The 115,343-nt window shown below is 64.2% G+C and carries 109 protein-coding genes and 1 tRNA gene (1 of these 110 running past the window's edge); 41 read left to right on the top strand and 69 right to left on the bottom strand.

Features of this window, described 5'->3' with window-relative positions; genetic code table 11:
* Positions 1-216: 216 nt before the first annotated feature.
* Positions 217-1,470 carry a UDP-N-acetylglucosamine 1-carboxyvinyltransferase gene (gene murA, locus B4400_RS08695; protein ID WP_078309464.1) on the bottom strand — a complete coding sequence of 418 codons (1,254 nt, stop codon included), beginning with the start codon at positions 1,468-1,470 and terminating at the stop codon, positions 217-219.
* A gap of 129 nt (positions 1,471-1,599) precedes the next feature.
* Here murA and B4400_RS08700 point away from each other — a divergent pair, with 129 nt between their 5' ends.
* Entirely contained in the window at positions 1,600-2,175 is a 576-nt protein-coding gene (locus B4400_RS08700) for a cob(I)yrinic acid a,c-diamide adenosyltransferase (RefSeq protein ID WP_078309865.1), read from the top strand.
* Between the two features lie 17 nt (positions 2,176-2,192).
* On the opposite strand, the gene B4400_RS08705 is transcribed toward B4400_RS08700, so the two are convergent.
* The 15 genes from B4400_RS08705 to rpmE form a co-directional block, all read right to left on the bottom strand.
* Complete coding sequence (locus tag B4400_RS08705) at positions 2,193-2,609, bottom strand: DUF2550 domain-containing protein (RefSeq protein ID WP_078309869.1); 417 nt, start codon at positions 2,607-2,609, stop codon at positions 2,193-2,195.
* 39 nt (positions 2,610-2,648) lie between these two features.
* Positions 2,649-3,014: a F0F1 ATP synthase subunit epsilon gene (locus B4400_RS08710; protein WP_078309465.1), complete on the bottom strand. Its 366-nt coding sequence runs from the start codon at positions 3,012-3,014 to the stop codon at positions 2,649-2,651.
* Between the two features lie 34 nt (positions 3,015-3,048).
* Positions 3,049-4,479 (bottom strand): F0F1 ATP synthase subunit beta, encoded by a 1,431-nt coding sequence (atpD, locus tag B4400_RS08715; RefSeq protein ID WP_078289102.1) that lies wholly within the window; start codon positions 4,477-4,479, stop codon positions 3,049-3,051.
* A 14-nt stretch (positions 4,480-4,493) separates the two neighbouring features.
* Positions 4,494-5,426: a F0F1 ATP synthase subunit gamma gene (locus B4400_RS08720; RefSeq protein ID WP_078309468.1), complete on the bottom strand. Its 933-nt coding sequence runs from the start codon at positions 5,424-5,426 to the stop codon at positions 4,494-4,496.
* A gap of 20 nt (positions 5,427-5,446) precedes the next feature.
* Positions 5,447-7,096, bottom strand: coding sequence for a F0F1 ATP synthase subunit alpha (atpA, locus tag B4400_RS08725; protein ID WP_078309470.1), 1,650 nt, complete (start codon positions 7,094-7,096; stop codon positions 5,447-5,449).
* A 46-nt stretch (positions 7,097-7,142) separates the two neighbouring features.
* Positions 7,143-8,489: a F0F1 ATP synthase subunit B/delta gene (locus B4400_RS08730; RefSeq protein WP_078309472.1), complete on the bottom strand. Its 1,347-nt coding sequence runs from the start codon at positions 8,487-8,489 to the stop codon at positions 7,143-7,145.
* 6 nt (positions 8,490-8,495) lie between these two features.
* Positions 8,496-9,029, bottom strand: coding sequence for a F0F1 ATP synthase subunit B (locus B4400_RS08735; protein WP_078289114.1), 534 nt, complete (start codon positions 9,027-9,029; stop codon positions 8,496-8,498).
* Positions 9,030-9,034: 5 nt separating this feature from the next.
* Positions 9,035-9,286: a F0F1 ATP synthase subunit C gene (locus B4400_RS08740; RefSeq protein ID WP_005059842.1), complete on the bottom strand. Its 252-nt coding sequence runs from the start codon at positions 9,284-9,286 to the stop codon at positions 9,035-9,037.
* A gap of 61 nt (positions 9,287-9,347) precedes the next feature.
* Positions 9,348-10,106: a F0F1 ATP synthase subunit A gene (gene atpB / locus B4400_RS08745; RefSeq protein ID WP_078309475.1), complete on the bottom strand. Its 759-nt coding sequence runs from the start codon at positions 10,104-10,106 to the stop codon at positions 9,348-9,350.
* Positions 10,103-10,540: an ATP synthase subunit I gene (locus B4400_RS08750; protein WP_176112814.1), complete on the bottom strand. Its 438-nt coding sequence runs from the start codon at positions 10,538-10,540 to the stop codon at positions 10,103-10,105. The genes atpB and B4400_RS08750 overlap by 4 nt, the downstream gene beginning before the upstream one ends.
* Positions 10,541-10,800: 260 nt before the next feature.
* Positions 10,801-12,027: a glycosyltransferase family 4 protein gene (locus B4400_RS08755; RefSeq protein ID WP_078289123.1), complete on the bottom strand. Its 1,227-nt coding sequence runs from the start codon at positions 12,025-12,027 to the stop codon at positions 10,801-10,803.
* 15 nt (positions 12,028-12,042) lie between these two features.
* On the bottom strand, positions 12,043-12,714 hold the full coding sequence (locus B4400_RS08760) for an L-threonylcarbamoyladenylate synthase (RefSeq protein WP_078309480.1): 672 nt from the start codon (positions 12,712-12,714) through the stop codon (positions 12,043-12,045).
* A 9-nt stretch (positions 12,715-12,723) separates the two neighbouring features.
* Positions 12,724-13,566 carry a peptide chain release factor N(5)-glutamine methyltransferase gene (prmC, locus tag B4400_RS08765; RefSeq protein ID WP_078309481.1) on the bottom strand — a complete coding sequence of 281 codons (843 nt, stop codon included), beginning with the start codon at positions 13,564-13,566 and terminating at the stop codon, positions 12,724-12,726.
* A gap of 5 nt (positions 13,567-13,571) precedes the next feature.
* A complete protein-coding gene (prfA, locus tag B4400_RS08770; RefSeq protein ID WP_078309483.1) occupies positions 13,572-14,642 on the bottom strand; it encodes a peptide chain release factor 1 in 1,071 nt (356 codons plus the stop codon).
* Positions 14,643-14,735: 93 nt separating this feature from the next.
* Complete coding sequence (rpmE, locus tag B4400_RS08775) at positions 14,736-14,960, bottom strand: 50S ribosomal protein L31 (RefSeq protein WP_078289136.1); 225 nt, start codon at positions 14,958-14,960, stop codon at positions 14,736-14,738.
* A gap of 178 nt (positions 14,961-15,138) precedes the next feature.
* Here rpmE and B4400_RS08780 point away from each other — a divergent pair, with 178 nt between their 5' ends.
* Together B4400_RS08780 and B4400_RS08790 are read left to right on the top strand one after the other, a co-directional pair.
* The gene (locus tag B4400_RS08780; RefSeq protein ID WP_078289139.1) at positions 15,139-15,354 is read left to right on the top strand and encodes a hypothetical protein; all 216 of its coding nucleotides are present in this window, start codon (positions 15,139-15,141) and stop codon (positions 15,352-15,354) included.
* A gap of 153 nt (positions 15,355-15,507) precedes the next feature.
* Positions 15,508-15,996, top strand: coding sequence for a hypothetical protein (locus tag B4400_RS08790; protein ID WP_078309485.1), 489 nt, complete (start codon positions 15,508-15,510; stop codon positions 15,994-15,996).
* A gap of 67 nt (positions 15,997-16,063) precedes the next feature.
* On the opposite strand, the gene rho is transcribed toward B4400_RS08790, so the two are convergent.
* The 6 genes from rho to argS all read right to left on the bottom strand — a co-directional run bounded on the left by rho (position 16,064) and on the right by argS (position 24,670).
* Entirely contained in the window at positions 16,064-17,989 is a 1,926-nt protein-coding gene (gene rho / locus B4400_RS08795) for a transcription termination factor Rho (RefSeq protein WP_078309487.1), read from the bottom strand.
* Between the two features lie 337 nt (positions 17,990-18,326).
* Positions 18,327-19,247 (bottom strand): homoserine kinase, encoded by a 921-nt coding sequence (gene thrB, locus B4400_RS08800; protein ID WP_078309489.1) that lies wholly within the window; start codon positions 19,245-19,247, stop codon positions 18,327-18,329.
* A complete protein-coding gene (gene thrC, locus B4400_RS08805) occupies positions 19,244-20,311 on the bottom strand; it encodes a threonine synthase (RefSeq protein WP_043077152.1) in 1,068 nt (355 codons plus the stop codon). Before thrC ends, thrB begins: the two co-directional genes overlap by 4 nt.
* Positions 20,308-21,612 carry a homoserine dehydrogenase gene (locus tag B4400_RS08810; protein WP_078309492.1) on the bottom strand — a complete coding sequence of 435 codons (1,305 nt, stop codon included), beginning with the start codon at positions 21,610-21,612 and terminating at the stop codon, positions 20,308-20,310. Before B4400_RS08810 ends, thrC begins: the two co-directional genes overlap by 4 nt.
* Positions 21,609-22,967, bottom strand: a complete 1,359-nt coding sequence (gene lysA / locus B4400_RS08815; RefSeq protein ID WP_170914957.1) for a diaminopimelate decarboxylase — start codon at positions 22,965-22,967, stop codon at positions 21,609-21,611. The genes B4400_RS08810 and lysA overlap by 4 nt, the downstream gene beginning before the upstream one ends.
* A gap of 50 nt (positions 22,968-23,017) precedes the next feature.
* Positions 23,018-24,670, bottom strand: coding sequence for an arginine--tRNA ligase (argS, locus tag B4400_RS08820; protein ID WP_078309872.1), 1,653 nt, complete (start codon positions 24,668-24,670; stop codon positions 23,018-23,020).
* A gap of 120 nt (positions 24,671-24,790) precedes the next feature.
* Here argS and B4400_RS08825 point away from each other — a divergent pair.
* A tRNA-Arg gene (locus tag B4400_RS08825) sits at positions 24,791-24,863 on the top strand.
* Positions 24,864-24,871: 8 nt separating this feature from the next.
* Here the strand turns inward: B4400_RS08825 and B4400_RS08830 are convergent.
* The 3 genes from B4400_RS08830 to B4400_RS08840 all read right to left on the bottom strand — a co-directional run bounded on the left by B4400_RS08830 (position 24,872) and on the right by B4400_RS08840 (position 27,479).
* Positions 24,872-25,447, bottom strand: a complete 576-nt coding sequence (locus tag B4400_RS08830; RefSeq protein ID WP_078309496.1) for a permease — start codon at positions 25,445-25,447, stop codon at positions 24,872-24,874.
* A 112-nt stretch (positions 25,448-25,559) separates the two neighbouring features.
* The gene (locus B4400_RS08835; protein ID WP_078309498.1) at positions 25,560-26,783 is read right to left on the bottom strand and encodes an MFS transporter; all 1,224 of its coding nucleotides are present in this window, start codon (positions 26,781-26,783) and stop codon (positions 25,560-25,562) included.
* 129 nt (positions 26,784-26,912) lie between these two features.
* A complete protein-coding gene (locus tag B4400_RS08840; protein ID WP_078309500.1) occupies positions 26,913-27,479 on the bottom strand; it encodes a YdcF family protein in 567 nt (188 codons plus the stop codon).
* A 158-nt stretch (positions 27,480-27,637) separates the two neighbouring features.
* Between B4400_RS08840 and B4400_RS08845 the strand changes: the two genes are divergently transcribed.
* A complete protein-coding gene (locus B4400_RS08845) occupies positions 27,638-28,978 on the top strand; it encodes a cytochrome P450 (protein WP_078309503.1) in 1,341 nt (446 codons plus the stop codon).
* Positions 28,979-29,007: 29 nt separating this feature from the next.
* Here B4400_RS08845 and B4400_RS08850 read toward each other — a convergent pair whose 3' ends face one another.
* A complete protein-coding gene (locus B4400_RS08850; RefSeq protein ID WP_078309506.1) occupies positions 29,008-30,567 on the bottom strand; it encodes a cytochrome P450 in 1,560 nt (519 codons plus the stop codon).
* Between the two features lie 2 nt (positions 30,568-30,569).
* Entirely contained in the window at positions 30,570-30,947 is a 378-nt protein-coding gene (locus B4400_RS08855; protein WP_078309509.1) for a hypothetical protein, read from the bottom strand.
* A 155-nt stretch (positions 30,948-31,102) separates the two neighbouring features.
* Here B4400_RS08855 and B4400_RS08860 point away from each other — a divergent pair, with 155 nt between their 5' ends.
* Entirely contained in the window at positions 31,103-31,780 is a 678-nt protein-coding gene (locus tag B4400_RS08860) for a TetR family transcriptional regulator (protein WP_078309511.1), read from the top strand.
* Here B4400_RS08860 and B4400_RS08865 read toward each other — a convergent pair.
* Positions 31,722-32,093 (bottom strand): VanZ family protein, encoded by a 372-nt coding sequence (locus B4400_RS08865; protein WP_078309514.1) that lies wholly within the window; start codon positions 32,091-32,093, stop codon positions 31,722-31,724. The two genes, B4400_RS08860 and B4400_RS08865, sit on opposite strands and share 59 nt — an antisense overlap.
* Positions 32,094-32,170: 77 nt before the next feature.
* Here B4400_RS08865 and B4400_RS08870 point away from each other — a divergent pair, with 77 nt between their 5' ends.
* Positions 32,171-33,388 carry an acyl-CoA dehydrogenase family protein gene (locus B4400_RS08870; RefSeq protein ID WP_078309516.1) on the top strand — a complete coding sequence of 406 codons (1,218 nt, stop codon included), beginning with the start codon at positions 32,171-32,173 and terminating at the stop codon, positions 33,386-33,388.
* Between the two features lie 27 nt (positions 33,389-33,415).
* Here B4400_RS08870 and B4400_RS08875 read toward each other — a convergent pair whose 3' ends face one another.
* Both B4400_RS08875 and B4400_RS08880 read right to left on the bottom strand, forming a co-directional pair.
* The gene (locus B4400_RS08875; RefSeq protein WP_078309518.1) at positions 33,416-36,040 is read right to left on the bottom strand and encodes an AAA family ATPase; all 2,625 of its coding nucleotides are present in this window, start codon (positions 36,038-36,040) and stop codon (positions 33,416-33,418) included.
* Complete coding sequence (locus tag B4400_RS08880; protein ID WP_078309520.1) at positions 36,037-37,218, bottom strand: metallophosphoesterase family protein; 1,182 nt, start codon at positions 37,216-37,218, stop codon at positions 36,037-36,039. Before B4400_RS08880 ends, B4400_RS08875 begins: the two co-directional genes overlap by 4 nt.
* Positions 37,219-37,350: 132 nt before the next feature.
* On the opposite strand from B4400_RS08880, the gene B4400_RS08885 reads away from it, so the two are divergent.
* A complete protein-coding gene (locus tag B4400_RS08885; RefSeq protein WP_078309522.1) occupies positions 37,351-37,863 on the top strand; it encodes a SixA phosphatase family protein in 513 nt (170 codons plus the stop codon).
* Between the two features lie 9 nt (positions 37,864-37,872).
* Here B4400_RS08885 and B4400_RS08890 read toward each other — a convergent pair whose 3' ends face one another.
* Genes B4400_RS08890 through B4400_RS08900 form a run of 3 tightly spaced genes read right to left on the bottom strand, consistent with a single transcriptional unit; the run spans position 37,873 to position 39,508 of the window.
* Positions 37,873-38,391 (bottom strand): DUF3558 family protein, encoded by a 519-nt coding sequence (locus tag B4400_RS08890; RefSeq protein WP_078309877.1) that lies wholly within the window; start codon positions 38,389-38,391, stop codon positions 37,873-37,875.
* 32 nt (positions 38,392-38,423) lie between these two features.
* Positions 38,424-38,981, bottom strand: coding sequence for a DUF3558 domain-containing protein (locus B4400_RS08895; RefSeq protein ID WP_078309524.1), 558 nt, complete (start codon positions 38,979-38,981; stop codon positions 38,424-38,426).
* Positions 38,978-39,508, bottom strand: coding sequence for a DUF3558 domain-containing protein (locus B4400_RS08900; RefSeq protein WP_170914961.1), 531 nt, complete (start codon positions 39,506-39,508; stop codon positions 38,978-38,980). The genes B4400_RS08895 and B4400_RS08900 overlap by 4 nt, the downstream gene beginning before the upstream one ends.
* 153 nt (positions 39,509-39,661) lie before the next feature.
* On the opposite strand from B4400_RS08900, the gene B4400_RS08905 reads away from it, so the two are divergent.
* Both B4400_RS08905 and B4400_RS08910 read left to right on the top strand, forming a co-directional pair.
* A complete protein-coding gene (locus B4400_RS08905) occupies positions 39,662-41,386 on the top strand; it encodes an ABC transporter ATP-binding protein (RefSeq protein ID WP_176112815.1) in 1,725 nt (574 codons plus the stop codon).
* Positions 41,383-43,278 carry an ABC transporter ATP-binding protein gene (locus B4400_RS08910; protein WP_078309529.1) on the top strand — a complete coding sequence of 632 codons (1,896 nt, stop codon included), beginning with the start codon at positions 41,383-41,385 and terminating at the stop codon, positions 43,276-43,278. The genes B4400_RS08905 and B4400_RS08910 overlap by 4 nt, the downstream gene beginning before the upstream one ends.
* On the opposite strand, the gene abmR is transcribed toward B4400_RS08910, so the two are convergent.
* Positions 43,275-43,799 (bottom strand): ATP-binding transcription factor AbmR, encoded by a 525-nt coding sequence (abmR, locus tag B4400_RS08915; protein WP_078309531.1) that lies wholly within the window; start codon positions 43,797-43,799, stop codon positions 43,275-43,277. The genes B4400_RS08910 and abmR overlap by 4 nt on opposite strands.
* Before the next feature lie 75 nt (positions 43,800-43,874).
* The gene (locus B4400_RS08920; protein ID WP_078309532.1) at positions 43,875-44,081 is read right to left on the bottom strand and encodes a hypothetical protein; all 207 of its coding nucleotides are present in this window, start codon (positions 44,079-44,081) and stop codon (positions 43,875-43,877) included.
* 206 nt (positions 44,082-44,287) lie between these two features.
* On the opposite strand from B4400_RS08920, the gene B4400_RS08925 reads away from it, so the two are divergent.
* The 7 genes from B4400_RS08925 to B4400_RS08955 all read left to right on the top strand — a co-directional run bounded on the left by B4400_RS08925 (position 44,288) and on the right by B4400_RS08955 (position 51,618).
* Positions 44,288-45,457 carry a family 20 glycosylhydrolase gene (locus B4400_RS08925; protein WP_139361332.1) on the top strand — a complete coding sequence of 390 codons (1,170 nt, stop codon included), beginning with the start codon at positions 44,288-44,290 and terminating at the stop codon, positions 45,455-45,457.
* A gap of 270 nt (positions 45,458-45,727) precedes the next feature.
* Positions 45,728-46,147: an HIT family protein gene (locus B4400_RS08930; RefSeq protein ID WP_078309537.1), complete on the top strand. Its 420-nt coding sequence runs from the start codon at positions 45,728-45,730 to the stop codon at positions 46,145-46,147.
* 49 nt (positions 46,148-46,196) lie between these two features.
* Positions 46,197-47,468 (top strand): MFS transporter, encoded by a 1,272-nt coding sequence (locus tag B4400_RS08935; RefSeq protein ID WP_078309539.1) that lies wholly within the window; start codon positions 46,197-46,199, stop codon positions 47,466-47,468.
* Positions 47,469-47,478: 10 nt separating this feature from the next.
* Positions 47,479-48,312 (top strand): mycofactocin-coupled SDR family oxidoreductase, encoded by an 834-nt coding sequence (locus tag B4400_RS08940; protein WP_078309541.1) that lies wholly within the window; start codon positions 47,479-47,481, stop codon positions 48,310-48,312.
* The gene (locus tag B4400_RS08945; RefSeq protein WP_078309543.1) at positions 48,309-49,676 is read left to right on the top strand and encodes an FAD-binding oxidoreductase; all 1,368 of its coding nucleotides are present in this window, start codon (positions 48,309-48,311) and stop codon (positions 49,674-49,676) included. Before B4400_RS08940 ends, B4400_RS08945 begins: the two co-directional genes overlap by 4 nt.
* Positions 49,677-49,725: 49 nt before the next feature.
* Positions 49,726-50,967, top strand: a complete 1,242-nt coding sequence (locus B4400_RS08950) for a cytochrome P450 (RefSeq protein ID WP_078309545.1) — start codon at positions 49,726-49,728, stop codon at positions 50,965-50,967.
* A gap of 39 nt (positions 50,968-51,006) precedes the next feature.
* A complete protein-coding gene (locus B4400_RS08955) occupies positions 51,007-51,618 on the top strand; it encodes a TetR/AcrR family transcriptional regulator (protein WP_078309547.1) in 612 nt (203 codons plus the stop codon).
* Here B4400_RS08955 and B4400_RS08960 read toward each other — a convergent pair.
* Positions 51,521-52,717 (bottom strand): acyltransferase family protein, encoded by a 1,197-nt coding sequence (locus tag B4400_RS08960; RefSeq protein WP_078309550.1) that lies wholly within the window; start codon positions 52,715-52,717, stop codon positions 51,521-51,523. The two genes, B4400_RS08955 and B4400_RS08960, sit on opposite strands and share 98 nt — an antisense overlap.
* Positions 52,714-54,510 carry a DEAD/DEAH box helicase gene (locus tag B4400_RS08965; protein ID WP_078309552.1) on the bottom strand — a complete coding sequence of 599 codons (1,797 nt, stop codon included), beginning with the start codon at positions 54,508-54,510 and terminating at the stop codon, positions 52,714-52,716. The genes B4400_RS08960 and B4400_RS08965 overlap by 4 nt, the downstream gene beginning before the upstream one ends.
* 90 nt (positions 54,511-54,600) lie before the next feature.
* On the opposite strand from B4400_RS08965, the gene B4400_RS08970 reads away from it, so the two are divergent.
* From B4400_RS08970 to B4400_RS08985, 4 genes are read left to right on the top strand one after another with little or no spacing between them, the layout of a single operon-like run.
* On the top strand, positions 54,601-55,155 hold the full coding sequence (locus B4400_RS08970; RefSeq protein ID WP_078309554.1) for an LppP/LprE family lipoprotein: 555 nt from the start codon (positions 54,601-54,603) through the stop codon (positions 55,153-55,155).
* A gap of 36 nt (positions 55,156-55,191) precedes the next feature.
* Positions 55,192-58,632, top strand: coding sequence for a TM0106 family RecB-like putative nuclease (locus B4400_RS08975; RefSeq protein WP_078309556.1), 3,441 nt, complete (start codon positions 55,192-55,194; stop codon positions 58,630-58,632).
* Between the two features lie 5 nt (positions 58,633-58,637).
* A complete protein-coding gene (locus B4400_RS08980; protein ID WP_078309558.1) occupies positions 58,638-59,996 on the top strand; it encodes an FAD-binding oxidoreductase in 1,359 nt (452 codons plus the stop codon).
* The gene (locus B4400_RS08985) at positions 59,993-60,346 is read left to right on the top strand and encodes a nuclear transport factor 2 family protein (RefSeq protein WP_078309560.1); all 354 of its coding nucleotides are present in this window, start codon (positions 59,993-59,995) and stop codon (positions 60,344-60,346) included. The genes B4400_RS08980 and B4400_RS08985 overlap by 4 nt, the downstream gene beginning before the upstream one ends.
* On the opposite strand, the gene B4400_RS08990 is transcribed toward B4400_RS08985, so the two are convergent.
* Together B4400_RS08990 and B4400_RS08995 are read right to left on the bottom strand one after the other, a co-directional pair.
* Entirely contained in the window at positions 60,296-61,771 is a 1,476-nt protein-coding gene (locus tag B4400_RS08990; protein ID WP_139359860.1) for a DHA2 family efflux MFS transporter permease subunit, read from the bottom strand. The genes B4400_RS08985 and B4400_RS08990 overlap by 51 nt on opposite strands.
* A gap of 22 nt (positions 61,772-61,793) precedes the next feature.
* On the bottom strand, positions 61,794-63,077 hold the full coding sequence (locus B4400_RS08995) for a multidrug effflux MFS transporter (RefSeq protein WP_078309563.1): 1,284 nt from the start codon (positions 63,075-63,077) through the stop codon (positions 61,794-61,796).
* Between the two features lie 281 nt (positions 63,078-63,358).
* On the opposite strand from B4400_RS08995, the gene B4400_RS09000 reads away from it, so the two are divergent.
* The 4 genes from B4400_RS09000 to B4400_RS09015 all read left to right on the top strand — a co-directional run bounded on the left by B4400_RS09000 (position 63,359) and on the right by B4400_RS09015 (position 71,099).
* On the top strand, positions 63,359-64,114 hold the full coding sequence (locus B4400_RS09000) for a hypothetical protein (protein ID WP_078309565.1): 756 nt from the start codon (positions 63,359-63,361) through the stop codon (positions 64,112-64,114).
* A 175-nt stretch (positions 64,115-64,289) separates the two neighbouring features.
* Positions 64,290-68,015 (top strand): multifunctional oxoglutarate decarboxylase/oxoglutarate dehydrogenase thiamine pyrophosphate-binding subunit/dihydrolipoyllysine-residue succinyltransferase subunit, encoded by a 3,726-nt coding sequence (locus B4400_RS09005; protein ID WP_078309567.1) that lies wholly within the window; start codon positions 64,290-64,292, stop codon positions 68,013-68,015.
* 99 nt (positions 68,016-68,114) lie between these two features.
* Positions 68,115-69,431, top strand: coding sequence for a lipase family protein (locus B4400_RS09010; RefSeq protein WP_078309570.1), 1,317 nt, complete (start codon positions 68,115-68,117; stop codon positions 69,429-69,431).
* A 351-nt stretch (positions 69,432-69,782) separates the two neighbouring features.
* Positions 69,783-71,099 carry a lipase family protein gene (locus tag B4400_RS09015; protein ID WP_078309573.1) on the top strand — a complete coding sequence of 439 codons (1,317 nt, stop codon included), beginning with the start codon at positions 69,783-69,785 and terminating at the stop codon, positions 71,097-71,099.
* Between the two features lie 7 nt (positions 71,100-71,106).
* On the opposite strand, the gene B4400_RS09020 is transcribed toward B4400_RS09015, so the two are convergent.
* A complete protein-coding gene (locus B4400_RS09020) occupies positions 71,107-72,261 on the bottom strand; it encodes a PucR family transcriptional regulator (protein ID WP_078309575.1) in 1,155 nt (384 codons plus the stop codon).
* A 239-nt stretch (positions 72,262-72,500) separates the two neighbouring features.
* On the opposite strand from B4400_RS09020, the gene B4400_RS09025 reads away from it, so the two are divergent.
* From B4400_RS09025 to B4400_RS09035, 3 genes are all read left to right on the top strand, one after another.
* Positions 72,501-73,142, top strand: coding sequence for a class I SAM-dependent methyltransferase (locus tag B4400_RS09025; protein ID WP_078309577.1), 642 nt, complete (start codon positions 72,501-72,503; stop codon positions 73,140-73,142).
* A 94-nt stretch (positions 73,143-73,236) separates the two neighbouring features.
* On the top strand, positions 73,237-74,067 hold the full coding sequence (locus B4400_RS09030; RefSeq protein WP_078309886.1) for an SDR family NAD(P)-dependent oxidoreductase: 831 nt from the start codon (positions 73,237-73,239) through the stop codon (positions 74,065-74,067).
* Positions 74,068-74,112: 45 nt separating this feature from the next.
* Positions 74,113-74,949, top strand: a complete 837-nt coding sequence (locus tag B4400_RS09035) for an SDR family NAD(P)-dependent oxidoreductase (RefSeq protein WP_078309579.1) — start codon at positions 74,113-74,115, stop codon at positions 74,947-74,949.
* Positions 74,950-74,980: 31 nt separating this feature from the next.
* Here B4400_RS09035 and B4400_RS09040 read toward each other — a convergent pair whose 3' ends face one another.
* From B4400_RS09040 to B4400_RS09060, 5 genes are all read right to left on the bottom strand, one after another.
* Positions 74,981-76,261 (bottom strand): serine hydrolase domain-containing protein, encoded by a 1,281-nt coding sequence (locus tag B4400_RS09040; RefSeq protein WP_078309580.1) that lies wholly within the window; start codon positions 76,259-76,261, stop codon positions 74,981-74,983.
* Between the two features lie 138 nt (positions 76,262-76,399).
* Positions 76,400-77,671, bottom strand: a complete 1,272-nt coding sequence (locus tag B4400_RS09045) for a serine hydrolase domain-containing protein (protein WP_078309582.1) — start codon at positions 77,669-77,671, stop codon at positions 76,400-76,402.
* Between the two features lie 106 nt (positions 77,672-77,777).
* Positions 77,778-79,358, bottom strand: a complete 1,581-nt coding sequence (locus B4400_RS09050; protein ID WP_078309584.1) for a flavin-containing monooxygenase — start codon at positions 79,356-79,358, stop codon at positions 77,778-77,780.
* Between the two features lie 23 nt (positions 79,359-79,381).
* A complete protein-coding gene (locus B4400_RS09055) occupies positions 79,382-80,164 on the bottom strand; it encodes an SDR family NAD(P)-dependent oxidoreductase (RefSeq protein ID WP_170914958.1) in 783 nt (260 codons plus the stop codon).
* A 2-nt stretch (positions 80,165-80,166) separates the two neighbouring features.
* On the bottom strand, positions 80,167-81,624 hold the full coding sequence (locus tag B4400_RS09060; protein ID WP_078309588.1) for a cytochrome P450: 1,458 nt from the start codon (positions 81,622-81,624) through the stop codon (positions 80,167-80,169).
* Positions 81,625-81,755: 131 nt separating this feature from the next.
* Between B4400_RS09060 and B4400_RS09065 the strand changes: the two genes are divergently transcribed.
* A complete protein-coding gene (locus tag B4400_RS09065; RefSeq protein WP_078309590.1) occupies positions 81,756-82,391 on the top strand; it encodes a TetR/AcrR family transcriptional regulator in 636 nt (211 codons plus the stop codon).
* Here B4400_RS09065 and B4400_RS09070 read toward each other — a convergent pair.
* The 3 genes from B4400_RS09070 to B4400_RS09080 all read right to left on the bottom strand — a co-directional run bounded on the left by B4400_RS09070 (position 82,388) and on the right by B4400_RS09080 (position 85,088).
* On the bottom strand, positions 82,388-83,152 hold the full coding sequence (locus B4400_RS09070; RefSeq protein WP_286141871.1) for a glycine betaine ABC transporter substrate-binding protein: 765 nt from the start codon (positions 83,150-83,152) through the stop codon (positions 82,388-82,390). The genes B4400_RS09065 and B4400_RS09070 overlap by 4 nt on opposite strands.
* Before the next feature lie 97 nt (positions 83,153-83,249).
* Entirely contained in the window at positions 83,250-84,392 is a 1,143-nt protein-coding gene (locus B4400_RS09075) for an NAD(P)-dependent malic enzyme (RefSeq protein ID WP_170914962.1), read from the bottom strand.
* Between the two features lie 84 nt (positions 84,393-84,476).
* Positions 84,477-85,088, bottom strand: a complete 612-nt coding sequence (locus B4400_RS09080; protein WP_078297568.1) for a MarC family protein — start codon at positions 85,086-85,088, stop codon at positions 84,477-84,479.
* A gap of 95 nt (positions 85,089-85,183) precedes the next feature.
* On the opposite strand from B4400_RS09080, the gene corA reads away from it, so the two are divergent.
* Positions 85,184-86,278: a magnesium/cobalt transporter CorA gene (gene corA / locus B4400_RS09085; RefSeq protein ID WP_078309594.1), complete on the top strand. Its 1,095-nt coding sequence runs from the start codon at positions 85,184-85,186 to the stop codon at positions 86,276-86,278.
* Between the two features lie 6 nt (positions 86,279-86,284).
* Here corA and B4400_RS09090 read toward each other — a convergent pair whose 3' ends face one another.
* From B4400_RS09090 to B4400_RS09115, 6 genes are all read right to left on the bottom strand, one after another.
* Positions 86,285-86,890: a suppressor of fused domain protein gene (locus B4400_RS09090; protein WP_078309595.1), complete on the bottom strand. Its 606-nt coding sequence runs from the start codon at positions 86,888-86,890 to the stop codon at positions 86,285-86,287.
* A gap of 11 nt (positions 86,891-86,901) precedes the next feature.
* The gene (locus B4400_RS09095) at positions 86,902-88,086 is read right to left on the bottom strand and encodes an ABC transporter ATP-binding protein (RefSeq protein ID WP_078309596.1); all 1,185 of its coding nucleotides are present in this window, start codon (positions 88,084-88,086) and stop codon (positions 86,902-86,904) included.
* 2 nt (positions 88,087-88,088) lie between these two features.
* Positions 88,089-88,922, bottom strand: a complete 834-nt coding sequence (locus B4400_RS09100) for a carbohydrate ABC transporter permease (protein WP_078309598.1) — start codon at positions 88,920-88,922, stop codon at positions 88,089-88,091.
* Positions 88,919-89,833, bottom strand: coding sequence for a carbohydrate ABC transporter permease (locus B4400_RS09105; protein ID WP_078309599.1), 915 nt, complete (start codon positions 89,831-89,833; stop codon positions 88,919-88,921). The genes B4400_RS09100 and B4400_RS09105 overlap by 4 nt, the downstream gene beginning before the upstream one ends.
* Positions 89,830-91,245, bottom strand: a complete 1,416-nt coding sequence (locus tag B4400_RS09110) for an ABC transporter substrate-binding protein (protein ID WP_078309895.1) — start codon at positions 91,243-91,245, stop codon at positions 89,830-89,832. Before B4400_RS09110 ends, B4400_RS09105 begins: the two co-directional genes overlap by 4 nt.
* A 188-nt stretch (positions 91,246-91,433) precedes the next feature.
* Entirely contained in the window at positions 91,434-91,898 is a 465-nt protein-coding gene (locus tag B4400_RS09115; RefSeq protein ID WP_199340199.1) for a YflT domain-containing protein, read from the bottom strand.
* A 205-nt stretch (positions 91,899-92,103) separates the two neighbouring features.
* Between B4400_RS09115 and B4400_RS09120 the strand changes: the two genes are divergently transcribed.
* Positions 92,104-92,751: a DUF4190 domain-containing protein gene (locus B4400_RS09120; RefSeq protein WP_078309600.1), complete on the top strand. Its 648-nt coding sequence runs from the start codon at positions 92,104-92,106 to the stop codon at positions 92,749-92,751.
* Here the strand turns inward: B4400_RS09120 and B4400_RS09125 are convergent.
* A complete protein-coding gene (locus tag B4400_RS09125; protein WP_078309602.1) occupies positions 92,748-93,701 on the bottom strand; it encodes an HpcH/HpaI aldolase/citrate lyase family protein in 954 nt (317 codons plus the stop codon). The two genes, B4400_RS09120 and B4400_RS09125, sit on opposite strands and share 4 nt — an antisense overlap.
* Positions 93,702-93,722: 21 nt before the next feature.
* Entirely contained in the window at positions 93,723-94,673 is a 951-nt protein-coding gene (locus tag B4400_RS09130; protein ID WP_078309603.1) for an oxygenase MpaB family protein, read from the bottom strand.
* Between the two features lie 316 nt (positions 94,674-94,989).
* Between B4400_RS09130 and B4400_RS09135 the strand changes: the two genes are divergently transcribed.
* Both B4400_RS09135 and B4400_RS09140 read left to right on the top strand, forming a co-directional pair.
* On the top strand, positions 94,990-96,264 hold the full coding sequence (locus tag B4400_RS09135; protein ID WP_078309605.1) for a lytic transglycosylase domain-containing protein: 1,275 nt from the start codon (positions 94,990-94,992) through the stop codon (positions 96,262-96,264).
* Positions 96,265-96,287: 23 nt separating this feature from the next.
* Positions 96,288-97,424, top strand: coding sequence for an Mrp/NBP35 family ATP-binding protein (locus tag B4400_RS09140; protein ID WP_139359861.1), 1,137 nt, complete (start codon positions 96,288-96,290; stop codon positions 97,422-97,424).
* On the opposite strand, the gene tatB is transcribed toward B4400_RS09140, so the two are convergent.
* The 4 genes from tatB to sigE form a co-directional block, all read right to left on the bottom strand.
* Positions 97,421-97,831: a Sec-independent protein translocase protein TatB gene (tatB, locus tag B4400_RS09145; protein WP_078309607.1), complete on the bottom strand. Its 411-nt coding sequence runs from the start codon at positions 97,829-97,831 to the stop codon at positions 97,421-97,423. The genes B4400_RS09140 and tatB overlap by 4 nt on opposite strands.
* A complete protein-coding gene (htrA, locus tag B4400_RS09150; protein WP_078309609.1) occupies positions 97,831-99,309 on the bottom strand; it encodes a serine protease HtrA in 1,479 nt (492 codons plus the stop codon). Before htrA ends, tatB begins: the two co-directional genes overlap by 1 nt.
* Positions 99,310-99,318: 9 nt before the next feature.
* Positions 99,319-99,750, bottom strand: a complete 432-nt coding sequence (gene rseA, locus B4400_RS09155; protein ID WP_078309610.1) for an anti-sigma E factor RseA — start codon at positions 99,748-99,750, stop codon at positions 99,319-99,321.
* A 110-nt stretch (positions 99,751-99,860) separates the two neighbouring features.
* Positions 99,861-100,634, bottom strand: coding sequence for an RNA polymerase sigma factor SigE (gene sigE / locus B4400_RS09160; protein WP_078309612.1), 774 nt, complete (start codon positions 100,632-100,634; stop codon positions 99,861-99,863).
* 132 nt (positions 100,635-100,766) lie between these two features.
* Between sigE and B4400_RS09165 the strand changes: the two genes are divergently transcribed.
* The 5 genes from B4400_RS09165 to B4400_RS09185 all read left to right on the top strand — a co-directional run bounded on the left by B4400_RS09165 (position 100,767) and on the right by B4400_RS09185 (position 105,466).
* The gene (locus B4400_RS09165) at positions 100,767-101,456 is read left to right on the top strand and encodes an O-methyltransferase (RefSeq protein ID WP_502688388.1); all 690 of its coding nucleotides are present in this window, start codon (positions 100,767-100,769) and stop codon (positions 101,454-101,456) included.
* A gap of 157 nt (positions 101,457-101,613) precedes the next feature.
* Entirely contained in the window at positions 101,614-102,258 is a 645-nt protein-coding gene (locus B4400_RS09170) for a TetR/AcrR family transcriptional regulator (protein ID WP_078309615.1), read from the top strand.
* A complete protein-coding gene (locus B4400_RS09175; RefSeq protein WP_078309617.1) occupies positions 102,255-103,160 on the top strand; it encodes an ABC transporter ATP-binding protein in 906 nt (301 codons plus the stop codon). The genes B4400_RS09170 and B4400_RS09175 overlap by 4 nt, the downstream gene beginning before the upstream one ends.
* On the top strand, positions 103,157-104,779 hold the full coding sequence (locus B4400_RS09180; protein ID WP_078309619.1) for an ABC transporter permease: 1,623 nt from the start codon (positions 103,157-103,159) through the stop codon (positions 104,777-104,779). The genes B4400_RS09175 and B4400_RS09180 overlap by 4 nt, the downstream gene beginning before the upstream one ends.
* Before the next feature lie 12 nt (positions 104,780-104,791).
* Positions 104,792-105,466 carry a methyltransferase family protein gene (locus tag B4400_RS09185; protein WP_078309621.1) on the top strand — a complete coding sequence of 225 codons (675 nt, stop codon included), beginning with the start codon at positions 104,792-104,794 and terminating at the stop codon, positions 105,464-105,466.
* A gap of 22 nt (positions 105,467-105,488) precedes the next feature.
* Here B4400_RS09185 and glgC read toward each other — a convergent pair whose 3' ends face one another.
* Positions 105,489-106,703, bottom strand: a complete 1,215-nt coding sequence (glgC, locus tag B4400_RS09190; RefSeq protein ID WP_078309623.1) for a glucose-1-phosphate adenylyltransferase — start codon at positions 106,701-106,703, stop codon at positions 105,489-105,491.
* Between the two features lie 91 nt (positions 106,704-106,794).
* Between glgC and glgA the strand changes: the two genes are divergently transcribed.
* Positions 106,795-108,006, top strand: a complete 1,212-nt coding sequence (gene glgA, locus B4400_RS09195) for a glycogen synthase (RefSeq protein WP_139361333.1) — start codon at positions 106,795-106,797, stop codon at positions 108,004-108,006.
* Between the two features lie 16 nt (positions 108,007-108,022).
* Here the strand turns inward: glgA and B4400_RS09200 are convergent, their stop codons facing one another.
* The 3 genes from B4400_RS09200 to B4400_RS09210 all read right to left on the bottom strand — a co-directional run bounded on the left by B4400_RS09200 (position 108,023) and on the right by B4400_RS09210 (position 109,206).
* Positions 108,023-108,190, bottom strand: coding sequence for a DUF3117 domain-containing protein (locus tag B4400_RS09200; protein ID WP_005059648.1), 168 nt, complete (start codon positions 108,188-108,190; stop codon positions 108,023-108,025).
* A 121-nt stretch (positions 108,191-108,311) separates the two neighbouring features.
* On the bottom strand, positions 108,312-108,902 hold the full coding sequence (locus tag B4400_RS09205) for a DNA-3-methyladenine glycosylase I (RefSeq protein WP_078309625.1): 591 nt from the start codon (positions 108,900-108,902) through the stop codon (positions 108,312-108,314).
* Positions 108,892-109,206 carry a DivIVA domain-containing protein gene (locus tag B4400_RS09210; protein WP_139359916.1) on the bottom strand — a complete coding sequence of 105 codons (315 nt, stop codon included), beginning with the start codon at positions 109,204-109,206 and terminating at the stop codon, positions 108,892-108,894. Before B4400_RS09210 ends, B4400_RS09205 begins: the two co-directional genes overlap by 11 nt.
* A gap of 49 nt (positions 109,207-109,255) precedes the next feature.
* On the opposite strand from B4400_RS09210, the gene B4400_RS09215 reads away from it, so the two are divergent.
* A complete protein-coding gene (locus B4400_RS09215) occupies positions 109,256-109,747 on the top strand; it encodes a pyridoxamine 5'-phosphate oxidase family protein (RefSeq protein ID WP_078309629.1) in 492 nt (163 codons plus the stop codon).
* 3 nt (positions 109,748-109,750) lie between these two features.
* On the opposite strand, the gene B4400_RS09220 is transcribed toward B4400_RS09215, so the two are convergent.
* Positions 109,751-110,686, bottom strand: coding sequence for a glucosyl-3-phosphoglycerate synthase (locus B4400_RS09220; protein ID WP_078309630.1), 936 nt, complete (start codon positions 110,684-110,686; stop codon positions 109,751-109,753).
* The gene (folP, locus tag B4400_RS09225; RefSeq protein ID WP_286151198.1) at positions 110,683-111,507 is read right to left on the bottom strand and encodes a dihydropteroate synthase; all 825 of its coding nucleotides are present in this window, start codon (positions 111,505-111,507) and stop codon (positions 110,683-110,685) included. The genes B4400_RS09220 and folP overlap by 4 nt, the downstream gene beginning before the upstream one ends.
* A 183-nt stretch (positions 111,508-111,690) precedes the next feature.
* Between folP and B4400_RS09230 the strand changes: the two genes are divergently transcribed.
* Positions 111,691-112,671, top strand: a complete 981-nt coding sequence (locus B4400_RS09230) for an NAD-dependent epimerase/dehydratase family protein (RefSeq protein ID WP_078309638.1) — start codon at positions 111,691-111,693, stop codon at positions 112,669-112,671.
* On the opposite strand, the gene B4400_RS09235 is transcribed toward B4400_RS09230, so the two are convergent.
* From B4400_RS09235 to fadD6 (B4400_RS09245), 3 genes are all read right to left on the bottom strand, one after another.
* Positions 112,668-112,997 (bottom strand): HNH endonuclease, encoded by a 330-nt coding sequence (locus B4400_RS09235; RefSeq protein ID WP_139361334.1) that lies wholly within the window; start codon positions 112,995-112,997, stop codon positions 112,668-112,670. The genes B4400_RS09230 and B4400_RS09235 overlap by 4 nt on opposite strands.
* Positions 112,998-113,022: 25 nt before the next feature.
* Complete coding sequence (gene fadD6 / locus B4400_RS09240; protein ID WP_078309642.1) at positions 113,023-114,813, bottom strand: long-chain-acyl-CoA synthetase FadD6; 1,791 nt, start codon at positions 114,811-114,813, stop codon at positions 113,023-113,025.
* 89 nt (positions 114,814-114,902) lie between these two features.
* Positions 114,903-115,343, bottom strand: the final stretch of a protein-coding gene (gene fadD6, locus B4400_RS09245) for a long-chain-acyl-CoA synthetase FadD6 (protein WP_078309644.1). 1,350 nt of this gene lie beyond the right edge of the window; 441 of the gene's 1,791 nt are visible here — the last part of the coding sequence; the start codon falls outside the window, past its right edge; it ends in the stop codon at positions 114,903-114,905.

Here is a 115,343-nt window from a genome sequence, read left to right on the forward strand (position 1 = left end):
TTTCGGCTTTCGCCCTTTGGAAGCGGCCCGGGAACCGTATCAAGTTCGGTGAACTTGAGTCAAACTCCGGGTTTTGGCTGGTCAACTGCGCACCAAACCTAAGACCGGAATTTCGGAATTGCTTCCTTGTCCCGGCCTCGCTCTTTCAGGGCAACCCGACCACTGTACCAAGTCCAGTGAACTTGAGTCAACTTCGGGTTCTGGGGGTGGTCAGCGCTAGCTGACCCGCTCGACTTCGGCACCCAAGCTCTGGAGGTTCTCCACGAACAACGGGTAACCGCGGTCGATATGAAAGACATCGTATACCTCGGTGACGCCATCCGCCACTAGGCCTGCCAGTACCAGCCCCGCGCCAGCCCGGATGTCCGATGACCACACCGGCGCACTGGACAGTTGACGAATACCCCGGACCACCGCGTGGTGCCCATCGGTCCGCGCATCCGCCCCCAGCCGCATCATCTCCTCGACGAAGCGGAATCGGGCCTCGAAGACGTTCTCGGTAATCATGGAGGTGCCGTCTGCTATCGCAGCGAGCCCAATTGCCATGGGCTGCAAGTCAGTTGGGAATCCCGGGAACGGCAATGTTGCCACGTTGATGGCTTTGGGACGCTCGTACTGGACGACGCGAAACCCGTTGTCGTTCTGGGTAACTGTAGCGCCGGCATCATGCAGCTTGTGCAGCACCAGTTGCAGATGTTCCGGATCGACTCCCGTAACAGTGACGTCACCACGCGTCATCGCGGCAGCGAGACCCCAAGTGGCAGCGACGATTCGGTCGCCGATGACGCGATGCTCGGTGGGATGAAGCTTGGGAACGCCGATTACCGTCAACGTCGACGTGCCGGCACCTTCTATCTGGGCGCCCATCTGCACCAACATGGTGCACAGGTCCACCACATCCGGCTCGCGCGCGGCGTTGTGGATGGTCGTGACACCGTCGGCAAGCACCGCTGCCATCAAGATGTTCTCGGTGGCGCCCACCGACGGAAACTCGAGCTGAATATCGGCTCCGTGCAACGCCTTTGCCTCTGCGACCACACATCCATGCTCGATGGTGCACTCCGCCCCGAGCTGGCGCAGGCCTGCCTGATGCATGTCGAGGGGACGGGAACCAATGGCGTCGCCGCCCGGTAACGCCACCTTGGCCCGTCGACACCGGCCCACCAGCGGGCCCAGGACACATACCGAGGCGCGGAACTGGCGTACCGCCGCGAAGTCGGCGTCATATTTGGGTTCATCGGGTGAGGTGATCCTGACGACATCACCCTCCAGCTCCACCGTCGCACCCAATCCCCGCAGCACCTCCGCCATCAATGGGACGTCGAGGATGTCCGGACAGTTGGTGATGGTGCTGGTTCCCTCCGCGAGGAGAGTGGCCGCCATCAGCTTGAGCACGCTGTTCTTGGCGCCGGTTACCGCCACGTTGCCTGTAAGCCGGGCGCCGCCGGTCACCAAGAAATGCTCGCTCACGCCCGACAGCGTAGCCGGGTAACGTTTCGACGCATGACCGATGAGCCACTCGGGCGATCAGACAACGGAAACGACGAGGCACCGGCGGCCGGCAAGTACCCGCAGCGCGAGCGGGGCACATCGAGTGGCGTGCATCTCACTCGCATCTATACCCGGACCGGAGACGACGGAACCACAGGACTGAGTGACTTCTCGCGCGTACCGAAGAACGATCCGCGGCTCGCCGCGTACGCAGATTGCGACGAAGCCAATGCCGCCATCGGAGTCGCGGTGGTGCTCGGGAACCCTGGGCGGCCGATCGGCGCCGTGCTACTACAGATCCAGAATGACCTGTTCGACGCCGGCGCGGATCTGTCCACTCCGGTGATAACCGATCCCGAGTACCCGCCACTGCGGATCACCCAGCCCTACATCGACCGTCTCGAGGGCTGGTGTGACGAGTACAACACGGATTTGCCCAAGCTGAATTCCTTTGTGCTGCCGGGTGGTACCGCACTGTCCGGGCTGTTGCATGTGGCGCGCACCGTGGCACGTCGGGCGGAACGTTCGGCCTGGGCCGCCATCGAGACCTATCCCGACACCACCAACGTGCTGACCGCCAAGTACCTGAATCGGCTCTCGGACCTGTTGTTCATCCTGTCGCGAGTCGCCAACGACGGTAAGGACACGCTCTGGAAGCCCGGCGGACCCGCACAGCCCGCCTAACGGGTGGACGCGATCGGCTAGCGGGTTCGCCGTTCCGCACGCCGCGAGGGTCGCGACTCGACCCAGGACATGAAAGCGGTCAACGCGCCACGATCCAGCGCCATTTCGTACACGCGTGCGCCGTCGCGCAGCTGCAGCACCACGATCTCGGCGGTCATGATGTCGTATTCGTCGCCGCGCGGAATCCGCCGGTCGATGATCTCGAGTTCACGCCGCGACAGCCGGCGATCGGCCCAAAGCCGCACACTGGAGAGCCGGTAGAACTCGGCTTGAGATTCGCGGTATCGCATGACGCCATGGCGCCAGCGCCCCTCCCCCACCTCCGGTATGTCACGCAGCAGAGCCGCGGTGCCGCCATGTCGCAACTTGAGCAGACGAAAGCTCAAGGCGGTCACCGCCATAGCAAGGACGGCGATGACCGATATCTCGATCATCGCCGTCACGCTCAAAGCGGTATTCCTTTGTAGGTAGTGCTAAACCGTCTGGCCGAGAGCACGCAGGCGCGCGCGTCCTTGCGCGGCTACTCGTGGATCCTCAGAGCCGGAATCGGTCTTGGCTTTGGACTCGTCGATATCCGCACGTGCCTGTGCGGATACGACCAGGATGCTCACCTTGGTGTCGGTGATCGAGAGGAATCCCCCGTCAATCGCCCACCAAAGATCGTCATTACCCTCGCGCTCGATCTTCACCGCCGCATCGTCAACCAGCTGCGCCACCAACGGAATGTGGTGCGGCAGGATGCCGATTTCGCCGGAGGTCGTGCGGGTGAAGACGAATGTGGCCTTACCCGACCAGATCTCACGCTCGACGGCGACAATCTCGACGTCAATCTCGGACATTCAATGCACCTCCTTCAAAATCGCTAGCGACGAATTACAGCTTGGCGCCGAGGCTTTCGGCCTTCTTCGCCAAGTCGTCCAGGCCACCGATGAGGAAGAACGCCTGCTCGGGCAGGTGATCGAACTCGCCCTTGGTGAGCTTGTCGAACGCCTCAATGGTCTCCTTCAGCGGCACGGTCGATCCGGGCTGACCGGTGAACTGCTCTGCCGCCATCATGTTCTGGCTCAGGAAGCGCTCGATACGACGCGCGCGGCCCACCAACTGCTTGTCCTCTTCCGACAGCTCGTCGATACCGAGGATGGCGATGATGTCCTGCAGGTCCTGGTAGCGCTGCAGCACGCGAATGACTTCCTGCGCGACGCGGTAGTGCTCCTCACCCACCACAGACGGCAGCAGAATCGTCGACGACGAGGCCAGCGGATCCACGGCCGGGAAGATGCCCTTGGAGAACACCGCGCGCGAGAGCTCGGTGGTGGCATCCAGGTGCGCGAACGTGGTGGCCGGCGCCGGGTCGGTGTAGTCGTCGGCGGGCACGTAGACGGCCTGCATCGAGGTGATGGAGCGACCGCGGGTCGAGGTGATGCGCTCCTGCAGCTCGCCCATCTCGTCGGCCAGCGTCGGCTGGTAACCCACGGCGGAAGGCATGCGGCCCAGCAGGGTCGACACCTCGGAGCCGGCCTGGGTGAACCGGAAGATGTTGTCGATGAACAGCAGCACGTCCTGGCCCTGCTCATCGCGGAAGTACTCCGCCATGGTCAGCGCCGAGAGCGCGACGCGCATACGCGTACCGGGCGGCTCGTCCATCTGGCCGAACACCAAGGCGGTGTCCTTGAGCACGTTGGCATCGGCGAGCTCGACCCACAGATCGTTGCCCTCACGGGTGCGCTCACCCACGCCGGCGAATACCGAGGTACCACCGAAGTTGCGGGCGATGCGGTTGATCATCTCCTGGATCAGAACGGTCTTACCCACGCCGGCACCACCGAACAGGGCGATCTTTCCGCCTCGCACGTACGGGGTCAGCAGGTCGACGACCTTGAGGCCGGTCTCGAGCATCTCGGTGCGCGGCTCAAGCTGATCGAAGGCCGGGGGCTTGCGGTGGATGGACCACTTCTCGAAGTCGCTGCCGTAGCCCGGCTCGTCGAGGCAGTTGCCCAGGGCGTTGAAGACGTGGCCCTTCACGCCGTCACCGACCGGCACCGCGATGGTGTTGCCGGTGTTGGTGACATCCACGCCACGCACCAGGCCGTCAGTCGGCTGCATCGACACGGTGCGAACCAGGTTGTCACCCAGGTGCTGCGCCACCTCGAGAGTCAGCGTCTTAGCCAGCGACTCATAGGTGATCTCGGCATTGAGAGCGGAGAAGAGCGGCGGCACGGCGTCACGCGGGAACTCCACGTCAACGACCGGGCCGGTAACGCGAACAACTCGCCCGACGGTCTTGTTAGCAGTTGGTGCGGTCATCTACTCGTCTCTTCCTAATGTTCGCTTGCGGCGGCCGAGGCAAGCGCGTCAACGCCGCCAACGATTTCACTGATTTCCTGGGTGATCTGGGCCTGGCGAGCACGGTTGGCTTCCAGGGTGAGTCCCTTGATGAGCTCATCGGCGTTATCCGTGGCCGCCTTCATGGCGCGCCGACGGGATGCCGACTCCGAGGCTGCAGCCTCCAGCAGTGCCGCGTACACCCGGGTGGCCAGGTAACGAGGCAGTAGCGACGCGAAAAGCGTGGTGGCGTCAGGCTCGAACGAGTACTGGGTCGTCGGTCCGGTGGCCTCGCCGACGTACTCGACCTCCATCGGCGCGATCCGCTTGGCCACGGCCGCCTGGGTCAGCATCGACTTGAACTCGGTGTAGACGATGTGCAGTTCGTCCACGCCGAGGATGCCGTCGGCACCCGGGTCGTCGCCGTCGTCGTCGGCACCCGCCAGGAACGAATCCACCAGCACACCCGCGATCTCCTGCGCGTGCGCGTACTCGGGTCGCTCGGAGAACCCGGTCCAGAACTGGGTGACCTTGCGGCCGCGGAACTTGTAGAAGTTCAGCGCCTTGCGGCCGACCACGTAGATCACCGGGGTCTTGCCCTGCTCACGCAGCAGCGCGAACAGCTCCTCGGCGACCCGCAGCACGTTGGCGTTGTAGCCACCGCACAGGCCGCGGTCCGAGGACACGATGAGTACACCGGCCCGTTTCGGCTCGGCCCGCTCCACTAGCAGCGGGTGGTCCAGTGCGGCGTCGTCGGCGAGTGCGGTGAGCACGTTGGTGATCTCGGTCGCGTACGGGCGCGCCGCCACGACGCGAGCCTGCGCCTTGGAGATACGCGATGTCGCGATCAGCTCTTGCGCCTTGGTGATCTTTTTGATCGACCCGGCGGATTTGATCCGCCGGCGCAGTTCTCGGATTTGTGCAGCCATTTTCTGGAGGTCCTACTGCTCTACTTCTTTGCCGGAGCCGGCTTGCGGACCTGGACGGTCTCCTGGCCAACCTCGGACTCGTCCAGAGCCTGGGCCGCGACGTCCTTGACCTCCACCGAGCTGCCGTCAGTAGCGGCGAAGCTCTTCTTGAACACGTTGATCGCGTTGGTGAGCTTGCTCTCGGTGTCCTCGGAGAACTTCTTGGTCTCCTTGATGTCGGCCAGGATATCGGCGTGTGAGCCGCGCACGTGGTCGAGGAATTCCCGCTCGAACCGGATGACATCGCCGACCGGCACCGAATCGAGGTGCCCACCGGTGCCGAGGTAGATCGCCACGACCTGCTCCTCGACCGGGTACGGCGAGTTCTGCGACTGCTTGAGCAGCTCCACCAGGCGCGCACCGCGCTCCAGCTGAGCCTTCGAGGTCGCATCCAGGTCCGAGGCGAAGGCCGCGAAGGCCTCCAGCTCGCGGTACTGCGAAAGCTCCAGACGCAGCGAGCCGGCTACCTCCTTCATGGCCTTGATCTGTGCGGCACCACCCACGCGCGACACCGACACACCCACGTTGATGGCCGGGCGCACGCCCTGGTTGAACAGGTCGGTCTGCAGGAAGCACTGTCCGTCGGTGATCGAGATGACGTTGGTGGGGATGTAGGCCGAGATGTCGTTGGCCTTGGTCTCGATGATCGGCAGGCCGGTCAACGAGCCGGCACCGAGTGCGTCCGAGAGCTTCGCGCAACGCTCCAGCAGACGGGAGTGCAGGTAGAAGACGTCACCCGGGTATGCCTCGCGGCCCGGCGGACGGCGCAGCAGCAGCGAGATGGCGCGGTAGGCCTCGGCCTGCTTGGTCAGGTCATCGAACACGATGAGGACGTGCTTGCCCTGGTACATCCAGTGCTGGCCGAGGGCCGAACCGGTGTAGGGCGCAAGCCACTTGAAGCCGGCGGCGTCGGAGGCCGGGGCGGCGATGATGGTGGTGTACTCCAGCGCGCCGGCCTCATCCAGCGTGCGGCGCACCGCGGCGATGGTCGAGCCCTTCTGGCCGATGGCGACGTAGATGCAGCGCACCTGCTGTGCCGGGTCACCGGTCTCCCAGGCCTGCTTCTGGTTCAGGATGGTGTCGACGCACACGGCGGTCTTGCCGGTCTTGCGGTCACCGATGATCAGCTGCCGCTGGCCGCGGCCGATCGGGGTCTGCGAGTCGATGGCCTTGATGCCGGTCTGCAGTGGCTCCGAAACGCTTTGACGCTCGACCACACTGGCGGCCTGATGCTCGAGAGCACGGCGGGTCTCGGCCTCGATGTCGCCGCGGCCGTCAATCGGCTCACCCAGCGGGTTGATGACGCGACCGAGGAAGGCGTCGCCCACAGGTACCGAGAGCACCTCGCCGGTGCGCTTGACCTGCTGGCCCTCTTCGATGCCGTGGAAGTCACCGAGGATAACGGTGCCGACGCTGCGCTCGTCGAGGTTCAGTGCCACACCCAGCACGCCGCCCGGGAACTCGAGGAGCTCCTGGGTCATGACCGAAGGCAGACCCTCGACGTGGGCGATGCCGTCACCGGTGTCGGAGACGATGCCGATTTCTTCGCGGGTGGGGTCGGCGGAGAACGTCGCGACGTACTGCTCGATCGCGCCGGAAATATCGGCCGAGGAGATCGTCAACTCTGTCATGGCTTTTCGTCTTCCTGCTCGTCTTTAGGTGATGCGTCTAATGGGGTTAATTGGGCAGATGGAGGGCGGCCGCGGAGAGCCTGGTGGACAGGCTGCCGTCGATTTCCTCGTCACCGATGTTGACGACGAGACCACCCAGCAGATCGGGATCCACATCCAGCTGCACCGCGATGGTGCGTCCGTAAATCTGTCCGAGCACCTGAGCCAGCCGTGTGATCTGCGCATCGCTGACCGGAGCCGCCGCCTTCACATGAGCGACGGACTCGTTGCGGCGGGCAACCGCCAACTCGGCGACCTCAAGTACGGCGACATCGGCGCGCTTGCCACGCAGCAGGCGCACGGTCTGGGCCAGCAGACTGGTCACGATCAGGTTGGACCGGCCGGCGAGAACGTTCTTCAGCAGCGTCACGCGATCGGCGGCAGGCGCCGCGGTGTTGCTCAGTAGCGCGCCCAGCTGGGGCTCGCCGTCGAGGATGCGACTGACGCGGAACAGCTGGTCCTCGACATCGTCGATCTGGCCGTCGCGCTCGGCCCGTTCCAGCAGCGCGAGGCGGGCAATGTGTTCGATCGCGGTGATCAGGTCACTGGAGGCCGACCACCGGGCCGTCACGGCCGCACGCACGACCTCGAGTGCCGGCCGTCCGATCTTGGACGCGAGCACGGAGTCGACCAGGGCGACCTTGGCGGACTGCTCGCTGGCATCGACCGGCTCGGAGAGGTGCTTGCGCAGTACCAATTCCTTGATGAGGAGCTCGGCAACCGCGGTGAGGTCGTCGGCCAGCGCGTTGAGCGTCAGGCTATCGAGCGAGACAGCGTTGGCCTGGAAGGCCGACACCTGCTCCGCGAGTGATTCGCGGCTAGCGGCGTGCAATCCCGCTCCCCCGGCCGCCAGCGGTCGGCGTTCGGTGTTGACACTGCCGGCCATCTGCGACAGGTCATCGAGGAATCGGTCGACGGTGGCGGACTGCGCCGCGGGGTCACTGACATGCGAACGCACCAAATCGCCTGCGCGGTTCACGGATTCGGCACCGAGGTCACCGCGGAGCTGACGGATCAGCTGCTGACGCTGCAGCAGGATCTGCTCCTGGCCATGCACCTTGATCCGCGCGACCTCGGCGTCGGCCTGCTCACGCAACTGCTTGGAGATCTGCACGGCATCAGCCTTGGCTTCCTCGGCGATCTCGGCGGCGTCGGCCTTGGCATCTTCGATGGCCTTGGCATGCGCGCCCTCGGCCTCGACCAGCTTGTCCGCCGCGGTCTTGCTATCCGCAAGCTGCTGACGCACCGTGTCCTGCTGCTTGGCCATCAATGTGCGTACCGGAGGCGCCACGAACTTGACCACCAGGAACACGATGACAGCGAAACCGATGAGCTGTCCGATAAATGTCGACATCTGTACTTAGCCTCGCCCTGCGCTCGCTGGTTCCGAAAGGCTCACGCCGAGAACACGTTCGGCGAGGGTCCGGGACAAGCTGTCGACGTTCGCCGCCAGCTCGCCGGAGGTTGCCTCGCCCTGACGGGCCAACTCTTCGGCGGCCGTCGCATTCACGGCGGTCGCTTCGGCATTGGCCCGCTGACGCATGTCCTCGAGAATTCCGCGTCCCTCGGCTCTGGCCTCGTCACGCACCGCAGTTGCGGCACCGCGCGCCTTGGCCAGCTCATCCTTGTAGTCAGCCTCGGCGGCGGTGAATTGCTCAGCGGCGTTCCGGTTGTCCTCGGTCGTCTTGGTGACCATGTCCTCGCGCGCCTTGAGCACACGCTGGATCGGCGGCACCACGAAGGTTCCGATGACCGCCAGGACGATCAAGAAGATCGCCAAGACGACAAAGAAGGTGCCGTTGGGGATGAGGAAGTTGTTCTGCTTCCCACCCTCTTCGGCTGCTTCCGCCGCTACTGCCGTGACGGCAGTGGCGACACTGTGCAATTCACCCATGCCGATTAGCTGGCGCCGGGAGTCGCGAAGACGAAGAGCGCCATGAAGGCCAGGTTGATGAAGTACGCAGCCTCAACCAGACCGACGGTGATGAAGAACGGGGTGAACAGCCGGCCCTGAGCCTCGGGCTGACGGGCCACACCGGAGATCAGAGCGTTACCGGCGATACCGTCACCGATACCTGCACCGATGGCGCCACCAGCCATGATCAACCCACCGCCAATGAGGGCACCAGCAACAATTGTGGGGTCCGCCATTTTCTTCCTCCTTATTAAGTGGTAGCTGCGCTACCAGGGTCTTTCAATTTGGTCTATGTAGTTAGTGGTGTTCGTCGTCCAGTTCCATCGACTGGCTGAAGTACAGAACAGTCAACAGAGCGAAGATGAAGGCCTGGATCAGGCCGACGAACAGGTCGAACGATTTCCAGATGGCATTGGGCGCCCACATGATCCATGCCGGGAACATCGCGATCAACGCGACCATGATGCCGCCGGCGAACATATTGCCGAAGAGCCGCAGCGACAGCGAGATGGGCTTGGCCAGCTCCTCGATCGGGTTGATGAACGCGGTGACCCAGGTATGACCCTTGAGCAGCTTGATGGGGTGACCGATCAGGCCGCGGCGCGCAAAGCCGGCGATGTGGTAGCAGACGAACACGAACAGCGCCAGCGCCAGCACGTAGTTGATATCCGAGGCCGGCGGCGCGAGCAGTTCGGCTGTCTTACCTGCGTCGTCGGTGTACTGCACAGGCAGCACCGAAATCCAGTTGGACACGAGGATGAAGACGAAGATGGTGACCGCGAGCGGCAGCACGAACGGCGCGATCTTCATGCCGATCGCGGCCTCGACCTGATTGCGGAACTGAACGGTGACCGCCTCGAAGAACAGCTGTACGCCGTTGGGCACGCCAGTCGAGGTGACCTTCGCGCGCAGGAACAATGCCAGCGCGATCACGACCACCGCGGCCAGGGCGGTGGCGACGATGGTGTCGACGTTGACCTCACCGAGAAAACCCCAGTGTGCGTGCTTGTGATGGCCAACCTCGATGGCGGCTTCTGCCTGGAATGTCGTAATCATGCTGCGCCCTGCTCACTGCTCACTGAACGGATCCCTTTCCACACCGGCACAGCGGTGGTCAACACCAGCAGCACCTGGAACAACGCAACTCCGAAGAACACCCCAAGACCAGCGGGACGGAACACGAAGGCGATCACCAGGGCGAGGACGGTGATGATCATCAACCGCGCCGCGGAATTGATGGCCATCTTTTGCTTGCTTGGATTGTCTTGCGCGGTAATCACTTCCGCAGATTGGCGAACGAGGAGAGCGTTCACCAATCCGAGTCCAAGCCCAGTAACGAAGAACACGCCGAACTGCCAATTCCCCAGCAGGGCGGAGGCCAACAGAGCCAAAGCACCGAGAACGCCACACAACACCGCCAGACGCAACGGGCGAAACGCCAATGCCGGAAGAACCAGCGGAGCATCGGAGCTTGCCTGGGGCACGGTCACCTGGAGTGTCACCTCACATCTTTGTCGGGGTGGCGGAACAAAAACTGCATTCGTCGATTCCAGACCTTATAGGAGGTCGGAGGGCTCGCTGAACTCACCTCAATGGGCAGCTCCCTGTCGGTCAGTTGATCGGTCCGGCGGACCCTGGAATGTCTAGACCGACTTTCCAAAAATTCCGCCGCTCCGGTGTGGCCGGCACCCGTGAGTTTTCGGGTATGGCAGAACCGTATCACATGGTAGAGACCGTTAATGCACCCCTACTACTTTTCGTCGTACACCGACGGTTCGGTCGGAACGGTGGCCGGACTGAGCCCTGATTCGGCTCCCGACAGCTGATCGAGTTCTTCACGACGCAACAGGGGAACGACCGTCGCGACGATGGCGATACCGATGGCACCAACCACCACCGCTCCCGCATATCGGGGCTCGAAGAAGATGGTGCTGGCGGCTCCGAACGCGATAATCGCCACCCACAGGTAGATGATCAGCACCGCCTTGCGATGCGAGTGCCCGATCTGCAGCAGCCGGTGATGCAGGTGCATCTTGTCTGGGCTGAAGGGGCTCCGGCCCGCCCGGGTGCGCCGGATGATCGCCAACAGCGCGTCCAGCGCGGGCACCAGCAACACCGCGATCACCAACAAGAACGGCGACAAGAGGACGAACATGTCCTTGGCGCCGTACGAGCTCTGCGAGATGGGGCCCGCGGCCGTCGTCGACGCGGCCGCCAGCATCAGGCCGATCAGCATCGATCCTGAGTCCCCCATGAAGATCCGGGCCCGGTGGAAGTTGTGCGGAAGAAAGCCAAGGCACGCCCCGGCGAGCACTACCGAGATCACCGCGGGCGGGTAATACAGGACGTCACCGCCGTGGCTGCGCAGCAGCCCAATCGAGAAGATGCAGATGGCAGCCGCGGTAATGAGCCCCAAACCGGCGGCCAGCCCATCGAGGCCGTCCACGAAGTTCATCGCGTTGACGATCGACACCGTCAACGCGAGCGTGACGAGGATGGAGGACATCTGGTCCAAGACGATGGTCCCCACCCCGCCAAAGGGGATGTAGATCATGCTCCAGGCCACCCCCATGGTGACCAGGACGCTGGCGGCCGTGACCTGGCCCGCGAACTTTGTGAGCGCGTCCAGGCCCCATTTATCGTCGATGAGCCCGACGACCATGATGATGCCGCCCGCGACGACGACGGCAGGCATACCCGAGGAGTAGACGAAACCCCTTGTCAGGGCGGGCAGTTGCGAGGCCAGGAAGATCGCCGCACATACGCCGAAGTACATGCCGAGACCGCCCATCCGGGGGGTCGGCTGCAGGTGCACGTCACGCTCGCGCGGATAGGCCACCGCACCCACTCGGGTTGCGAACATCCGCACGCCACCGGTGCAGAAGAACGTCGTGATAGCCGCCGTCAGCCCAACCAGGGCAAGCTCACGCAGAGGGACGCCCGCGCCGCGATCGGCGAGGGCCAGCAGCTCACTCACGCATCCGACCGTACTTCAAGATCCTGTGGGCTCCCCCGACTCGCCGGGCCCGATGTCGCCGCCAATCACATCGACGATCTGTTCCCGGGTGATCGGCCCTTCCCGCAGGATCAGTGGCACCGGCCCGGTGAGGTCGACGATGGTCGACGCCGCGCCCAGTTCTGCCGTGCCACCGTCCAGGTACACCGCAACTTTCTCGTCCAGCTGATCGCGGGCCTCAGCGGCCGTGAGCGCCGCGGGCTGCCCCGATACGTTGGCGCTGGACACCGCCATCGGACCGACAGCGCGCAGCAGCTCGATGGCCACCGGATGCAGGGGCATCCGAAGCATGACGCTTCCCTGCGCATCTCCGAGATCCCAGGACAGCGACGGCGCGTGCTTCACGATGATGCTCAGTGGTCCCGGCCAGAATGCCTCGATGAGCTCGCGGGCAGCCGACGGAACCGAGAACACCAGCCCGTCGATCGTGTGCCATGACCCGACGAGCACTCCGACCGGCATGTCCCGGCCGCGCCCCTTGGCTGCCAGCAGCGCCGATACGGCGTTGGAATCGAAGGCGTCACAACCCAATCCGTAGACGGTGTCGGTGGGCATGACCACCAGTTCACCCGCCTTGAGCGCGCTCACTGCCGCGTCGACACCCTCTTGGCGGGTCGCAGCATCCTGGCAGTCGTAGACGACGGTCACGTACCCAGTCTATGGGGTCGGAGATTTCCGGCGAGCGGTGACGAATCGCGGCCGCCCCGCCAGGTCGTAGCGCTGCACAACCTCATCGAATAGACCACTGGCCGTGAATAACTCGCATGTTCCCTCACCATTGGTGTCATCGTGCTCGATACCGATGCGGCCCCCGGGAGCTAGCAGACGGCCGGCCGTCGTCACGATGGGCGCGATGATCGCCAGTCCATCGTGACCCGCGAACAACGCCAATGGCGGATCGTGCTGCGCCACTTCGGGCTCCAGTTCGGCACCGTCAGGGACGTAGGGCGGGTTGGCGACGATCAGGTCGACCATTCCATCCAGCTCCGCCAGCAGCACGGGCGAGGTCGCATCGGCCTGGATCACCTCGACCGGAGTTCCCTCGGTGTTGCGCCTCGTGTAGACCAACGCCTGCTCATCGAGCTCGATCGCGACGATGCGAGCGGCCGGCTCGTCATGCGACAAGGCGACGGAGAGCGCCGCCGATCCGGCGCACAACTCGACAACCGTTGCGCGAGTTGTCAATTCCCCTGTCGCCCAGGCGTATAGAGATTCCGTCTCCGGGCGCGGAATGAACACACCGGGACCCACGAACACCTCAACAGGGCCAAAGGCGGCATTACCGGTCAAGTGCTGCAAGGGAATCCGCTGCGCCCGCGCGGCTACGAGATCACGATATCTCTCGGGAAAACCTGGTGTGATCTCGGCAAAACGCAGCCGTGTTCGCGGGATCCCGAGCAGATGTGAGGCGAGTTCTTCGGCATCCACCTGCGGGCTGGAAACCCCTGCCTGAGAGAGCGATTCGATCGCTTCGGCGATCAGCTGACGCAACCCGCTCATCTAACTCACGCCTCCTGCAGGCGCGCCTTCCGATCGGCCACGGCCAGCGCATCGAACAGCGCATCGAGGTCGCCGTCGAGCACCTGATCCAGGTTGTGCGCCTTGAACCCGACGCGGTGATCGGTGATCCGGTTCTCCGGGTAGTTGTAGGTGCGAATTCGCTCACTGCGGTCCACGGTGCGGATCTGGCTGGCACGACCGGCCGACGCGTCGGCCTGCGCCTGCTCCTCGGCGAGAGCCTGTAACCGCGCCGCCAGCACCTGCATGGCGCGCGCCTTGTTCTGCAGCTGAGAGCGCTCGTTTTGGCAGGTCACCACGATCCCGGTGGGCAGGTGGGTAATGCGGACCGCCGAGTCGGTGGTGTTCACGCCCTGGCCACCCTTGCCCGAGGAACGGTAGACGTCGATCCGAAGATCCGATTCGTCGATCTGGACTTCCTGTACCTCTTCGGGTTCTGGATAGACCAACACACCCGCAGCCGACGTATGCACGCGTCCTTGGGATTCGGTGACGGGAACACGCTGGACGCGATGCACCCCACCTTCAAACTTGAGCCGCGACCAGACACCGTCGGCGGTGTCCCCCTTGCTCGCGATGGCCAGGGTGGCGTCCTTGTACCCGCCGAGGTCCGATTCGGTCTCGTCGAGAACCGTGACCTTCCAACCGTGCCGCTCGGCGTAGCGGATGTACATGCGAGCCAGATCGGCAGCGAACAGCGCCGACTCCTCGCCTCCCTCCCCAGATTTCACTTCGAGGAGGATGTCGTCACCGTCATGTGGATCGCGGGGCGCCAGCATGTCCGACAGCTGCGTTTCCAGCTCGGCGACCGACGATTCCAATTCGGTCACTTCATCGGCGAATGAGGGATCGTCCTCGGACAGCTCACGGGCGGTGGCGAGATCATCACGAGCAGCGACCAGCTTGCCGTGGGTGGCCACGATCGGCGAGAGCATCGCGAACCGGCGGCCGGCCTTGCGTGCCGCACCCGCATCCGCGTGCAGTGCCGGGTCGGCCAGTCGCTTCTCCAACTCAGCGTGCTCGGCCAGCATCGCGTCGATCAGCGGCGTCTCGCCCATGCGCCCTCCTCCCAATGTTCATACGCTCAGTCGTCATACAAAAAAACCGACGCCCGGACTGCACAAAGGCAAATCCGGGCGTCGGCAAGGAAGCTATTTGTCGGCTGCGGCCTTGCGCTTGCCGTACCGGGCCTCGAACCGGGCGACGCGACCGCCGCTGTCCAGGATCTTCTGCTTACCGGTGTAGAAGGGGTGACACTGCGAGCAGACCTCGACCACGATGTGGCCGCTGTCCTTGGTGCTGCGGGTCGTGAAGGTGTTACCGCAGCCGCAGACCACGCTGGTCTCGACGTAGGTGGGGTGGATACCCGATTTCATTGCTTTTCCTCTGCGTGTTGTGGTCGCCGGGTCGCTTGTAGGCGTGAACCGGAACCCTTCAAAAGGCTGAGAGGCCATTATGCCAGCTCAGTTACGTAGAACCTAAACGGCGCCGACCTGCTCACTATTCCCACCGGCGTACGTTGGGAGAGGAACGCCGATTCGGAAGGGAAAACGCATGAACATCAAGAGATTGATCGTGACAAGCGCATCCGCGGCGGCGATGGGCTTAGCCGCCTTCGCGGGTGCACCGGGCCTGGCCAACGCCGACCCGATCACTCCCCCGTCACCGCCGCCCATCCCCCAGGCTCCACCGATTCCTCAGGGGACGGGGGTACCGCCCATTCCCCAGGCACCGCCGATTCCTCAGATTCCGGCGATCCCGCAGCCTTGACGCAGGCCCGAGCTCGGGCATGTAACGGGCATTGACATCCTGTCGATATCCCCAACGGCAGCCACGGCATAACGAACACCGTGCCGCTGTTGGATCTCAATACATTCGGTTGAGTCGGGGCGAACCGCCGAGATAATCGGACAGGAGTCGCACATGAATCTGAAAAGTCTTGTGAGCCAGGGTGTCATCTTCGGAGCACTGGCGATGGGCACGGTGGGATTGGGCGCCGTTCCGGCGTACGCACAGCCCGCAGGCCAGCCCGGTTACACCCAGGATCATCCAAATCGTCCGCACGACGACGACGATGACTGGGGCGACCACGACGGCTGGCGCAACAACGGGAACTGGCGCGGAAATGACAACTGGCGTGATCGCGACCAGGACTGGCGGGATGACCGCAGGGGACGGGACGATCGCCGGGAGTGGCGCGACAATCCGTGGCATTACGACCAGCGCCCGCCCTGGGGCTGGGCTCCGCCGCCTCGCGCGGAATGGCGCGGGCCACTGCCCGACCGCTGGGGTCCGCCTCCCCGTGCCTTCGACTACTGGGGATATCGGGTCCAGCCAATCTGGGATGACGGATTCCGGACCTGGGGATTCTGGCTGTTCGGCATTTGGATCCCGCTCGCGTCGATCGGTTAGCGGTTCGGCGCCGAAGGTCTCACCGCGGCAGTTCACCGGTCCCTACCGGTGAACGCCGCGCCAAGTGCTAGCTGTACTGGGGTTCGTCAGCATTCATCCCGCCCGGTGCGGTCTTGGAGACCTGGAGCAGGAACTCGTAGTTGTTCTTGGTCTTGCGCAGCTGGCTCATCAGCAGGTCGATGGCCTGATGTGAATCCAGGCCCGAGAGCACGCGGCGTAGCTTGTGCACGATCGCGAACTCATCGCCGCTCATCAGCAGCTCGTCCTTACGAGTACCCGACGGATTGACGTCGACGGCCGGGAAGACCCGGCGCTCGGCGATCTTTCGGTCGAGCTTGAGCTCGGCATTGCCGGTGCCCTTGAACTCCTCGAAGATGACGGTGTCACCGGTGGACCCGGTCTCGACCATGGCCGTGGCGATGATCGTCAGCGAGCCGCCGTGCTCGATATTGCGCGCCGCGCCCAGGAATCGCTTGGGCGGGTAGAGCGCGGTCGAGTCAACACCACCGGACAGGATGCGGCCCGAAGCGGGCGAGGCGTTGTTGTACGCGCGACCCAGGCGGGTGATGGAGTCGAGCAGCACCACGACGTCTTTGCCCTGTTCCACGAGGCGCTTGGCACGCTCGATGGCCAGCTCGGCAGCCTGGGTGTGATCTGACGGCGGGCGGTCGAAGGTGGAGGCAATGACCTCACCCTTGACCGAGCGCTGCATGTCGGTGACCTCTTCGGGTCGTTCGTCGACCAGCACCACCATCAGATGACATTCGGGGTTGTTCGCAGAGATCGCGTTGGCGATGTTCTGCATGATCGTGGTCTTACCGGCCTTCGGCGGGGACACGATCAGCGCACGCTGTCCCTTGCCGATCGGCATGATCAGGTCGATCACACGGGTCGTCAACTTCTCGGTGGTGGTCTCCAGCCGCAACCGCTGATTCGGGTACAGCGGGGTCAGCTTGGTGAAGTCGGGACGCTTCTTGGCGTCCTCAACCGGGCCGCCATTGACGGAATCGAGGCGCACCAGCGGGTTGAACTTCTGCCGCTGGTTCTGGTTCGCGGCATCCTGGTCGCGGGGCACCCGGACCGCACCGGTGATGGCATCGCCACGACGCAGACCGTTCTTGCGCACCAAGTTCATCGAGACGTATACATCGTTCGGCCCGGCCAGATATCCGGACGTCCGAACGAACGCGTAGTTGTCGAGCACGTCGAGAATGCCGGCAACGGGCTGGACGACATCGTCCTCCCGCAGCTCGGTCTCGCCGCCACCCTCGTTGGTGGTGCGGTCGCGACCGCGGCGGCGCTCACGGGTACGACGACCACGACGGCCGCGGCCGTCGCCGTCATCACCACGGTTGCCCTGGTTCTGGTTGTTGTCTTGGTTCTGGTTGTCCGAGTTCTGGCCGCCCGAGCCGCCCTCGCGACCCGAATTCTCGGAGTTCTCGGCATTTGCGCGGCCGCCGTTCTGCTGCTTGCGCTCACCGTCGGCGTTCTGGTTCTGGTTGCGGCGCCGCTCGCCGCGGCCCTCGCGGGGCGCGCCGTTGTTCTCGGCATCCTTGCCCTCGGCGACCTCGGCGGAGCCGGTCTCCGGGGTGGACTTCGGCGCCTCGACAGGCAGCTCTAGAGCGGTCTGGGCCGACTCGGGACGAGCCGATTCCTGCTGGTCCTTCTTGCCCGATTCCTGCTGGGCGGCCTCGGCCGGTGCCGAGGAGGCCTGCGGCTGCTGGCTCTGCGCAGCCTGGTTGTTGCTCTTCGGCGCGCCGAGCGCACCCTGATGCTCACGAATGGCGGCGATCAAATCGCCCTTACGCATTCCGGAGGTGCCCTTGACGCCTACCTGGCTGGCTAGCGCACGCAACTCCGGCAACACCATCGTCGACAGCGCACCCAGTCCATCACCCCGCCGCTCCTTGGTGGAGCGATCGGAAGAGGCTGTGGTGGACGCCTCCGGAGTTTCCGGGGCGGCTTCGGTCGCGATGAGGTCCGTATCGGTCACGGATTTCCTTTCCTTCCCCCGCCAAACATGGGGCGAGGGGTCTCACTTCGGCCAGTCAGGTTGCTGGCCGCGAAGTTCATGCTGCGGGCCCACAGAGATAGGGCCACGCGAGGTCCGGAGAAATAGCAGCTGACCATCGACCTTGCGCAATATCGCCGCCTGTCTAGGACGACGGAGACATCGGGAAGAACTAGGAGAATTTGTGATCGTCCTCGTTCTCGGCGCAGGTGCGCAGAAGCTGCAATTGCTGGGACTGATACCGAGGATAACCCCCTGGTGAGCATCAAGCAACCAGCACCCCCCCGGCGAGTCCCCCGCTCACCAGCCATAACGTCAGCTATCGAGCCGACACACCCGCCGATACGGATAACGCCACGAGTGAGAAACCTTGATCTTCAGCGTATTTCACCGCAGAATCGGGGAGATCGCCCGTGGTCAGCGCCAACACCGCAGGTCCAGCACCGGAAAGTACCGCCGCAACCCCTTCACGGCGCAGATATCCGAGAACCTCGGCGGAGGCCGGCATCGCGGCGGCGCGCTGCGGCTGATGCAGACGATCTTCGGTGGCGGTCATGAGCAGATCCGGCCGTGCGGTCAACGCGACGGTGAGCAACGCGGCCCGGCTAATGTTGAATCTTGCATCTACATGGGTGACAGATTCAGGCAGCAACACACGAGTATGCGCCGTGGACGACTGTTCCTCCGGGATCGCGGCGACGATCTTGATATCGGGGTGCACCTCGAGACGCGTGGCGGCGTAGACGGGGGCCCCACCCGACGTCTCCGACCAGGACACCACCGCTCCCCCGAGGACGCTAGCCGCGGCATTGTCCGGATGCCCCTCGAATTCCGAGGCCAGCTGCACCAGCAGATCGTCAGAAAGCACCGGGCGCCCGGCCTTGACGAGCAGTCCATTCGCGACCGCCAGGCCGGCCACCGCCGCGGCGGCCGATGAACCCAATCCACGCGAGTGCGGAATCTTGTTGTGGCACTGGACAATCAGCCCAGGCGCTACAAATCCCCCGGCGGTGAGACCGCGCTCGATCGCACGCACAACAAGGTGGCTGCCATCGAGCGGAACCTCACCGGCGCCTTGACCTTCGACGGCCACCTTGAGGCCGGATTCGGTTGTGTTGACTTCAATCTCGTCATACAGCGACAGCGCGATACCGAGACTGTCAAAACCAGGCCCCAGGTTCGCACTCGACGCGGGCACCACCACGGTGGTGGTCAACCCCGCGGGCAGACGCTCATTCACGCGAGTTCCAGCGCCTCGGCGACCGCGCTCGCTTGCACCGGAATGGGAGTCACCTCAGGCATTCCGCTCAGGGCGTTATCGGGATCCTTCAGGCCGTTACCCGTCACGGTGCAGACCACGGTGGAGCCCTTCGGAACCCAGCCGTCGGCAACCGACTTCAGCAGGCCCGCGATACTGGCCGCCGACGCGGGCTCCACGAACACGCCCTCGCTGGAGGCAACCAACCGGTAGGCGTTGAGAATTTCCTCATCGGTGACAGCCAGGAACTTGCCACCCGACTCCTGTTGTGCGGCAACAGCACCCGACCACGATGCCGGCGAACCGATACGGATTGCGGTGGCAATGGTCTCCGGATTGGCCACAGGTGCCCCGTTGACCAGCGGCGCCGCACCCGCGGCCTGCGCACCGAGCATCTTGGGCAGCCGGTCCGAGAGACCATCGCGGTAGTACTCGTTGTACCCGCGCCAATACGCCGTGATGTTCCCCGCGTTACCGACAGGCAGCGCATGAATATCCGGAGCGGTACCCAGGGCATCCATGATCTCGAAGGCGGCGGTCTTCTGTCCCTCGATGCGCACCGGATTCACGGAGTTGACCAGGGCGATGGTCGGGTAGTCCGCGGTGGTCTTGCGTGCGAGCTCCAAACAGTCGTCAAAGTTGCCGTCCACCTGGATGATCCGCGCACCGTGAATGACGGCCTGAGCCAGCTTGCCCATCGCGATCTTGCCCTGCGGAATCAACACCGCACAGGTGATGCCCGCCTTGGCGGCGTAGGCGGCGGCAGAGGCGGAGGTGTTCCCGGTCGAGGCGCACAGCACCGCGCGCTGACCGCGAGCCAGCGCATCGGTGACCGCCATGGTCATGCCGCGGTCCTTGAACGAGCCGGTGGGGTTAAGCCCTTCAACCTTCAAATGCACCGTGCAACCGGTGAGCTCGGACAGGCGCGCCGCGGGCAGCAGCGGAGTGCCGCCCTCGCGCAGGGTCACGGGCTGCCAGTTCTCTCCGATCGGGAGGCGGTCCCGATACGCCGCGATGAGGCCGGGCCAAGGGGTGTGAACGGTCACTCTTGTGTTCCTTCCAGCCGGATGACACTCGCGACACCCAGCACCACGTCGAGATCAGCAAGTGCGGCAACGGTTTCCGAGAGCGCAGCGTCTGTCGCCTTATGAGTGAGCACCACCAGGCGAGCACCCGTCTCGTCGACCTCGCCCTCCTGGCGCACGGTGGCGATGCTCACTTCGCGCTTGGCGAACTCGGTGGCAACGGTGGCCAGCACGCCCGGCTTGTCCGCGACCCGCATCCGCACGTAGTAGCGCGTCGGGATGAGCCCGATCGGCGCGATCGGCAGCTGTGCGTACCTGGACTCCAGCGGCCCACGGCCACCCTGGACGCGGTTGCGCGCTGCCATCACCAAATCTCCTAGCACTGCCGACGCGGTCGGTGCACCACCGGCGCCCTGTCCGTAGAACATGAGCTCGCCGGCGGCCTCGGCCTCGACGAAGACAGCGTTGAATGCCCCATTCACGCTTGCCAGCGGGTGCGCCAACGGCACCAAGGCCGGGTAGACGCGTGCCGAAACACGGTGGCGGCCTTCCTTGTCAGTGATTCGCTCGCAGATGGAAAGCAACTTGATGGTGCAACGCAGGGCACGCGCGGACTCGAAATCGTCGGCACTGATCTTCGTGATGCCCTCGCGATACACGTCGTCGGCACTGACCCGGGTATGGAAGGCGATGGACGCGAGAATGGCCGCCTTCGCGGCGGCGTCGTAGCCCTCGACATCAGCGGTCGGGTCGGCCTCGGCGTACCCGAGCTCCCCCGCCTCGGCCAGTGCCGTGTCGTAGCCTGCGCCGGTGTTGTCCATGGCGGACAGGATGTAGTTGGTGGTGCCGTTGACGATCCCGGACACCCGGATCACCGAATCTCCGGCCAGCGATTGAGTTAGCGGCCGGATGACGGGAATGGCTCCCGCCACGGCCGCCTCGAAATAGAGGTCGACTCTTGCTCTTTCGGCGGCCTCGGCGAGCTCACCGGCAGACTGGGCCAAGAGCGCCTTGTTGGCGGTGACTACGGACTTACCCGCGTTGAGCGCACCCAGGATGCCGCGCCGGGCGGGCTCGACCGGACCCATGAGCTCGACCACAATGTCGACGTCATCCCGAGAAACCAGGGCGTCGATATCGTCGGTGAGCAGTTCCACCGGGACCCCGCGGTCGTCGGCGACACGGCGCACACCGATTCCCCGGATCTCCAGCGGGGCACCGATGCGGGCAGCGAGATCGCTCGCGCTGCTTTCGATGATCCGCGCTACCTCGCTGCCGACATTGCCCAGGCCCAGGATCGCTACGCCTATCGCATCACTCATTCACTTACCTCCAGACTCACCAAATCCTCGACGGTCTCGCGCCGCAGGATCAGCCGGGCCTCCCCGTCCTTGACGGCGATAACCGCCGGACGGGTCAGCAGGTTGTACCGGCTGGACATCGAGTAGCAGTACGCACCCGTCGCGGCGACCGCCAGCAGATCTCCGGGAGCCACGTCCTCGGGCAACCACGCGTCCCTCACCACGATATCGCCGCTTTCGCAGTGCTTTCCGACCACCCGGGACAGAACCGGAGCGACATCGCTATCACGGGAAACCAGCTGCGGGTGGTACTCAGCCTGATACAGCGAGGTGCGGATGTTGTCACTCATGCCGCCGTCGACACTCACGTACCGGCGCTGACCGTTGGACAGAATCACGTCCTTGGTGGTGCCCACCCGGTACAAGGTGACGGTGCCGGGACCGGCGATGGCCCGGCCCGGCTCGATCACCAAACGCGGCTCGGGCAGACCTGCCAGCGCCGACTCGGTGCGCACGATCACACCGAGCTTCGCCGCCAAATCCCCGATAGGGGGTGGATCGTCGGAAGGCACGTAACTGATACCAAGGCCGCCACCGAGGTCGATGATGTTGAGCTGCGCGGTCTTCTCGGTGCCGAACTCGGCCACCACGTCACGCAGCAGCCCGATCACCCGGTGCGCGGCAACCTCGAACCCGTCGACATCGAAGATCTGCGAACCGATATGGCTGTGCAACCCGACCAGTCGCAGGTTATCGGTGGCGAAGACGCGACGCACAGCCTCCAGCGCCTGCCCACCCGCGAGGGACAACCCGAACTTCTGGTCCTCGTGCGCGGTGGAGATGAACTCATGGGTATGCGCCTCGACACCGACGGTGACGCGCACCAGAACGTCTTGCACCACACCGGCGCTGCCTGCGATCGCGTCCAGCCGTTCGATCTCGATCATCGAATCGACGACGATGTGCCCAACGCCGGCCTGCACCGCTTGCGCGAGTTCCGCCTCGGATTTGTTGTTGCCGTGCAGCGCGATGCGCTCCGGGGGGAACTCGGCACGCAGCGCGATGGCCAGCTCACCTGCCGAGCAGACATCGAGGCCCAAGCCCTCGTCCTTGATCCAGCGCGCGATCTCGGTGCACAGGAACGCCTTCGAGGCATAGTGCACGCGCTCAGCGCCACCGAACGCCGCCGCCATATCCCGGCAGCGTGAACGGAAATCGTCCTCATCGATCACGAACAGCGGCGTTCCGTACTTCTCGGCGAGCTCGGAGACGGCTAGGCCCGCGAGGGTAACCTCACCGCCAGTGCCGCGAGAAGCATTGCGGGGCCATACGTTCGGTGCCAACTCGGTCGGGTTGGCCGGTGGTGCACTGGTCATGGCGGTGTGCTGTTCCCCTTCTGCGTGGCGGGGGCCTGCCGGGTGTGCGCTCACATCCGCTCCGGTGCGCTCACGCCGAGAATATCCAGGCCGTTGGCGATGACCTGCCGGGTGGCAAGGCATAGCGCTAGGCGTGCCGCATGCAGATCCCCAGGTGTTTCGTCACCCTGCGGGAGCACCCGACACGAGTCGTAGAACCGGTGGTAGTCACCGGCTATGTCTTCCAAATAGCGTGCGACACGGTGCGGTTCACGCAACACCGCGGCATTCTGCAGGATGCGGCCGAACTCGCCGAGCCCCCGGATAAGCGCACCCTCTTTCTCGTGGGTGAGCAGTTCGAGATGATCGGTCGAGTGCTGCAGGCCCAGCTCGGCGGCATTGCGGGCCAGAGCGCAGAGCCGTGCGTGTGCGTACTGGACGTAATAGACCGGGTTCTCGCTCGATGCGGAGGCCCACAGCTGTAGATCGATGTCGATCGAGGTGTCCACCGAGGACCGGATCAACGCGTAGCGAGCGGCATCGACTCCGATCGCGTCGACCAGGTCATCGAGGGTGATGACGGTGCCAGCCCGTTTGGACATCCGGACCGGCTGGCCGTCGCGCACCAGGTTGACCATCTGGCCAATGAGCACCTCGACGCTATCGGCCTGGTAGCCCAGTGCTGCGGCAACGGCTTTCAGGCGCGCGATGTACCCGTGATGATCGGCGCCGAGCATGTAGATGCACAGGTCGAAGCCGCGCTCACGCTTATCGAGGTAGTAGGCGATGTCACCGGCGATGTAGGCGGGGTTGCCGTCACTCTTGATGACAACCCGGTCCTTGTCGTCGCCGAAGTTGCTCGAACGCAGCCAGGACGCGCCGTCCTTCTCGTAGATGTTGCCGGTCTTGCGCAGCTGCGCGATGGCCTCCTGCACTCTGCCGGAGGTGTGCATCGAGTCCTCATGGGTGAAAACGTCGAAGTCCGTGCCGAACTCGTGCAGTGACTCCTTGATGTGGGTGAACATCAAGTCCACGCCGATTTCCCGAAAGACCTCAGCGGCCTCGCTCTCCGGCAGCGAGAGCGCATCGGGACGCTGAGCGAGTACTTGCTTGGCGATATCGGCAATGTAATCGCCGGCGTACCCGTCCTCCGGGGCTTCCCTTCCCTCGGCCGCGGCGATGAGCGAGCGGACAAACCGGTCGATCTGCGCGCCATGGTCGTTGAAGTAGTACTCGCGGGTGACCTTGGCGCCCTGGCGGGTCAGCAGGCGACCCAACGCGTCGCCGACCGCTGCCCAACGGGTACCACCGATGTGGATGGGCCCCGTCGGGTTGGCCGATACGAATTCCAGGTTGATCGTGTGCGTGCCCTGCGCATCGGAATTGCCGTAGGCGTGACCCGCGTCCAGGATGTTCGTGACGATGGTGCCCTGCGCATCGGCGGCGATCCGCAGGTTCACGAACCCGGGCCCGGCGATCTCGGCGGCAGCGATGGCCTCGTTGGCGACGAGCGCATCGACAAGCCAGGTGGCCAGGTCACGCGGGGCGACACCGACCTTCTTGGCGACCTGCAGAGCCACGTTCGTGGCGTAGTCGCCGTGCTCGGGATTACGGGGGCGTTCGACGGTCACGGTGGCCGGTAGCGCCGACGTGTCCAGGCCTCGCTCGTCCAGCACCGTGGTAGCGGTGGAACGTAGCAGGTCGGCAAGGTCGACGGGAGTCACGGCGATCATCCTATGGGCTGGGGTATCCAGGCCCCGAATCCTTATACGCGCGACCGAAACGGTGTGCGGGGCGCTGATCGGGATGCGCTAGGCTGTCGGCTAGTCTTTCCAAGCCCTGATGCCCTCGTAGCTCAGGGGATAGAGCGTCTGCCTCCGGAGCAGAAGGCCGCAGGTTCGATTCCTGCCGAGGGCACACACGATTTATTCGGTCGTAGGAGCTTCCGCCACGGCGGCAGCGTCACGGAGCTGCTGCTTCTCGACCTTCACCCGCCGCCTCCAGTTGCGCACGACGAAATACGCAACGAGAAGCACGATCAACAGCGCGACGATGGCGCCGATGGCCGTCGCTCCGCGAAATCCCGGGGCCTCGACATCGAGCACTCGTTCACCGGCATGCGCGGAATTACTGGTGCCCAGCACGATCGTCAGCGTCATCAGGTTGGGCACCGCGATAATGACGGCGAGCAGCGTCAACACCCCGGCGAAGAACTTCCCGGCGCGGCGGCCCCGCATCAGAAACGCCCACAACACGAGCAACAGCGGAATTCCGGTGCACAGCACCCCGAGCGTGAGCCCGCTGCCTATCCCCTTGGTGAAGCTGCCGTGGCCCGACATATCGGCGATGCGTTGGGCCCACCAGCGCGGGATGAAGGCCGATAGCGCGAAATACACGGCGACCAACGCCAGCAGCAAGGCGATGACACCTATCACGCGCCCGCGCCACCTCGCCCAGAACGACTCCTTGCCCGCAGGCCTTGCCTCGCCGCTCCCAGCCATACCGAAAGGCTAGGCCAAGAGAATTGACTTCGTGCGCCAGAAAGCGGCGATCGCTCTGATCGGTACGGCATTAATGCTGTGTGGGGCACCGATCCGCGTACATCGATCCGATTCAGCCTGCTGGCGGTGCGATGGGCCGCCGCCGCGCGTACAGCAGCGATACCGCGAGCACCCCGAGCCCCGCGACCGCCAGCACCGCACCGACAAGAGACGGAGCACGGTATCCATACCCGGCGGCGATGACCAGACCACCGAGCCAGGCCCCGCCGGCGTTGGCCATGTTGAGTGCAGAGTGATTCAGCGCGGCGGCCAGTGTCTGTGCGTCATCGGCCACATCCATCAGTCGGGTCTGCAACGCGGGTACCAGTGACGTTCCCGAAACTCCTACCGCGAACACCAGCGCCAGTGCGGCCCAAATGTTTCCGGATACCACCACGAAGACCACCAACATCGCCGCGACCAGCACCAGGCTGATGGCGATGGCCCGGACCACACTGCGGTCCGCCATCCACCCGCCCAACACGTTTCCCGTGACCATGCCGATTCCGTAGAGCGCCAACGCCAGCGGGACGGCGGCCTTGGGCAGTCCGGAAACGCTGGTGAGCGTGGTGCTGATGTAGGTGTAGAAGGCGAACATGCCGCCGAAGCCCACGATGCCGATGAGCAGGGTGAACCACACTTGCGCGCGGCGCAACGCGCCGAGCTCGGTCAGCGGGTTCGTGATTTTCATATCCGTCAGCCCCGGCAGGAACTTGAGCAATGCCCCGATCGTGATCAGTCCGATGACCGCGACGACGGCGAAGGCCGAACGCCAGCCCACGGTGTTGCCCAACCAGGTAGCCACGGGAACCCCCACGACATTGGCCACCGACAGACCCAGCATCGTCTGGCCCACGGCCTTGGCGCGTTCCCCGGGACCGGCGAGGTGGGCGGCCACCAGGGCCGCCACACCGAAGTACGCACCGTGCGGCAGCCCGGCGACGAACCTGGACGCGATCAGCGCCGCGTAGCCGGGTGCGAAGACGGTGGCCGCATTGCCGATGGTGAAGGCGATCATGAGCGCGATGAGCAGGGTCCGACGCGAGGCCCGGGCAGTGAGCGATGCGATGACCGGTGCACCCACGACCACACCCAGCGCGTAGGCGCTGATGACGTGCCCGGCTTCAGGCTCGGTGACGTGGAAGCCGTGCGCGATATTGGGCAGCAGCCCCATCGCCACGAATTCGGTTGTCCCGATCCCGAATCCGCCTATGGCCAGTGCGAGAATCGCGCCTCGGCGAGCCCGCGCAGACACGGGCGCCCCGGGCTGCGCGCGTGAATCGACGACGGCAGTCATGAATAGGGCTCCTGTGCGGTATGCGGCTAGATGCGCACATCGATGAGCGCCCTGATCGGTCAACCACCGATTCTGCCGGGTTCATTCCCTTCAGGCGAACTGTGGTCGTCCCACAGTTGTCAGCAGTCGTCAGCGGAACGGGCTGATGATGTCGCGCATGAGCTGACCGATATTGGTGGGCGCGTCCCCGTCAGGGAAGCTCGCGGTGGCCAGCACATTGCCGCCCGCATCGGCGAAGTTCCGGTCCGCACGCTGCTGGTGGGTCGAGTTCGTCACCAGGATGATTCCGGAGGCGCCGGCCTGCTTGGCCAGCGGCACCGAGAACTGCGCATTCTGCACTGTGCTGTTAGCACGCGGCTCCACGACGATCCGGTCGGACGGATATCCCAGGCCGACAAGCATATTGCGCATCTGCTCGGCCTCCGATATGCCGTTCTGCGGATTACCGCCCGTGACGATGATGAATGAATTCGGGAACATGTTGGCGATCGCCCTACCGGTCGCGACTCGCTGATAGAGCTTGTCCCGCATTGAGCCGTCGGGCTTGAGCCCATACCCGAGGATGACGACCGCCGGTTTCGAGAAGTCCTTGCCCATCGCCATGGGTTCGGCGTTCGTCGTCACGGGAGTAGTCAGCGTGAGGACAGCGCTGACGACCATCGCGGTCGTCCATCGAGTGATCAATGCGTCCTCCAAGACCCAAGTGACTTCTGAGACGGACGAGATACATGGTGCCAGAGTTACCCCTGTCAAGTCGACCCGCCGGTCAAATCTCCCGCGATTCCCCCTGGTGTGACCGACATGACAGATGTAAAGTGTGCTATCAGACACATGTCTACTAACACCACAACGCCGTGGAGGGTGACGTGACCGAGGCCTCAACCATCGACCGAGAAGCCGATACACCCGAGCCGATCGCTCCCCCGCTCGTGACACTTCCCAAGCTGGCCCAGGGCATCGCCTTCGTGGCCTCCCGGCGCTGGACCACAAGCCGGCTGGCCAAGAAGTACGGCAAGGTCTACACGATCAATATCCCCAAGTTCGGATACACGGTCGTGGTGGCCGACCCGGATCTCACCCGGCAGGTGTTCACCACCAGTACCGAGATTCTGGGCAACATCCAGCCCAACCTGAGCCAGCAGCTCGGACCCGGATCGGTCTTCGCGTTGGAGCGCAATGAGCACCGGCACCGCCGTAAGTTGCTCGCACCGAAGTTCCACGGCAAGGCCATGATCCAGTACGAACAGATCATCGAGGAAGAGATGCTGCGCGAGTGCGCGTCATGGCCCGAGGATCAGCAGTTCGAAACCATGGAACCGATGATGCGGATCACGCTCAACGCGATCCTGCGCGCGGTCTTCGGCGCCGACGGAGCCGAGCTGGACCAGCTGCGCACACTGATCCCACCGTGGGTGGTACTGGCCTCTCTGACGACTCGTGTGCCCCAGCCCAAGCGCGACTATGGACGTTTCAGCCCGTGGGGCCGGCTGAAGGCCTACCGTGCGCGCTACGACGAAGTGATCGCACTACTCATCGACAAGGCGCTCGCCGCGCCGGATTTCGAGGATCGCACCGATATCCTCGCTCTGCTGTTGCGTTCCACCTACGACGACGGCACCACCATGTCGCGCAGCGATGTCTCCGACGAACTACTCACTCTGCTGGCAGCCGGCCACGAGACCACCGCGACCACCCTGGCGTGGGCTTTCGAACGGATCACCCGGCACCCTCAAGTGCTGTCGCGCCTGGCCCAGGAGGCTCAGACCGAGAGCGGCGAGTACCGGCAGGCGACAATCCTTGAGGTGCAACGCAGTCGGCCGGTCATCGACTTCGCAGGCCGCCACGTGCTGGCACCCTACGTCGACATCGGGCCGTACCGGATCCCCCAGGGCCACTCCCTCGTCGTGAGTATCAACCTCATGCACGATGACCCGGCCGCCTTCCCCCACCCGGAACGCTTCGACCCCGAACGCTTCACAGGCGCCAAGCCCGGCAATTCGTGGGTTCCCTACGGCGGCGGCACCCGGCGCTGCGTCGGGGCGGCCTTCGCCAACATGGAGATGGACATCGTGCTGCGGACCGTGTTGCGGCACTTCACCATTGAGACCACGACGGCACCCAACGAAAAGTGGCATTCACGTGGGGTCGCCTCGTGCCCGAAGAACAACGGGCTGGTGACGGTGCGGCGGCGCTGACACCGTCAGACACGCCTGCACATCACAGGTCAGGGATGCCGTTTACGCAGCCGCATGAGGATCTCGCCTTCAGGGCCGCCGGTGAATGTCACCTCGCGGCGCGGCTTCTGGCCCGGCAATAGCTCCAATTCATATCTCTGGGCCAGCGAAGCAATCCCGATGACGGCTTCAAGATTGGCGAACCCCGAAGCGATGCACATGCGCTTGCCCGCACCAAAAGGCATGTGCGCCTTGCGCTGTTCGGGTTGCAGGTTCTCCTTGAGGAAGCGTGAGGGGTCGAAGGTCTTGGCGTTCTCCCATACCCGCTCGTTGTGGTGAATGCTGTCGATGACAATCGCGACTGTCGTCCCAGCGGATATCGGATATGTACCCAACACGTCATCGGCCTTCGCGGCCCGCGCCAGGCCGATGATCGGCGGGTAGACCCGCATCGCCTCGTTGATCACCGCCATGGTCCACGGCAGGTTCTCCACATCAGCGGCCGTCGGCAGCCGGCCCGCGAGCACCCTGTCAACTTCCTCGCCCAACTTGGCGCGAGCATCAGGGTTGCGGGACAACAGATACCAGGTCCAGGCAAGCGCCGCAGCCGTCGTCTCGAACCCTGCGCCCAGGAAGGTCAGCAGCTCATCACGAATCTCGAGATCGGTGTATCTGGCGCCCGTCTCGGGATCTTCGGCGGCCATCAACAGGGCCAGTAGGTTGTCCTGTCGGGTGATTCGGCCGGCGTGATGATCGGCGATGAGCTGATCGATGGTGTGCTCAACCCAGCGCAGACCCCGCATGGTGCGGGGCGCGACGACCGATGCCCCGAAACGCAATGCCCGGATCGCCAGACGCGGTGTGTGCGCTGACAATTCATCGGGTCCGTGAGTGGCCAGTTTGTCCACCAGCCAGCGCAACGGAGGTGAGGCCCCGACGATGAAGCCCACGCCGAAGAGCTTGAGCAGCCGCGCGAAGCTGATCCGCATCTTCTCGGCCATATCACCGGCCAGGTCAATGCCGAACATGGTCTGCGCGACGATATCCATGGTGAGGTAGTTCATCTCGGCGGTGACATCGACCGCCTTACCCTGCTCGTATAGAGCGTCCCAACGCGCCAGAGTACGCGCTGACGCTTCAGCCATCTGGGGGGCGAATAGGTCGACCTGGCGCTTGGCGAAGATCGGCTGCACCAACCGCCGGTTCCGGTTCCACAGCCCTTCATTGAGGTCGGTCACCAGACCCCGGCCGAAACCCACTGCCAGTAGGTCATATTCGGCGCTCTTGATGTAGTTGTCCTGATTCGCCACCAAGACGTAGCGCGCCAACTCGGGGTTACGGACGATGACCATCTTCCGCATCGGTGCGCGGGCGACGATGACATCATCCTGGCCGGGCAGGTCCGCGATGTACTCGGAGATGGTGTGCCGGTATGTGGACCAGACCGCACCCAGAGCCATACGCCACGACTTCAGATAGCCGACCTTGGTGTCATGCCACCGCAGGAACGTTGGGCCGCCCGGGTACAGGTCGTGGTTGACCGGACATTCACCGACCGCCGCGCCGGGAGGCGCGGAGAGGGATTCTGGCTGCACCGCTGGAGCCGACACGACTAGACCCGTTCCTGCTCAGAGGCGCCGTCGCTCGCCTCGTCAACCTCTGGCCCGGAAGTCACCTCTTCCACCACGGCGTCGATCTCACTCTCGGCCGTGTCATCGTCATCGGCGTCGTCAGCGGCCCCGAGATCCTCGTCGACGAGGTCGACATCGTCATCCTCGGCCAGGTCTTTGGCGTCCCACCGTTCCTGATCAGCACGCGCCCGCTTACTGGCCTCTGCGATTTCGAACCCGTCAGCCACGACACCGCTCACCTCGCGTGCAACTTCCCCCACCGTCCGCGTGATGATGCGGATGATCCGGCCGACACGCGACCCGACCGACTCCACGACTTCCTGGACGACGTTGACGTTGCGCTCAACAGGTCCCACCATGCTGCATTGCCCCTTCGAATTCGGTGGCCAAATAGTGAACAATCGTGCACTGAGATCAGTGTGCGTAACGTAGATGAACCTGTCAATACCAGACATCAACGCGGTTTCGAACGAAACTGGTCGATCGATAAGAGCACGCCCGTACACTGACAGGTATGCGCCACAGTCGTGCTGAGAAGAAGTTGCACACCCGCCGCGCATTGCTCGACGGGACCTTGGATCTACTCAAGGTGCGTGGCTTCGCGGCCGTGAGTCTGCGCGAGGTGGCCCGATCCGCGGGTTTGGTTCCCACGGCGTTCTATCGGCACTTCGAATCGATGGAGGACCTGGGCACGGTCCTCGCCGAGGAGAGCGTTCGCGCGCTTCGTGACACCTTTCGACAGGCCCGACGCGAGGTGGGCAGTGACAACCCTGCCAAGATTCTCGGCCTCATGGTCGACCGCGTGAGCGAGCACGCGAACAACTTCCGGTTTCTGGTACGTGAACGCCATGGCGGCTCACCTCAGGTGCGGCGTGCCATCAACAACGAGATGCGCATGCTCACCAACGATGTCGTGGTCGAGCTGGCGCGCAATCCCGCGACGAACCATCACCCCACCGAGGATCTGGAGATCGCGGCGGACCTCATCGCGAGCTCCATCCTCAGCACGATCGGCATGCTGGTGGACACCGATCACCCCACCGATGCCGATGCGCAAGCGGCCCTCAATCGGGCGCTACGCCAGTTGGACCTGGTCACCCGCGGTCTGGCGCACACCGGCACCATCACGACCGTCATTCCGAAACCGGCCGAGGCTCACCATGAACCCTCTGCCACAACCACAGGCCCGTAAACAGTCCGACCGCGTCGGCCAGCAGATCCAGCAGGCTCCCGTCGCGGTGCGGAACCCACAGAGCCTGAATCACCTCCGAACACGCGGCGAAGGTCAGAACCCAAGCCAGCGTGGTTTTCTCGCCGATCCGTGCAAAACGCGAGGACACCGCCAACATCGCGAAGATCAGAACGTGCACCACCTTGTCCGCCCCGGGCGGGCCCGACGGAACGGCGCCACCTGGCGTGAACAGCAACAGGCAGGCGACCGCGAAGGCGCCTAGCAGCGTGAGCCAGCGAAGGCACCAAGACCAGGACTGAACTATGCGAATCATCGTGACTCATATTGCCGCTTCGGTTCTGGCTGATTCAAAGCGATGCCGCCAAGGGGCATGCTGCGTAGAACGAAGACATGACCTCCGCTCCGTCAGTCCTCGACATCCGCGCCCTGCCCGGCACCGAGACCTACCGGAATCTGCTCGCCCAGGTGGCGAACGGGGCGCGGGATCGCGACCTCGCCGACGAGAACCCCTTTGACCAGGTTCGCCTGCTCAAAGAAGCCGGGATCGGACGGCTGCGAATCCCGGTCGAGCTCGGCGGTGCGGGACTCTCTGTGCGGCAGCTCTTTTCCACCATCATTGATCTGGCGCAAGCCGACCCCATCGTCGCGCACATCTTCCGCACCCACTTCTGGTTCGTCGAGGAGCGACTGCGCACGCTATCGGATCCGACGTCGGCCGCCTGGCTGACCAAGGTCAACGAGGGCAACCTCTTCGCCAATGCGTTCAGCGAGAAGGGTGTGTTGGCCGTCGGCAGCCTGGTGTTCAACACGCGGCTGCTGCCGGCCGGGCATGGATATCGGTTGACCGGTGAGAAGTTCTACAGCACCGGGACACTGTTCGCGGACTACCTGACGGTCACCGCGACCACCGAGCGCGACTCGGTGGCATCGGTCATCGTCCCCGGTGACCGTGACGGAGTGCGGCTGGTGGACGACTGGGACGGGTTTGGCCAGCGTCGTACCGGCACCGGTACCACGATCTTTACTCAGGTTGACGTCGCCGAGGACGAAATCCTTTCCGAGACACCGTATGACGCTGCCCCGGTGCCCACCACGCAGTACGCATCGTTACAGCTGTACATCCTGGCGATAATCGCCGGTGTGCTGCGGTCGGTGGTGGACGACGGTGCGGCGCTGCTGCGCTCCCGGCAACGCAATTTCAGCCATGCCCTCACTGAACGTCCGGTCGACGATCCCCTGCTGCAACGCACCCTCGGCGAGCTGAGCGCGACCGCCTTCGCGGCCGAGGCAGCGGTTCTCGCCGCGGCAGATGCCATTGACGCCGCCACCGCATCCGTGCGCGATGGAGTCCCCGACGCGCAGCTGGCCGAGGAAGCACAGCTGGCGGTTGCCAAGGCCAAGGTGCACATCGACGCCGTCGCGCTCGACGCCGCCACCAAGCTGCTGGATCTGGGCGGCGCCAGTGCCTCGAGCCGCAGCCGCAACCTGGACCGGCATTGGCGCAACATCCGGACCATCAGCCTGCACAATCCCGTGCACTACAAGGCCCGGGTGATCGGCCAGAACCTGCTGCACGGCACGCCGGTTCCCGCGAACGCCTATTTTTAAGGGTATCGGCAGGTCCTGCCGAGTCGCTCAGGCAGACAGGCTGATTCGATGCGCCCCGGAGACCGCGTCATAACGGTCGGGACTGCACGTCAGCACGATCACCTGCGCCTCGGTACCCACCGCGCCGAACACCTCACCCATGCGCTCCAGCCTGTCGCTGTCGGTGAAGCCCAGTGCGTCGTCGATGATCACGGGTACCGCGTCCTCCGGCGCCACCAACGCGGCACTTGCCAGCCGTGCGACGATGCCCAGCTGTTCCTTAGCGCCGCCCGATAGCGACTCATAGGGAACAGTCCGGCCCTCCAGCGTCCGGCTGCGGATGCTCAGATCGCTGTCGACATCCACTTCGAAGGTCGGACCGAAGACCATGCGCCCCAACCGCTCCAGTTCCGCGCGGAATGGGTCGACATAACGCAGCCTCATGCCGTCCCGGTGCCGCAACATCACCGATCGCAGCGTGTCGACGGCCCGCGCCTTGGCGCCTATCCTCGTGAATTCCGTTGCCGCATATTCTCGTTCAGAGGCAGCGGCATCCAGTTGATCCTTACGGCCCTGCCTGCCAAATACCTCCAGCCGCACCGCGATGTCGCGCAGCCGATGCCGCAACTCCTCGTGCCGCTGATCCAGCCCCTGCGCCAGTACCGAGACTTCGGCCAGCTCGGCGCGCACCCGGTCGGCTTCCAGCGCGGCCAGCTGATTCACGAGATCGGTGACGCGGCGCGCGGTCAGGTCGGCCGCCTGGACCGCCTGCTCATGGCGCTCGGTCAGCAGATCGTCGGATGCCGACGCCCGCACCTGGGCAAGACGCTGCTCGGAAGCGGCCAGTTCTTCGGCGCGCGCGGCTTGCTTTTCCCGCAATACCGTTGCCTCAGTGGACTTCTCGACGAGCCGCTGAGCGGCCACCTGGACCGCCTGGCGGTGCGTGGCCTCTTCGGCCTGTAGCCGTTCGACCGCGGTCACCAGCCGGGCGACCTCGGCGCGCGCCTGCGCCGGATCAATCGCATCCCATAAGCCGGTGGCCTCCGGCGCGAGCTCGCGCAATCGGCTGAGCTTCCCACGCAACATGTCAAGGTTCTCCGAACCCATCAGCCCGTCGAGTAACGCCGTTAACCGGTCACGTTCGGCATGGAGTTCGGTACGCCGTTCATACTGCTTCTGCGCCTGCCCGATATCGGCGACACCAACGGTGGCCAATGCGGCGGCGAGCGCCGCGCGGGCGGCGTCGAGGTTGCCACGCAGTTGGGCCGCGTTGGCCCCCGGAATGATTCGGGTGACCGCCACGCCGGGAGCGGTGATCTCGATGGTGTCGGTGGCCGCACTCGCCCACTGCTCTCCGGCCTCGACCCGCCGCTGCTCACCGTTGACAGTGATGTCGACATCGGCGAGTGCCCGGACCTCCACCTGCGCCGAAGCGGTGTCCAGAGCCACCTCTGCCATACCGACAGCGCGCGCGGCGGACTCGATCGCCCCAAGCGACTGCGCGGTGATGACCAATCCGGAGAGCTCCGCGCCGACCGCGGTCAACTGGCGGGTCGTGAGGTCGATACGCGACACCCTGGCCGCCAACCCGTCTACCTCGTCCCGGGCGAGCGCGCGGTCCAAAGTGTCTCGGGCCGTCTCCAATTGGGCGCGGGTTCCGTCTATCGCCTGAGTCGCTTGGGTCGCGGCGGACTCGGCAGCCTCGGACAGCTGCCGTGCCGTTTCGTGCGCCTCCTTGGCGGCCGATGCCTGCTCTGCGAGCCCGGCGATCAACGCCCTGCGCGCCTGGACATCGGCAATCAGCTGCGCCCGCTCATCGCGTTTCGCCTGGGCGGCTACCGCCGCGGCTTGCGCTGCCTCCGCGACCACCGTCGCGTTATCGCGCTGCTGTAGCAGCATCGAAACAGCTTGGGAGGCTTGCTCTAACGGAGCCAGACGGCGACTGACCTCGGCACGATCGGCGATGACGGTGGCCAGATCCCGGGTCAGCTCGTCATGCTCGCGAACCTGCTGATCGACCTCGGTCACCGCGGCGTTGGCGACGGCCAGGGCGTCCTCGGCGGCGGTCAGTCGCGCACCGGCCTTGGCCCACTCGCCGGTAGGGCGCCCGGTCGCGGTGAAGTACAGCGCGTATTCCGCATCGATCCGCTCCACCAGATCAGGCTCGCTACCCGAAAGCGCAACCGACTGCCCGGCAGCCAGATCCAGTGCACGCGTGAGCGCATCGCTCGAGGACAGGTCGAGCACGCCCGCGCCCGCCGACTGCAGGACGCGTTGCGCCTTCCACAAGTTCATGTCAATGGACTGATCCAGCATGTCCAGCACCCGCTGATGCGCTTCATCGCCAGAGAGCTGTTCGCGGCGCGGCTCGATGACAGTCAGGTGTGTCTCGGCGCGCTTGTGGAAACGCTTGCGGTACACGAATCTAAAAGCTCCACAGCTGATTTCGGCCTCGATCTCGGAGCCGACATCCGCAAAAGTTGGCTTGACCTGCTTGACATCCTTCTTGGTGGAGCGGTCTTTGGATTCGATCAGTAGGTCGAGCGCCTCGATCATGGACGTCTTGCCGATCTCGTTCGCCCCGCTGACCACCACAACCCCGCGATCAGGAAAGGTGATGTCGCGATGGGCGATTCCGCGATAGTTGGTCACCGACAGGCGGTGCAGTTTCACGCCGCCGACCCTCTTGCCAATGAGCCCTTGGCCGAACCGCCTCGCCCTGCACTCGATGTGAGACGCAGCAGCAACGACAACGCGCCCTGAGCATCCGCGGAGGATTCTCCACCCGCGGCCGCCATCTCCTTCAGCTCGGCAATCGCGGATTCGGCGAAACCGCCGACACCGAGATCACTGAACTCTCCATCGGCAGGTACTACCGCGATATCGGTGTGCCGCTCCCATGTCCGCACACTCGCGAAAAGCCGCGTGTACTTGTCCAGGCACTCTTCCAGCACGGCGTTATCGGTCACGCTCAGCGTTCCGGTCAGGGCCAGGCGCACCACGGTGCGCTCCTTGTCGGGCAGCAGTTCCAGGTTGAGCCCCAGATCGGCGATGTCGCGCGCGTTGTCCACCGACCGCCGGAGCGTGACGAACCGCCATCTGCCCACGTGATGAGCATCAACCTGTAGCGCACCCGATTCGTCCAGACTCACCACGAGGGCGTGCCCCGGATCGGATTCGACATCGTCGTAGTTGGTGACCTCCGGCGCGCCCGAGTACCAGACCCGCCCACTGGAACCCACCTGAGTTCGGGAGTGCTTGTCTCCGAGCGCTACGTAATGGACGGCACCCCGGGCAAGAGCGTCCTCGACAGCCTTCAACGAGATAAGCGCAGGCTTCGTCGGATCGGGGTCCAGAATGTCGACACCACCGTGAGCCACCACGATGCGCCGTGTGCCATCGGCGGGTAGACCCTCCAGTTGTTCGGCCACGAGATCATGCGTGGGCGCCTTCGATCGCCACGGCACCGCGACCAGCTCGACTCCTGCAGCCACCTGATGGACGCCCGCGGTATCGAGCACGTGGACGTTCGCGGGCTTTTCTGCCAGGAACAGCTCGCTGGTGTACACCGAGGCGGCGTCCAGGGGATCGTGGTTGCCAGGAAGCAGATAGATGTCGACACCAACGCCCCGCATCACCTCCAGCGCCTGGCTGATGACTCGCGGGGCCAGCTGATTGGACTCGAAGACGTCTCCGCACACCACCATGAAGTCGCAACCCTGTGCCACGGCAACCTCGCCGAGAGACGCGATGGCCTCCCGACGCGCGGCTGAATACTGCGGCTGGGCTTCACCGGCAAGGAAATGCCGTGTCATGCCAAGCTGCCAATCAGCGGTGTGCAAGAACTTCACACGCGAAGTCTATGGCCGTCTACCGACAACCTCCGGGACGCCGCGCCTCATCCCCGCGACCCGCCAGATGACTTATCCACAGGTCTGGCATTTGCCCGGCGCTCGTCGCACACCCCGGCTACCGTACGAATCATGTCGGAGGACGCCAAGCGCACCCTGATCCTGATGCGGCATGCGAAGTCGGCGTATCCACCCGGTGTCGACGATCACGAGCGTCCGCTGAATCTGCGCGGTACCCGACAAGCCACCCAGGCTGGGACTTGGCTGCAGGACAACTTCAATCGGATCGACGCGGTGCTGTGTTCGACTGCCACCCGGACCCGCGCGACGCTGACGCAGACCGGGGTCCACAGCCAGCTCGTCAGATTCAGCGACAAGCTCTACGACTCGACGGTGGGGATCACCCTCGGCGAGATCAACGGGGTACCGGACTCCGCGACTACCGTGCTCGTCGTCGGGCATGAGCCCACCACGTCGCAGTTAGCACTGGCGCTGGCCAACACCGGCACCAGCAACGCCGAGGCCGCGAATCGAATCTCCACTAAGTTTCCGACCTCGGCGATCGCGGTGCTGACGACTCGCTCACCGTGGTCACGGCTCGAACTGGCAGGCGGATCGCTGACCAAGTTCCACGTACCGCGCTAGCGGGCTGCCTCAGACCTTCTCCGCCACCTGGGTGGACAGCTTCATCGCGCAATGGCACGCATCCGACGACGTGCCGTGACCCGCGCCAAGCAGCGTGACCGCCAATTCGAAGAACTGGTCGTCCCCGTACTCCAACGCGGTGACGCACATCCCGTAGGTCGAACTGATGAAGCCGCTCTTGCCTCCGGCCGAGAAGTCCTTGACCTCGTCGCGCGTTCGTTCCTCTCCTTCCCGCTCGCGGCCGATTGGGCTGCCCCGATACCAGGAGAGTGTGACGTTGGGGAGCGCACTCCAGGATCCGTTCGGAGACCACGTGCACCCGGCGGGGGTCTTTGCAATCAGCTTGAGGTCAGTCCGGTGCACAACAGCCGAGATATCGGGTGTGGTGAGGCTGCCGCACTCGGAGTACACCGGGCCGACCCGAATGTCATGCCCGGCCGTGACGTCGTGCCCGCCGAGTTCACGGTGGTGGCTAGAGCATCCGGCGCTGAACATGACTCCCGAGGCCACCACAAGACACAGCAGTATCCCGGCGATACGGGACGAGCGAACACGACCTGTCAGATATTCACTGACAGCGTCATCTCCATCAATTTGATTGCCTGCGTGCATGAGTCTCCGCCTTGGCCCTGCGGGTTGACCCACCATCCAACAACACCTGCGGCGTCGCTGGCAACTCCACAGGCGCCCGGCTGGTCCGGCGGCTTCATCACAATCGACGGAATGCCCTGGATCGCCCGTTCTTGGACGTTGTATTTCAGACTGTTCGCTGTGGCCTTTTCGGCGTCGAGGCTGCCGGTCTCGAACCAGAAGCGGGTGATGTCGACGAGGCCGCCGCTCTTACTCATGGCCTGCCACCGGCATAGCGCCCCCACAAAGGTGCTCTGAATGTCCCTTGGATCGGCGTCGACGGCCTTGGCCAGGACGTCCGTGGTGAGAACGTCACACTCCTTGAGCAGGTTGGGGTACTTCTGCTCAGCGGGCGTGCCGTCACCCAGATCGCCCTTGCCGGGCATGACCGCCTCACCGTCGACCGTGCCGCCGCAGCCTGCCGACGTGAGTGTGACCAGTGCGATGCAGGCCGCCGCGAACAGCGATTTCGTTTTCCGATGCGTCATTTCTTGGCCGCCTTGATGGACGTCTCGGTCAGCTGCTTAGCCACATCGCAGGGGTCGGGCGCACCTGATCCGGGCTCGAAGTTGATGGACCATTCGATGAAGTCGTTACCGAAGTCCATGCCGATCTCGCACAGCTTGGTCACGGTGCCCGGGTAGCCGTCGGTGGCGATAAATCCCTTGTACCCGGCGATCTCGATGTCCTCGACGCTCGGGCGCGTCCGTTCTTCGGTCGCGCGCTCGCGGCCAATGGGGCTGCCGCGGTACCAGTTGAAGGAGAAGTGCGGTCCCACGATGCTTCCACCGCGAAGCCAGACACAACCGACAGAGTTCTTGGCGGTGCCGACCAGGCCCACGACCTTGGTCATCTGCATCATCGCCTGGTCACTGATGCCGCCGCACTCCGTGAACATCGGCCCCTCGACGCCCTTGGACTTCGTCTGCGCCGGCGCCGTCGCGTTCGGCGCGGTGCCATTGGGCTCATCGGACTTATCACCGCCCGAACAGCCCGCCAACACCAGTGCAACCATCGCCAGCGCGACAGCACACTTGCCCCACACGTTGCGCGAATCCAAGCCCAACCTCACATGTGCACTGTAGCGGCACAAACCGGAGTCAACCACTGAGCTGCGGCTTTGTTGCGGGCCTGGTGTGCGACAGTGGTGCCCATGCCTCAGGGTCAGTTGCGGGCCCTTCTGGGACGCTACGTCCGCCCGTACCGCAGCCTCGTCGCGGTGGTCGTCGTCCTGCAGACCCTCAGCACGCTGGCCTCCTTGTACCTACCGACCGTCAACGCCGCGATCATCGACGACGGTGTGGCACAGGGCGACACCCGAATGATCATGCGGCTCGGCATGGTGATGCTCGCCGTGACGCTGGTGCAGATCGCCTGCTCGATCGGCGCGGTGTATTTCGGTTCCAGAACAGGTATGGGGTTCGGCCGCGATATGCGATCGGCGCTGTTCCATCACATCACCGGGTTCTCCGCCGAGGAGTCCGCCCGATTCGGCGCGCCGACCCTGCTGACGCGCACCACCAACGATGTTCAGCAATTACAAGTGCTGGTGCAGATCACCTGCACCATGCTGGTGACGGCGCCGATCATGTGCGTCGGCGGAATCGCCATGGCGGTCCATCAGAATGCGGGCTTGTCCTGGCTGCTCATCGTGAGCATGCCCGCGCTCGGTGTGACCAATTGGTACATCGTGCGCTCGATGTTGCCGATCTTCCGCCGAATGCAACGACTCATCGACGGCATCAACCGCGTGATGCGAGAACAACTGACCGGTATTCGGGTCATCCGCGCATTCACACGGGAAGCAGTGGAGCGCAAACGATTTAGCGTCGCTGTCGCCGAGGTATCCGACACGGCGCTGGCCGCCGGACGATGGCAGGCCCTGATGCTGCCCACTACTTCATTGGTCATCAATACCTCCAGCGTGGCGCTGATCTGGTTCGGCGGGCTGCGGATCGACCAGGGACAGATGCAGGTGGGCTCGCTGGTGGCCTTCTTGTCCTACTTCTTGCAGATCCTCATGTCGATGATGATGCTCACCATGCTGGCCGTCATGGTGCCGCGCGCATCAGCGTGTGCCGAACGGATCGCCGAGGTGTTCGAAACGGTGGGATCGATTACAGCACCGGCCGATCCGGTGCATGTGGACGCACTCGACCCGACCGTCGAGTTCACCGATGCCGGGTTCCGTTATCCCGGTGCCGAGCGTGCGGTGCTGGAAGGGGTTTCGTTCACGGCGCGACCAGGGACGGTCACCGCCGTGGTCGGCGCGACGGGCTGCGGTAAGAGCACGCTGCTGTCTTTGATCCCCCGCTTGCACGACGTGACCGCAGGTTCGGTACGTGTGGGCGGTCACGATGTTCGCCGATACGACCCTGAGGACCTTTGGATGGTTATGGGTCTGGTCCCGCAGCGGGGCTACTTGTTCTCCGGAACGGTGGAAAGCAACCTGCGCTATGGCAAGTCGGATGCCACCGAGGACGAGATGTGGGATGCGTTGCGCGTCGCCCAGGCGGCGGACTTTGTCCACGCGCACGCCTCGGGGCTGCAGATGCCGGTGTCGCAAGGCGGTATCAACTTTTCGGGCGGGCAGCGTCAGCGCATCGCGATTGCGCGGGCGGTGATTCGCCGCCCCGGCGTCTACCTGTTCGATGACGCGTTCTCCGCGCTGGATGTGCATACCGATGCGCGGTTACGGGAGGCGCTGCGTGCGGTCGCCGCGCACGCCACCGTGATTGTTGTGGCACAACGGATATCGACGGTGGTCGATGCAGACCAGATCGTCGTTCTGGAGGACGGCCGAGTGGCCGCGGTGGGCACCCACGCCGAACTGGCGGACCGCTGTGAGATGTACCAGGAGATCTGCGATTCGCAGGCGGTGCTGCCGGTATGACTGGGGCGATCGGCTTTCGAGGTGTGCAACAAGGGCCGGCAGAACGTTCCCGGGACTTCCGCGGCACCGCCGTACGGATGGTGAGACGACTTGCTCCGCAACGTTTTCTGACCGCCATGGTGATCACTCTGTCCATGACCGGTATCGCGATCGGGGTCATCGGGCCCCGGATCCTGGGGCATGCCACCGATCTCTTGTTCAACGGGGTCATCGGACGGGAGTTGCCCGCCGAGCTCAGCAAGGAACAGGCCATCGAGGCGGCTCGGGCCCGCGGGGACGGCCAGTTCGCACAGATGCTTTCCGGCATGAACGTCACCCCCGGGGTGGGTGTCGATTTTCACGCGGTGGGGATGACGCTGGCCCTGGCCTTGGGTATGTATCTGGCGGCCGGGTTACTGGCATGGGTACAGGCACGGCTTCTCAACGTCACCGTGCAGCGCACGGTGGTGGCGCTGCGTGCCGATGTAGAAGACAAACTGCATCGGCTTCCCTTGTCATACTTTGATTCCCGACAGCGCGGGGAAATCCTCAGCCGCGTAACCAACGATGTCGACAATATCCAGACGTCACTGCAGATGAGCATCAACCAGCTGCTGAGCTCAATGCTGACCCTGGTTGCCGTACTTGCCATGATGCTCAGCATCTCGCCGCTGCTGGCACTGATCACACTCGCGACCGTGCCCATGTCGCTATGGGTGACGCGCGCGATCGCCCGCCGCTCCCAACAGCTGTTCGTGGCGCAGTGGTCTAACACCGGGAAACTCAACGCACACATCGAGGAGACCTACAGCGGTTTCACCATCGTCAAGACCTACGGACACCGCGCCGAGGCAGAGGCAATCTTCGCCGATCGGAACGCCAAGGTCTACAGCAGCGCCTTTGGGGCACAGTTTTTCTCGGGATTGGTATCGCCCGCCACGGCGTTCATTGGAAACCTGAGCTATGTGGCAGTGGCGGTGGTGGGCGGCATGAAGGTGGCCTCCGGCGACCTGACGCTCGGCGGCATCCAGGCGTTCACGCAATACGTGCGGCAGTTCAATCAGCCCCTGACACAGGTCGCGGCGATGTACAACACCCTGCAGTCCGGACTCGCCAGCGCCGAAAGGGTTTTCGAGCTGCTGGACGAGGACGAGGAGCCGCCCGATCCGGCATCTCCTGCGACGGTCCCGGGCGGGACCCCGGGTGTCGAGTTCGATGACATCAGCTTTAGCTACTCCCCCGGCAACGCGGTGATCGAAGGGCTGTCGCTGCTCGTCGAACCGGGGCAAACGGTAGCGATCGTCGGGCCGACCGGGGCCGGAAAGACCACCCTGGTGAACCTGCTGATGCGCTTCTACGACATCGACTCCGGGCGGATACTGCTGGACGGCACTGATATCTCGACGATGAGCCGACATGATCTGCGGTCTCGGATGGGGATGGTGCTACAGGACACCTGGCTTTTCGGCGGCACCATCGCCGAGAATATCGCCTACGGGCGGCCCGAGGCCTCTGACGACGAGGTCCGCGAGGCTGCGCGTGCGGCATACGTGGACCGATTTGTGCGCACACTTCCCGACGGCTACGACACCAGGATCGCCGACGACGGTGAGAACATCAGTGCCGGAGAGAAGCAGTTGATCACCATCGCCCGTGCATTCCTGGCACGCCCGCAGCTGCTGATTCTCGACGAAGCGACGAGCTCGGTGGATACCCGCACCGAGCTACGAATCCAGCGGGCCATGGCCGAGCTGCGCCGGGACCGAACGAGTTTCATTATCGCCCATAGGCTTTCCACCATTCGCGATGCGGATCGCATTCTCGTGATGGATGGCGGCTGCGTCGTCGAGAGCGGCACTCACACGGAACTGCTGGCGCGCCGCGGCGCCTACTTCGCGATGACACAGGCCTAGAGCTGCGGACCTTGCGTCCGTAGGTCCCGAACCTCCGTCATGGCACCGCGCAGCTTGTCCAGCCAATCCTCGGCGTGTTCACCGACCAGCCGCACCGCCCACGCCAGCGCATCGGCACGGGAGCGGGCAACTCCGGCCTCCACCAGGGTGTCGAGTACCTGACGCTCAGGCTGTCGCAGCCGCGTCATCACCGGAACCGCGATGTGCGTGAACAGAATTCGCTCCGGCTCTTCAGCGGTACCCACATCGACACCCCAGGAAACCTTGCGCCCGTACCGAGCCTGCGCCTCGTCGGCGATGCGCATTCGATGGGAGCGCGTCTCTTCCCGGAAACGCGAGGCCCGGCCTGCAGCACGCGCCTCGCTCTCGTTGTCACCCTCATCCGCGGGTAGCCGACCGATGACGGTGATCTCTTCGCGGTCGACGACGACTTCGGGATCACCACTGAACCAGCCGTCGGGCAGGCGCCCGGCGAACCAGTCCGCGGCGTCGGAGGCGTCGGACTGTTGATCTCGTTTCATGATTACAAAATTACACGCTTACAAACCTCAGAGCGTTCGCTTATAGCGAACACTCTGGGAGCGGCGACTGCTACGTCAGCTACGGCGCATGACGACCGCGGCACCGCCGGCGAGCACGATGACCACTGCCAGGACCAACGCCCATCCGAGACCGGCAATCCACCACACGGCGCCGAGAGCGGCCAGTACCGGGGCAGCCACGAACAACGCCATCCCCGGGTGCTGACGGATCACCGCCAGCGCGGCATTTGCCCGCTGCTTGTCGATTTCCTTACCAGCCATATCACCAGCGTACTGCGCATCTGGACGTCGGCCCGACAGCTTGATCCCGAATTTGTCGCCCAGCTGGATCGGATCCCTGACGCACCACCGTCGGCAACACGACAGGGCTCTTCGTAGACCCTCTGCGCTGACGACATCATGGAATCAACGAGTAAGGTAATCCTGTGCTAAATCGACGGTCGTTCTTGGCGGCATCGGCTATCGCGATGACAACAGCACCCTCAGCGTTTGCGGATACCGCAGAATTCGAGGGAGGCCCCGTATTGGCGCGTCGAGCGGTACTGCTCGATTGCGGCCGCAAAGCGTTCAGCGTCACGTGGGTACGGCGACTTGTTCGATACATGGCCACGCTGGGCCTCAACGAGTTGCAGTTGCACTTCGCAGACAACGGCCGGCTTGGCATCACCAGCGCCCGCCACCCAGAGGTGAACGTCGCCCCCCAATGGGCCAGCAGCCAAGTGCGCGACATCGTCGACTTCGCCGCAGAGTGCGGGGTATCGGTGGTGCCTGAACTTGATATGCCGGGCCATATTGGGTGGCTCCTCAGCGCACATCCGGAGTTCGCGATGTCCGGAGGTGGGGCAGACGGGGTGATTGACATAACCAATGACGCGGCAATCGCCTTCCTCGACGACATCATCGACGAGTACGCTGAGCTCTTTGCAGGCAGCCCGCACTGGCATCTAGGCTTTGACGAAATCTTCAGTCCCTTTACCCAGGGGCAGGCGGCCGGGAGGCTCGCGGACATCGCCCGGGAAAAGTTCGGGCCATTGGCTAATGAGCACGATCTCATTACCGACGTCGCCAATCGTTACGTCACTCAGCTTGCCCAACGGGGTTTCGGGGTCGGTGTCTGGAACGACACCCTGCTCAAGAGCGCGGTGGTCCCGCTGGACCGCACCGTGACCGTCAACTACTGGACCCGCTGGAATGACACCTATGCCGCCGCAGGTGATATCGCCGCAGCAGGGTATTCATTGCTCAACTACAACGATTACCTCTTGTACTACGCCTTAGCGCCCCAATATGAACACCCGACGGTTGAACGTATTCTGAAACTGTGGCGGCCGGAAGTCTTTAGCCCGAGGTTGCAGTTTGACCCACAAAGCTTGATCAAGGGAGGAACCCTGGTCATCGACTCCTCGGTACAGTCGATGTTTCCCAAGCCAGAATTTCAGATCCTGGACAGAAATGCAGATAACATAACCGGTGCAACCTTCTCGATTTGGGCCGACATGCCAGAAGCCGAGACCGAAGACCAGATATTTACCCATGTCAAAGAGCCCTTAGCGGCGTTTGCACTTAAAGCATGGAATCCCAATAGCAGCGTCACAGCAAACCGTGTTCGGCAAATCGTACGAGAAGCCACTGGCTGAACAAGCTACAGCACGCCAGAAGGCGAAAAACAGGCACGCTCCTGCTTGAGCCTCCAGCTCAGGGATTACGCGACGCCAAACGGATTGTCATTTTCCATTCGCCGCCAGCTCGATATCTCCGAAACCGCTGTGCGTCAGAATCTGCACCGCGCGCGGGCCGTGCTTGCAAACGCCCTTATCTAGACCAGGGCAATCCCACCAGTTGGCGTCCCAGACCTCCACGGGAAGCCAGAGACAGTTGGCTCGCTCACCCACCGCTACGGTGTGCTCATGTCCTGTGTCTTCTGCGCCATTGTTGCCGGCGCGTCGCCATCGTTCCCCGTATACGAGGACGAGACGACACTCGCCTTCCTCGATATCCGCCCCATCACCCGTGGACACACCTTGGTAATCCCGAAGTCCCACGCTCAGGACCTCACGGATCTGAAGCCCGATGATGCCGCCGCCATCATGACCGTGGGACAGCGAATCGCCAACGCCATGCGCGATTCGGAGCTGCAGAGCGAAGGCACCAACCTGGCCCTCAATGACGGCCGCGTCGCGTTCCAGACGGTCATGCACGCGCACCTGCATGTGGTGCCACGACGCGGGGGCGACAAACTTGCCTTCGCAAAGGGATTCATGATCCGTCGAGATCCCGACCTGGAATCCACAGCTCGCATCGTTCGCGAGGCAGTGCAAGCCAACTAGCAAAAATCACTCGACCACCCGCACTATCCGCTGATACGTTTTCGGCGACATGTCCACTCCGACGGCGGATTCGCCGACAATTGATCAGGTGAATCGCCGGCCGGTATTCCTGCTGCTCTTCGCATCTGTTGTGGCCGCCATCGGCAACGGTGTGTCGATCGTCGCGCTCCCCTGGCTAGTTCTGCAGCGCACCGGCTCTGCCGCGGATGCCGCAATCGTTGCCGCTGCCGGAACCTTGCCGCTGGTCTTCTCCACCCTGATCTCGGGAACGGCGGTCGACTTCTTCGGACGCCGCAAGATGTCGATCATCTCCGACGTCCTGTCGCTGTTATCCGTTTCGGCCATACCGATTCTGGCCATGACCACCGGACTCAGCGTGCCGCTGCTCGCGGCTCTCGCCGCGGTCGGTGCCATCTTCGACCCCGCCGGAATCACCGCACGTGAATCGATGCTGCCCGCCGCCGCGAAGGCTGCCGGCTGGTCGCTCGACCAGATGAACAGCATGTACGAGGCGGTGTTCAACGTCGCGTACATCGTGGGCCCGGGTCTGGGCGGTCTGCTGATCGCCTCCATCGGCGGCGTCAACACCATGTGGGCCACCGCGTCGACCTTCGTCGTGTCCGTCGCGGCAATCACCTTCCTCAAGGTCGAGGGTGGCGGGAAACCGGCCGCCGAAACCAAGCCCACCGGCGTCATCAGCGGTGTGGTCGAGGGATTGAAATTCGTCTGGAACGTCAAGATCCTGCGCACCTTGGCGCTTATCGACATGGCCATCACAGCGCTCTATCTGCCCATCGAAAGTGTGCTGCTGCCCAAGCACTTCAGCGATGCCGGGACTCCCCAGCAGCTCGGCTGGATACTCATGTCCATCTCGGTCGGCGGGCTGCTCGGTGCTCTCGGGTACGCCACCATGGTGCGCCACGTCCAACGCCGCACCATCATGCTGTGTGCCACCTTCACCGCCGGCATCACCACGCTGGGCATGTCTTTCCTGCCACCCATCGCGGTCCTGCTGATGCTCGGAGCATGCCTGGGCTTCATCTACGGACCAGTGGCGCCGATCGCCAACTACGTCATGCAGACCCGCTCCCCCGAGCACTTGCGCGGGCGGGTGGTGGGCGTCATGACGTCCACGGCATACTGCGCCGGGCCGCTCGGGTTCATGCTCGCCGGCCCCATCGCCGACAAGTTTGGCGTTGCCTCGACCCTGACGATCATCGGAATACCGATGCTCCTGATCGCCGTCGCCAGCACTCGGATGCCCGTCTTACGAGAGTTGGACCGCGAGGAACAGCAGCCCCACAAGGATCCCACTCGGTAGGGTCGGCTCCGTGGCTGACTTCGAGGGAAGAATTGCACTAATCACCGGCGGCGCACGCGGCATGGGTCGTTCACACGCCCTGGCGCTCGCCGAGGCGGGCGCCGATATCGCGATCTGTGATCGCTGTGAGAACAGCGATGTCGTCGGGTACCCGCTGGCTACCGAGGATGACCTCGCCGAGACGGTCGCCATGGTGGAAAATACCGGACGCCAGTGCATCTCGGCCAAGGTCGACGTGAAGGATCGCGCCGCACTGGAATCGTTTGTCGCCGAAACCGAGGACTCACTCGGCGGAATCGACATCGCCATCACCAACGCCGGTATCAGCACCATCGCGCTGCTGCCCGAGGTTGACTCCGCTCAGTGGGACGAGGTCATCGGCACCAATCTCACCGGCACCTTCAACACCATCGCGGCTGTGGCGCCCGGCATGATCAAGCGGAACTACGGCCGCATCATCACGGTCTCCTCAATGCTCGGGCACAGCGCGACATGGGCTCAGGCGTCCTATGTCTCGTCCAAGTGGGGTGTCATCGGGCTGACGAAGGTCGCCGCACATGACCTCGTCGGCTACGGCATCACCGTCAACGCCGTCGCACCGGGAAACGTCGAAACTCCCATGACCCAAAATGATTTCGTATTCGGCACCATGCGGCCTGACCTGGAGAAGCCCACACTCAAGGACGTCGAATCCGTCTTCGCGTCGCTGCACCTGCAGTACGCACCCTTCCTCAAGCCCGCGGAGGTCACCCGTGCCGTGTTGTTCCTGGCCGACGAGGCCAGCTCACACATCACCGGCACGGTGCTGCCGATCGACGCCGGCGCGACAGCACGGATGATATGAGCCAGACCGCCCTCCACGAGCTCGCGACGACCCTCGGCGAGGGCGCGGTCATCACCGACCCCGATATCACCGCCTCCTATCGACAGGACCGCGCCTTCGATCCAGACGCCGGAACGCCTCTCGCGGTGGTACGTCCCAGCAGCACGGAAGAGGTTTCGGCGACCCTGAAATGGGCCAGCGCGCATCACATCCCCGTCGTTCCCCGTGGTGCGGGAACCGGGTTATCCGGCGGTTCCACCGCCCAGGACGGCGCCATCGTGTTGTCGACCGAGCGGATGCGCGCCATCTCCATCGACACCACCACTCGTGTGGCGATCGCCCAGCCCGGCGCTCTCAACGCGGAAGTCAAGGCCACTGCTGCCGAACATGGCCTGTGGTACCCGCCGGATCCATCATCCTTCGAGATCTGCAGCATCGGCGGCAACATCGCGACCAACGCCGGCGGACTGTGTTGCGTCAAGTACGGAGTCACCACCGATTACGTGCTGGGTATGCACATCGTCCTAGCCGACGGCACGATCCTGCGACTGGGTGGGCCACGTCTGAAAGATGTTGCTGGACTGAGCCTTACGAAACTCTTTGTCGGCAGCGAGGGCACACTCGGCGTGATTACCGAGGTCACTCTGCGGCTATTGCCCCCGCAACCGCCGCCGTGCACCGTGGTGGCGACATTCAATTCGGTGACCGAGGCCGCCGACGCGGTGCTCGCGATCACCGCGCTGATCCGGCCCTCCATGCTGGAGTTCATGGACTCGGTGGCGATCAACGCGGTCGAGGACAAACTGAGAATGGGACTGGACCGCGAGGCCGCCGCCATGCTCGTCGCCCGCTCCGATGAACGCGGGAAGACCTCCGCGGAGGATGCCGAGCTCATCGCGCAGATCTTCACCGATCATCATGCCGCCGAGGTCTTTTCCACCGATGACCAAGACGAGGGCGAGGCATTCGTCGCGGCACGAAGGTTCGCCATTCCGGCCGTGGAGGCAAAGGGCACCTTGCTGCTCGAAGACGTGGGCGTCCCGCTGCCGAAGCTGGCCGAACTGGTGAAGGGCGTGGAAGCCATTGCCGCACAACACCGGTTGCTCATCTCGGTAATCGCACACGCCGGCGACGGCAACACCCATCCGCTGATCGTGCACGACCCCACCGACCCCAACGAATCGCAGCGTGCCCATGCCGCATTCGGCGAGATCATGAACTTGGCGATCTCACTGGGAGGCACCATCACCGGCGAGCACGGCGTGGGGCGGCTCAAAAAGCCATGGCTGGGCGGCCAGGTCGGCCCGGAGGTGCTGGAGGTCAACCGCCGAATCAAGCAGGCACTTGACCCCGAGGGCATCCTCAACCCCGGCACCCTGATCTAGTTCCTCACTGGATATTGACACATTAGGTGACATGCCTTACACATAAGACATGTCACTCGATGTGTCTCATGCGGTTGTGCCGCGTTATGTCCCCGGAGCCGCGGACAACTGGACCAATCCCTGGCCCATGTACGCGGCGCTGCGTGATCACGACCCGGTGCACCATGTGGTGCCCGAGCACACGCCCACCGACGACTATTACGTGCTCACCCGGCATGCCGACGTCTACGAAGCGGCTCGTGACTGGGAAACGTTCTCCTCTGCGCGGGGTCTCACCGTCATGTACGGCGATCTGGAGAAGACCGGCATGGGCGACAACCCGCCCATGGTCATGCAGGACCCGCCCACGCATACCGACTTCCGCAAGCTCGTCTCCCGCGGATTCACACCGCGACAGGTCACCGCCGTGGAGCCCAAGGTGCGCGAGTTCGTGGTGGAGCGCCTTGAGCGCCTCAAGGAACGCGGCGAGGGCGATATCGTCGTCGAGCTGTTCAAGCCCCTGCCCTCGATGGTCGTCGCGCACTATCTCGGGGTGCCCGAAGAGGACCGCGCACAGTTCGACATCTGGACCGACGGCATCGTCGCGGCAGCGGCCGGCGGTGCGATCGACATCGAGACCATGCAGGGCGAGGTCGCTCAGACCATCGGTGAACTGATGATGTACTTCACCGGACTCATCGAGCGGCGACGCGCCGAACCCGAGGACGACACCGTGTCCCACCTCGTTGCCGCCGGAGTGGGAGCCGACGGAGACATCAGCGGAACGCTTCAAATCCTCGGATTCGCGTTCACCATGGTGACCGGCGGCAACGACACAACCACCGGAATGCTCGGCGGTGCAATACAACTGCTGCACCAGAATCCCGATCAACGCCAGAAACTGATCGACGATCCCTCACTCATCCCGGGGGCAGTCGAGGAGTTTCTGCGCCTGACGTCTCCGGTGCAGGGTCTGGCGCGAACCGCGACCCGCGACGTCACTTTCGGCGACACCACCATTGCCGCGGGGCGGCGTGCGCTACTGCTCTATGGCAGCGCCAACCGGGACGAGCGCGAGTACGGCGAAGATGCGGGCGAATTGGATGTGCTCCGAAAGCCACGCAACATCCTCACCTTCAGCCACGGGAATCACCACTGCCTGGGAGCCGCCGCGGCTCGTATGCAGTCACGGGTAGCTCTCGAGGAACTGCTCACCCGCATACCGGATTTCGAGGTCAACCTCGACGGGGTCACCTGGGCGGGCGGCTCGTATGTGCGAAGGCCCCTGACGGTACCCATCCACGTGCGATGATCTTGCGATGAGCCGATTGCGCGAAGAGCGCGAACCAGCATGAGCTGGTTGGCCGACACGAGGACATCGGTGGCCGCCGAGAAAATTCTCGACGCGGCCGCCGAGCTGTTCGTGCGTGACGGCGTCGCCGCTGTCGGCATGAACGAGATCGCCAAGGCCGCCGGCTGTTCCCGGGCGACTCTGTACCGGTACTTCGAGAATCGCGAGGCGCTACACATCGCTTATGTGCACCGCGAGGCCAGGGCCATCACCGGGCAGGTCACCGCAGCGGTCGCCGACATCGACGATCCGACGGAGCGTCTGGTCAGCGCCGTGCTCATCAGCCTCGGCTTGGTCCGTGACAACCCGGCCCTATCGGCCTGGTTCCGCCCTGGCGAATATGTCGGCGGTTCGCTGGCGTTGCATTCGGAGGTGCTGAACGCCATGGTGTCGGCGTTTGTCAACGGGACAGTGGCGGATTCCGAATCTCACCTGCGAGCCAAATGGTATGTCCGGATGATTATCTCGCTGCTTTCCTACCCCGAGGACAACCCCGAGGACGAGCGCACTCTCATCACTGAGTTCGTTGCGCCAATGATTTCCGTAGACGTGAACCCCACGCCAGCAGCATCTGCGCAGCCCGGTGGATCAGCCACGACGCAGGCACGCTGACCACCATCGTCACCAGGAACACGATCACCACCGACCCGGTGTAGACGTGGTAGTGCAGCAGGTCAACCATCACGATCTCCATCAGGATCATGTGGATGAGGAACAGCTCGTAAGAGATCTCACCCAGCCACACCATGGGCCGCGATGCGAGAAACCTGACATACCAGCCGGTGTCACCCAACCCGGCGGGCGCGACCAACAACGTCGCGATCACAACGTAGAAGATGGATTTGGTCAGCGCTTGCGGCAGCGCCCACGGCGAGGTAGTCGGGTCTCCTGCTATCCGCGTGGACACGATGAGGTAGCAGATGATCGCGAGCGGCACCGTCACCAAGGCATAGCAGCGCACGCCCATGACGGCCAGAACAGACAAAATCATGCCGCCCACGAACCACGACAGGTAGGCCGGAAGCCACAGTTTCGCTCCGTCAGGCAAGGCACTGACGGTGTACACCACGGTCATCCACCCCGGAGTCACCAACACCAGGGCGCCCAAACCGACCAGCAGGCGCACCGGACGCCACTGTCCCCCACAGAGTTTCTTGATCAACAGCCATGCCAAGAACGGCAATGCGACATAGAACGCCGCTTCGACGGCAAGGCTCCAGATCTGCGTCATGCCTTGGTGGATATAGCGATATCCATAGTTAGAGGTGTAGATCTGGGTGAGCGTGAGGTTTCGAAGCAAGCCCAACCAGGTGTGTCCGGGGTTCGGATACTGGTCCCGGATGTGATACCAGATGTACGCGATGGCCACGAGAATCCAGTAGGCCGGCATGATGCGCCGAAACCTGTGCCAGGCATAGCGTCTCACCGAGGGTGAGGCGGTACCGTCGGCGGCCGCCCGCACCCACGGCAGGAACAGCAGAAAACCCGACAACACAAAGAAGATCGGTACACCGATCTCCAAACGGGCCTGCATCAGGTGCAGATACGCACGCCACGGGGAAACACCGTCGACGACATAGTTCCCCGTGCTGTAGGCCGCATGGGTGGCCACCACGAGGGTCGCGGCCACCGCCCGGATACCCGTGAGCGCAGCGACGCGTCCCGGACCGTGGACGACGGGGGCACTGTCAGTCGCGGGGACCGCCGTCATGGTTTCTTGGGGGACCGCTTGGGACGCTTCGCCTCCGACCGTTTGTGGTCCGTGTGCTTATGGTCTGGGTGCTTGCGATCCGTGAACTTACGGGCGGGACGCGCAGCGTCGGCCCCGCCTGCGAGGCGCAGCTCGATGAGCACACCGGAGATCCGGGTGCTTTCCAGCGCCTTCAGCGTCTTGGGCGACATCTTGGCGGGCAACTCGACAAGTGAGTGGTCAGGCCGGATCGTAATGTGACCGAAGTCGCTGCGGTGCAAACCGCCTTCGTTGGCTATCGCCCCCACGATGGCGCCGGGCATCACCTTGTGCCGCTTGCCGACGGCGATGCGGTACGTCGCCAGCCCAGGAGTTCCCGGACGTGCCTCGCGGGGCCCGCGGTCGGGGCGCTCCCCGCGCTCCTGGCGCGGGTCACGGGGCGGATCGGGCTTGAGCAGGAACTGCTCGCCGTCGCGCGACAGCACCGCCAGCGCCGCGGCGATATCGGCCACCGGCACGTCGTTATCGCGTTCGTAGTCCTCGACGAGCCGACGGAAGAGCTCGACCTCCGGTGCCGAGAGCGCGGCCGTGATGGCATCGCGGAACTTCGTCACCCGCTGGGCGTTGACATCGTCAACCGAGGGCAGCGCCTCCTCGACAAGCTTGGCCCCGGTGGCCTTCTCGATGGCCTTGAGCAGGTGCCGTTCCCGTGGAGAGACGAACAACACCGCGGTACCCGAGCGGCCCGCGCGACCGGTGCGGCCGATGCGGTGCACATACGACTCGGTGTCGTGCGGGATGTCGTAGTTGAGCACATGGGAGATGCGCTCGACGTCCAGGCCACGCGCGGCGACATCGGTGGCGACCAGAATGTCGATGGCACCGCTCTTCAGCCCGTTGATGGTGCGCTCGCGCTGTGACTGGTTGATATCGCCGTTGATCGCCGCCGCCGCGAACCCGCGCGCCTTGAGCTTGTCGGCTACCTCCTCGGTGGCCTGTTTGGTCCTGACGAACACGATCATCGCCTCGAAGGTCTCGACCTCGAGGATCCGGGTAAGGGCGTCCATCTTGCGCTGCCCGGCCACCTGGATAAAGCGCTGCCTGATGTTCTCGGCAGTGGAGGTCTTCGCCTCGACCTTGATCTCCACCGGATCATGCAGATACTTCTTGGTCAGTCGCCGGATGGTCGCGGGCATGGTGGCCGAGAACAGGGCCACCTGCTTGTACTCGGGGGTGTCGGCCAGGATGCGTTCGACATCCTCGGCGAAGCCCATGGTGAGCATCTCGTCGGCCTCGTCCAGCACCAGGTAGTCCAGGTGCGAGAGGTCAAGCGTGCCGCGCTCCAAGTGATCGATGACACGCCCGGGCGTGCCGACCACCACATGGGCGCCCCTCTTGAGCCCCGATAGCTGGACCACATACGACTGGCCACCGTAAATCGGCAGCACGTTCAGCCGGGGCATATGTGCCCCGTATCGGCCGAATGCCTCGGCAACCTGTAGGGCCAGCTCGCGCGTCGGCGCAAGCACTAGTGCCTGAGTGTTTTTCGAGGTCAGGTCGATTTTCGAGAGGATAGGGATGGCGAACGCCGCCGTCTTCCCGGTACCGGTCTGCGCCAGTCCCACGACGTCCGAGCCTGCGAGCAGCGGCGGGATGGTGGCAGCCTGGATCGCCGAGGGTGTTTCGTACCCGACGTCGGACACCGCACGCAGCACCTCGGGGGCAATCTGTAGGTCCGCGAAGGTGACGGCGTCATCCGCGCGTGGTGCAGTCGAGTCGCCGGTGTCGGGCGTGGGGATATCTGTAGAGGTCATGGCGTCAAGAAGTCTAGGCGCTAGCGCGCTCAACTCCCGCCTCCAGCGCATCTTTGGTAAATGTCGGTAGTGTGCGGGGCCGTGCGAAGGATGGATTTGGTGGGCGCGCTGACTGTGCTGCCGGCCGTGATCGTGCTCGCCTCGGCCTGCACTGGCGGCGACAGCACGGTGTCCAAGACGCCGGCCAACACCATCACATCCCCCTCGCCACCTCCCGGACCGGCGGGTTCCGCGACCAAGCCCCAACCCCCGCCCTCAACTAAGGACGACTGCGCGATCAACCTGAAGGATCCGGCCGTCGCGGCCGCCGTCGCGGTCCTACCCCCCGGCCCCAATAGCGAGGCCACCTGGAATCCGGTGCCAGTGGCGGGCAACTACAACAAGTGCGCCCCGTTGTCGGCAGTCATCGTCGCCGCGGACACCCACGAGCCCGCGCCCCCTACCCGCGCGGTGTTCTTCCACCTGGGCGGCGTGATCTCGCACGGTGTCCCCGACACCTACGGATACAACGCCATCGATCTATCGGCGAGCACCTTGGACACCGTGGTGCTCAACTTCTCCAACGGCATCCCCGGATTGGAGAGTGTGGTGTCCTTCCGCTGGAACGGATCTGGCGTGGAAAAGGTGCAACAGGCCGCACAGTAGGGCGTCTTCGTCGGTGCGAGCACCTACAGTGATCGGGTGTTCGTCCTCGACGGCCGGGTCGTCTACAGCGCTTCGGATCTTGCCTCCGCGGCCCGCTGTGAATACGCCCTGTTGCGGGCGTTCGACGCCAAGCTCGGATGGGGACCGGCTCCCCCTCGCGATGATGAACTCCTGGCGCGCACCGCGATTTTGGGGGACGCCCATGAGGCCCACCACCTTGCCGAGCTGAGGAAGCGCTTCGGTTCCGGGGTGGCCAGCATTCCCTTTCCCCCCACCTTCACGCTCGACGGACTCCATGCGGTCGCCGCTGCGACGAAACGGGCCTTCGACGACGGGATTCCGGTGGTGTACCAGGCCGCGATGTTCGATGGCCGGTTCCTCGGTTTCGCGGACTTCGTGGTCCGGGAGGACCAGACATATCGCGTCTGTGACACCAAACTGGCCCGCAGCGCCAAGGTGACGGCCCTGCTGCAGTTGGCGGCATACGCCGACAGCCTGATGGCAACAGGTGTGCCGGTGTCCCCGGAAGTGCGGCTGATCCTGGGCGACCGTTCCGCCGTTGACTATCCCGTGGCCGATCTGGTCGGCGTGTATCGCCAGCGGCGAATCCAATTGCAGGGCTTGCTTGATCGCCATCTGGCAGGCGGTGTTCCGGTGCAGTGGTCCGATGAGCACGTCCGCGCCTGCTTTCGCTGTCCCGTGTGCGATCCGGAGGTCGAGCGCACCGATGACTTGCTGCTTGTCGCGGGCATGCGGATCAGTCAGCGGGCGGCACTGCTGGACGCCGGGGTGAGCACCGTCGCGGAGCTTGCCGCGGGCCCCGGCACCGTCGCCGACATGTCGGCGCGCAGCCTCCAGCAATTGGTGGCACAGGCCGAGTTTCAGGTCCGCCAACGAGACAGTGGCACACCACAGTTCCAGGTTGCTGATCCGATTCCGCTGGGCACAATGCCCGCCCCCAATCCCGGAGACATCTTTTTCGACTTCGAGGGAGATCCGCTGTGGACCGAGGACGGCGTGCAGTGGGGGCTGGAGTACCTGTTCGGCGTGCTCGAGTATGACCGGTCCGGCAAGGAGAAATTCCGGCCGATGTGGGCTCACGATCGCCACAGCGAGCGAAAGGCCTTGATCACCTTCCTGGATCTAGTGGCCAAACGCCGCCGCCGTTATCCGGGGATGCACGTCTACCACTACGCGGCGTACGAAAAGACCGCATTGCTGCGCCTTGCCGGCCGGTACGGCGTCGGCGAGGAACAGATCGATGAGCTCTTGCGCGACAACGTACTGGTCGATCTCTATCCCGTGGTGCGCAAGAGCATTCGATCAGGTTCCAGCGGCTACGGGCTCAAGGCATTGGAGCCGCTGTTCATCGAATCCGGAAAGCGCTCCGGGGACGTCACGACTGCGGTGGATTCGATCAACGAATACGCGCGCTATTGCGCACTGCGCGATAGCGCTGACCCGGCGGCGCAGGAAGTACTGGACTCCATCGCCGAGTACAACCGTTACGACTGCGCTTCGACGCGCAAGCTCCGGGATTGGCTACTGGTGCGGGCTTTTGAGCACGGCATTACCCACCTATCCTCTTCTGCCGCTGTCGGCGACAAGGAGGAGCCGGAGCCCGATGAGATTGGCATGGCGCTGGCGACATTCGTGGGAGATGCCGGTCCGGCCGATCGTAGCGCCGAACAAACCGCGGCGGCCATGGTGTCGGCAGCACGCGGATATCACGCTCGAGAGCGAAAACCATTCTGGTGGAGCCACTTCGACAGACTGAACAACCCAGTCGACGAATGGGCGGATACCGCTGGGGTTTTCATCGTCGAGGGCGCCCAGTTGGTCGAGGACTGGCATAAATCTGGAAGTCAGCGCAAGCTCCGACGACATGTGAAACTGACGGGCGACCTCGCCGGGGGTGTCCTCGACGACAGCGTCTACGCGCTCTATGAACCGCCGGCACCGATGGGGCTCGGCGACGGGGACCCCGATCGGCGGGCATCTGGATCGGCGACGGTGGTGGAGGTCACCGAATCCGGCGGGGTACCCGTAGAGGTGACGATCCAGGAGCTCACCCCGAAGAACGGCGAGGTGTTCTCCGAGATGCCGATGGCTCTTGCACCGGGCGCGCCGGTGATGACCAAGGCATTGGAAGCCGCGATCGAGCAAGTCGCTCTGGGCGTTGCCCACCGTCTCCCTGACCTTCCCCATACCGCATCTCTCGATATTCTGTTGCGCCGCAACCCCCGTGGCGGGCCGCTACCGTCGGTAGGTGACGACGGGTATGCGGGAGCCATCACCTCCGCCTTGCGCAATCTGGACTCGTCATACCTGGCCGTACATGGCCCGCCGGGGACAGGTAAGACCTTCACCGCGGCACGCGTCATTGCCGAGCTGGTGACGCGGGAGGGCTGGCTTGTTGGCGTAGTGGCCCAGTCTCATGCCGTCGTGGAACATCTCCTGGACCAGGTCGTCGCGGCGGGCGTACCGCCCGAGCGAGTCGCGAAGAAGGCATCGCCATACAGCGGTGATGCCGCGTGGACTCAGATTCGGGATAGCGACTATGCGCGCTTCATCGCATCCCACGCCCGCGAAGGCGCGGTCATCGGAGGCACCGCATGGGATTTCGCGAACACCACCCGTGTCGCCGATGGGGTACTACGCCTGCTGGTCATTGATGAGGCCGGCCAGTTCAGCCTGGCGAATACGCTAGCGGTGGCACGGGGAGCGCAGAACCTGCTGCTACTCGGCGATCCGCAGCAGCTGCCGCAGGTGTCGCAGGGTGTGCATCCGGAGCCGGTGGACACCTCCGCGCTGGGCTGGCTCGTGGAAGGTCATGGCGCGCTGTCCATCGACCGTGGGTACTTCCTGGAGCGCTCATACCGGATGCATCCCGCACTATGTCAACGGGTTTCGGAGCTTTCCTACGACGGTGAACTTGAGTCCGCTGCGCCGGCACGCACCTTGGCTGGACAGGATCCCGGAGTACGGACGCTGCTGGTCGACCATGACGGGAACGCGACCAGCAGTCCACAGGAGGCCGAGGCGATCGCTACAGAAATCGCAGGACTGATCGGGGCGGACTGGACCGACGAATCCGGCACACGGCCGCTGGCGCAGTCCGACGTGCTGGTGGTGGCTCCGTACAACGCGCAGGTGTTGGCTTTGCGGGCCGCGCTGGCCGCTGCCGGATTAGGCGAGGTGCTGGTGGGGACCGTGGACAAGTTCCAGGGGCGCCAGGCGCCGGTTGTGTTCGTGTCGATGACCGCCTCGGCCGTCGATGACGTGCCGCGCGGTATGTCGTTCCTGCTGAACAGGAACCGGCTGAACGTGGCGATCAGCCGAGCGAAGTTCCAGGCGGTGATCGTCAGGTCGCCGGCACTGACCGAGTATCTGCCGGCCACCCCCGACGGACTCGTCGAGCTCGGAGCGTTCTTGGCCCTAAGTCCAGACCGGACCAATGACGCCGTGCCACACTGAGGTCCATGTCCTCGCTTGTGGATGACCTCGTCCAGATAGTCGGCGATCGGTACGTCAGCACCGATGCCGACGTGCTGGCCGGCCGTACGATCGACCACACCGGCCGCTACCGCGGCACCGCGAGCATCCTGATCCGGCCCGGCTCCGCCGAGGAAGTCGGCGCAATCTTGAAGGCTTGCAAGGCGCACGGCCACCCCGTCACCACCCAGGGCGGCCGCACGTCGATGGTCGCCGGGACCGTTCCCGAGCATGAGGACGTTCTGCTATCCACCGAGCGGCTCACCGAGATCGGCGCCATCGACACCGTCGACCGCCGGATCCGCGCCGGATCAGGTGTCACCCTGGCAGCACTGCAACAAGCCGCCGCCAAGGAGAACCTGCAATTCGGCGTCGACATCGGCTCACGCGACTCGGCCACTCTGGGTGGCATGGCATCCACCAACGCCGGCGGCCTGCGCACGGTGCGTTACGGCAACATGCGCGAGCAGGTCATCGGCGTGCAGGTCGCTCTCCCCGACGGATCAATCATGCAGCGCCACAGTGATGTTCGTGCCGACAATACGGGCTACGACCTCACCAGCCTGTTCGTCGGCGCCGAGGGCACCCTAGGCGTCATCACCGCGCTCGAACTGCGCCTGCATCCGGTCCCGAAACACAGCGTCGCGGCGATCACCGGGTTCGACCACCTGGATCAGCTGGTCGAGGCAAGCCGGATCTTCCGTGATCTCAGCGGAATTGCCGCACTGGAGCTCATGGACGCCAGGTTGGGCATTCCAAGCCCCGTGGACAATCCATGGCTGCTGCTCATCGAACTCGCCCGCGATAGCGACCCCACCGAAGATCTCGCCGAAGCCCTCGAGGCCGCCGGTGTGGCCGAGCGGGCCGCCGTCGGTTTGGATGCCAACTCCCGTGAACGCCTTTGGCAGGTACGCGAATCCATCGCCGAGGCGCTGGGAACGTACGGGCCGCCGCTGAAATTCGATGTAGCACTGCCGCTGACACACATCGGAGAGTTCGAGCGACGTGCCACCGCACTGATCGCGGAGAAGGTCCCCGACGCGATACCTGTCTTGTTCGGTCATGTCGGGGAGGGCAATCTGCACTTAAATGTGTTGCGCTGCCCTGACTCCACCGCGTTGTATCAGCCCATGATGACGCTCATCGCCGAGCTGGGCGGCAATGTCAGCTCAGAGCACGGAGTCGGGACAATCAAACGCGACTACCTCAGCATGGCCCGTACCCCCGGCGACATTGCCGCTATGCGGGCCGTCAAGGCAGCTTTCGATCCCACTGGGTTCCTGAACCCCGCGGTGTTGTTCGGGCGCGGCCCGGAGGGAAACGGTGCTGCCGGGCGAGAGTCATGACGCTCACCGTTGACCCCGAGAAGTTCAGCCGGGAGTGGTACGCGGCGTGGAACGCACACGACATCGAGGCGGTGCTGGCGCATTTCCACGAGGACGCGGTCTTTACCTCCGCCTATGGCGCCGAGATAGCGCCAGAGACCGGGGGCATCTTTCGGGGCAAGAAAGCGATCCGTGACTACTGGGCCGAAGCCCTCATCCGCAACCCGGATCTGCACTTCGAGCCCGTCGGCACCTACGTGGGCGCAAGGGCTATGGTCATCAACTACCGAAACCACAAGGGCGGCCTCGTCAACGAGGTCTTAATCTTCGACGGCGACAGCGTGATCGAGGGACACGGCACGTACCTGTGAACCGGTCGGCCGCATGAACAGTGCTGCCACCAAACCGATCACCAACGCAGCCACACCCAGCAGCATCGACTGGGACATCGCCGCCGAGTACGGCGCGCGCAACCCGGGCGGCAGCACCCCATCTGGCGCGGAATCGATCGAAGAGGACGGCATTGCGGACATGTTCGCAGCCAGCCGCGCCGTCATCAACGCGCCCATCGCCGAGCTGCCCACCACTCCTCCGACCTGGCGCAGCGTGTTGTAGACGCCGGACCCGGCACCGGCCACCGCGGATGGCAGGTTCCGCGTCGCGGTGGTGGCCAAGGGCCCCCAGATACACGCCATGGCAGCACCGATACCCGCTGCGGGCAGCATGAGCTGCCACATCTGAGTTTCCGGCCGCATCATCGCCGTCCACCACAACGTCGAGGCGATCATCAACGCGATGCCGCCGCCGATCAACACCGATGGACGCACCCTGTCGACAAGCCAGCCGGACACCGGCGCCAAGATCGCGCTCACGATCGCCGTCGGGGCCTGCGTCAGCGCCGCCTTGGTCGGTGAAAATCCCAGCGCCAATTGTGTATAGAACATCATGGGTAAACCGGTGGAGATCACACAAAAACTCATCGAGGCGATGCTCACACCGGCGAGCGAGAAGTTGCGGTCCGCGAACAGCCGCAGCGGAATCAGCGGTTCACCCCGATTCGCCGACTGCCACCACACGAACACGCCCAGGGCCGCCAGACCGGCCGCCATCATGCCCCATATCCCCGGCGCCCAGTGGAAGCTCTCCCCTTCCTGCAAGGCGAAGACGAACGCGAACATGCCTGTGGCGGAGAGCGCGATACCCACGAGATCCAGTCGATGAGGGTGCGTCGGCATGCGCGGGATATAGATGGCGCCCAGGATGATTCCTAGCACCCCCACCGGGACATTGACGTAGAAGATCCACTGCCAACCCCACCCGTCGACCAACACGCCGCCGGCGACCGGGCCGACCAGCGTCGCGATCCCGGCGACCGCGCCCCACACCCCCATGGCGGTCCCGCGCCGCTGCGGTGGGAACACCCGTTGCACCACCGTGAGTGTCTGCGGGGTCAGCATCGCCGCGCCGAGCCCCTGCACCACGCGCGCCGTGATCAACCAGCCGATCGATCCGGCGAGCCCGCACCACAGCGAGGCGGCGGTGAAGACGGCCAGCCCTGCCAAGTACATGGACCTCGGGCCGAACTGATCGCCGAGTCGCCCGGTGGTGAGCAGTGGCACCGCGTAGCCCAACAGGTAGGCGCTGGTGACCCACACCGTCGCCGAGTAGTCGGCACCGAAAGCGATCTTGATGGCGGGATTGGCGACCGACACGATCGTCGAGTCGAGCAAGATCATGAACAGGCCGAACAGCACCACCCACAACGTCGTCCACGGTCGCGGATACTCAGACTGCACGGCTACGGAATCTCGTCGTGGTTCAGGTGGTGACACGATTTCTCACGACGGCCAGCCCCACCAGAGCCAGCACAACCCCGATCGTCATGACGACAGCCACGGCGAGTGCGTTGTTGCCCAATGCCCCCACCAACGGCGCGATCACCGCTCCCACGCCGAACTGCGAGGCGCCCAGCACTGCCGCCGAGGTGCCGGCCGCCTCGCCATGACGAGACAGGGCCAAGGCCGGAGCATTGGGAATGACGAAGCCCATAAACGCCATCAGTGTCCACACCGGAGCCACGAAGCCGACCAGCCCACCGATACCGAGCCCGGCCAGTACCAGCAGCACCACCGCCGGAATCAGGGCCAGCGACAGGCACCACTGCACGATCTGTTGCGGTTCGAACCGCTTGAGCAGCACCACGTTCAACTGTGAGGCCGCGACAAACGCGATGGCGCCGGCGCCGAATGCGATCGCGAACACCTGCTGATTCATGCCGTACTGGCCCTGCAGCACGAAGGACGCACCCGAGATGTAGGCGAACAGACCCGACAACGACAGCCCGGCAACAAGCACCAAGACCACGAAAACCTTGTCGCGCAGCAGATCGCGATAGGTCTGCAGAATTCCCCTCACCCGCAGTGGACGCCGCGCACTCGGAGGCAAGGTTTCCGGCAGTGCCACTACCGCAAGGATAAGAAGCAGAACCCCCAGACACGACAACGCGGCGAACACGTTCTGCCATGACCCGTGTACGAGCACGGCCGCACCCAGCGACGGGGCCAGGATCGGCGCGATGCCGATCACCAGTGTGAGCCGGGAGATCACGGTGGCGGCCGCCCTATCGGTATAGAGATCCCGTACCACGGCCATCGCCACGACCATGGCCGCCGCGGCACCCACCCCTTCAATCGCGCGGAGCACACCCAGCACCACGATGTTCGGGGCGATGGTGATGGCCAGCGACGCCGCGATATGCAGGGCCGCCCCCGCGATCAGCGGCAGGCGCCTGCCGAGCGAATCCGACAGCGGACCTACCAGGAGCTGCCCCAGCCCCAGCCCCAGCAGCGTTCCGGTGAGCGTCAGCTGCGTCAGGGTCGAGTTAACGTGCAGATCCGTCCCGATATCGGGCAAGGCCGGGAGGTACATGTCGATGGTGAGCGGCCCCAGGGCAACCATCGCGCCCAGCACGGTGATGAGCCACGCCTTGCCCAGCCGGGTAGCGGGCGGCGAGATCGCATCGGCCGGTGCCGCAACGCCCACCGGTTCCTCCGTGGTCGTCTCACTCCGGGCAGCAGTCACCTCAGTCTTCAGCGCGCGCACGCGACAAAACCTTCCCTTTCCTAACAAATGTGAGCTGCATCTCACCGACTCCACCCCGCGACAGAATGTGATCGCGTCCCCCGGATCCACCCCGCCGTTGTCACACGAGACCGACGGCCGTCAACGAACTACAGCTTGCCAGTTATCGAAAACACACCCGCCGGGCTACCTGTTAAGGAACGAAAAGCGCTCGTCATTCGTCTTCACTACTGTGAGGCCAAATATTCGCTCACAACAATGTGGACCCCATCCAGCCCACCGCACTGAAGGAACACACGCCGATGAGCACTCGCATCACCGAACCGCAGCGGCAGCTCGCCTTGAGCGGTAAGGGCAAGGAACCCAAACTCGGGGCTTCCGGCAAGCTTCTCTCACTCATCCTGGACCAGAGCACCAAGGTTCAGGAACCCGCGGTCCGTGCGTATGTCCAGAAGCTACGCGCCACCCATCCCGGCGCCACACCCAGCGACATCATCACCATGTTGGAGAAGCGCTACCTGGCGACAGTGATAGGCAGTGGTGCAGCTGTCGGCGCCGCCGCCGCGTTCCCCGGGGTTGGCACTCTGGCCGCATTGTCGGCCACCGCCGGAGAGGCCGTGTTGTTCCTGGAGGCGACATCGCTGTTCACGCTGGCGCTGGCAGCGGTCCATGACATCGAGCTCGCCAAGATCGAACACCGGCACACGCTGGTGCTCGCTGTCCTGCTGGGTGAGGACGGCGAGACGACGGTGTCGGACGTGCTGGGCAAGGAGCGCACTGTCGGAGGCGGCTGGCTGGCCGAGGCCACCTCAACGCTGCCGGTGCCCGCGCTGAGCCATCTCAATGCCACCCTGCTCAAGCGGTTCACCAAGAAATTCGCGGTGAAACGCGGTGCGATGGCGTTTGGCAAGCTGTTGCCGGCCGGGATCGGCGCCGTCATCGGCGCTGGCGGTAACCGGTTCATCGGCAAACGGATAATCACCAACGCACGTCATGCCTTTGGGACTCCCCCGGCCGTATGGCCGGTGCAGTTGCGCCTGGTCGCGCCCAAAAGCTAGCAACGCACGGGGGTGGCTGTTCACGGTGCGGCCACCCTTCGGCCATCAGTGGCGCCGATGATGTCGCCTCTGTCATATCACCGTGACACCTCACCCCCGTTGGCGACGCGTTAGCCTGGTACCGGTCGCTAAACGGACTGAATATCGAACGAGACGGAGCGAGGCGAAGACTGCCGTGAACGGTTCAAATCCCCAATTCGGGCAGAATGAATGGCTGGTCGAGGAGATGTACCAGCGATTCAAGGAAGACCCGTCCTCGGTGGACTCCAGCTGGCACGAATTTCTCGCCGACTACGTGGCCGAGCCCGCGACCGACGCCGGCAACGGCCACGCCGCCGCGGCACCCACTCCTGCCCCGGCAGCCGCGCCTGTAGCACCAGCCGTACCTGCCACACCGGCACCGGCGCCGGCAGCTGCAGCACCCGCAGCACCCGCAGCTCCCGCGGCCCCAGCAGCTGCGCCGGCGGCCGCCCCGAAGCCTGCCCTTCCGCCGGTGCCCTCAGCCGAAGGTGACGAGAGTCAGGTGCTGCGCGGCGCCGCCGCGGCCGTCGTCAAGAACATGTCGGCTTCGCTGGAGATCCCGACCGCGACCAGCGTCCGGGCCATTCCCGCCAAGCTGATGATCGACAACCGCATCGTCATCAACAACCACCTCAAGCGCACCCGTGGCGGCAAGATCTCCTTCACGCACCTGCTGGGCTACGCCATCGTCCAGGCCGTCAAGGACTTCCCAAACATGAACCGGCATTTCGCCGAGGTGGACGGGAAGCCCACTGCCGTAACGCCCGCGCACATCAATCTGGGCCTGGCCATCGACCTGCCCGGCAAGGACGGCAACCGCACACTCGTGGTCGCCGCCATCAAGGGCTGCGAGACAATGGCTTTCGGCCAGTTCATCGCCGCCTACGAGGACATCGTGCGACGGGCCAGGGACGGCAAACTGACCGCCGAGGACTTCTCCGGGGTCACCATCTCGTTGACCAATCCGGGCACCATCGGCACCGTGCACTCGGTGCCCCGCCTCATGCGCGGTCAGGGTGCCATCGTCGGTGCCGGCGCACTGGAGTACCCCGCGGAGTTCCAGGGCGCCAGCGAGGAGCGCATCTCCGATCTGGGCATCGGCAAGCTCATGACGCTGACGTCCACCTACGACCACCGCATCATCCAGGGTGCCGAATCCGGCGACTTCCTGCGCACGGTGCATCAGCTGCTGCTCTCCGACGACTTCTTCGACGACATCTTCCGCGAGCTGGGCATCCCCTACGAGCCGGTGCGCTGGCGCATCGACAACCCGGACTCGATCGTCGACAAGAACGCTCGGGTGCTGGAACTGATTGCGGCATATCGCAACCGGGGCCATTTGATGGCCGATACCGATCCGCTGCGCCTGGACAAGACCCGGTTCCGCAGCCACCCCGATCTGGATGTACTCACCCACGGCCTGACGCTGTGGGATCTGGACCGCGAGTTCAAGGTCTCGGGGTTCAAGGGCCAGGAGTACATGAAGCTGCGCGACGTGCTCTCGGTACTGCGCGACGCGTACTGCCGGCACGCCGCGGTGGAATACACCCACATCCTGGAACCCGAACAGCAGAAGTGGCTACAGGAGCGCATCGAGGTCAAGCACGATAAGCCGACAGTCGCCGAGCAGAAGTACATCCTCTCCAAGCTCAATGCCGCCGAGGCGTTCGAGACCTTTTTGGCCACCAAATACGTTGGACAGAAACGGTTCTCGCTGGAGGGTGCCGAGGGTGTCATCCCGATGATGGACGCCGTCATCGACCAGAGTGCCGAGCACAGCCTCGACGAGGTGGTCATCGGCATGCCGCACCGCGGCCGTCTGAATGTGCTGGCGAACATCGTCGGCAAGCCGTACTCGCAGATCTTCACCGAGTTCGAGGGCAACCTGAACCCGGCGCTCGCGCACGGCTCCGGTGACGTGAAATACCACTTGGGCGCCTCCGGCACCTACATCCAGATGTTCGGCGACAACGACATTGAGGTGTCGCTGACGGCCAACCCCTCGCACCTGGAGGCCGTGGACCCGGTGCTGGAAGGCCTGGTGCGCGCCAAACAGGACGTCCTCGATGTCGGCACCGACGGTGGCCGCTTCACCGTGGTGCCTCTCATGCTGCACGGTGACGCCGCATTCGCCGGACAGGGCGTGGTGGCCGAAACCCTGAACCTCGCCAACCTCCCCGGCTACCGGACCGGCGGCACCATTCACATCGTGGTCAACAACCAGATCGGTTTCACCACCGCACCGGAGCATTCGCGATCCAGCGAGTACTGCACCGATGTCGCGAAGATGATCGGCGCACCGATCTTCCACGTCAACGGAGACGACCCCGAGGCGTGCGTGTGGGTGTCACGACTCGCCGTCGACTTCCGGCAGAAGTTCAACAAAGACGTCGTCATCGATCTCGTCTGCTACCGCCGGCGCGGCCATAACGAGGGCGACGATCCCTCGATGACCAACCCGCAGATGTACGAAGTGATCGACACCAAGCGCGGTGTGCGCAAGACCTACACCGAATCCCTGATCGGCCGCGGCGATATCTCGATGAAGGAAGCCGAAGACGCCCTGCGCGACTACCAGGGCCAGCTGGAGCGGGTGTTCAACGAGGTCCGCGATCTGGAGAAGTACCAGCAGCGGCCCAGCGAGTCGGTAGAAGAGGACCAGCAGCTGCCGCAGAAGCTGGTCACCGCCGTCGACAAGGCACTCCTACAACGCATCGGCGACGCCTTCGTGTCGTTGCCGGAGGATTTCACCGTGCACCCGCGGGTCAAGCCGGTGCTGGAGAAGCGTCGCGAAATGGCCTATGAGGGCAAGGTCGACTGGGCGTTCGGCGAGCTACTTGCCCTCGGCACCCTCGTCGCCGAGGGCAAGGTGGTGCGGCTCACGGGCCAGGACTCCAAGCGCGGCACCTTTACCCAGCGCCACGCCGTGATCATCGACCGCCACAACGGCGACGAGTTCAGTCCGTTGCAGCTGGTCGGCGTCGACGCCACGGGCAACCCCACCGGCGGGCGTCTCGTGGTGCATGACTCATCACTGTCCGAATACGCTGCCGTCGGCTTCGAATACGGCTATTCGGTGGGCAATCCCGACGCAATGGTGTTGTGGGAGGCGCAGTTCGGCGACTTCGTCAATGGCGCACAGTCCATCATCGACGAGTTCATCTCCTCCGGAGAGGCCAAGTGGGGCCAGCTCTCCGAAGTGGTGCTGCTGCTCCCCCACGGCCACGAGGGACAGGGCCCCGACCACACCTCGGGCCGCATCGAACGGTTCCTGCAACTGTGCGCCGAGGGGTCGATGACGGTGGCAATGCCGTCGACACCTGCCAACTACTTCCACCTGTTGCGCCGACACGCGCTGGACGGCATCACCCGGCCGATGGTGGTGTTCACACCAAAGTCCATGCTGCGCAACAAGGCCGCCGTCAGCGACATCAAGGACTTCACCGACCGCAAGTTCCGCTCGGTTCTGGAAGAGGCCACCTACGAGGATGGCGTCGGCGATCGCAGCAAGGTCCGCAGGATCCTGCTGACCAGCGGCAAGCTGTACTACGACCTACTGGCCCGTAAGAATGCCGACAACCGCGACGACGTCGCGATTGTGCGCATCGAGCAGCTGTATCCCATCCCGCGCTACCGGCTGGAGGAGACCCTCGGCCGGTATCCGGATGGTACGCAGTACATCTGGGTGCAGGAAGAGCCTGCGAACCAGGGCGCATGGCCGACCTTCGGCTTAAACCTGCCCGAGGTAGTACCGCGCCTGACCGGCCTGACCAAGATCTCGCGCCGGGCCATGTCGGCACCGTCCTCCGGTTCCTCGAAGGTGCATGCCGTCGAGCAGCAGGAGATCATCGACGAGGCATTCGCTCCCACATCCGAGTAGGAGTGAGCGAACCCAAGGTCAGGCCCGCCCCTTAGGGGGTGGGCCTGATTCATTACCGGACCCCTGCCTCGTTGCGCGCGTGTTCAATACGCTGCACCAATGACGGCCAAGCCCGCACCCGCAATCGAACCGATCACGCTACCGGTCGAGGAATGGCCACCGCTTACCGGCAAGCCCAGGCCCTCGCCCGAGGATCCTTTCTACCGGCCCCCGTCCGGCTGGGAGAACACGCTGCCGGGAAGTCTGTTGCGGCGCAGGAGAATTCGTATCGCCCTGTTCGGCATAGCCCCCCTGCGCTTGCAGGCCTGGCACCTGCTCTACCGCACCACCGATCTCCACGGCGCCCCCGAGACCACAGTGACAACAGTGCTGGTGCCCCGGGATGCCCGCGAGACGTCACCAGTCCTGGCCTATCAGTGCGCCATCGATGCGGTATCTCCACGAGCCTTCCCCTCCTATGGGCTGCTTCCCCGAACATTCGGCCTCAACCAGACTCAGAACGAACTGATGTTGATGGTGGCCGCGCTCGCCCGAGGCTGGGTGGTTTCGGTGAGCGATCACGAAGGGCCGCATGGCCTGTGGATGGTGGCCAGGCAGCCGGGGTATCACGTCCTCGATGGAGTGCGCGCAACCTTGAACGCAGGCGGCGCGCATGGCATACCCCGCCTCCCGGCCAATGCCCCCGTCGGATTCTGGGGGTACTCCGGAGGCGGGACAGGGAGCACCTGGGCCGCCGAGATGGCGCCCGTCTACGCACCGGAACTCAATGTCGTCGGAGCGCTGCTTGGCGCTCCCGCGGCTCGGCCAGGCGCGCTTGTGCGGAAGCACAGCGGCAGATTCGCGTCCGGACTCATCCCACCGGTGCTGGCCGCGATGACGCGGGCGCATCCGGGCACACTCGAATTCCTCAGTGGGCACCTGACCCAGCGCGGTCGTCAGATCATCGCCAAGGCAGCAGAGGTAAGTCTCGCGGAATCGGTCTTACGGTGGCCATTCAAGAACTTCGACACCCTCGTCGATCGGCCCATCGAAGAATTGATGAAAGCGCCCGAAATCGCCAGCGTCACGGAAGAAATGGAACTGGGGCAACGCGCACCCAGCGCGCCGGTCTACCTGTACCACGCCGTCCACGACCAGCTACTACCAATCGCGGCCTCCGATCAGCTGGCGCAGGACTACATCGCGGGCGGCACTCACGTCACCTACCGCCGCGACCGGAGCACCGAACATATTCTGCTGGCCTTGCTCGGCGGCAGCGACGCCCTCGGCTGGTTGGCGGCGCGGTTAGCGGGTAAGCCATTACCGCCGGCATCGGACGTCCGGACCGTGATCTCGACATCTCTGACCCGCCGCGCGGCATGGAGCCACCTGCACTGGCAATGGGGGATCCTGAAGCTGCTCCTCGGCCGCCTGTAGGTACCGCAACAATGGCCAATCCTTCTCGCGAGAACTTAACCAAAGAGCGAACACTGTGTTCATTTTTGCCGCCGGTACTACCGGCCAGTAACCGTCTGGGCAGCGATGATGGCGGCCCATGTATTCTGAGAACAGTTTCGAGGTTCACTTCGGCCGTTTGCCTAATCGGTGATGAACCACAAGGTCGAACTGGCGCCTTAGTGGCTAACCCCGATTCAGCGCCGATTCGTGACCACGGATCATTCTTGTTGAATACGCTGCGCGAATCCTCAGATTCTTCTACGGACATCGCCACGGCCAGTCAAGGTCGCCCGGGAAGATAAGAGCGACAAGAGCAAGGACAGGAGCCAGATGACTGCCGGCACTGCGCCCACGTCCACCCCGGCGACTCAGTCGATCGAGGACTGGCCGATGCAACTTGGTAAACCGCTACCGTCCCCAGACGACCCCTTCTTTGTCCCACCCAACGGCTGGGACAAAACCGCACCCGGCACACCCCTGCGGCGCAGGCGAGTTCGGATTGGGTTGTTCGGGCTCATCCCCCTGAGGCTGCACGCGTGGCAGGTGCTCTATCGCAGCACCGACCTACATGGGGCCCCCGAGACGACCGTGACAACGGTGCTCGTCCCGAAGAAGGCCACGGAGGCGGCGCCGCTGCTGGCCTTCCAAAGTGCGATCGACGCCGTCACCCCCAAGAGATTTCCCTCCTACTATCTGCAGCACCGAACCTTTGGCATTAACCAGTCACAAAACGAGTTTCTGCTCGCAGTGGCGGCACTCCAACGAGGGTGGATAGTCACCATCAGCGACCATGAGGGGCCGAAGGGCCTCTGGATGGCGCCTAAACAACCTGGCTATCACGTGCTGGACGCACTGCGCGCCACGATTGCGGCCTCCGGCGAGGACCGCATCCCGCAGCTGTCCATCCGCACTCCGACAGCGGTGTGGGGCTACTCGGCCGGCGGCAATGCGACCGCGTGGGCGGCCGAGCTCGCCGGTGAGTACGCGCCCGAGCTCAACCTCGTGGGGGCATTGATCGGCGCGCCCGCCCCCCAACCCGGCCCCCTCATGCACCATCTCAGTGGCCAATACTCTTCGGGGCTCATCATCATCGTGCTGGCGGCCATGATGCGGGTAAGTCCATCTATCCAGGACCTCCTGGAGAAGCACCTCACCAAAAGAGGCCGCCGGATGGTCGAGAAGGCCGAACGCCTTACCGTCATCCAGGCACTGCTGTATTGGCCATTTCTCAACTTCAACAGGATCTTCGACCGTCCCCTCGAAGAGGTGATGGACACACCAGAGATCGCTGCCCTCACCGACGCGATGACGCTGGGGCTACGCACCCCCACCGCGCCGATCTACCTCTACCACTCAATCCACGACGTACTCCTGCCGGTTTCCAGCACTGACCAACTCGCCGAGGACTACATCGCCGGTGGCGCGCACGTCACCTACCGGCGCGACCGTGCCAGCGAGCGCGTCTTCCTGCTACTGTCCGGCGGTCATGATGCCCTTGGCTGGCTCGATGAACGTATGCGCGGCAAGACATTACCGACGCGACCCGATATCCGAACGGTGTTGTCGACAATCCTCTCACCACGCGCCCTGATCATGTACGTCCGGCAGGTTGTGGCCATCGTGAAGCTCCTCGCCGGGCGGCTCTGAACCTGAGTCAGTGCGCCTTCACGGCCAGTAGCGCGGCCGCGAGAGTGCGCGCGGCCGACGGCTGCGCGGGATCCAGGCCGGTAAGTTCGGCGACCCGGCGCAGTCTGTAGTCGAGGGTGTTCGGATGCACGTGCAGCGACTTGGCCGCGAGCTGCCGTCCGTGCTCGTGCTGGAGGTACGCGCTGAGCGCCTGCTGCAAATGTGGATGTGCCGCCAGTGGCTGGACCGTCGCGGCGAGTAGATCTCGGGCTCTGCCCGGACGGGTGATCTGATACTCCAAGAGCAGATCGGAGAGCCGGTAAGCGCCCGGTGCCCGACCGAGTCTTAGTGCAAGTATGGCCAACTCACGCGCCTCGTCCGCAGCGGCGGCTATCTCACCCGGATCGGTGGCATCGGAGACGCCGAGCATGACCGGCCCCCCGGCCACCTCGGAGAACAAGGGCAGCAGCGATTCCACCTTGCCCACCGCGGGCAGCAAGATGATGCCGCCTCGGCCGTCTAACGAAGTAAGGACAGGTTCGCGCGCGTACTCGTCGAGGATGTCCTGCACCAGATGGGCACGCCGTCGTGCCACCACGGTGTTCGCCGCGGGTTCCGGCATGAACAGGAACAGCACGTTGTAGGACAGCGCCAACGTGACACTGGCGCGTTCGGCGGCCTCCGTCCACGGAGTCCCCTTGACCAACGCGTCGAAAAGGTCGCGCCGGGCCTCCGTCGTCGCACTGTAAAGGCCTTGTCGCTCTTCAAGATACGCGGCAGTGACGGCAGGTAACATCAGCTGCAGATATCGCTGCACCTGCATACTGACCGCCAGCACCTCATCGATCTCGTCGGGGGTGGCCAGTTCCCGGAGCGTCTCTATGCCGACCCGCGCGGCGACGTTGTACACCGCCAGGATCGCCGGAAGCGGAATGTCTTCCTGTGCCCGCCGTGACGCCGCCAGGATCGACACCGCGAACTCGTCTTCTGTGGGTGCCCGCGATTCCACCATGACCCGGGAGAAGATTCTGAAGTGCTGCTTGGTGAACTCGGTGATCTCACCGTCGAGGACCTCGCGTGGCAGCATCCCGTAATACGGCACCTCGGCAGCGAAGCAGTCCACCGCGCGGCGTGCCGTCTCCGGCAGCCGACGCATGAACCGATCACTGAGCGACGCCGTCATCAGCGGACTCCAACTTCTCCCACTGCACCGTGGAATACCCGTACCCTCGCGGACCACATCCGCTAGACCCCTGCGCACCCTACCGTCCCGCAGTTGAGTTCGGAGGTTTGCTCACAGGTTCATGGCACGACACGGGGGTTATTGGGGCCAGTCATAGCTTTCGGGCATGGGCCTCGTATCTTTCACAAAGATCAGGCCGAGTCACGGACTTTCCCCCGCGCCGCTCCTAGGTTTCACAGATGACTGCCATCGCCCCACGGCGTTCACTCAATGAGCTGGTCACGCGGTACTGGACCATGATGTCGAAGGTCTACAACTTCCCGTTCGTGCAACGCCATGTCTACAGCCCGGCCCAAGACGACACCATCCGGCAACTACGCGAGCACAACGCCCAGCGAATCGTAGATATCGCCTGTGGCACAGGAATATTGGCGTCCCGAATCCAGGCCGAGCTGAGTCCGGCATCGGTTTTCGGCGTCGACATGTCCGACGGCATGCTCGCCAAGGCAAGGGCCCGGTCCACCGAGGTTCACTGGAAGAAGGCACCCGCAGAACAGCTCCCGTTCGGGGACGGCACCCTCGATGCCGTGGTGACAACATCGGCATTCCATTTCTTCGACCAGCCGGCCGCGCTGGCGGAGTTCTACCGCGTGCTCGCCCCGGGCGGCATGGCCTCGGTCGCCACGATCTGCCCAAAGGAGCGCCGGTGGCTGCGTCGAGGAACCGGCGAACGTGGACCGGCGCACTTCCCTACAGCCGGTGAAATGGAGCGGCTGTTCTCCCGTGCCGGGTTTGATGTCGTCGTGCACCGCCCGGTGGCGCGGCCGATCACACCACCCCTAATTTCCGTCGACTGGATCTGCGTCGGCCTCAAGACCTGACCGTCACCACCGCCGCCCTGACAACTCCGCGCCGCCATCCATTACCCTCACTGATTGACGTCAGCCTCACAACGTAAATCTGTCAGGAGTGCTCATGGACGGCTTTAACGGCAAGGTCGCCGTGGTGACCGGCGCGGGTTCGGGAATCGGACGCGCACTGGCGGTGGAACTCGCACGCTCGGGCGCCAAAGTGGCCATCAGCGACATTGACAACGAGGGCCTGGCGGAGACCGAACGCCAGATCAAGGCCCTCGGCGCAGAGGTGCGCTCCGACCGCCTCAACGTCGCTGAGCGCGAAGCCTTCCTGCTCTACGCCGACGTCGTCAAGGAACACTTCGGCAAGGTCAACCAGATCTACAACAACGCCGGCATCGACTTCCACGGCGACTTCGAGATCAGTGAGTTCAAGGACATCGAACGCATCATCGACGTCGACTACTGGGGCGTGGTCAACGGCACCAAGGCCTTCCTGCCACACCTGATCGCCTCCGGCGACGGCCACGTCATCAACGTCTCCAGCATCTTCGGCATCATGGCATGCCCCGGCCAAAGCGCCTACAACGCAGCGAAATTCGCGGTACGCGGGTTCACCGAGTCGCTGCGCCAGGAGATGATCATCGGCAAGAAGCCGGTCGCGGTCACCTGCGTGCACCCCGGCGGCATCAAGACCAATGTGGCGCGCAACGCCACGGTCGCCGAAGGCTACGACCATGCCGAGTTCGCGAAGTTGTTCGATCTGCTCGCACGAACCAGCCCACAGGCGGCGGCACGCATCATCCTCACCGCCGTCCGCAAGAAGAAGCCACGCGTACTCGTCGGGCCGGATGCCAAGGTGATCGATGTCTTGGTCCGACTGACGGGCTCGCGGTACCAGGATCTGTTCCTTCTCGGCGAGCGGTTCCTGATGCCCAAACGTTCCCACTGACCCACTACTCTGACTATTTGACAGTCGTCTAACAAGGAGACATCTATGGAAGGCTTCAACGGCAAGGTCGCCGTGGTGACCGGCGCGGGTTCGGGAATCGGACGCGCACTGGCGGTGGAACTCGCACGTTCGGGCGCCAAAGTGGCCATCAGCGATGTCGACGCCGAAGGTCTGGCCGAGACCGAACGCCAGGTCAAGGCCCTTGGCGCAGAGGTCCGCTCCGATCGCCTCAATGTTGTTGAGCGCGAAGCCTTCCTGCTGTATGCCGATGCGATCAAGGAGCACTTCGGCAAGGTCAACCAGATCTACAACAACGCCGGCATCGCGTATCAGGGCGAGGTAGAGGAAAGCCAGTTCAAGGACATCGAACGAATCATCGACGTCGACTTCTGGGGTGTGGTCAACGGCACCAAGGCCTTCCTGCCACACCTGATCGCCTCCGGCGACGGCCACGTCATCAACGTCTCCAGCCTGTTCGGCGTGCTGTCCATGCCCGGCCAAAGTGCCTACAACTCAGCCAAATTCGCGGTACGCGGGTTCACCGAGTCGCTGCGCCAGGAGATGATCATCGGCAAGAAGCCGGTCGCGGTCACCTGCGTGCACCCCGGTGGCATCAAGACCGCGATCGCACGCAATTCCACTGCCGCGGAAGGCTACGACGTCAAGGCCGGGGCCGCGTTGTTCGACAAGTACCTGGCGAATACCAGTCCCGAAGCGGCCGCACGCATCATTCTCACCGCGGTCCGCAAGAAGAAGCCCCGTGTGCTCGTCGGCCCCGACGCCAAGATCCTCGATGTGATCGTTCGAGTCACCGGAGCGCGCTACCAGGACATCTTCTCCCTGGTCACCCGCTACGTGCTACCCAAGCCCACGAAGAAGTAGCTTCCCGGGGTTGATCATTCGCGCTGCCCGGCTATCGCGCAGCGCGAATGATCGACGGCAGGAAGGTTCCGATGATGGCCTGGTCGAAGACCATCGTGCTGGGAAGCCGGTTGTGCACGATCGCCACCGAGATATTGCGTTTCTGGTCAGCCCACCCGAACGAACCGCCGGCTCCGATGTGCCCGAAACCGCCACCGATTATCGGCACCGTCAACGAGTGATACCCGCGGTGCCACCCCATCGGCAGCCCCAGCGTGTGATCGATCCGGTAGCTGTTCTTACGGGCCAGTCCCTGGGTGATTTCCGGCGAGAGCAGCCGTATCCCGTCGACACTGCCATCCCCCGCCAGGGCGGCGTAGAGCTTGGCCAGCGCGGGCGCGGTACAGCAGGCGCTGCCGGCGCCGCACCGCAGATCCATCACCGGGGCACTCGCATGCCCGTCGTCGGCCAGCAGCATCTCGGCACCGGGCTGGTACAGCGTCGAGGCCGCCCCCTTGGCCCCGGGCATTTTGTCGAGCGCCCCCATCACCGGCGGGGCCGCCCGCCGAATGAAGCCCGACCTGGCGACCCGATCCAAATACGGTGTAAGGGCGGCCGATTCGGAGGGCGCACCTTCGGGAGGCCGCCCCATATGGATTCCGTCGACTCCGAGCGGCTCGGCAAGTTCGGTGCGATACAGCTCTTCGAGGTCCTTACCGGTGACGGCCTTGGCGAGCCGGCCCATCAGCCAGCCGATAGACAGCGCGTGGTACGCGGGCTTACCGAAGTATCTGTCGACGGGCGCGGCGGCGAGCCGGTCCGCCATCAGGTCCGGATCGAACATCTCCTCGTAGTTGTGCGCGATGCCCGTCAGGCGTGACAACCCTGCGGTATGCGACAGGATCTCGTCGACCGTGATCGCACCCTTGCCCTGCGCGGCGAACTCGGGCCAGTACCGCGAGACCGGCGCGGAGTAGTCCAGCAGACCGCGATCCACCAGCCGGTGAATGATCGTGGCGGTGACTCCCTTGGACGCCGAGAAGATCACCGGCGCCGTGTCCCGCGTCCACTGCTGCCCCAGCTGCGCGAGCCCTGCCCACAAATCGAGTACGGGTTCGCCGTCCACGTACACGCAGATGGCGCCGCCGCCGACGTGGTACCTGGTGAAGGCAAGGGAGAAGACCCGCACCACTCCCCGGAACTCGGGGCGGGCCCAGCCATTCACCCCTGGTGGCAGCTCCACACCGCGTTCCGGCGACGGGTAAGCGAAGGGCAGGGGGGCGGGTTGTGACGATTCAGTGGCCGCGTCGTCGAAGCCATGAGGTTGTGCCATAAGTAACACTGAGTACCAGGTACTCGAGGTCAAAACAAGACTGGCCGAGGAGATGTCAGGACGGATACCCAATCGGCGGGTGCCGATTGGGGGTGATTCACTGACTCAGCCCGACGGTCTTCGCGCGAGCACTCATCCTCAGCCGACGGCCTTGATGATCTGGGGCCACAAGAACGTAAACGAGATCTGGTCGAGCGCCATGGTCAGCGGCAGCCGGTTATGCGCGAAGCCGACGGAGATCTTGCGCTTCGGATCGGCCCACCCCATCGAGCCACCGAGTCCGATATGGCCGAAACCGCCGCGGAATCCGTTCATGGGCAGCGACATGTATCCCAGGTGCATTCCCATGGGGAACACGATGGTGCGGTCGATGGTCAGATTTGTCTTACGGGCAAGCCCGGCAACAGTTTCCGGAGAGAGGAACTCGCGGCCGTCGACGCTGCCACCATTCGCCAGGGCCGCGTACATCTTGGCGAGCGCGGGCGCCGTGGCCACCGCGTTGGCGGCGGGTGCCTGCATGTCGTACAGAGCCGAATTCACCGTGCCGTCGTCGGCGAGGATCCGCTCCATTCCGGGCTCGTACATCGTGCCGATGGCACCTTCGAAGCCGGGAAGGCGATCGATGGCACGGATGACCGTCGGCAGTACCCGGCCCACCACGGGCTTGTTCGCCACCGACTCCAGGAAGGGATACATCGAGGCGGCCTTGGTCGGCGAGGTGCGCGGCGGCCGACCGAGGTGAATCCCGTCGACCCCGAGCGGTTCGGCTATCTCGGTCCGGAACAGCTCGCGCATGTCCTTACCGGTGACCGATCGAGCGAGCCCCGCGAGCAGCCATCCGAAGGTCAGTGCGTGATAGGCGCGCTTACCGTAGAACTTGTCGACGGAGGCCGCGGCAAGACGTTGCTCCATCAACTCATGATCGGCGATTTCCTCTGCGTGGTAAGCGATTCCTTCAAGCCGAGAGAGACCAGCGCGATGATCGAGCACCTGGCGCACGGTGATGGTCGACTTACCGTTGGCCCCGAACTCCGGCCAGTAGCGCGCGACCGGGGCGTCATAGGAAAGCAGCCCGCGATCAATCAAACGGTGAATGACGGTGGCGGCGATGCCCTTCGACGCCGAGAAGACGAGGGCGCCGGTGTCACGAGTCCAGCCCTGCCCGGCAGCCGCGGCGCCCGCCCAGATATCCAGTGCCGGTTCGCCGTCGACGTAGACGCTCAGACCACCGCCGCCCAGGCGGTACTTGGTGAACATCCAATCGAAGGTCCGAACGACGGCGGACAGCTCAGGCCGTGCCCAGCCCTCCACTCCGCCCGGTAGCCGCAATCCGGGCAGGTCCCCCGGGTACAGCTCATCGACACGTGCAGGTGCTGTGGCCGCAACATTGGGGCCCAGAGGGATCGCCATAGTCAGACGTGAGTAGCACGGCTTAAACGACCAGGTCAAGTCACGATCTGATGTATAGAGATGTTATTGCAGGTCAGAGAACCGCAGCCCTGCCCGCCGCCATCCACTACCGGGGATTCTCGGCCCTCGGGACCCAGGGCTCGAATCGATAGTCCGCGAGGTTGAACGTGCGACTGCGCCAGGCGGACTCCACCGTGGTTGTCGGCCGAAGAGGGGCATCGCCGTTCTTGTCGAAGTAGTAGCTGTTCGCCTGTGCGCAGCTGTCTTGCCAAAAGATCTGGCGTCGTCTGCGCCTGAGCATCTCCGCGAAGAATCGGTCATTGGCCCGTTGGGTGACTTCGACGTACTTGGCATCGAGTGTGCGCGCGCGCCTGAGGCACCGAGCGATATGGGTGGACTGTGCTTCGATCAGCGCGAAATACGATGAGCCGTTGTATCCGTACGGTCCCATGATCGAGAAGTGATTGGGAAATCCGGGCACACTCACGCCCTCGTAGGCCTGTAGGCGATGCGTATCCCAGTAGGCCTGCTGTGTAAGTCCCTCGCGCCCGGTCAGGTCATAGGTCGGCATATTGTCCGGGTCCATTACCTTGAAACCGGTTGCCAGGATGAGGATGTCCAGCTCGTGCTCGACACCGCTGGACACATGGACGGCGTGCGGGTCGACACCGGCGATCGGGTCTGTTTCGAGTGTGACGTTATCGCGGTTGAAAGTCGCAAGGTACGTGTTGTGAAAACTTGGGCGCTTGCAGCCCAGCCCATACCGCGGTGTCAGCTTCTCACGGGTCTCGGGGTCTCGAACCTGGCCGTGTAGGTACCTGCGCGCGAGCGACTCCACGACGGGTGACATGCCGGGTAATGCCCCGTGATAGTGCGCCGGAATCGGAAAAGTTGCTTCCACAAACGCCTGGCTGACCAGCCGCGTGGCTTGTAGGCCGCCGGGTAGCCGAGTCAGGAATCGCGACACGGTACCGCGCAACGAGAAGTCCGGTTTGGGCAGGCACCAGATAGGCGTTCTCTGGAACACGGTGAGGTGCTCCACTTCTGGAGCGATAGCGGCGACGATCTGGACAGCCGACGCCCCAGTTCCGATGATTCCGACTCGCTTTCCCGCGACGCTTTGGCTGTGGTCCCAGCGGGCGGTGTGCATCGTCTGCCCTGCGAAATCCTCGATGCCGTGAATCTCCGGATAGACCGGCCGGGTCAAGACACCGCACGCGTTGACGACAAAGCGGGCAGTCAGCTGTTCTCCCGCCGCGGTGCTGATCTTCCACAGACAAGCCTGCTTGTCGAAAACCGCGCCGGTCACGGTGGTGTTGAACCGAATTTTTTCTGTGAGACCGTATTTCTCAACGCAGTGCTCCGCATACGCCTTCAGCTCCCGGCCAGGGGCGTAGCTACGCGACCAATTGCGTTGCTTCTCGAACGAAAACTGGTAACTAAACGACGGGATATCGACCGCAATGCCGGGGTAGGTGTTCCAATGCCAGGTTCCCCCAACGCCGTCGGCCTCGTCAATCAGCAGCAGGTCATGAAAGCCATTCTTTTGTAACGTGATCGCGGTACCAATGCCCGAGAATCCGGCGCCGATGATGATGACAGAGTGATCGGGCGTCGGCTGGTTGTCGGCCGACTGAGCGGATGTCCGGGGTTCGGTGGTCGCCACGTCGTCGTTGACGGTTGTCATAGATGTTCCAGTTCTCGAGTAGGTCACATGCGGGCAAGCAAGTTGCCGAACGAAGCCGGCAGTGCGCGAAGCGCGTGGTAAGCGAGCCGAGACTCGATGCCCACGGGCACGATCGAGAGGTTGTGTTGGGCAGCACGAATGATGGCTCTGGCCACAGTATCTGGTGGATGCCCCAGCTTGAAGCCCCTCGCCATCATTGCCTTTTCCTCGTTGACAGATCCGCGCAAGCGAGTGTGCTCCAGAATCGGTGTCTTGATCACCCCGGGACAGATAACACTGACACCAACTCCGCGGCCCGCCCAATCCGCTCTCAGACAACGAGAGAACATGATGACGGCCGCCTTGGACGCGCAGTAGGAAGCCATTCGGCGGTTGGGAATGTATCCGGCGCCCGAGGCCACGTTGACCACGTGCCCTGATCCACGCGCCACCATATCGGCTCCGAATGCCCGGCACCCGTGGGCGACACCGTCGAAATTGATGGACCGCAACCACACCCAGTCCTCGACCGTGGTCTCCAGAAAATCACCGCCGACGCCGACCCCCGCGTTGTTGACCAGAACGTCGACAGGCCCGTGCTCTGCTCTGATGCGCGCGGCTGCCTCATCCACCGATTCGGCACGGGCCACGTCGCACTGGTATCCGAAAACCCGCCTGCCGCCGTGCCGGGTAACGCCCACGAAGGCCTGCAGTGCGTCCTCGTTGATATCCAGGCCAATCACCTCGGCACCCTGGCTTGCATAGCGTTCCACGGTGGCAGCGCCGATCCCGCTGGCCGCACCCGTCACCACGACGCGTTGTGGCATCTTCACGCGATGCACCGAGGGCGGGCGATAACCTGCACGCCGTAGCGAGGACGCAACGTGAGGGTGCCTTCAGGATCGACGGGATGCCCAGGCTTGAGATCAAACGTGAAGTGCTGACTCAAGATTGCTGCCACCAGGACCGACTCCATCGTTGCGAAGCTCTGTCCGATACAGATGCGTTTGCCGCCACCGAAGGGCATGTACGCGCTGCGAGGCCGGTCTTTGCCCGCGCCAGGCATGAACCGTGAGGGATCGAATTCCTCCGGAGCCTTCCACCACCGTTCGTCATGGTGGACCAGATGTCCCGGCATTATTATGGTGGTGCCCTTTCGGATTCGATGCCCACCGATAACATCGTCTTTCACCGCGACTCGCGGAACGATCCAAGCCGGCCCGTAGTACCGCATCGCCTCCAGGAAGCAGGCGGTCGTCCACGGCAGTTCTGCGAGGTCGTCCGCGCTTGGCGTGCGGCCCTGCAGCACCTGATCGACCTCGGCGAGCATCCGGTCACGGGCATCCGTATTCAGCGCCAGCAAGTACCACATCCACGACAGTGCGTTGGCCGTTGTCTCATGCCCTGCCAGCATGAATGTTATCGACTCATCACGAACTCTTTTGTCCGATAACGGTTTCCCATTCTCAGCCTCAGTGGTGAGCATGTAGTTTAAGAGGTCGACTCCATCGGTGGGATTGGTCTTACGATCACGCACCAGGTCCCAGACTGCCTTGTCCAATGCTTTCGCGACGACCTGTATACGCCGGAATGGCCACGGCAGTGGTATCGGCAAGAACGCGCCGCGCATCACCATACGGAACAACCAGCGCGGCGGCTCTGCCACCAGGAACAACCGCAAGAACTTCACACCGAACCGCAGACCTGCGGTCACCTTGTCTGACATAGCATCGGAGATGGCGCCGAACTGCCTGCCGAACAAGGCGTTTCCAACAATATTGAGTGTGAGCCTCACCATCGCATCCGACAGGCTCATCTCGACAGGTCTGCCACCCTGCGACTTCAAGTCAGCCACCATCTCGTCGATCGGCTCAATCATCAAGTCGACCAATCCATTCAATCTACGTTTGGCAAACATGGGATTGAGCAGCGTGCGATGCCACTGCCAGGATTCCTCCTCGTCGGTGAAGAGGTTGAGACCCAGCAGGGCACGCAGCAGCTCAAACTCAAAGGACTTGTGGTAGTTCAGCCGCCCGGCATGAAATACGTGATCGATATACTCGGGATGAGTCAGGCCGACGAAATTTCTATTCCCGCAACGCCATCGAGTGATGTCACGTCCCGCGATCCGGCGAACCAGGCCATGGTTGGGATCGAGCCCATACCTCGCCACATCGAGGGTCATCACGAGACCATTCAGCCGCCTTGCCGGCGCGCCCGAGACGAGCACTGGTTTGTCGACCTTCGCCGTCCCAGCCTCCACTGTGCTGATCGCTGCAGACGCCATTGTCTTCACCTCTCCGGTATGCGAGATCCGAGATCTCCGAATCATCATCTGATCTCATGTGAGACCATTTACATTAGAGCGTTAATCGTCAAAGTTTTCAAGGAGTCGGCAAGATTTGCGATCATCGACAGATGCGCCGCACGTCTGACCTCTACGGCGGCCAAACGCACGCGCAACGACGGCAGGAACGTCGTTCACGGTTTGTCCGCGCCGCCTTCGACATCTGGCGCGAGTCTGGCTGGGCAGCGGTGACGATGCGCAAAGTATGTGCGCAGACAACCCTGAACACCCGATATTTCTACGAGGACTTCTCCGATAGAGACGACCTGTTGGTCGCGGTGTGGGAAGGCATCCGAGCCGAACTGCTCGCAGCACTACTGGACGTAGTCGCCCTCGATCCGGAACGGCCTCCGCTGGAGACCCTCAGCCAGGCACTCCGCACGCTCGTCACGTGGGTCGCGGATGATCTTCCGCGCGCGCACGTGCTCCTGGGCGCCCACACAGGTTGTCCCGCACTCGAGAAAAAGAGGCAGGCCTCCCAGCGTGAACTGATTGAACTCATGATCGACACCGGTAGCCCTCATCTGCGGGCAGATGCCGACCCCGACGCATTCCGGGTCGACGTCACCATCGGCCTCCACGGATTCACCGGCATGCTGAGCGAATGGCATTCCGGCGCACTCGCCCTCACCGAGGCACAGGTCGTCGACCACGTAACCCGGCTCGCCTCCACCATCGCGAGCCAGCACATCAAGACCGCTGACTAACGCACCAGTATCTGGTGGTCGATGAGCCAGGTATCCACTACACGCTGGGCGTCAGCGCCGCTCGAGACCTCCCGAGTCATCGCTGCCAGATCTCCGGTGGTCAACTCGCCGGCAACCTTGTTGAGCGACAACACCTGAGGTTCGGACAGCTCATTGCGCCGGTACAGCGGCACGACGTTGTTGGCCGGAAGCCAGCTCTTCTCGTCGTCGACTACCGTGACCCCGGCGGCAGGAAGAGCCGGGTTGGCGGTCGACGTCCAGGCCACGGCCACTTCTCCACGCTTGAGAGCTGCGAAAAGCTCAGCGGTATCGGGGAATTGGCGCGGATTACCCGTTGAACAGGAGCCAAGTCGGACTACCGGAGCAGACCCCGAACCCACCTGGCCGGCGTGCGCCAGTTCATCGCAATGCCGCGCGAGCCCTGCCAGCGTGGGCTTGGAAGATGCACTTGTCGCAGCGGACGGAACCGCCACGGCCGGGCGATCTTCAGCCGTCCCGTAATCGGCGGCCGCCACACCGGCGGGCAGGGTAGCGATCATGGCCTGGTACGTGACCTCTTCGTCCCCGCTGGGCCGCTGCTGGGGCGCGAACTGGCGCAGCAGCCTGCCGGTGAATCCAGGTGCGACGCTCGCGATGCCCGTGTCCAATTCCGCTACCGGATCGGCACTCTCCCGCACCGTGGTGTCGATACCAGTCGCCTTCACCACCGCCGCATAGATGTGCGCGAGCACTCGGTACTGCGGTTCATTCGGCGTAACCACCGTTAAATACGGTGCTGGGCCATGGTTTTCCGAACAGCCAGCCAGAACGGACACCGCAATCAGCAGCCCCGCCGTCCATGCGCGAAACGTCAAACGGCTAGTCGCTCTCGTGTGCAACAGCCTGGACCGCCGCGGCCACGGCGGGTCCGACACGCGGATCCAGCGGGCTGGGCACGATCTTGTTGGGCGCCAGATCGGGTTCCACTACCGAGAAGATTGCCTCGGCCGCAGCTACTTTCATCCGCTCGGTGATCTTGGTGGCCTCGGCGTCCAACGCCCCGCGGAAGACGCCGGGGAACGCCAGCACATTGTTGATCTGGTTCGGGAAATCGCTACGTCCGGTCGCGACGATCGCCGCGTACTTGGCCGCCACATGCGGGTGAATCTCGGGATCGGGGTTGGAGCACGCGAAGACAATGCTTTCGTCGGCCATGGTCGCGATGAGTGACTCGTCGACCTTTCCGGCCGAAACACCCAGGAACACATCGGCACCCGCGAGTGCCTCCGCCTGTCCGCCAGTGAGACCACGCGGGTTGGTGCGCGCGGCAAGATCCACTTTGAACTCGTTGAGGTCATCGCGGCCGGAATGCACGATGCCCTTCGAATCCAGCACCGTGACGTCGGTGATGCCGTCGGCCAGCAGGATGTTCGCGCAGGCGACACCTGCCGCACCCGCACCGGAGATCACTACCTTGAGCGACTTCTGGTCGCGGCCCAGCACCCGCGATGCGCCCATGAGCGCGGCCAACACCACGATGGCTGTGCCGTGCTGGTCGTCGTGCATCACCGGACAGTCCAGTGCCTCGATGACGCGCCGCTCGATTTCGAAACAGCGCGGCGCCGAGATGTCCTCCAGGTTGACCGCACCGAAGGTGGGGCGCAGCCGGATCAGCGTCTCGACGATCTCGTCGGGATCCTTGGTGTCCAGCACGATCGGGATGGAGTTGAGTCCGGCGAAGGTCTTGAACAGCGCGCTCTTGCCCTCCATCACGGGCAGTGATGCCGACGGACCGATATCGCCGAGACCGAGTACCGCGCTGCCGTCGCTCACCACCGCGACCAGGCGATGCGCCCACGTGTACTTCTTGGCCAGGCTGGGGTCGGCGGCGATGGCCCGCGACACTTGTGCGACACCCGGGGTGTAGGCGATCGACAGTGCACGCTGAGTATCCAGCGGCGACTTGAGCTCTACCGACAGCTTCCCATCGATATGCGCTTCGAAAATCTCTTCATCTGTCACGACAACGTCGGATGCGGTCACAGCGTGAGACTACTGGCCGCCGTGAAGGTCACTCCTCGCGACTCTGGAACTGTGAGCGGCGTGTTACGCGCCCGCCACGAATCCGCGCACCGACTCGGCGATCATCTGCACCGCGATGGCGGCCAGTAACAGACCGGCCACCCGGGCCAACAGCATGATTCCGCCCTCCCGCAGCACCCTGATCAGCACCGTTGAGAATCGCAGCGTCAGATACAGCACCAGGTGTACGCACAGGATCGCGGCAGCGATGGCCAGATATGTACCCACCTGCCCCTGCGCCTGACGGACCGCGATGATGGTCGCCGCAATCGCACCCGGGCCCGCCATCAGCGGGGTACCGAGCGGCACCAGCGCCACATTGACCCCACTGTCCGCGTCATGGCTGGTGGCCCCTCCCATCAACAACGACAAACCGGTGATGAGCAACAGCAGCCCACCGGCTCCCTGCAGCGCGGGCACCCCGATATGCAGATAGGCCAGGATCGCCTGGCCGCCTATCGCGAACATCGAGATGACCGTCAAGGAGACCGCCGGCGCCTGCCAGGCAGCGCGATGTCGTTCGGCGGCCGGCTGGCGGCCCGTCAGCGACAGAAACACCGGTACCGCGCCCGGGGGGTCCATGATGACCACCAGAGTGATGAACACTGAGGTGAACACCGCGATGTCGAAGGTCACGACTTCAGTGTCCCAGGCCGCCCCACAGCTTCGCGGGTTACCATCGCGCGGAACGGTTACGCAGAACGATTGGTTGCGAGCAGGGAGCCCACATCATGGCGCGATTTCCGTCGGTCAATCCGTCATCGTTGCGTTCGCCCGTGCGTGCGCGCCCGCCCCTCCCCGATGCCAAACGCATCCCCGTCCCGCTCGCCCGTGCCATCGTCGACTGCGGGGTCTACGTCGACGGGGTGCGCCTGCCGGGGAAGTACACCCCCACTGCCGCACTGGAGAAGGTGCGCTCACTGGATCGCGGATTCGTCTGGGTGGGGCTGCATGAACCCGACGAACATCAGATGGAGGCCGTCGCAGGGCCCTTCGGGTTACACCGGCTGGCCGTCGAAGACGCGGTCCACGCACACAACCGCCCCAAGCTCGAGCGGTATGACGACACCCTTTTCCTGGTCCTGAAGACCGTCAATTACGTTGAACACGATTCGATTTCGACGGCACGCGAGATTGTTGAGACCGGCGAGATCATGATTTTCGTGGGCGGCGACTTCGTGGTGACAGTGCGCCATGGCGACCACAGTGGTCTGGCCAAGGTGCGCGCGCATATGGACGCCGACCCCGACCACATGCGGCTGGGCCCCTACGCCGTGATGCACGCCATCTCCGACCGGGTCGTCGACTCCTACCTCGAGGTCTCCGACCTGGTGGAGGACGATATCGACTCCATGGAGGAGAACGTCTTCTCGCCACGGTCGGCCACCGATATCGAACATATCTACATGCTCAAACGTGAGGTGGTGGAGCTGCGCCGGGCGATCAGCCCGCTGTCGGTCGCACTGAGCAAGCTCACCCAGGACCACAACGACCTCATCGCCAAGGAAGTCCGTCGCTACCTGCGTGACGTGCTGGATCACCAGACCCATGCCGCCGACCAGATATCTAGCTACGACGAGATGCTCACCTCCCTGGTGAACGCAGCGGTCGGCAAGGTCGCGATGCAGCAGAACACCGATATGCGCAAGATCAGTGCCTGGGTCGCCATCGTCTCCGTGCCCACCATGATCGCCGGCATCTACGGTATGAACTTCGATTTCATGCCCGAGCTGCATCAGCCGTGGGGCTACCCGGTGGTGCTGCTGGTCATGGTCAGCGCCTGCACGTTCGTGTACCGCACCTTGCGGCGCAACCGCTGGTTGTAACGACGGCTACGACGGCTGCGCGTGAGCGCGCGACGGATCCATCACGTCGATATCGGCCTGCTGCCACGCGTCTCTCAAGGCCTCTGCTCCCTTGAGCCGCACCCAGGCCGCTTCGTTGGCGGTGATGGGCACCGCTGCCAGGAATCGCACCGGCGAGAGCGGTTCGGGCAATGGAAGATCCGGAATATCACCGTCCTGCAGCAGCACCGCGGTGTACGCCTGTCGTGCCGGATCGTCCCAGAGTGGCTGGCCGAGATCGACCAGCCCGTCCTCGCTGAGCACCAACCCTTCCACCGCCGGCGACGCCGCCAGCACGGCAAGAGATCGGGCCAGGCCGGGAAATACACTGCCGCGCAGGGTGATCGACACTTCGGCACGCGGCCCCAGTTCCTCGGAGGTCAACATCTCCCCCGGGTCGCTCATCGGGTACCGCGATGCCCCCACGGAGACGAAATGCGACACCCCGGCATCATCAGGGCCAAACCGCAGCAGCTCGTACGGTTCGGACCCAAGAAAGGTGACCGAGGCCGAATCCGGCTCCCCCGCACCGAGAGTACCGAAATGACCGGACAGATGCGCGAGCACTCGACGGACAATTTCGTCCGAGTTCATTCCAGCGCTGCTCACTCGCCGATAGCGGGCAGGGAAAGGTTCTCCCCCGACGCGGCATCGAAGATCACCAGCTTGCCGGTGTCGATGATCAGCTCGATGGGCTGTCCCTCCACGACCGTCGACGCCGCCGAAAGCCTTGCCACGAATTCGTTCTCGCCAACTTCGGATTCCTGAGCCAGTTCCGTCAGCTCTTCCGAATGCGCCGCGCCGCCCTCAGTGGTGAAGTGCACGTACTTGTCCGAACCGAGCGACTCCACCACATCGGCGCTGACGGTGAGCGTCAACCCGGTGATCCGCTTGTAGGTGTCGACCAGGGCGGCGTCCTCGAACTGCTCGGGCCTAATGCCCACGATCACATCGCTGCCCAGGACGCCGGCCTTCCTGGCAGAGACGTTCGCGTACACGCTCGCCTCGAGTGTCACCTCGCCGAAGGGCAGCTGCACACCGATATCGGTGAGTGTCGCCGGAAAGAAGTTCATGGCCGGGGAGCCGATGAAACCCGCCACGAACAAGTTGGCAGGTGTGTCGTACAGCTCCTGAGGCGCACCGATCTGTTGCACCTTTCCCGCGCGCAGCACCACCACCCGATCCCCGAGCGTCATCGCCTCGGTCTGGTCGTGGGTGACGTAGACGGTGGTGGTGCCCAACCGCTTTTGCAGCCGCGCGATCTCGGTACGCATCTGCACCCGCAGTTTCGCATCGAGATTGGACAACGGTTCGTCCATCAAGAACGCCTTCGGGCTGCGCACGATCGCACGGCCCATCGCTACTCTCTGTCGTTGACCGCCAGAGAGGTTGGCGGGCTTGCGATCCAGATAGTCGGTCAGATCCAGGATCTTCGCGGCCTCTTCGACCTTGGCATGGACATCGGCCTTGCTCATCTTGGTCAGGGTCAGCGGAAAGGCGATGTTCTGCCGCACCGTCATGTGCGGATACAGCGCGTACGACTGGAAGACCATCGCGATATCGCGGTCCTTGGGCGCCTTCTCGTTGACCCGCTCACCGGCGATCGTGAGCACACCGGAGGAGATGTCTTCAAGTCCGGCAATCATGTTCAACGTCGTCGACTTACCGCACCCCGACGGTCCGACCAGGATGATGAACTCGCCGTCCGCGATATTCAGGCTGACGTCCTGTACCGCCGCGGAACCATCCGCGTACGTCTTGGACACCTGGTCGAGCACAATCTCAGCCATCGCTAACCCTTCACTGCACCGGAGGTCAACCCGGCAACGATCCGTCGTTGGAATATGAGCACGAAGATGATGATCGGCACCGTGATGACAATGGCGCCCGCGGCAATCGATCCGGTGGGCTCCTCGAATTGCGAACTGCCGGTGAAGTTCGCGATGGCGACCGGCGCGGTAATGGAGCGGTCCGTCGCCGTCAGCGAGATCGCCAGCAGCAGGTCGTTCCAGGCGAAGATGAACACCAGGATCGCGGACGTGACGATGCCCGGCGTGGCCAACGGCGCGATAACCTTCCAGAAGGCCTGTGCCGGTGTGGCGCCATCCATCTTGGCGGCCTTCTCCAATTCCCAAGGGATCTCACGGAAGAACGCCGAGAGCGTGTAGATGGCGAGGGGTAACGCGAAGGTGATGTACGGGATGATCAGCCCCGGCCAGGTATCAAATAAGCCGACCGAACGCTCGATATTGAAAATTGGTGTCACCAGCGAGATCTGCGGGAACATCGCGATGAGCAGGGCCGCACCGACGAGCGCCTTCTTCCCGGGGAAGTCCAGTCGCGCCACCGCGTACGCGGCCATGGTGCCCACGCTGACGGCGATCACGGTCGCGATGAGCCCAATGCCGATGGAGTTCACCAGTGCCGAGGTGAACACGTTCCCGCTGAAGATGCCGCGGTAGTTATCAAGGGTCACCGGCCAAGGGAAGAACTTGCCATCCTTGACCGTCGAGGTGGGTTTGAGCGACAGGCTCAGCACCCACAACACCGGTACTAGGGCATAACACAGCACCAGAACGTCGGCGATCAACCATCCTGCGGCGCGCGATGGATTCGTGCGGGTCACCGTCGCGTCCCCTCGTCATCCGCTGTCGGCGCCGAGGCGCCGAATCCCTTGATGAAAATGAAGGCGATGACGGCCACGCACAGGAAAATCAGGACGCTGATCGCCGAGCCGAGCCCGACGTTGAATGCCTTGAACAGATTGTCGTACCCCAAAATCGACACCGACCCCGTGTTGTTGCTGCCCCCGGTGAGCACATAGATGTTGTCGAAGATCCGGAAGGCATCCAAGGTACGGAACAGCAGCGCGACAAGGATCGCGGGTTTCATGATCGGGATGGTGACGCGGATCAGCCTGCTCCAGCCGCCAGCACCGTCGACCTGGGCAGCCTTCAACAAATCGTCGGGAACCAGTGCCAAACCGGCCAGCAGCAACAGCGCCATGAACGGCGTGGTCTTCCACACCTCGGCCAGGATCACCACCGCAAGCGATGGAATCTGCTGTGTCAGTGGCGCGCTGCCCGAAGGGAGCAGATTGGCCAGGTATCCGGTGCCCGGCGTCCATGCGTAGTACCAGCTGTAGGACGCTGCGACGGTGACGATTCCGTACGGAATCAGCACGGCAGTGCGCACGACACCCTTGCCGAAGATCGTCCGATGCATCACCAGCGCAAGGGTCAGGCCGAGCACGAGCTCGATGACCACCGAAATCACCGTAATGGCAAGGGTGACCACCAGGGCGCTCCACCAATACCTGTCGGTCAGCACCGTGATGTAGTTGTCGAACCACACGAACTTGCGATCCTGCGGACTGGCCAGGCTGTACTTCTGCAGGCTGAGCCAAATGGCGTAGCAGATGGGGTACGCGGTAACTGCGAGCATGAGAATCGCGGCGGGTGCGATGAGCAGCAGACCGAGGCGCCGCTCGGCCTTCTTTCCCGCCGAGTCGGCCCCCTTGGCAGTCGAAACGGTCACGGGATCAACCCCCGTCCATCCACGGCCTTCTGTACCTGATCGGTCAGCAAGTCGGCGGTGCGCTCGGGATCGATCGCGGTGATCGGCGCCAGCGCCGCCGACACTCTCGTCGAGATGGCCTGGTAATACGGCGAGGCCGGACGCACTGCGGCGTTGGCCAGCTGCTCCCGGATGATCGCGTACGCCGGGTACTTGGCCTGGAACTCGGGATCGTCGTACAGGGAAGCGTCCACCGCGGGCAACCCGCCCTCGATCGCCGTCACTTTTTGATTCTCCCGGCTGCGCAGGCAGTTCAACGCCTCGAAGGCCTGCGCCTTGTAGCGCGTGGTCTTGGCGACCGCGATGTTCAGCCCACCGATGGTGACCCTGGCGGGCTGCCCCGCAACCGCAGCCGGAAATGGTGCGAAACCAAGTGCGGCACTGGCCGCCTCGTACGCGGCGGTGAACTGCTCATCGTTCGGCTCGAAGCGTCCCGCGTCGGCGATCGCACCGGTCAGGTCCGGGCGCCGATCCAGACGCAGGAATGGAACGCCACCCTTGATCGCGTTCTCCATCATGCTGGCCATCACGAACGGCCAATTGATCTCAAAGGCCGCCTTACCTTGCTCAAAGGCCAAACGCGCTGTGCCCTCATCGGTTTGGGTGATGGAGGGGTCCGCGCCGTCTGCTGTCGCGATCGATTTGATGATCCGCAATGCGGTGACCGTGGCGGCACGATGCTCCGGGGTATCGGTCAAGGTGACCGTCGTACCGTCATCACCCAACACCGAGCCGCCGGCACTGACCAGCAGGGTGTTGAACAGCACCACCAGGCCTTCGTACTGTTTGCCCTGCAACGCAATCCAACCAGGCCCGCCCGAACGTGCGAAACCTTCGGCTGCCTGCACCGTCTGATCCCACGTCTCGGGCGGTTCAGGTACCAGGTCCTTGCGGTACCAGAGCAGTTGGGTATTGGTACTCAAGGGGGCCGCGTACAGCTTGTCCTTCCAGCGAGCGCTCGCCAGCGGACCCGCGAGGGTGTCGCGCTGCGCGTTGGCCTCGGTGACGCCCGCCGGGTCCTCGGAAAGCGGCAGCGCCCAACCCGCTTCGGCGAACTCCGCGGTCCACACCACGTCCATGCCCATCAGGTCCAGGGTGCGATCGTTACCGGTCAATCGGCGCGCAAGCTGCAACCGCTGCTCGTCGGCCCGCTTCGGGAGGCTGACCTGCCGGATGGTGAACCGGCCGCCCAGTTCTTTGTTGCATCGCTGCGCGGCGGCGGTGAAGGTACCGGCCTCACTGGCCGGCGTATAGAAGCGGATGACGATGCCGTCGTCCGAGCGCGCACATCCCGTCAGCGAGGCCAGCGTCAGGCAGATGACGCCCAGCGCCACACCCTTCCGTCGGAACCATCCGGCCGACGACTCCAGCACGACCGCCTCCTGGTCCGTTGACGCGCTGTCGGCACCTCCGTGTGCCGACCACGGCGGGCACACCCGTCCCGCGCGGCAACCGTAGAGCTAAAACCAGGTGACATGCAACATGTTCGGTGCGCGCGTCCCATTATTCAGGGCGCGGGCAACGCCGCAGGCCAGCGCCACCGGGCACCAGCCGACGGGGCCTAGATAGCTAGCTTGGCCAACATGTCGCGAGCGGCCTCGGCCTGCGCCGGCTCGCACAACACGTCATATCGTCCCGCGACGAGCTGCATGGTCGATGCGAAATCCCTTGTGCCCCTCGTCATCGCGTAGGGCACCGCGGCAGTGACCAACCCGAAGACCAATCCGACGGTAAGTCCCACGACGAGTGAGCCGGCCAGATTTGTGCTGAACATCCCCAGCACCAGGCCGATGAACAGGCCCAGCCAGGCTCCGCTGAGCATGCCCCCGCCCAGCACCTTGGGCCACGACAATCTCCCGGTCACCCGCTCGACCTGCATCAGATTCACCCCGACGATGGTGACGTTCTCGACCGGGAATTGCTGATCGGACAAATAGTCGACGGCGCGCTGAGCCTCCGCGTATGTCGGGTACGAACCGATGGGCCAGCCTTGTGGCGGCGTCGGCAGGGACAACGACGAAGACAATGGCGAGCGCGGTGACGTCGAGCGCTGTTGTTGCCCGGGGGTGAGCGGTTGTCCCACGAGTTCGGCCCTCCTGCAGAAAGTCAGTGATGCATAGCTAGCACTCATTTAACGCCCGACCGCACCAGATGGTGCCCCTTTGGCCGCTACCTGCGACTTTCCGCCCGCAGCACGGCCAGAAACCCCCTCGATACGCTAAGTTTGCGCCATGACTACCCCGGGCAACGAATCCTCTGGCACCGGTCCCGACGCTTCGTCTGGATACGAGTACCCGTCCCTGGAACAGTCCGCCCCACCGGCCGATGCCGCGTCCACGGCCAGCCAGGTACCGCCGGGCATTCCACCGGCGTGGGAGACCCCCGGAGCCCCGCCGTCCTATCCTGCTTATCCGCCCACGTACCCGACCGCGCAGCCCGGCTATCCCACCGCGCCTCCGCCGTACCCGACAGCACCGCCGGCGTATCCCTCTCAATACGGCCAGGCATATCCCCCTTATCCGTCGGGTCAACCGGGCGCGTACCCGCCACCGGGTTATCCCGCCGCAGGCGGTTATCTCGGATACCCGGCGCCCGGGTACGCCGACCCGTACGGGTACGGCGCATATGGGCAGACCGGCGGCACCAACCCGCTGGCTATCGGATCTCTGATCGCGTCGATCGTCGGCGTCTTCTGCGGCATCGGATCGATCGCCGGCGTCATCATGGGCTTTATCGCGCTCAACCAGCTCAAGACCTCACCGCAGGACGGCAAGGGTGTGGCCATCGCCGGCATCATCATCGGAGCCGCGGTCATTGTGTTCTGGGTGCTGATCATGATCATCGGCATTGCGTCGGGCGGCAGCTCTAGCTCGTATTAGCCCGTCGGAGGCTCGAACGGCGGCGCCTGCCGCGCCATCCCCGCGGCACGGCCCTTGCCCGCGATCACCAGCGCCATCTTGCGGCTGGCCTCGTCGATCATCTCGTCTCCCAGCATCACCGCGCCCCGTGCGCCACCCGCGAGCGAGGTGTGCCACTGATAGGCGTCCAGGATGAGCTCTGCCCTGTCGTAGTCCTCCTGGCGCGGGCTGAAGATCTCGTTGCCCGCCTCGATCTGCGCGGGGTGCAGCACCCATTTGCCATCGAAGCCCAGTGCGGCCGAACGGCTCGCCGCGACCCGGAAAGCAGCGACATCGCGGACCTTGAGATAGGGGCCATCGATGGCATCGATTCCCTGCGCCCGCGCCGCTACCAGGATGGTCATCAGCACGTGGTGATACGCCTCGCCGTCATAGCCGGGAGGCTGCTCGCCCACGACCAGGGTGCGCATGCCCAGGCTGGCCATGAAGTCGGCAGGGCCGAAGACCAACGACCGCACCCGCGGGCTGGCCGATGCGATCGCGTCGATGTGGGTGAGTCCTTCGGCGTTTTCGATCTGCGCCTGGATGCCTATCGCGCCCACCTCAAGCCCGTGTGATCGCTCGACCTGCGTCAGCAGCAGATCCAGTGCCGTGACATGCGAGGCGTCCACAACCTTGGGCAGCAGGATGTTGTCGATGCCGGCGCCGGCCCGTGAAACAACCTCCACCACATCGGCATAGGTCCATTCGGTGGTCCAATCATTGACACGCACCGACCGCAGCTGCCCCGACCATCCCGGCGCGTTCAAGGCATCGACGATGCGCTGGCGCGCCTCTACCTTGGCGGGTGCCGCGACGGCGTCCTCAAGGTCGAGGAAAATCTCATCCGCGGGAAGCGTTTTCGCCTTGTCGATCATCTTCTGGCTGCTGCCAGGGACGGCGAGTGAGGTGCGGCGCGGTCGATAGGTCACAGCTAGCCAGCGTAAAGCGCCCTATGCGGTGGCTCGCCTGCCATACCGCTCTTTGGCCTCGGCCGGTGTGACGGTGACCGTACGCACCGGAGCCTTGGCCGCGTGGAAGTCACGCAGGGTCGTCGCTGTCATCGGCAACTTGGCGAATCGCGCAATGGAGTCTTCGATCGCAGGAACGCTGGCGACCGACATGGCTGCCGATACCAACGGCCGGTACGCCACATCGACAATTCCCGGCTGGTCAAATTGGCCCAGTTCCCGCATCCAGCGCGGCAACGTCGCGATGGTCGCCGGAGCCATCAGCCGACTGACCGCCCAGAACCGCAGATTGCTGCCCGACCGCGGGGTGCGCAGAAGGTAATGCATGGCGTGCTGCGCGCGCTCGGAGGTGCACAGCGCGGGGCGCATCTGGGCGAAGTATTCGCGAACTTCGTCACGCGACCGCGGCACGTCCGCCGGATTGACGGTCTGCAGCTCCGCCGCGATCACGCACTCGGACCAGTAACGGTCCTCTTCGGCCTGACTCAACGGCCCGGGCCCATACATCTCGTAGCACTTGAGCACCGAGTGCCACCCTGTGACATGGATCCACAGCTGCGAGGCCGGATCGTTGGCGCTATAGCGCTTTCCCGTCACCGGGTCGATTCCCTTGGAACGCGCATGAACCTTCTGCAGGTGCTCGGAGGCCTCGACCGCGGTCCGTGAATCGGCGGTCGCGACGATGAGGAAGTAGGCGAGGGTCCCATCCATCCGTCCTCGTGGATCCCGATAGATACCCGCCGAATCCGCCACCGCGGCGGCCAGATGGGGCTCGAAATGTTCCAGTACCACTGAGCGCTGGAAACCGATCAGGGCGGTGGGGCTGCTCCACACCTTCCATGTCGGCGAGTCTGGCCCAAAGAATCCATAGTCCTCACGGGGCCGATCGGAGCCAAGTTCCCAGTGGACGGCAACGTCCGGTGCAGCGGTCATGGCTGTAACGCTATCAATTGATTATGTTTACGTCCAGATACTGACCGTAAGTCAGGTTCATCGCGATCCGCCTAGCTTGAGATAGCCACTCGCCCATTTTCCGCGGCGCTTGCCGGCCGAACTCAGCATCCTCAGGGGGGATTCGTCGGCGGTCCGCGATTCGCTGGGGTTTGCCCATTTTGCAACCGGACCGTCATCTCGCCGGTATGGTTGCTCCGGTTCACATCGGTCACATCCGTCACGACTGCATACGTCAGAATGGATGCCGACAGATGGGACCCATGCGTAGAGCAGGGGCCCAAGAGATAGGGGCGCGGTGAAGCTTCCGGGTTGGGTTGCGTCGTCGGTGAAACATGCCCGCGACGTGGCGCTACGCGTCACGGGCGCCCCCGTGCCCTGGCTTCGGGTCGGCGGACTCAGCGCCTTGGTGGTCGTCGGCTCGGCCGTGGCGGCCAGCAGTGCACAGGTCAGTGGGCAGGCCGTGGTGCCCGTTCCCGTCCCGCTGGCCTCGGCGGTCTCCGCACAGGCGGATACGGGTCCGCTGAATCTCGTGACCGTGATGCGCCCGCCGACGCAATACCGCGTGGCGCCGAGCGCTGCGATCGCACCGCCGCCACCGGGAATCGTGATGGCCCCTGGGGGACTTGGCATCCCGAAGATCGCATTGGACGCCTACCAGAACGCCGAGCGGATGATGGCCAAGGCCGCACCCGGTTGTGGAGTGAGCTGGAACTTGCTGGCGGGTATCGGCCGGATCGAATCGGGCCACGCCAACAACGGCGCCACCGATGTGAAGGGCCGCGTAGTCCGGCCCATCTATGGCCCGAGCCTGGATGGCACCCTCCCGGGCAACGAGGTCATCGTCGACCATGAGCAGACCCGCACCCAGGGTGCGCAGGTATACGTCCGGGCCATGGGGCCCATGCAGTTCCTGCCGAGCACCTGGAACCACTACGCCTCCGACGGTGACGGCGATGGAAAGGCCGATCCACAGAACGTCTTCGACGCGAGCCTGGCCGCCGCCCGCTATTTATGCAGCGGCGGATTGAATTTGCGGGATCGCTCACAGGTGATGTCCTCGATCCTGCGCTACAACAATTCGGTGGCCTACGCGCAGAACGTGCTCGCCTGGGCCGCCGGCTACGCCACTGGGGTGATCCCGCTCAATCTGCCACCGCTGACCGCCGCCGATGTCGCACCCGAACGCAAGGCCCATCTCGGTGGCGGCGAATCGCGGGGGCTCGGGCCGGGTTCGGTGACCGACGTCGCCTCACTCTCCCCCAACGATCCTTTGGCCCAGCTGCCCATCATCACCCCGCTGACACCGGATCGGGCCGCGATGGCGGGCACGCCCGGAGCTGTCGCGCCGGCGCCCGAGGCACCTCAGGCACCGTGCATGTTCTTCTGCGCACCGCCGCCACCGGCCGAGCCCTTCAATCCGTTCGCCCCGCCACCCCCTGCCGAACCGTTCAACCCGTTCGCGCCTGCTCCTGCCCCGCAGCCGTTCAACCCGTTCGCTCCGCCCCCGCCGCCGGTGGAGCTGGGACCGGCCCCCGGACCCGCGCCCGGACCGGCAGCGCCAAAGCCATAAACGGCACGCCCTAGACTCGGGTAGTGACATCCGAGCTCACCACAGCCGTGCGCAGTGCACTCGCCGGGGTAATCGACCCCGAACTTCGCCGTCCCATCACTGAATTGGGGATGGTCAAGGGCATCACGTTCGATGACGCCCACAACGTCGAGATCGGGATCTACCTCACCACCTCCGCGTGCCCAAAGAAGGCTGAAATCTCCGAGCGGGTGACCCAGGCCGCTGCCGATGTCGATGGCGTAGGCACCGTGCGCGTGCTGCTGGATGTCATGAATGACGAGCAGCGCACCGAACTGCGCAAGCAGCTGCGCGGCGACAGCGCCGAGCCCATCATCCCCTTCGCCCAGCCCGGCTCCCTCACTCGCGTCTACGCGGTGGCCTCCGGTAAGGGTGGGGTCGGAAAATCAAGCGTCACAGTCAACCTCGCGGCGGCGATGGCGGCCAAGGGACTATCGGTTGGATTGCTCGACGCCGACATCTACGGCCACTCCGTACCGCGCATGATGGGCACCTCCGACCGTCCCACCCAGGTGGAGCGGATGATCTTGCCGCCGGTGGCCCACGATGTGAAGGTCATCTCGATCGCCCAGTTCACCCAGGGCAACACCCCGGTCGTATGGCGCGGGCCGATGCTGCATCGCGCCCTGCAGCAGTTCCTGGCCGATGTGTTCTGGGGAGACCTGGACGTACTGCTACTGGACCTGCCTCCGGGTACCGGAGACGTGGCGATCTCGGTGGCACAGCTCATTCCCGGCGCCGAAATTCTGGTGGTCACGACGCCCCAGCAGGCGGCCGCCGAGGTCGCCGAGCGTGCGGGGGCGATCGCGACCCAAACCCGTCAGCGCATCGTCGGTGTGGTCGAGAACATGTCCTGGCTGGTGTTGCCGGATGGCACCCGTATGGAGGTGTTCGGCTCAGGCGGTGGCGATGCTGTCGCCGAGAGCCTGACCCGCGTCGTGGGTACGAAAGTGCCTCTCCTCGGGCAGATCCCGCTGGACCCAGCGGTACGTGAAGGCGGCGACGAGGGACTGCCAATCGTGCTCAGCCAGCCGGATTCGGCGGCCGGTCAGGCACTTCGGGCGATCGCCGACAAACTCTCGACACGTAGCCGCGGACTGGCGGGCATGTCGTTGAACATCGACACCACCCGGCGCAACTAGGTCGCGTCGGCGTCGAATCGGGCCGGACCGGGCTCCGCGGGCTTGGTGAGCTCGGGGTTCACCACCGGCGTAGGCATCGGCTCAGACACTGCCTTCTTCACGTCATCGAGCGGTTTGGTCAGCGAATCGAGCACCGAATCATCGCCGTCCAAAAGGTGTTTGGTGATGACCGCACGCGGCGTCATACCGCGCAGCTTCTGCAGTTCGGCAAGCGGCTTGCGCACATCGTCGAACTCCGGACCAAGCTCCTCACGCAGGGAGGCCGTCGCACCACTGGCGTAGTCACGGACCTTGCGCAACGATTCAGTGGTCCACTGAATAGCCCCCGGAAGCCGCTCGGGGCCAAGCACCACGAGCCCCACGACCAGTAGGACCAACAGCTCCCCCCAGCCGACACTGCCGAACATCAGGAACCGTCTGGGCCGGGAGTAACTTTGAGCTCGACGGGACGACCCTGGCGCAGCACCGTAACGGTCGCTTCCTGTCCAATCTTCAACTGCCGCACCGCGACCACAAACTCGTCGGCATCGGCCACCGTGCGGTTACCCACCTTCACGACGACATCGTTCTCCAGCATGCCGCCCTTTTCGGCAGGGCTGCCGGCCTTCACGTTGGCCACCTCGGCGCCGGTGGCGGTCGCATTGCTGACCGTGCGGCTGCTGATGCCCAATGTCGCGTGCACGACCTTGCCGTCACGGATCAGCGTCTGCGCGACGTCGGCGACCTCGTTGATCGGAATGGCGAAGCCCAGGCCACTTGAGCTGTCGCTCAAGGATTTTCCAGCGGTGTTGATCCCGATCACCTGGGACTTCATGTCGATGAGCGGGCCACCGGAGTTGCCGTGGTTGATGGCGGCGTCGGTCTGGAGCGCATCGATCACCGTGTCGGTGTCGCTACCCTCGCCCGAGAGCGGCACCGGACGATGCAGCGCGCTGATGATGCCGCTGGTCACGGTGCTGCGCAGACCCAACGGTGAACCGAAGGCGATGACCTCGGCCCCCACCGCGACCTTGTCGGAGTCACCCAGGCGCGCCACCGACAGGTTGTCGACGTTGTCCACCTTCAACACCGCGATGTCCGTCTTCGGGTCACGTCCCACGAGGTTGGCCGGCACCTTCTTGCTGTCGTTGAAGATCACTTCGATCTTGAACTTGCCGGGATTCTTCGCGGCATCGGAAATCACGTGATTGTTGGTGACGACATACCCCTTGGGGTCGATGACAACTCCCGACCCCTGAGCCACCTCATCGTCCGAGCTGGCCTCGATGGTTACCACCGCACCTTTGACCGCGTTGGCGACAGCGGTAAAGCGGGACTCGTCAGGCTGAGTGCTGTCATCGGTAGTCAGCGTGACCTTCGACGTGGTGAAGGCCTGAACCACTTCGGCCGTCTTACGTCCGATAATGCCGCCGACCAGGCCGATCAGCAGTGCGAGGACCGCAAGAATTCCGAGCGCCGGAATGGAGACCCGGCCACCGAAAAGAACGTCGCGCACACCCAGCTTCGGGGCGGGCGTGCCGTCCACGGCGATAGGCGCCTTGGTGACCGCGGGCCTGCCCAGCTGAACCTGTGCCGTCGGGTCGCGCCACGGATCCTCGGCGGCGTCCGGACCCTCATCGGCGGCGTTGAGCTTCCCGGCATCGGCGGGATGCCGCTGCAGGGAAGTAGTGGTGTTATCGGGTCGCCCGAAGGCCTGTGCCAGCACCGGATCGGGCGGGCCCACCCGCGGTGTGTACTCCCCCTGGTCTCGGTACTTGTCCAACCCCTGGAACGAACCGGATACCCCCGAAGGACGGCCAAAAGCCCGCTGCGAAGCCGGATCGACGGGCGGCCGGTCAACCGGGCGCGGCGCCAACCGAGGAGCGGTGTCCTGTTTTGCGGTCACCGGCCCACCCTACCGGCGCTTACGGCGACGACGCACCTCATCACTGGCTAACGCGGGCGGCAAGTCGCCGTCATGTGACGGCGGTTGTGGCGATGCCGTCTCGTGCGGGATATGCGGAATCTGGCTGAGCAACCCAAGCAGTGAACCGGGCACCCGGATACCCCCGGAATCACGCAGTGCGCTGCGCGCTTGGCGTTGTGCGTCGATCTCGAGGGCGCATTCGGGGCACATCGACAGGTGGTGCGCCGCCCGGAGGTGCGCGCTCATCCGCAGTTCGCCATCCACGAACGCCGCTATCGCCTCCGTGGACAAATGCTCTGTCGATCCGAACTGGCGAGGCGCACCGACCGGCGCCTCACTCTGCGAGGCGAAAGGGGATGGCAGCCGCGAGAACGACGAGAAACTCGAGAACGCTCGCCGGAACGAGCCGCTATCCACCACGGCAACGCTCCCTTCGGTCCGGAACGGCCGGCGGACTCGTACCGACCTAACTCGAAGATAGCGCGCGAATGTAGTCATTGCGTACCAACCTGCACCAATGGTGTCGTGCGCTATTCGGCGGCCGCGAGCGCGGACGTCGAGGAGCGCGCAGCCAGATGCTCGCGGATCGCCTGCCGGCCGCGGTGAATGCGGCTGCGCACGGTGCCGAGCTTCACACCCAGCGTGGCGCCAATTTCCTCGTAGGACAGACCTTCGATATCGCACAGCACCACGGCGGCGCGGAACTCCGGAGCCAGCGCGTCCAGCGCGGCTTGCAGATCGGCGCCCAGCTGAGCGTCGTGGTAGATCTGCTCGGGATCCGGATCGGTCGCCGGCACGCGGTCGTAGTCCTCGGGCAGCGCCTCCATGCGGATACGTCCGCGGCGACGGACCATGTCGAGGAACAGGTTGGTCGTGATGCGGTGCAGCCAGCCCTCAAATGTGCCGGGCTGGTAGTTCTGCAGCGAGCGGAACACCCTGATGAAGGTTTCCTGGGTCAGGTCCTCGGCGTCCTGCTGGTTGCCTGACAGACGGTAGGCCAAGCGGTACACGCGGTCGGCGTGCTCACGAACCAGCTCATCCCAAGACGGCATGGCTGCCAGATCTCCGGTGGCATCGAATACCGCGGTCCCGGATAGTTCTGCGGGATCGATGACCTCGACAAAGTCGGTGTATTCGGCCGAGTCGCTGATGTGCGTGAGCGAAATCGCGTGTTCCTCCTGTTCGGTTGTGGCGGCCTCACCCACGATGGCGAGACTGTCAGCCTGCTCAACCCGGAGGCCAGGGGTGTTATTCCCGGCGTGGGCCTCTGCGGCGGGGCGCGTTTTCAGGATGGATCGCGACATAGCAATGACCTTCTACTACCGAGGTGTGGGTCACGTATGAGCCAACTTAACTCTTCCTGAGAAAGCGGTCTCGATCCGATCTCACTAGGGGTTCCGAAACAGGAAAACGCCCCGATCGGTCACGAGTCCGGCGTGTCGCGGGACATATCCACTCCCGCTCGACAGGATCGAATCGTGACCAGCAGCGCAGACCGATCCCGCGTCGAGGCGATGGTCAGCCACGCCGAGAGCGCCATCTCCGAAGACGAAATCGTCGCCGCCGCCCGGGAACGTGCCGTTGACCTGGGCGCGGGCCCGGTTACGCCCGCGGTTGGCGCACTCCTGAGTGTCTTCGCACGCCTTTCGGGCGGCAAGGCCGTCGTCGAGGTCGGCACGGGCGCGGGAGTCAGCGGCTTGTGGCTGCTTTCAGGAATGCGCGAGGACGGCGTGCTGACCACCATCGACGTGGAGCCCGAGCACCAGCGCAGTGCCAAACAGGCGTTCTCGGAGGCGGCCATCGCGCCGTCGCGCACCCGCCTCATCGGCGGTCGTGCCCAAGAGGTGCTGCCCCGGCTGGCCGACGAGTCGTATGACCTGCTCGTCATCGACGCGGTGCCTGCCGATCAGCCCGAGTTCCTGGCCGGGGGCATTCGGCTCCTGCGCCCGGGCGGAGCGGTCGTCATCCACGGGGCATCCGCAGGTGGGCGTGCGGGCGATCCGGGGGCCAATGACCCCGATGTGGTCGGCGTCCGCGAGGCCGCGCGCATCATCGCCGATGACGGCAGGTTTACCGCGGTGCTGATCCCGCTGGGCGACGGCCTGCTCGCCGCCACCCGCGACTGATGTTCCAGCCCGATACACCGCGTTCGGCGCGGACCTCGCATCGATGACGCAGAAACCGTAGTTTTCGGCGCTGGCTGAGCACCGTTTTCGTCACGACACCCATTCTCGACGGGATGGTGCTTGACGCTGGACTGAACGTGTGTTTAGTGTACTAAACATGCGTTCAGTCGATGACCTCACCGCCGCCGCCCGCATCCGGGACGCCGCCATCAAGTTGTGGGGCGAGCAGGGGCTGAACACCAGCGTGCGAGCGATCGCCGAAGCCGCGGGAGTGAGCCCCGCACTGGTCATCCATCACTACGGATCCAAAGACGGGCTCCGGCAGGCAGTCGACGAATATCTGCTCGCGTACATCCGCTCGGAGAAATCGCGCACGCTGACCTCCAACGATCCCCAGGTCTGGCTCGACGCGATCGACGAGATCGAGACATTCGCGCCGATGGTCAGGTACCTGCTGCTCAGTGTGCAATCGGGCGGAGAGCCCGGCCGTGCATTTCTTCAGCGCTCCATCGACGACGCCGAGGCATACCTGGACGACGGGGTACGCGCGGGCACCATCAAGCCGAGCCGCAATCCCAAGGGCAGGGCGCTGTGGGTGTCCCTGAACGGCCTGGGCGCGCTGGCGATCTACGTGCAGATGTACCCCGATGACGACCTGGGCACCATCTTGCGCCGCTACTCCGATGAGCTGATCTTCCCCGCCATCGAGATCTACACCGAAGGCCTGATGACCGATTCCACCATGCTCGATGCCTTTGCAGCGCAACAGAAAAACTCTCGCAACGGAGGAGATTCGAAGTGATGTACCCCAACCTCGCCGTCGAAATTCGCGGCCTCTCGAAGTCCTTCGGGAAGACCAAGGCGCTCGACGGGCTCGATCTGTCGGTCGCCCACGGCGAAGTGGCAGGATTCCTCGGGCCCAATGGTGCGGGGAAGTCCACCGCCATCCGGGTGCTTCTCGGCCTGCTGCGTGCGGACGCCGGCTCGGTACAGCTGCTCGGCGGCAATCCGTGGGTCAACGCCGTCGATCTCCATCGGCTCATCGCCTACGTACCCGGTGATGTCACCTTGTGGCCCAACCTCACCGGCGGGCAGGCGATCGACTTCCTCACCAGAATGCGCGGCACCGAACATATTTCACTGCCGAGACGCAACGAACTCATCGAGCGCTTCGAACTCGATCCCACCAAGAAGGCGCGCACCTATTCCAAGGGCAACCGCCAGAAGGTGGCGCTCATCGCCGCGTTCAGCTCCGACGCCGAGCTGTTCATTCTCGACGAACCGACATCGGGCCTGGATCCCCTCATGGAGACGGTTTTTCAAGAGTGTGTGGCCGAAGTGGCCTCGCGAGGCTGCGCTGTGCTGCTCTCGAGCCACATCCTGGCCGAGGTGGAGAAGCTCTGTCATCGGGTGACCATCGTGCGCGCCGGGCGCACCGTCCTGTCCGGATCGTTGGCCGAGCTACGCCATGTCATGCGAACGTCTGTGACGGTACGCACACTGGCGAATCCCTCTGGTCTCAAAACGATTCCACAGTTGCGCGACCTCACGATCGGTGGCAATCGGGCCTCCTTCACGGTGGATCGCAGCGACCTGGACCGCACTATGGAACAGCTGGCAAGCCTGGGAATCGTCGATCTCACGGTGGCACCGGCATCGCTCGAAGAACTCTTCATGCGTGAGTATCAGGGGGTGACGCGGTGAATACCGAGTTCGCGACCCTCCCCATTCGCCAGCCGATTTCGGACGGCAGCCCGCGACACCCATTGGCCGGAACCGGCACCCTGATCTTGTTGGCACTGCGTCGCGATCGATTCCGGATCTGCATGTGGGTTGGCTGGCTGACCCTGCTGATGACCTACACGCCGCTGGCGTTCACGTCGATGTATCCGACATCCGCCGACCGGATGGCGCGAGTCACGATGATGAAGACCCCGGCCGGGATCATCATGGGCGGCCCGAATTTTGGTGTCAACGAGACCGATATCGGTGTCATGGTCGCCAACGAGCTGATGACCGTCATGATCGCCGCCGCCGCCATCATGTCCATCTTGACCGTCATCCGGCACACCCGCGCCGAAGAGGAATCCGGTGGCGCCGAGCTGGTGATGTCCGCGGTGATCGGCCACCAAGCACGCACCTACGCGGCACTCATCGTGGTGGGCCTGATGAACGCAGTCCTGGCCCTGGCCATGACGGTCGCACTGTCCGCCGCGGGATTCGATGTCGCCGACACTCTCGGAATAAGTCTCGGAATCTCCGGAGCCTCCATGGTTTTCGCGGGAATCGCGGCGGTCACCTCGCAGTTGTGGCGGACCTCCCGCGCAGCCAGCGGCGTCGCGATGGCGGCGCTCGCAGCGGCTGTTGTGGTTCGTGGCCTCGGTGACATCATCGACAACACGGGCAGCGCACTGAGTTGGTTCTCACCGTTGGCCTGGGCACAGCAGATGCGACCGTTCGTCGACCTGCGCTGGTGGCCCTTCCTCTTGCTGGTGAGCACCACCCTGGCGCTCATGCTCACCGCCCACGTGCTCGAAGGGCGTCGCCAGTACGACGCAGGAGTACTGCCCTCGCGCGGCGAAAACGCCAATGCCCCCGAGATCACCTCCGTGTTCGGACTCAATCTGCAGTTGCAACGCGGGTTGCTCACCGGATGGGCTGCCGGAATTTTCTTGGCCGGTATGGCATTCGGATCGATGGCCAAGAGCCTGCGGGATTCGATCGATACCAACCCGCTACTTGCCCGCGCATTCCAGGCACACGGTCTGGACAGCATCTTCGCCACCTTCAACCAGGTGCTCGCCATCGCGATCACCGCGTATGTGGTCTCGGCAATCGTCAGACTCGCCAAGGATGAACAGTCGGGTATCGCCGAGTCGGTGCTGGCGCGCGCGGTATCGCGCTGGAACTGGCTGTTATCCGCGGTCGCGGTGACGGTGCTGGGTAGTGCGCTTCTCATGCTGATCGCCGGTCTGGGCAGTGGGCTCGGCGCGGCTTCCACATTGCACGATCCGGAGGTGGTGTGGCGCCTCACCCTTGCCGCGCTGGCACAGATTCCCGCCCTACTGGTGGTCGCCGGCATCGCCGCGATCGCGGTTGCGTTGCAGCACAGCTGGATTGGCTGGCTGGTGGTGGCAATCTCCGTGGGCATGCTCTATGCCGGAATACTGCAGCTCCCGTCCTGGATGGTGAAGCTGTCCGCGGTGATGCGGGTCAGCGCACCCGTCGAGTATCCGTGGCTCACTATGGTCGCCCTCATGGTGATCGGTGTCGGGCTCACTACTGCCGCGGGAGAGATTTACCGCCGTCGTGACGCGATCTGAGAAAGGAATATCATGAAAACTGGTGTACAAGCTCTTGTTTCGGGAATCATCGGCCTCGCCGTCTTTGCCGCGGCACTGTTTTGGCCCGCGGGAACATTCAACTATTGGCAGGCGTGGGTCTTCTTGGCGATCTTCGTGATCAGCTCCACGGTCTCCTCGATCTACTTGGCCAGAACCAATCCCGAGGTGCTGCAACGTCGTCTCCATGGTGGCCCCATCGCAGAGACTCGCCTGGTACAGAAGGTCGCGGTCACTGTGCTGCTGAGCTCGTTCGTGGCTCTGGTTGTGGTGAGCGCCTTCGATTACCGGTTCGGTTGGTCGCACGTGCCGACCTGGCTCGTCATCGTCGGGGAGGTGTTGGTCATCGCCGGATTGGGTGCCGCCACCTTGGTGGTGGCGCAGAACAACTACGCGGGCGCGAGCATCACCGTCGAGTCCGGACAGACCGTCACCTCAACCGGGCTGTACGGGCTGGTTCGCCACCCCATGTACACAGGTTCCCTGGTGATGATGGTGGGCATGCCGTTGGCGCTGGGGTCGTATTGGGGCCTGCTGGCAGCTATCCCTGCCGCTGCCTCACTGGTCATCCGAATCCTCGACGAGGAGAAGATGCTGCGCCACGACCTTCAGGGCTACGACGAATACACCGAGAAGGTCCGCAGCCGTCTCGTGCCACTGGTCTGGTGACGGGACGGCCGGGCCCGGGACACTAGATCCAGACGCCCTTACCGACGGCGACGACGCCGCCCGCACTGACGTTGAAACGCTCGCGGTCGCGCTCGATGTCGACACCAACCTGTTCTCCGACACCGACAACCACGTTCTTGTCCAGAATCGCGTGCCGGACCACCGCGCCGCGGCCCACCCGCACCCCGGGCATCAGCACGCTGCCCTCGACAACGGCGCCGTCGTCGACGACGACATTCGAGGACAGCACCGAGTTGCGCACCGAGCCCGCCGAGATGATGCTCCCGGCACCCACCACCGACTCCTGCGCGGAACCGCCGTTGACGAACTTGGCGGGCGCCAGGTTCTCCGACTCGCCGCGGATGGGCCAGCGCCGGTTGTACAGGTTGAACACCGGATGCACCGATACCAGGTCCATGTGCGCGTCATAGAACGCGTCGAGGGTCCCGACATCGCGCCAGTACGCGTGGTCCCGCTCGGTGGCACCGGGCACCAGGTTGGTATTGAAGTCGTACACCGCGGCCCGCCCCTCGGCCACCAGCCGGGGAATGATGTCGCCGCCCATATCGTGATCGGAATGATCGTCCTCGGCGTCAGCACGAATGACGTCGACGAGTTCCTTGGTGGTGAAGATGTAGTTGCCCATCGACACGAACGCCGCGTCCGGATCGTCCGGCGTGCCCGGAGGATCCGCCGGTTTTTCAATGAACTCCCGAATCCGGCCGGTGTCGTCGGCATCGATGCAACCGAAGGCGCTTGCATCCGTGCGCGGCACCCGGATTCCCGCCACCGTCACCGCCGCACCGCTGTCGATGTGGAAGTCGAGCATCTGCTCGGGATCCATCCGGTACACGTGGTCCGCACCGAACACCACGATGTACTCGGGGTCCTCGTCGAAGATCAGGTTGAGCGACTGGTGGATGGCATCGGCACTGCCGGTGTACCAGCGCGGGCCGAGCCGCTGCTGGGCAGGAACAGGCGTGATGTACTCCCCCGCCAGACCCGACAGCCGCCAGTTCTGCGAGATGTGCCGGTCCAGCGAGTGCGACTTGTATTGGGTCAGAACGCAAATACGCAAGAATCGCGCGTTGACCAGGTTGCTCAGCACAAAATCGATGAGCCGATAGGCACCGCCGAAGGGCACCGCCGGTTTCGCACGATCGGCGGTCAGCGGGTAAAGCCGCTTGCCTTCACCGCCGGCAAGCACGATCCCCAGAACGTGTGGCGATGCCCTCATAGCAATCAACCTATCGGCACTCGGCAGAAGCGGCCAGCGGTACACCCCCGGCGGGCCTGCGGTCGTCGGGGCCACCTACTACGGTCGTGGCATGACCGACCGTCTTCTCGCACGCGGCTCATCTCCGACGCGGGTGGCAATGATGACGCGCGAGTACCCACCTGAGGTGTACGGCGGGGCCGGGGTCCACGTCACTGAGTTGGTGGCTCAGCTGCGCACACTGTGCGATGTCGACGTGCACTGTATGGGCGCACCGCGCGACGGCGCCTTCGTGCATCGGCCCGACCCCGCATTGGACGGCGCCAACCCCGCCCTGACGACCCTGTCGGCTGATCTGGTGATGGCTGCCGCGGCTACCGGCTCAACCGTGGCGCATTCGCATACCTGGTACACGGGCATGGCAGGACATCTGGCCAAGCTGCTGTACGGCATTCCGCACGTGCTGACCGCGCATTCCCTGGAACCCCGCCGTCCGTGGAAGGCTGAACAACTCGGCGGCGGATACCGCGTGTCGTCGTGGGTGGAACACACCGCGATACACGCTGCTGACGCCGTCATCGCCGTCAGCAGCGGCATGCGCGAGGACATCATCGCGACCTATCCCGATCTGGATCCCAGCCGGATCCACGTGGTGCGCAACGGAATCGACACCACAACCTGGTACCCGGTTGATCCGGCCGAGGCGATCACGCAACCGGGATCGGTGCTGGCCGAACTCGGTGTGGATCTGGGGCGCCCGATTGTCGTGTTCGTCGGGCGGATCACGCGGCAGAAGGGACTCGCGCACTTGGTGGCGGCCGCACACCGGTTCTCCCCCGAGGTGCAGCTGATCTTGTGCGCGGGCGAGCCGGACACCGCCGAGATCGCCGAGCAGGTCACCGGTGCCGTCACCGAGCTGGCGGCGGTGCGGCCCGGAGTGCACTGGATACGCGAGTTCCTGCCAGCACCCAAACTGCGGGAAGTGCTTTCCGCGGCAACGGTTTTTGTGTGCCCATCGATCTACGAACCGTTGGGCATCGTCAACCTTGAGGCCATGGCGTGCGGTACGGCGGTCGTGGCGTCGCGCGTCGGCGGGATACCCGAGGTGGTTGCCGACGGCGTCACCGGAACATTGGTGGCATACGAAAGCAGCGAAGCCGCGACGTTCGAGGCAGGCCTCGCCGACGCGGTCAACGCATTAGTCGCAGACCCCACCCGCGCCACCAAGTTCGGTAACGCGGGCAGAGCGCGCTGTATCGAAGAGTTCTCGTGGGCGCACATCGCGGAGATGACGCTGCAGATCTATCAAAAAGTCTGCAGCTAGCGCCCAAAGGCTGGGGCTAGCTGGTGACGTTCTTGAGTTCGTCGCCGAGTGCGGCGGCCTCATCGGGGGTCAGCTCGACCACCAGGCGACCGCCACCTTCCAGTGGCACGCGCATGACAATCCCGCGCCCCTCTTTCGTAGCCTCGAGAGGACCGTCGCCTGTTCGGGGCTTCATGGCCGCCATCGTGTGCTCCCTCCAAATTCCAGCCAAGGGTGTTCGGCATCTCCGACCATTGTTCCCTATCTGAGCTGCCGTTTCACTGGACCATTCTTCCCTATCGCGGACATCTGGGGACAGCAGACCCTCAACTGGGCCTTCCGGAGGGGGCAGTATCGGCTCGCGGAACCCAGCAAGAACGCACGTGATCGTCCACCATCCCGGTGGCCTGCATCAGGGCATATGCCGTGGTAGGGCCCACAAAACGAAACCCCCGGCGTTTGAGTTCTTTGGCCATCGCCGTGCTCTCGTCGGTGACTGCCGGCACGTCGGAAAGACGCTGCGGCCGGGCGCGGCGTTTCGGCGCAAACGACCACAGCAGATCCGAAAGATCGGTGTCCAGATCGAGGACAGCGCGCGCATTGGATATCGCCGACTCGATCTTGGCGCGGTTACGCACGATCTCGGCATCGGCCATCAGCCGCGCCACGTCCTTGTCGCCGTAGCGGGCGATTTGCTCGGGTATGAAGCCGTCGAACGCGCGGCGGAAGCCCTCGCGTTTGCGCAGGATGGTGATCCACGCCAGCCCGCTCTGGAAGGCCTCCAAGCACAGCCGCTCGAACAGCGCGTCACGCCCGTGCAGCGGGCGTCCCCACTCGTTGTCGTGGTAGTCGGTGTACAACGTGGACCCGGCCGGATCCACGGCCCAGGAACAGCGTGCAGGTTCCTTACTCGGCATTTGCTTCGATGGTCACTCGGGTGCCCTGCACCTCGTCGAGCTCGGCGCGCAGTTCGTCGATCTGGCGGGCGAGCCGGTCCAGCACCCAATCGACCTCGCTGGCCTTGTAGCCGCGAAACACCAGCGAGAACTTGACGGCGTCCACATCGGCACCCGTCACCGTTTCGGCGGGCAGGACGGTGGCGGTGGTGCCCGTGGGCAGCGGCGGCAACTCCTCGCCGCGACCGAACAGCGTCGCGCCCAGCACAAAAAGCACGGCGGCAACCGCGATGAGAACCAGCAGATACGTCAGTGCGAACGTCACGACACCGATCTTGCCAGCGAGGTCCGACATCCGGGCCTAGCGTGGGGCCATGACCTCCTGGCAAGGGTTCACGCGGCAGGCTCCGAGGATCGCCGGCGTGTTCACCCGCCGCCACGACGCGACGCGCAATCTGTGCTTCCTCTCGACGCTGCGGCGCAGCGGTGCCCCGCGGATCAGCCCGATGGAACCTCGCATCTTCGAGGGCAGGCTGATCGTCGGCGGCATGCCCGGTACCGCCAAGCTCGCCGACCTTGCCCGTGACCCCCGTTTCGAGCTGCACACGGCCACCACCGACACGCACGTCAGCGAGGGCGATGCCAAGGTCTGGGGCACGGTGCACGATGAGCAGGATCTCGCCCTGCACGCCGCGTTCGCCGAGCATCTCTATGCCACCATCGGATTCGATCTGCGCGGAAGACGGTTCGCGCCGTTCTACGTCGCCGACATCCAGGGCGCTTCCGCGGTCCGGGTCGACGACGGCCACATGATCATCACCGTGTGGTCGCCCACCGACGGTGAGCGCGAGATCCAGAAGAGCTGAGGGTCAGCGCAGGGTGTTCATCGGCGGGCGGTCCTCCAGCGACACCGTGGAGCTTCGCGGGGTGAACCCGTCGCCATCGGCGAAGAACTGGGTGATGCCCACCCCGGAGTCCGGAATTCCGCAGCGCGAAAGCATGCTCGCCATCACCTGCCGGCTCATCACTCCGAGTTCGACCAGCGGCCGATTGCGGTGGCTGCGCACACCCAGATTGACCTGAGCGATGGCGTTGAGCCCGAGACGGTCGTAGGTGTCGATGAGCAGCCCGATCTCGACCCCGTATCCGGGTGCGAAGGGCACCGAGGACAGCAGTTCACGAGTGCCCGCGTATTCGCCGCCCAGTGGCTGCACCACACAACTCAGCTCGGGCCGCAGTGCGGCGAGCATGGGTCGGGCCACCAGCTCAGTCACCCGGCCGCCACCGTTGGCGTCCTCGGACCCGCTCACCTTCAGCGGACGCCGATAGAAGCCCTTCACAAGGTGCACACCCTGCCCCAGCAAGAGAGGGCCGAGCAGATGCGGCACGAACATCGGGTCGGGGTCGATGAGGTCCGAGTCGACGAACGCGATCACGTCGCCCGTCGTTGCGGCCACCGATCGCCACAGCACCTCGCCCTTGCCCGGATTGGGCGGCACCTCGGGCAGCGCTTGCTCACGGCTGACGACGCGCGCACCCGCGGCCACCGCCCGGATCGCGGTGTCATCGGTGGAGCCTGAGTCGAGGACGATCAGCTCGTCCACCAGACCACCCAGCAGCGGGCTGATGGTGTCGACAACCGCGGCGACCGTCTCCTGCTCGTTGAGCGCGGGCAACACCACCGACACGGTGCGGCCCTTCTTCGCAGCGATGAGCTGCTCGACGGTCCAATCGGGCCGGTTCCAGCTGTGGGTGTCCAGCCAGCTCGGGTCGATACCAACTACTCCGTCAAGTTGATGGGTCATGCCAACCCCCTCACTGTTCGCGCCGGAGGGCGGGTCCCGACGATGGAGCCCACCATTTCCAGCGTGCGGCGTGTGGGGCCGACTTCATGCACCCGGAACATGCGGGCACCGGCCGCCGCCGCCAGCGCGGTAGCGGCGAGAGTGCCCTCGAGTCGTTCCGTCAGTCCCACACCAAGAGTCTCCCCGATGAAATCCTTGTTGCTCAACGCCATCAACACGGGCCACCCGGTATTAACGAGATCGTTTACGTGGCGCAACAAAGTGAGCCCGTGGAAGGTGTTTTTGCCGAAGTCATGCGTGGGATCGATCAGTATCGAGTCCTTCGATACCCCCAGAGCCACCGCACGCTCGGCAGACGCGGTCACTTCGGCGATGACCGCCTGGACCACACCGTCCACTTCAGCCCCGTAGTTCACCCGGAACGGCCGGGTGCGCGGCACCGCACCACCGGTATGCGAGCACACCAGTCCGGCGCCGTGGGCCGCGGCCACCGCGGGTAGCTCGGAGTCGACTCCCGCCCAGGTGTCGTTGATCAAGTCCGCGCCCGCCGCACAGGCCTTTTCCGCGACCTCGGCACGCCAGGTGTCAACGCTGATCAGCAGGTCGGGGTGGGCACTGCGCACCCAATCGATGAAGGGCACCACGCGCGCGATCTCCGCCTCGGCGTCGACGGTCTCGCCCGGGCCCGCCTTGACGCCACCGATATCGACGACATCCGCGCCGTCGTCTACCGCTTTGTGCACGGCAGACTGGGCGGCCTCGTCAGTGAAGGTGGCGCCGCGGTCGTAGAAGGAGTCCGGAGTGCGGTTGACGATCGCCATGATGAGGGCACGATCGGTGCGGACCTCTCGTCCACAAAACGTCTCGCGCACGCCCTCATTGTGCAGGCCAAGGCCCCTGCGGCTGCGCCGAGTGTGAAACCTAGGCGAGATTTCCTGCTATTTCCCGCCTACGTTTCACACTCGGCAAACGAAATGACTTGCGGGCCTGAGCAGTATGGGCATATGGGCGAGCATCGATTCCTGGTCACCGGGTCCTCGGGCCATCTCGGGGAGGCGCTGGTCCGCACGCTGAGTAGATGCGGCGCCGACGTCGTCGGCCTGGACATCGCGCCCGGGTCTGCCACGGACATCGTCGGGTCGATCGCCGACCGCGCAGTCGTCAGCGAGGCGATGGCGGGGGTGACGTCGGTGCTGCATACCGCGACCCTGCACAAACCGCATGTGGGATCGCATACCCGGGCCGACTTCATCGCGACCAACATCGAGGGCACGCTCGCGCTCCTGGAAGAGTCCGTCGCCACGGGCGTGAGCAGCTTTGTCTACACCAGCACCACCAGCGCATTCGGGCATGCCCTGGTCGGCGCAGGTGAGGCTGCCTGGATCACCGAGGACGTGACACCGGTACCCAAGAACATCTACGGCGCCACCAAAACGGCCGCGGAAGACATCGCGCATGTGGTGCATCAAGAGAGCGGCCTGCCGGTCATCGTGCTGCGCACCTCACGCTTCTTTCCCGAACAAGACGACAGCGACGCGGTGCGGGCGCGTTACACGGACGCGAATGCGAAGGTCAACGAATACCTCTATCGGCGGGTGGATCTGGCCGACGTTGTCGAGGCACACCTGCTGGCGGCCGATCGCGCACCCGCCATCGGCTGGGCCACGTACGTCGTTTCGGCGACGACGCCGTTCTGCCCCGCCGATGCCGCGCAGTTGCGCACCGACGCTCCCGGCGTGGTGGCTCGGCACTTCCCCGAGCAGCCCGACCTGTACGCGGCGCGGGGCTGGTCCATGTTCCCGGCGATCGATCGCGTCTACGTCAACACCAGGGCACGCGACGAACTCGGCTGGCGCCCACGATACGACTACCGGCACGTACTCAATTGCCTTGCCGCCGAAGCTGATTTTCGCAGTCCGTTGGCGCGCGAGATCGGTTCGAAGGGTTACCACGACGAGCCGACCGGCGTCTACACCACGAGCTAGCCGGCGGCCGAGATCTCCACGTACCTGGCCAGAAAGGCCTTCTCGTCAAGCCGCTTGCGCCGCATCCAGCTGGTCACTTCCGCATTGCATTTACTCGCGTTGCAGGACGCACAGGCAGGCACGACGTTGGAGCGGGTATAGCGGCCTCCGCGCGAGATCGCTTGCACGCAGTCGCGCTGCAGCGCGGTTCCGGTTGCGCCGCAGTAGGCGCAACCACCCCACACCTCCACCAGAGTCGACCACTGCTCTTCGGTGAGGTCGTTGTCGGCAAGCTTCACCCGACGTTGACGGCGCCGCGACGCGCGCACCCGACGACTGACTCCCACCGTGAAACAGTAACTCCTCGAGCACCTATCCCCTGGGACGTTGCCCGGAGGCGAGCTCGGCGGTGTACTCCGGATAGAACGGCACGTAACCCTCGCTGCGACCGGCCAACACATACAGCGGATCGGTCACGGCGTCGCCGTATGCCTCGTTGCGCAGCTCCACCTTGCGACTTTTGAAGGTCACGGTGTGCTCAAGGCTGTCCACGATCCTGACGAACAGCGGCAGCGCATAACCCGGTAGGCTCTTGAAAGCCAACTGGCCCAACCTTTCCGGATCGAACGCCGCCTCACCATGGAGCTTGACGGCTGCCATCCCGGCACGGCCGTCGCATCCCGGTACCTCGACACCGAAAACCGTCGACTCCTCGATCGCATCATCCTGGTCCAGCGCCGCCTCGACTTCGGTGGTGGCGACATTTTCACTCTTCCACCGGAAGGTGTCACCCAGCCGATCACCGAATGCGGCATGACGCCATCCCAGGTCCCGCAGCAGATCGCCGGTGTTGAACCAGACATCACCCTTCTTGAAGGCGTTGCGCACCAACTTCTTTTCGGTTGCCTTCGCATCGGTGTAGCCATCGAAGGGTGCCAGCGACGTCACCTTGCTCAACAACAGACCCTGCTCGCCGGTACCGACCTTGGTCAGGAAGCCTTTCGCGTTGCGGGCGGGTTCGCCGGTTTCCACGTCGTACTTGACGAAGGCGATCGGCGAGGGGCAGATGCCCACCGTGCGATCGATGTTGAGCACGTTGATGAATCCGGTGTTGGCCTCACTGGCCGAATACAATTCGCTGATCTGCCGGACCCCGAACCGTCGGCTGAACTCACCCCACAGCTCCGCCCGCAGACCGTTGCCCACCATCACGCGAACCTTGTGCTGACGATCAACGGGTTTGGGGGCCTGGTTGAGCAGGTAGCGGCAGAGCTCCCCGATGTAGATGAAACCTGTCGCGCGGCTGGCGATGAGCTCATCCCAGAAACGTGAGGCCGAGAACGACCGGCCGATGGCCAAGGTCGCGCCGGTGGTCAGCGTGGAGCCGACGGCCACCGTGAGCGCGCTGTTGTGATAGAGCGGCAGACAGCTGAAGAAGACCTCAGAGGGGCGCAATCGCAGTGTCACACTGCCGAATCCGGCGGCGGCACGCAGGTATCGGTAGTGCGTCATCACACTCGCCTTGGGCAGCCCGGTGGTCCCAGAGGTACAGATGTACAGGGCCTTGTCGCTCGCCCGCACCTCGGCGGTGGCCGGCGGATTCGCCGCCGAGGCACCCTGCGCCAACGCGCCGAACTCGTCGACCGTGAACAGCGCGGCGACCTGCACGCCGCAGTCCCGCACCGCCGGAACGAATTCGGAATCAGCGAGCAGAACCTTGGCATCGAGCAAGCCGATGCTGTGAGCCAGCACGTTATCGCGCTGGTTGAAATTGAGCATGCCGGCCACCGCACCCAGCTTCACGGTCGCCAACATCAGCAGAACAACCTCCGGCGAGTTGCGCAGCATGATGCCGACAACGTCACCGCGACGCACACCCTGGGCGGCCAGGGTGTGCGCATACCGGTTGGCTATCTGGTTGGCTTCCCGGTAGGTGATGTCCTTGCCCTCGAACCGCAGGAACACCCGGTTGGCGTGTTTGGCGGCGCTCTCGGCGAAGACGCTGCCAATGGAGGTGCGAGCGCCCGGCGTCGCCCTCGCGGCACTGAGCAGACCCCGCACGATGATCGGCAGATCCGGTAGCAGCGCAGGCAATCTGACCAGCACATCGGCCAGTTCCACTCGTTCGCGGGCTGCAGCAGGAATGTCTTCGCGCACCACCATGTGTCCTCCGAGTTCGCCGGACCACCGTGTCCGGGCCTAACGAATCGTTGACGAGTGATGCGAATACGTCAAGAACCCGGGTGCTCGCGTTACCCCTTGGGGCGCTGGCCTCCGGCCACCTCGGACGAGTACTCCGGATAGAACGGGACGTATCCCTCCGCACGGCCGGCCAGTACGTACAGCGGATCGGTCACGGTCTCGCCATATGCCTGTTCACGCAGTTCCACCTTGCGGCTCTTGAAGGTGGTGGTGTGCTCCAGCGTGTCCACGATCCGAATGAACAGCGGCAGCGCGTACGCCGGCAGATGCTGATACACCGTATCGCTCAGCGCCTTTGGATCGAGTTCCACGCCGTCGTGCAGTTTGATGGCGGCCATTCCGGCACGCCCGTCAGTCCCCGGCACCTCCACGCCGAATACCGTCGACTCCTCGACCGCGTTGTTGTGATCGATCGCGGCCTCCACCTCGGTGGTGGCGACGTTCTCACCCTTCCAGCGGAAGGTATCGCCAAGCCGGTCCCCGAACGCGGC

Source organism: Mycobacterium sp. D16Q13, assembly GCF_002013375.1.
In the GTDB taxonomy this organism is placed as follows: domain Bacteria; phylum Actinomycetota; class Actinomycetes; order Mycobacteriales; family Mycobacteriaceae; genus Mycobacterium.

Coding starts and splice junctions, on each gene's coding strand:
- glgC (WP_078309623.1), bottom strand. CDS start 106,703: ATGAGGGCATCGCCACACGTTCTGGGGATCGTGCTTGCCGGCGGTGAA.
- B4400_RS08960 (WP_078309550.1), bottom strand. CDS start 52,717: ATGACGGCGGTCCCCGCGACTGACAGTGCCCCCGTCGTCCACGGTCCG.
- B4400_RS09060 (WP_078309588.1), bottom strand. CDS start 81,624: ATGGCGTCTGCAGCGATCAGCACAGTGGAGGCTGGGACGGCGAAGGTC.
- B4400_RS09040 (WP_078309580.1), bottom strand. CDS start 76,261: ATGGCACAACCTCATGGCTTCGACGACGCGGCCACTGAATCGTCACAA.
- B4400_RS08955 (WP_078309547.1), top strand. CDS start 51,007: ATGAGCTGGTTGGCCGACACGAGGACATCGGTGGCCGCCGAGAAAATT.
- B4400_RS09045 (WP_078309582.1), bottom strand. CDS start 77,671: ATGGCGATCCCTCTGGGCCCCAATGTTGCGGCCACAGCACCTGCACGT.
- B4400_RS09015 (WP_078309573.1), top strand. CDS start 69,783: ATGACTGCCGGCACTGCGCCCACGTCCACCCCGGCGACTCAGTCGATC.
- B4400_RS09130 (WP_078309603.1), bottom strand. CDS start 94,673: ATGACCGCTGCACCGGACGTTGCCGTCCACTGGGAACTTGGCTCCGAT.
- B4400_RS09035 (WP_078309579.1), top strand. CDS start 74,113: ATGGAAGGCTTCAACGGCAAGGTCGCCGTGGTGACCGGCGCGGGTTCG.
- B4400_RS09020 (WP_078309575.1), bottom strand. CDS start 72,261: ATGACGGCGTCGCTCAGTGATCGGTTCATGCGTCGGCTGCCGGAGACG.
- B4400_RS08865 (WP_078309514.1), bottom strand. CDS start 32,093: ATGATTCGCATAGTTCAGTCCTGGTCTTGGTGCCTTCGCTGGCTCACG.
- B4400_RS09185 (WP_078309621.1), top strand. CDS start 104,792: ATGAAAACTGGTGTACAAGCTCTTGTTTCGGGAATCATCGGCCTCGCC.
- B4400_RS08970 (WP_078309554.1), top strand. CDS start 54,601: ATGGATTTGGTGGGCGCGCTGACTGTGCTGCCGGCCGTGATCGTGCTC.
- B4400_RS08860 (WP_078309511.1), top strand. CDS start 31,103: ATGCGCCACAGTCGTGCTGAGAAGAAGTTGCACACCCGCCGCGCATTG.
- rpmE (WP_078289136.1), bottom strand. CDS start 14,960: ATGAAATCGGGTATCCACCCCACCTACGTCGAGACCAGCGTGGTCTGC.
- B4400_RS08830 (WP_078309496.1), bottom strand. CDS start 25,447: ATGGCTGGGAGCGGCGAGGCAAGGCCTGCGGGCAAGGAGTCGTTCTGG.
- B4400_RS08950 (WP_078309545.1), top strand. CDS start 49,726: ATGTCACTCGATGTGTCTCATGCGGTTGTGCCGCGTTATGTCCCCGGA.
- B4400_RS09030 (WP_078309886.1), top strand. CDS start 73,237: ATGGACGGCTTTAACGGCAAGGTCGCCGTGGTGACCGGCGCGGGTTCG.
- B4400_RS08780 (WP_078289139.1), top strand. CDS start 15,139: ATGAACATCAAGAGATTGATCGTGACAAGCGCATCCGCGGCGGCGATG.
- B4400_RS08885 (WP_078309522.1), top strand. CDS start 37,351: ATGTCGGAGGACGCCAAGCGCACCCTGATCCTGATGCGGCATGCGAAG.
- B4400_RS08870 (WP_078309516.1), top strand. CDS start 32,171: ATGACCTCCGCTCCGTCAGTCCTCGACATCCGCGCCCTGCCCGGCACC.
- B4400_RS09090 (WP_078309595.1), bottom strand. CDS start 86,890: ATGAACTCGGACGAAATTGTCCGTCGAGTGCTCGCGCATCTGTCCGGT.
- B4400_RS09230 (WP_078309638.1), top strand. CDS start 111,691: ATGGGCGAGCATCGATTCCTGGTCACCGGGTCCTCGGGCCATCTCGGG.
- B4400_RS08925 (WP_139361332.1), top strand. CDS start 44,288: ATGACAACAGCACCCTCAGCGTTTGCGGATACCGCAGAATTCGAGGGA.
- B4400_RS09025 (WP_078309577.1), top strand. CDS start 72,501: ATGACTGCCATCGCCCCACGGCGTTCACTCAATGAGCTGGTCACGCGG.
- lysA (WP_170914957.1), bottom strand. CDS start 22,967: ATGACCAGTGCACCACCGGCCAACCCGACCGAGTTGGCACCGAACGTA.
- atpA (WP_078309470.1), bottom strand. CDS start 7,096: ATGACAGAGTTGACGATCTCCTCGGCCGATATTTCCGGCGCGATCGAG.
- corA (WP_078309594.1), top strand. CDS start 85,184: ATGGCGCGATTTCCGTCGGTCAATCCGTCATCGTTGCGTTCGCCCGTG.
- B4400_RS08855 (WP_078309509.1), bottom strand. CDS start 30,947: ATGGTGGGACCTGTTGAGCGCAACGTCAACGTCGTCCAGGAAGTCGTG.
- folP (WP_286151198.1), bottom strand. CDS start 111,507: ATGGCGATCGTCAACCGCACTCCGGACTCCTTCTACGACCGCGGCGCC.
- B4400_RS08705 (WP_078309869.1), bottom strand. CDS start 2,609: ATGATCGAGATATCGGTCATCGCCGTCCTTGCTATGGCGGTGACCGCC.
- B4400_RS09050 (WP_078309584.1), bottom strand. CDS start 79,358: ATGACAACCGTCAACGACGACGTGGCGACCACCGAACCCCGGACATCC.
- sigE (WP_078309612.1), bottom strand. CDS start 100,634: ATGTCGCGATCCATCCTGAAAACGCGCCCCGCCGCAGAGGCCCACGCC.
- B4400_RS08810 (WP_078309492.1), bottom strand. CDS start 21,612: ATGAGTGATGCGATAGGCGTAGCGATCCTGGGCCTGGGCAATGTCGGC.
- B4400_RS09220 (WP_078309630.1), bottom strand. CDS start 110,686: ATGACCCATCAACTTGACGGAGTAGTTGGTATCGACCCGAGCTGGCTG.
- atpB (WP_078309475.1), bottom strand. CDS start 10,106: ATGATTACGACATTCCAGGCAGAAGCCGCCATCGAGGTTGGCCATCAC.
- B4400_RS08985 (WP_078309560.1), top strand. CDS start 59,993: ATGACGCTCACCGTTGACCCCGAGAAGTTCAGCCGGGAGTGGTACGCG.
- B4400_RS09200 (WP_005059648.1), bottom strand. CDS start 108,190: ATGGCGGCCATGAAGCCCCGAACAGGCGACGGTCCTCTCGAGGCTACG.
- B4400_RS08920 (WP_078309532.1), bottom strand. CDS start 44,081: ATGGCTGGTAAGGAAATCGACAAGCAGCGGGCAAATGCCGCGCTGGCG.
- B4400_RS09205 (WP_078309625.1), bottom strand. CDS start 108,902: ATGCCGAGTAAGGAACCTGCACGCTGTTCCTGGGCCGTGGATCCGGCC.
- B4400_RS08710 (WP_078309465.1), bottom strand. CDS start 3,014: ATGTCCGAGATTGACGTCGAGATTGTCGCCGTCGAGCGTGAGATCTGG.
- prmC (WP_078309481.1), bottom strand. CDS start 13,566: ATGAGCGGGTTGCGTCAGCTGATCGCCGAAGCGATCGAATCGCTCTCT.
- fadD6 (WP_078309642.1), bottom strand. CDS start 114,813: ATGGTGGTGCGCGAAGACATTCCTGCTGCAGCCCGCGAACGAGTGGAA.
- B4400_RS08900 (WP_170914961.1), bottom strand. CDS start 39,508: ATGGTTGCACTGGTGTTGGCGGGCTGTTCGGGCGGTGATAAGTCCGAT.
- B4400_RS09215 (WP_078309629.1), top strand. CDS start 109,256: ATGACCTCCTGGCAAGGGTTCACGCGGCAGGCTCCGAGGATCGCCGGC.
- B4400_RS08835 (WP_078309498.1), bottom strand. CDS start 26,783: ATGACTGCCGTCGTCGATTCACGCGCGCAGCCCGGGGCGCCCGTGTCT.
- B4400_RS09120 (WP_078309600.1), top strand. CDS start 92,104: ATGACTACCCCGGGCAACGAATCCTCTGGCACCGGTCCCGACGCTTCG.
- prfA (WP_078309483.1), bottom strand. CDS start 14,642: ATGGGCGAGACGCCGCTGATCGACGCGATGCTGGCCGAGCACGCTGAG.
- B4400_RS09095 (WP_078309596.1), bottom strand. CDS start 88,086: ATGGCTGAGATTGTGCTCGACCAGGTGTCCAAGACGTACGCGGATGGT.
- abmR (WP_078309531.1), bottom strand. CDS start 43,799: ATGAAACGAGATCAACAGTCCGACGCCTCCGACGCCGCGGACTGGTTC.
- B4400_RS09000 (WP_078309565.1), top strand. CDS start 63,359: ATGAGCACTCGCATCACCGAACCGCAGCGGCAGCTCGCCTTGAGCGGT.
- B4400_RS09170 (WP_078309615.1), top strand. CDS start 101,614: ATGCGTTCAGTCGATGACCTCACCGCCGCCGCCCGCATCCGGGACGCC.
- B4400_RS08720 (WP_078309468.1), bottom strand. CDS start 5,426: ATGGCTGCACAAATCCGAGAACTGCGCCGGCGGATCAAATCCGCCGGG.
- B4400_RS08730 (WP_078309472.1), bottom strand. CDS start 8,489: ATGTCGACATTTATCGGACAGCTCATCGGTTTCGCTGTCATCGTGTTC.
- B4400_RS08735 (WP_078289114.1), bottom strand. CDS start 9,029: ATGGGTGAATTGCACAGTGTCGCCACTGCCGTCACGGCAGTAGCGGCG.
- tatB (WP_078309607.1), bottom strand. CDS start 97,831: ATGTTCGGCAGTGTCGGCTGGGGGGAGCTGTTGGTCCTACTGGTCGTG.
- B4400_RS09010 (WP_078309570.1), top strand. CDS start 68,115: ATGACGGCCAAGCCCGCACCCGCAATCGAACCGATCACGCTACCGGTC.
- glgA (WP_139361333.1), top strand. CDS start 106,795: ATGACCGACCGTCTTCTCGCACGCGGCTCATCTCCGACGCGGGTGGCA.
- atpD (WP_078289102.1), bottom strand. CDS start 4,479: ATGACCGCACCAACTGCTAACAAGACCGTCGGGCGAGTTGTTCGCGTT.
- B4400_RS08740 (WP_005059842.1), bottom strand. CDS start 9,286: ATGGCGGACCCCACAATTGTTGCTGGTGCCCTCATTGGCGGTGGGTTG.
- B4400_RS09055 (WP_170914958.1), bottom strand. CDS start 80,164: ATGCCACAACGCGTCGTGGTGACGGGTGCGGCCAGCGGGATCGGCGCT.
- B4400_RS08965 (WP_078309552.1), bottom strand. CDS start 54,510: ATGACCTCTACAGATATCCCCACGCCCGACACCGGCGACTCGACTGCA.
- B4400_RS08790 (WP_078309485.1), top strand. CDS start 15,508: ATGAATCTGAAAAGTCTTGTGAGCCAGGGTGTCATCTTCGGAGCACTG.
- B4400_RS08910 (WP_078309529.1), top strand. CDS start 41,383: ATGACTGGGGCGATCGGCTTTCGAGGTGTGCAACAAGGGCCGGCAGAA.
- B4400_RS09065 (WP_078309590.1), top strand. CDS start 81,756: ATGCGCCGCACGTCTGACCTCTACGGCGGCCAAACGCACGCGCAACGA.
- B4400_RS08895 (WP_078309524.1), bottom strand. CDS start 38,981: ATGACGCATCGGAAAACGAAATCGCTGTTCGCGGCGGCCTGCATCGCA.
- B4400_RS08930 (WP_078309537.1), top strand. CDS start 45,728: ATGTCCTGTGTCTTCTGCGCCATTGTTGCCGGCGCGTCGCCATCGTTC.
- B4400_RS08945 (WP_078309543.1), top strand. CDS start 48,309: ATGAGCCAGACCGCCCTCCACGAGCTCGCGACGACCCTCGGCGAGGGC.
- B4400_RS08935 (WP_078309539.1), top strand. CDS start 46,197: ATGTCCACTCCGACGGCGGATTCGCCGACAATTGATCAGGTGAATCGC.
- B4400_RS08980 (WP_078309558.1), top strand. CDS start 58,638: ATGTCCTCGCTTGTGGATGACCTCGTCCAGATAGTCGGCGATCGGTAC.